This window comes from Myxococcales bacterium, assembly GCA_016703425.1.
Taxonomy (GTDB): Bacteria; Myxococcota_A; Polyangia; order Polyangiales; family Polyangiaceae; genus JADJCA01.
On record JADJCA010000016.1, the window covers coordinates 113447 to 227644 of the forward strand.

Genomic DNA, 114198 nt, shown 5'->3' on the forward strand with positions numbered 1-114198 from the left:
CCGAGATCGACGCGAGCGGCCCGGCGACGTCGCGGAGTTCGCGCGCGAGCTCGCGCCGTTTGCCACACCGGCGGGGCGCGCGCTCGTCGCGCGCGTCGCCCGTGTGCTCGCTCAACGGACGGCGTCACGCCCCAACGCGGACGCCTCGGAGCGCAGCGCGAGCGCGAGCGGCAGCCGCGCGCGCGCCGCCCCGGTCGTCGTACTGCCGCCTCGCGGCCTCGACGACGATAACGTTGAGACGCGCCCCCTGTCATCGAGGCGAACGGGCGATTCCGCGCCGGTCGCCATCCTCGGCCCCATCGCGCCGGTCTCCATCCGGGCCCCCGTCTCGGTGCGCGCCCAGCGACCCTTGGGCCAAAACGCGACGATCGCGCTGGTGGGCGGCGGCGTCCTCTTCATCGCCGTCGCCGTCGGCGTCGTAGCCGCGCTCTCGCGGAGCACCGTTCCCGCGGCGAAGGCGTCGTCCGGCGCGCCGCTCGCTCACCCGGCACCGCCACCGCCGCGGTGACTGCGTCCACCTCCGACCGGAGGCAGCCCCCTACACGCGTGACGGAGGGGGCGCGGCGCTGACGCGACCTCGGGCCTCAGCCCTCCGGTCGAGGACGCGAATCGCCTTCGGTGGGCGCGCCACGAAGTCGGCGACCGCGATGGACTTGAGCGCACGGCGCACGGCTCCTTCGCGCGCGACATGGGTCAACATCACAACGTCGACGGCCGCTCCGCGCGCGTCCCCGCCGCCAAACTGAACCATCTGCCCGATGGACACTTCGCCCTCGCCAAGGGCGCCGGTAATTCGCGCCAACACGCCGGGACGATCGAGGACGCTGAAGCGCAGGTAAAACGCGCACTCCGCGTCTTCGATCGAGAGGGTCTTCCGTGGCGCAAGCTCGACGCTTCGCGTCGAGAGCCCCTTGGCGCCGCCCACACGCGCGCGCGCCACGTCGACGACGTCGGCCACGACGCTGACGGCCGTAGGCAAGTCGCCCGCGCCGCGTCCCGAGAGGAGCAGCGGGCCCAGCGCCTCGCCTTCCAGAGAGATGGCGTTTAGCACGCCGCCTACGTTGGCGATCGTCGAGTCGCGCGGCACGAGCGTCGGGTGGACGCGGAGCTCCAAGCCTTCCGCGCGGGCGCGCGCGATGGCCAAGTGCTTAATGGTGTAGCCGAAACGATCGGCCGCCTCGTGATCGAAGGGCTCCAAGTCGCGGATGCCCTCCACGTAGAGATCGCCGCCGCCTTGCACCGGCTGAAGCCCAAACGCGAGCATGGCGAGGACCATCAGCTTGTGGCCAGCGTCGTGTCCGCCGACATCAAGCTCCGGGTCGGCCTCTGCGTAGCCAAGATCTTGCGCCTCCTTGAGCGCCGCCTCGAAGGACAGGTTCGCGCGACGCATGCGCGTCAGGATGTAATTGCACGTTCCGTTGACGATCCCCGCCAACGCCACCACGCGGTCGCCGGCGAGCGCCTCTCGAAGCGTCCGCACGATGGGGATGCCGCCTCCGACGGCACCCTCGAAGGCGAGGTCGACACCCGACTCCTGCGCCGCGGCGAGGAGCTTCGGCCCACGCTCCGCGAGCAGCATCTTGTTGGCCGTCACCACGCTCCGTCCGCTGCGCAGCGCGCGCTCGACGTAAGCGCCGGCCGGCTCGAGGCCGCCCATGACCTCGACGAAGATGTCGATGGTTGGATCGGCTAGGACGGCCTCGGCGTCTGTGGTCATGAGCGACGCGTCCAGCTCGCGGACCCGTTCCTTGGCGGGATTTCGCACCAAGACCCGCGCCAGCTCCACCGGCGCGCCGACGCGCCCCGCCACGTTCTTCGCGTTCTCAGTGAGGAGGCGGACGACGCCGCCGCCAACGGTGCCGCAACCGAGGAGACCGATACGAATGGCCATGGGGTGGCGAGCGTAGAGCATGGCGAACGACGAGGGAACGTCGGATCCGTTCGCGCCGAATGCAAGAAAGCCCGACCCCCACTCCGTGGGCGCCGGGCTCTTGCCGGTGGCAGAGGCGGTCAGTTTGCCGGCGGTTGCGCTTCGTCGATGGGCTTCGGCTGAAGCTTCTCTTCGAGCGCCGCTTCCAGCACTTGCTCCATCTTGGACGCGAACACGAACTCGAGCGCGTCCTTGATCTCCTGCGGCACCTCATCGAGGTCCGCCTTGTTGCGCTCGGGAACGATGACGCGCTTGATGCCCGCGCGGTGAGCCGCGAGGACCTTCTCCTTGAGACCACCGATGGGGAGGACTCGACCACGAAGCGTGATCTCGCCCGTCATCGCTACGTCGTGGCGGACGCGAACCCCGGTGAGCATCGAGACGAGGGCCGTGAACATCGTCACGCCAGCGCTCGGGCCATCTTTGGGCATCGCGCCAGCGGGAATGTGGATGTGGATGTCGCTCTTGTCCAAGAAGTCTTTGGGGATGCCAAAGACGTGCGAGTTGGCGCGCACGTAGCTAAGAGCGGCTTGGGCGCTCTCCTTCATGACGTCGCCGAGTTGCCCCGTGAGCTGGAGCTTGCCGGAGCCGTACATGCGCGTCGCTTCGATGAAGAGGATCTCTCCGCCGACGCTGGTCCACGCGAGGCCGGTGCAAACGCCCGCTTCCTCCGTTCGTTCCGCGACCTCGCTCGTGTACTTCTGAGCGCCGAGGAACTCGCGGACCTTGTCGGCGTCGTCGATGACCCGCGGGGTCATGTCGCCTTCTGCGATCTTCACGGCGACGCCACGAATGACGCTGGCGCTCTGCCTCTCGAGGGTACGAACACCGGCCTCGCGCGTGTAGCTCTCGATGATGATCTCGACGGCGGGGTCGGTGATCTTCAGGAGGTCGGGGGTGATGCCGTGCTCTTCGATCTGCTTGGGAATGAGGTGTTGGCGCGCGATGGCGAGCTTCTCGCGGCGCGTGTAGCCGGGGATCTCGAGGATCTCCATGCGGTCACGGAGCGGCGCGGGAATGGGATCGGCGACGTTCGCCGTAGCGATGAACATCACGTTGGAGAGGTCGAAGGGGATCTCCAGGTAGTGATCCGCAAAGGTGTTGTTCTGCTCGGGATCGAGGACCTCGAGGAGCGCCGCCGCGGGGTCGCCGCGGAAGTCGTGCCCGATCTTGTCGATCTCATCCATCATGAAGATCGGGTTGATAGTCCCGGCCTTCTTCATGCCCTGGATGATTTGCCCCGGAAGCGCGCCGACGTAGGTCCGTCGATGGCCGCGGATTGCGGCCTCGTCGTGCACGCCACCGAGCGAGATGCGATGGAACTTGCGTCCCAAGGACCGCGCGATGGAACGGCCAAGGGAGGTCTTTCCGACGCCCGGCGGGCCTAGGAGGCAAAGGATCGGTCCCTTCTTGTCCTTCTTGAGCTTGCGCACAGCGAGGTACTCGAGGATTCGCTTCTTGACCTTCTCGAGGCCGTAGTGGTCCTCGTCGAGGACGCGACGCACCTGGGCGATGTCCAGGTTGTCGGGCGTCGACGTGTGCCAGGGCAGATCGAGGATCCAATCGAGGTACGTCCGGACGACCGTGTACTCAGCCGAGCCCACCTGCATGTTGCGGAGGCGCTTGAGCTGCTTCTTGGCAACCTGCTCCGCCTCGCCGGGCAGGTTTGCCTTCGCGATGCGTTCCTCAAGGCCGTCGAGATCACCCTGGTCGTTGTCGTCTTCGCCCAGCTCTTCCTTGATGGCCTTGAGCTGCTGACGAAGGACATACTCGCGCTGGTTTTTGCCCATCTCCTCTTTGATTTGCGAGTTGATACGCTCGCGCATCTTGAGGATTTCGAGCTGCCGCGTGAGGAGCTTCAGGACCTTGCGAATGCGGTCCTTCACCTCCGTCGTCTCGAGCAGCTGGGCCTTCTCGTCGACGGGCGCGTCGAGGTTCGCGGCCACAAGGTCCGCGAGCGCACCGGGCGCCTGGATGGAGTCGATGAGCGAGCCGGCCTCTCGCGGTAGCTCCGGCATGAGCTGAATGACCTGCTTGGCGATGTCGCGGAGGCTCATGCTGAGCGCCTCTGCCTCGTCGTCATCGAGCCCGCTCTCTTCGAGGCGCTCGATGCGCGCCTTCAAGTAGGGCGCCGTGCCGGTCACGTCGCGCAAGCGAATGCGCACGAGGCCCTGCAGGATGAGCGAGTAGTTGCCAGAGCTGTGCTTCAGCGCCTTGAGAACGCGCGCCGCGCACCCCACGACGTGTAGATCGTCCTGACCCGGGTCATCGGTGGATGGGTCTTTCTGCGCGAAGATCGCGATAACCGGCGCGCTCAGGTTGTCGACATCTTCGACGAGCGCAACAGACTTCTCGCGGCCGACGTCGAAGGGAGCGACGGCACCTGGAAAGAGCACGGCATTGCGAATGGGGAGGACGGGGAGCTCGTCACCGAACTGGACGACGTCTTCGTCCTGGGGCTTCCCCTTTTTCTCGGACATTGATCACCTCGTGAGGTTCAAGCAGTGAGCCTATCACGCGAACATTTGTGGCAAATCGGCATTTTCAAGGAACCGCCGAGGAGCCAACGTAGGCACGGCGTCACGGATGAGAAAGGGGGGCTCGTCGTTTCTCCTTTCTGGATGGCACGGCAGAGAGCCCTCCCCTTGCGAGGGAAGAGCGCGTAGTCTTCGAAGGCGGTGTCGCCCAAGGAGCTGAGCGCGAGACTCGAGGCAGCGGCAGCGAGGCTGTCGGGCGTCGAGAAGAAGCGAATGCCCGGCGGCTACGCGTTGTTCGTCGCCGGGAAGATCTTCGCCAACGTGACCGTCGAGGGCCGCATCGGCGTGAAGCTCACGGTGCCGTGGTGCTTCGAGGATCTCGCCGCCATGCCTGGGGCCGCACCGTGGGCCCTCGGTAAGAAGGTCATGGAGCACTGGGTGCTTCTGCCGGAGGCGCTCGCCGCCGACGACGTCACGTTGCGCGAGTGGGTGGAGCGCGCGTTCTCGTGCGTGACCGACAAGCTGCCAAGCCGGCGCGCCGACGTCCCCCCGCCTACGGCGCGCTCAAGTGTTCCGCTGCCACCACCAACACTCAACGGGACGCGCACCAAGTCGAACCCCGTGAGGGAAGCCTCGATCCCTCCGCCCATTCGCCGACCTTCCGTCCCTATCCGCGAAGGCCTCCCGCCCGTTCCGTCGCGCCCCGCGGTGCGCCGCGACGAGCGCGAGACGCCGGCCTTGCCACCGGTCGCGCGCTCCTCGAAGCCGCTGGTGACGCCGCCGCCGCCGTCGGGCGGGTTTGACCTCTCGAGCTACGCGCCGCCGCCCCCTTCGTCGGTGGGGATTCGCGTCGTTCCGCGCGATGCCAAGTCTCCCTACGAGGAGACGCTCGTCGGCGTCCCGGCGCCGCCGTCGTCCTCGACGCCGCTGCCCGACGCGCCGTCGACGCCGCCCCGACCCAAGCGGGGCTCCTAGCGTCTCACGCGCTCGCGACGTCGACGTCGTGTTCGAGCGTGTGAATGGCGACGCCGGTCGCGATCTTCGGGAAGAAGAAGGTCGACTTCTGCGGCATGACCTCGCCGGCCTCGGCGACGCGCCGAACGTCGCGGACGGGCGTCGCGTTCATCAGAAAGAGCGCCTGGCCCTTGCCTCCGCGAAGCTCCGCGAGCGCGCGCGGCGCGTCCTGCGGGTAGTAGAGGTTCGTCTTCTGCGCCTGAGCCTCTTTCGTCACGCCGAGGACCGCTTCGAGCAGACCCGAGTGAAGGAGCGCTACGTCGGTCCGACGGAGCTCCGCGTGAAGCTCCGCCAGCGTCGCGTGTTTCGCGAGGTCGACGTCGCCGCGGAGCGTGAGGAGCGCGGCTCGGCCATCGGAAGCGCACACCACGAGCGAGGGTGCGCCCTTTCCAGCGTCGGCCAGCGACGCGAGGAGCGCTGGCGCGTCGGCGCCATCGGCGAGCGGCCTTACGTCGAAGAGCTCACGCGCGCCCCTGAGTGCCCCGTCCCAGTCGAAGCTCGCGAGCGAGTGCAGGTGTCGGTGCGTCGGAAACACCACGAGGTTCGGGTCGTCGCCGTTGGCCAAGAAGGCCATGAAGTAGCGATGCCGCCCCCGCGCCGACGCGTTCGGCACCGCCGCGTCGACCTCGCTGGAATAGCGCAGGGCCGTCTCGTAGCGATGGTGTCCGTCGGCGATGAGCAGCGACGAGTCGGCGATCTTGCGCACGATGGCGCGCATCGCTTCGGGCTTCCGGACCTTCGAGACCACGTGGCGCACGCCATCGTCGGTCGAGAACTCCGCCAACGGTTCGGCCTCGGCAAGCGCCGGCGCGAGCGCGTCGTCAGCATCGCGGTACAGCATGAAGCCGGGGCTCAGGTTCGTACGCGTCGCACGGAAGAGCTTGAGGCGATCTTCCTTGGGGCCCGACAACGTGCGCTCGTGCGGAAGGATGACGCGCTCGGAGAACGGGCTCAGTCGGACGAGCGCAAAGAACCCCCGACGGGTGATGGGGGCCGCGCCGCTCGGCGCGCCCGGCGGAAGGAAGGTTTGGTCGTAGCGCAGGAAGGCCGGCACGTCGTCGCGGACGAGGGTTCCGTCTTTGCGCCAGCTCTCGAAGATGCCAGCCGCGTTTGCGTATTTCGCGTCGCCGTCGCCGGAGGGAAGAATCAGTCGCACGATGTTGTGCGGGTCGCGCTCTTCAAGCGACGCGCGCTGAGGTGCGTCGATGACGTCGTACGGTGGGGCCACGACGCGACCCAGGTCGACACGCGAAAGATCGTAGCGAAGGGCTGTGAGCGGAGCGATCTCGGCCATGGCGGCGCAGTGTACTCGAACTGACGCGGCGGATGGCCAGCGCAAGCGCGCATCTTTGCGCCCGCCGCGCGCAGGGACGTCTAGCGAAGGGCTCGAAAGCCAATGTCGCGCCGCAGCTGCTTGCCGCGAAAGTCGATGCGGTCGGCCATCCGATAGGCGACGTCACGCGCCTCTTTGAGGGAGGCGCCGAGCCCTGTCACCGCGAGCACGCGGCCCCCGGCGGTCACGAGCGCTTCGCCTTCGCGACGCGTCCCCGCGTGAGAGACGAGGCAGTCCGGCTCGTCCTCGCCGAGCCCCGAGATGGCGTCGCCGATCCGTGGCGATGCCGGATACCCCTCCGCCGCTAGCACGACGGAGAGCGCGGCCCGCTGGTGCTCCGGTGCGAGCGGCATCGTCGCGAGCCGCTCGGTGTCGCCTTTGGCGGTGGCCATGAACAGGTCCCACAGATCGCCGCCAAAGAGGGGCAAGATGCACGTCGTTTCCGGGTCGCCGAAGCGGACGTTGAACTCCAGAACGCGGGGAATGCCGCGCTCGATCATGAGCCCTACGAACAAGACACCGCGGTAGTCGAGCCCGTCTTCAAGGAGACCGCGCAGCGTGGGCTCGACGATCGTGAGCACGATGCGCTCTTCGACCTCACGGTCCACGAGCGGCGCGGGAGCGTACGCGCCCATGCCGCCGGTGTTGGGTCCACGATCGCCGTCGAAGATGCGCTTGTGATCTTGCGAGGGCGCGAGGGCGACGCTCGCCACACGTCCTTCAGAAGCGGAGCAGACGACGTGGAAGCTCACCTCTTCGCCGGGGAGAAGCTCCTCCACGACGACGCGCGCACCGCTATCGCCAAAGACGCGCTTGACCATCATGTCGTCTATGGCGCGAGCGGCCTCTTCCGCGTCACCGGCGACCACAACGCCCTTGCCAGCGGCGAGGCCGTCGGCCTTCACCACGAGCGGTCGAGCTTCGCGGCGCACGTAGTCCAGCGCTTCGGCGGGGTCGTCGAAGACGCGGTACGCGGCCGTGGGGATTTGGTGGCGCGACAAGAAGTCCTTCATGAAGGACTTCGAGCCTTCGAGACGAGCCGCCGCGCGGCCGGGGCCGAAGACCGGGATCGACGCAGCGCGCAGCGCGTCAGCCAGCCCCTTCGTTAGCGGAAGCTCCGGCCCCACGACGACGAGGTCGACATCCAGCGAACGGGCGAGCTCCGTCACCGCGGCCGTATCGTCGACGGGCGCCGCGATGACGCGGCCCAACGCCGCGAGGCCTGGGTTTCCCGGTGCGGCCACGACCTCGGCGCCGCCGGCCACAAGGGCGCGGGCGATGGCGTGCTCCCTCGCGCCCCCGCCCACGATCAAGGCCTTTCGCCGCTCGCGGTGCCCTGGGGCCCGTCCCTGTGCAGAGTTCATCCGAGCCATGTACCACGCGGCGAAAGGAAGGTAATCTCGGTCCCGTGGCGGACGAAACTCGTCAACAACCGGTGGCCATCCGCGTCACGCGTCCCTACGCGTCGGCCGAGGAGTTCTTGGAGCACGAGCTCGAGACGCTCACGCGGACGAGCGTGACGCTCATTGGCGCCCAGCCGAGGCCCAAGGGCGTCATCTTACGCTTCGAGGTCGCGATGCCGAGCGGCGGTCAGCTCCTTCGTGGCGAAGGGCGCGTCGTCGGATTCAAGGAAAACGCGCTCGGTGACCAGCCGGGTCTCGTGCTCAGGTTCACGAGGCTCGACACCAAATCGAAGGCCCTCGTCGACCGCGCCGCCGCGATACGCGAAGGACGCGCCCGCGCCGCGCTCCAAGCCGCGATGGGTGAGGACTCGATGGCACCGGCGGCACCGTCGCTTCCGCCGGGTTCGATTCCGCCGGGCTCCATCGCCCCCATGTCGATGGTGCAGTCGCCACCGCCCCCGATGGTGACCTCCTCGCCGAGCCATGCCTCCCCGCTCCACGAGCCAAGCGGTCGCCGCGGCGAGAGTCTCGCGGCCTACGAGCGGCCGAGCGCACCGGGGCTCCCGTCGTCGAGTCGACCGATGCCACCGAGCTCCGTCGGCGCCATGCCTTCGAGTTCGTCGCCACACCCCTTCGATGAGTCGACGTTTGCTAGCGATAGCGCCCCGGTCCCGCCGCCGCCATCGAGCGACACACGCGTCGAGGTGGCCGCTCCGAGCCGCGCACCGGCACCGATTTCATCGGGCAATCTCCCACCGTCTTCCGCGGGGACCGTTGCGCCGGCCACGCGTCCCGCAGACGTGGACCCCATCGCGCCCGTTCAAACCCGCTCGAACCACGCCCCGGCGCAGACGGCGGCGCGGTCCCCCGTCGGCCCGGGGCCCGACCGCCCGGCGAACCGGGAAGAATTGCTCGAACGCCTCCGGCTTCGCGGCAAGGAGCTCTCGGAGTCCCGCGCCTCCGCCCTCGTAGCCCGCGCCCGCGGATAGGCCGGCCCCGGCCAATCGGGCGGCGTCAATCCGCTCGGCATGCCCGCCCAGCCGGGCGACAGCGACTTGCGTGCCCCGGCAAATCGTTCCCGTGTCCGTAGCATTTGCACCGCTGCGAGGAGCGGCCTATGAGTGGAGGGCCTCGTTTTCTGGCGCACCGTCGCGGAGTTTGCCTTGAGCAGTGGAGCATCCAGCCCGTCAGCACCGCGACGCATCGGCGTCTTCGGGCTCGGCGTGATTGCGCCAGGAGCCGCCAACGTGGCGGCCCTGGTGGCGCGCCTTAGCGCCGCGCGCACGGGGCTCGCCCCCACACACGGGACGACGCTCGGTGACGGCCTCTTCCTGGTGGGCGATCCGGATTTCTCGTTCGAGACCTACGCCCCGTGGATCACGGCGCGACACGGCGACGCGTCCTTCGCGCGGCTTCGCACCAAGTGCGGCGAAAACGTGCAACTTGCAATCGGCGCCACCATCCAGGCGCTCGAAACGGACCCGCGGCTCGAGCGCGCCGCGAAAGAGCTCGACGAAGCCTGCCACGTCTACGTGGGCTCCGGCGTCGGCGACCTCCCCGAGAGCTACGCCGCCGTGCGTTCGCTCGATCGCGCGGTCCGCGACTGGAATCACTTCTGGGCAGACCCGACTCGCTGCTCCGCGCGTCACCGCTTCGAGGGCGAAGGGCAGGTCCCGGACGCAGCGCCGCCGCCGCCGGCCCCCGAGACGTTCGCCGCGGACTCGGCTGAACGCTTCGACGCCATCGTGGCTTGGGATGCGTATTGGGCCGCCCTCTCCGACGGACTCCGGGCGTTCCTCGAGCGCTTCCGCGCCATTGAAGAACTCGCCGCCGACGACACCGACGGTGAAAAGGCGCACCTCAGCGCGATTCGGAAGCGCACGCGCGCACAACGAGCGCTCACCGACGAGCTGGGCTGCCCGCCGCCGCCGTGGACCGCCGTCAGCGCCAACCTCATCTGGAACATCCAGAACGCGCCGGCTGCACAAATCACGATGCTGCTGGGCGTTCACGGCGAGGCGTGGGCGCCCGTCGGCGCTTGCTCCACCTTCGGCGTCGCGCTCAAGTGTGGCCGTGACGCCATCCTCCGCGGCGACGCGAAGATGGCCATCGTCGGCACGACCGATCCGCGGCCCGATCCGGCGCTGTGTGCGGCCTTTTACGGCGCGCGCGTCATGCCCGGCACGGGCAAGGTCAACGCGCCCTTCACATCGCTCCGCGGGACGCACCTCTCGGGAGGCTCGTGCGTTTGGATCCTCGGCGACGCTGACTATTTCGCCGAGCGGGGCCTCGAGCCGGCCTTCGGCTACGTCGATGCGGTAGCCCTCTCCTCCGACGCGGAGCACATCATCACGCCGTCTCGATCGGGCCCCAAGGTCGCCATCCGGCGCGCGTACCAGGAGGCGGGCATTGGGCCGGCCGACGTCGCCGTCATCGACTTGCACGCCACCGGGACGCCGGGCGATCTGAACGAGCTTGCCCTCGTCCACGAGTTCACGACCGACACGACGCGCATCACCGCGCGGAAGGGCCAGCTGGGCCACGGCATGGCAAACGCCGGCGGCTGGGAGCTCACAGCGCTCGCGCTCTCGCTGAAGGATCGCGTCGCCTTGCCGACAGGCATTCCAAAGGGCGAGATCCATCCGAAGGCGCTCCGCCGGGAGAACATCGTCACCGACGCCGCGCCCCTTGGCGCCGGCGTCGGGGTCAAACTCATGCTCGGCATCGGCGGCATCACGGCCTGCGTGGTGCTTCGCGGACGCTGAGCGAGCTCCGCGAAGGCTCAGCCGTCGGTCGTTGTGGTCGGGCGCATCGTCTCGTGCGCTTGGTCGGGGACTAACTGCCTGAGCTGCCACGCCTGAAGGCGCATCTGCTCATCGGCCGCGTGATAGGAGCCGCGCAGGTACCCGATGACAACGGCCGGGAAGAGAATCATCGCCAAGACGGCCGCGTACAGGTACGCCGTCGTCATGGTCTCGGGGAAGTCGATGACCGGCGAGCGAATGAAGATGCCGCCGTTCGCGTATTGAACGACGTCGGGGAAGAGCCCCAGCATTTCGCCGAACACGCTGAAGGTCCACGCGAGCGCCGCGAGGCTAAGGATGACCGCACGTAGCCACCCGTAGCGGACCATGGCGTAGAGCGATGCGTGCATCGTCAAGAAGCTCGGCACCATCAAGTGAGGACCATAGACGCCGGTGACCCAAAGGCTGGCGCCGACGCCAAAGAGAAACGTGACGAACAGCGGCACGTAGCTCGGGCGCAGGATCGTCACGATGCTGCCGACGAGCGCCCCGCCCCAGAGCGTGTGGGCCGCCAAGAAGATCTTCCAGTCGTGAACCCCAAGCGCCGCCGTAAAGACGGCGTTGACGGAGATGTAGCCGTAGACGATGCCCCCAGCGATGCCAGCGCGCCGGAGGTGCTTGCGCCACATAGCCGCCTGCTCGGCGAGAACCTCCGGTGGCACGTGGCGGGGCGGGTTGGTGAGCAAGCCAACGAGCGTTCGCAGGGCGGTGCGATTCTCCGGGTCGAGGGCCAGCGCTTTGCCAACCTCCCGGAGCGCATGGGCACGACGCGTCCTCTCGTCCGACGATTCACCGACGATCGCGTTGGCCGAGTCGGCCGCGATGATTCGTTCGAGCTCCGCCTGCGCTTCCTCGGCGTGCTTCTTGGAGCTCGCCTTGCGGCCCTCAAGATCACGATCACCGTCAAGGTACGCTTCGATGCGCTCGTGCAGCTCTCGCGCCGTCTGGATGCGCTCGCCGGGGCTGCGACGCGTCGCCGCCACGCAAAGGTCCTCGAGCTCCGGCGGCACCTCGACCTCGGGCGCGCGCTTGCTCGGCCGCGCGTCGATTCCTTCGACGATGCGCCAAAGCACCTCGTATTCGGTCCCGCGGCCGTGGAGCACCTGCAGCGTCAAGAGCTCGAAGAGGACCGCGCCAAGCGCGTAGACGTCGGAGCGACCGTCCACCTCGACGCCCATAGCCTGCTCCGGCGACATCGTGCGGAGGGTGCCGAGGATCGAGCCACTCATGGTGTGCTGGCTCAAGGTCGACACTTGGAGCTCGTCGACGGAGGGCAACTGATCACGCACCGGCGCGACATCGCCTACCTTCGCGATGCCCCAGTCGAGCAGGTACACTTCGCCGTATTGGCCCAGCATGATGTTGCCGGGCTTGATGTCGCGGTGAACGACGCCCCGCTCGTGGGCGTACTGGGCCGCCAGGCACACCTGGCTCCAGGCGGAGAGGAGTCGTCGCCGCGTGTACCGCTGCACCGTCGCCGGGTCGCGCTTGACGAGCCGCTCGATGATGTCCGTCAGCGTGTCGCCGCGAACGCGCTTCATCGTGAAGAACGGCAGCCCATCGGGCCTGACCCCGATGTCGTAGACGGGCACGATGGCGGGATGCTCGAGTTGCCCTTGGAGGCGCGCCTCGTGGTCGAAGCGTCCACGAGCTCGCGGGTTGAGGCGCACCGCGACGGAGCGGAGCTGCTTGAGCGCCACGTCGCGGCCGACAATGGCGTCATGAACCAGCTGAATTTCGCCCATGCCGCCGCTTCCGAGCGTCCGCTTGACGGTGTAGCGCTGCGTCTTCGTGCCCACCGCCGTGGGCTCGTCGAGCTGCACCACCGGCGGCGGGTCCTCCACCGACGGCTCGCGAACGGTCGTCGGAGCGATCCACCCGTCGTCGGCGCCATCGGCGCCGCCGTCGCCGTCGACAACCGTGTCGTCGGGAGGCGCGTCAGAGCGATTCGTCACGGCGCCAGCGTATCGCGATCCTGTCCGCCCATGGGCGCCTACGGGAACGCGGACCGAAAAGCCTTGGCAAAGGTCCGCGCGCGGCCCTCGTCGACGGCGCCGCCTGCGACCCCGCCTTTGCGGAGCGCGCTGCCGACGATGACGCCATCGGCAAACTCCGCGAGAGCCGCGAGGTCGCCGCTGACGGCGCCGCTCGCGACATAGACGAGGGCGTCGGGCGCAGCCTCCCGAACCGTCCGCAGCTTCGCGAGGTCGACCTGGGCGCCAGTCGCCTCGCCGGTGACGAGCACGGCGTCCGCCAGGGCGCGGTCCACGAGCTCTTTGGTCTCGTCGGCAAGCGCGCGCCTCGCGAGCGGCGCCGCGTGCTTGACGTCGACGTCAGCCCAGAGAGCCACGTCGTCGGCGGCGAGAGCGCGACGGAGACGCAAGGTTTCGGCGGCTCGGCCTTCGACGATGCCTTGATCGGTGAGGCGTGCGGCGGTGTGAACGTTGACCCGCACGACGCTGGCACCTACGACGCGAGCGATGGAGAGCGCGGAGGCGACGTCGTTCCGAAGGACGTTGATGCCGATGGCCAAACGGGGCGCCGCTTCGCGCGCCGCAAGCGCGCAGGCGGTCATCGCGCTGACGGTGACGGGCGGCACGGCGCCGGCAAAGAACGGCGCGTCGCCGAAGTTCTCGAGCATCGCCAGGTCGAAGCCTGCCTTGGCGAGCGCGCGCGCATCGCTGCGCGTCTGTTCCAAGATGGCCGCCATCGTCATGCGGCTGCGCGGCGCACCGGGCAGCGGCGGAAGGTGAATGACGCCCACGAGCCGGTGGCGCGGTCGACGCTTCATGATCACTTGCTGGGAGAGGGAGGCAGGAGCGATCCGGGCATCGTCCCGAGGTTGGACAGTGGCCCCGTGAGCCGCACGGCGTAGGACCCGTCGGCCTTCTTCATCGACTTCACCTTGGGATCGAAGTCGAGGAGGCCTCCGCCCTTCCCCGGTTCGCCAAAGATGCTCTTGGTCTTGTCGTTCTTGGTCTTGTAGCTGTCGGCAACCTTCAGCGTGAGGTTGACGTCGGCGATGCTGTCGGTCGCGAGCTCCCGCATCTGAATGCGGCCCTCACCACTCAGCTCAACGTCCTTGCCCGACGCGGCGAGCTTGTTCACGCGCAAGATGCCCTCCTTGGCCTCCGCCTGGAGCGACAGACTGCCGAGGTTCAGCCGCGGCAGGGAGAGCTTTCCCATCTTTCCGAGCGCCAACTCGAAGTCTTTCCCTTTGCCCACCGCAGCTCCCTCGATGTCGAGGGCCACAGCGCCCGACCCCTTGCTCGCTTTTCCCTCCGCCATCGCAAGCCGAACGGTGCCCGAGAGGCGCCCCTCGAGCGGGAGCGAAAGCATCGCTCCGAGCGCCTCCGCTTGCCCGAGTTCGAGGTTCTTGATCTCGACGTCAACCTCTCGGTCCTTTGAGCGCTCCGCGTAGGACCCTTCGATCTTTCCGTCCCAAGCCGAGACGGTGAACGACACGGAGCGATTTCCGACGAGCGCCGAGAGCAGCGAGACGCGCACCTTTGCTTCGTCGACGCGGAGCTCGGCCGGCGGCTTCGTCGAGTCACCGGGCGCGACGAGCAACTTGATGCCCGTGGCCTTGATGCCCGTGAGCCACGACGACGTTACCTCGTCGATGGAGAGCTCTTGCGCGCCGGCGCCCGGCTTCTGGAGCGCGTTGAACTGCGCGACGATGCGCTCCTTGAGCCGGTGATACGGCATGACCCAGGACGCGAAAACAACGAGGCACACGAGGTAGAAGAGCGGGTAGCCCAGCTTCGGAGCGAGCCGTTTCAGCTTCTCTTTCACGGCTTCTTCTCCTCCTTCTTGTCGCCCGGAGGCGCCTTCTCCGGCTCGACGCGATCCCAGGCCGTGACGCCCACCTCGACGTCGTACGAGTCGGGCTCGGCGGTGCGCTTGCGCACGTTGAGGCGCGCGACGCGCAGCGCGTGGCCCTTGCTCTCCAGCGTCTCCAGGAACTTGGAGAGGTTGTACATGCCGGACTTCTTGAAGTGCACCACGGTGGTGCGCTCCGAGTACTTCTTGCCAACGGGAACGGGCTGTCGGTCCTGCGAGTCGGTGACGTCGAGCTTCTGCGCGCGGGCCGTCTGCTCGATGAAGCCGGCCAGCGCCGGCGCCTTGCTCGCGTAACGTTGCATGATCGAGTCGCGGCGACTCTGACGCTCTTTGATGTTCGACCGTGCTGCCTGAATGCCTGCGATGGCCTCGCGTAAGGCGGTGTTGTCGGAGCGGCGCGAAAAGACCAAGACCTGCAGGAAGAGCGGCAACCCGACGACGAGCAAGGCCCCCAAGACGACGCCCAAAATGGTCACGAGCCGTTGCTCGCGGGCGCTGAGCTTTTCGAGCGAGAGCTTGAGGTCCATTACTTGCTCCCCGACGAGGCAGGCGGCGCTGCCTTGTCGTCCTTCTTTTTGCCCTTCACGTCCTCGGGGCACTTGAGGTCGAGCTCCATCACATACTTCTGGCGCTCACCGCCCACCACCTGGGTCGTGCGTGTGATCTTGATGTCGGAGAAACACTTCTCCGACTGCAGCGACGCTTTGATGGACTCGGCGTCGGGAATGGAGCCGACGATGCCTTGAATCATGACGTGGCCCTTTTGCACGTCGAGCTCCTCGATGTCGTGCTTCATCGACTGCGGAATCGCCTCGGAGATCTTCACCATGACGTCAAAGGCGTCGATGCGTGGCATCGGATCGTCGTCGGGCGACGATGTTTGTTGGCCCAAGAGCTCCTGGGCACGCTCGGCGCTCGCGGTCTCTTCGCCGAGGACCTCCTTGGCAACGAGGCCCAGCGCCTCCTCGAGAACGGCTCGGTCGCGCCCTTCGGCGTAGAGCTGCGCGCTCGTGGAGAAGAGGAAGCTTACGAGGAGCGCGGAGCCGAGCCCCGCCAAGACAGGAACCTTCTCGCGCAGCCAACGATAGCCTCGCTCGTAGGTCAGCGGTCCGCGACGCAAGTCGAGGCCGATGGCGCGCCCCTGGAGCCCCATGGCCAGACCCAAGGCCTTCGCGTAGCGCGGAAGCTCCACGAGCTGCGCCTCCGGGAGGCCGGCGAAGTCGATGGCGGGGGCCGTCAGGATGTTCACCGGCAGCTCGAGCTCGGAGGCAAGGAATGACTCGGCGCCCGGCTGGAAGGCGCCACCTCCGCAGAGGATGACGCGCGCCGGCGGCGCGCCGCCGGAGGAGCGGTACGCGGCGAGGGTCGTTCGTACCTCGCGTGCGAGCCGCGGTGCGCTGGCCGGCAGCCCTTCGGTGCCCGCCGACAGCGTGCGCGCGAACTGCGGCTCGGCGGCATGCACCACGAGCAGATCGCTGCTCCGCAGACCAAGGTCGAGGATGACCGTCGGCCGATCGTTCTCAAGGGCCAAAAATGGAATCAGATTCGATAGCGGCAAAGCGCCGACACCCACGCGCTCCGGCTCAACCCCAAGGCCCGCCTTCACAAGGTCGATGCGCGCCTTGACGTCGACGGTGCGCGCGATGGCCGCCAAGACGGGGATCGTTGGCGAGGCCTCGTCCCGCAGGCCTGCCAAGACTCGGTAGTCGAAGACAGCTTCGTCGAGGTCGAAGGGCACCATCGATTCGAGCTCGAACGGCAAGACGCCGGCGAGCTGCTTCTGCACGTTGGCCGGCAAGGTGAGGCCACGAATGGTGGCCTGCACGCCGGGCAAGGACGTGGCACACCCGTCGAAGCCGCCAGCCTTTGGCACCACCGACTCGACGGCCGCCCGCATGAGCGCCGCGACGCGCAACGTCTCGGGCGCGAGCGCCGGGGCAACCCCTGGCGCCGGTGTCGGGCCCGCGAGCGTCGGTTCGTCGAAGGTCGCGAAGGGACCTTGCGCCTCCGCCACGGCCAGCGTCGCCATGCCGAGGACCGCGACCTTGCGGTACGCGGTCTTGATGGCGACCACCTTGATGGCCTCGCTCCCAATATCGATACCAACCCAAACGGACATGTGTCCCCTCAATCAACGCGAAAATAGACGATCTGGCCACCAGTACTGGGCGTCATCGCGGCGGCGATGGCGTCAGGGCTAGTGGGGGATGTGGCAGTGCCGGACGGTTTCGGTGGCGTAGCGGCCCCGAAGGCGCCGGCGGCCGACGCCGTCGACGACGGCGCGGCCGTAAGGCCGGGGGCCTGACGAAAGTCGACGACCGCGTGGACGTTCGATTGCGTCTCGCGCTTGTAGCCCTTAACGACGCCGCGCGCGTAGATCGAGAAGATCTTGCTCTCCGTCGTGACGCTCTTCTGAAAGTCGGCGTCTGACTGGAACTTCACAGGCTTCATTCCAAATCCCGTCAACATCTTCCCGAGGTCCCCTTCCCCCTTCATCGTGTTGACGAACTGCGCAGGCGTCGAAAAGAGTGGGGCGCCCATCGTCACGCCCTGCGCCATGGTGACGCCCGCGAGGAACATGGCCGCCTGGTTGGCGTCGGTGCACATCTCCGCCTGCGGCGCCCCGGCGCACACGATGGCGAGCAACGTCTGGGCGTTCGCCGTGTTGACATTCACGGCGCCCTGCCCCCAGACGGTCATGACGCGCTTCTTGGGCCTGGTCGGCTCGGGATCGATGAAGGTCGCCCAGAAGTCTTGGCTGACGCCCCTCACCATGTTGAGCTCAAGGAGCGAGTCGAAGGGCGCGTTCTTCCGCCGATAGGGCACCGGAAGGACGCTGTAGTAAGAGTCTTCAGGCCCCGCGCCGCCTGATTGCGCGACGTCGCAGTTGAACCCTTGCTCGTCGTTGTCAGCCCAATCGATGAGGGCTCCGCATATCTCGAGCCGCGTGTGGAACTGCCCGCGCGCGTCGCGCTGGTCGAAGAGCGGCGAGTATTGCTGGGGACCGATGAGGCCGATGAGGGCCTTGGCGACGCGAATTCGGGCGATCTCGTTGGAGAACGCCTGGTTGATGTTGATCTTGGCGTCCTCGTCGACGATCACGATCTCGAAGCGGCCCCCGTTCATTCCGAGGTTCTTGCCGAGCGAGAGGTCGATGCCAACGGTCCCGGCAAACCCCTTCGCTGCCTCCGAATCGTTGAAGACACCGAGGAGCTGATCCGAATACTCCCAGAGAGGAATTTGCGGCGGGCTCCGCTTCATGAGCGCGAAGAGGGGCATGATCGACTGCCGCACCGTCGGCTCGGCGGCGATGAGCAGCCTCGACAGGTTAACGGCGCTCCGCGCCATGTATTCGGCTTGAACGGAGTCGCGATCGGAGATGGCCGCCGACACGTCGGTGCTCGTGTCCGTTTGAAACTCCGCGAGCAAGACCGTCAGGACGGCGATGGTTCCAAGGACCATGATCAGAGCCACGCCACGCTCCTCACGGCGCCGAGCTCGGCGCGCGGCCGCGCGCACGGCGACCGGCCGAGTGGCGACCGCGCCAAGCGCTGCGTGTGAGGGGCGGGAGGGACTCATGGTTCTCAGCGCGGGATCGCGAAGGAGAGTGGTTGCTGCATTGGCAGTGTGACGCGTGTCGAGTAGCTCTTGTCGATGCCCGGCGGCGCGTTGGCGAGCACCAACGTGATCTGCACCGCCAGCGGCAGGCGGCCACCTTGCTGCACCGTGTTGGTCGTGTCCCAGGTCTCGACCCACTGACCGGTGAGCGGGTCGAGGTATTTGAGGTCGAAGCGCTCAACGTCCTCAGCAACCACGTTGATCAAGCCGCCCCTCTTGGGCTCCAGATCGATGGGCGCCTGCTCGCGCCGCACCAGGTCCTTCTTCTCCGGCTTGTCGGGGTCGGTCGTGACGAAATAGCCGATCTCGCTCTGATCAGACTCGGGCCGATCGGCCTCCGTCCGCACGTGAGCGAAGGAGGAAAAGTCGACGCGATCGAAATCCATCGAGCTTTGCCCGATGAACGCCGTGATGCGCGTGTTCTGCGCCGCGAGCTGCGGCGCGTGCATCGAGAGAAAGGCTGATGAAAGCTCGCGGGTCATCCGCAAGAGCGCGCCCCGCGCCTGGCGAGCTCGCTCCGCCCGCATGGACTCGCCCTTCTTGCCGCGCGATAGCGAGTCGAAGGCTCCGTAGATCAAGAGCGAGATCATCGCGAGGATGGCCATCGAGACGATGATCTCGAGGAGGGTCATGCCGCGCGCCCGGCGACGCCAGACGTGACGCGCGCGGCGAGCGCGCTCGGCGGTAGACGCCTCGGGCCTCACTTGGTCGCTCCACCGGCGGGCGCCCGCGCGCCGCTGGCGGGCGCTGCGCCGGCGCCGCTGGCGGGGGTCGCGCTCCCCGCCGCGTTGGGATCGACGACGCCGGAGATGAAGCCCGCGCGTTGCGGATTGGTCACGTACTGGACGATGGTGAAGTCGCGCTCCTTCTTCCCCTCTTTCCATTTCACCGACACGGTGAGACGCCGAATCGAGGCTTCCATCATGGCCTTGAGGGTCGGGTACACGAAGCTCATGGCCATGCTGAAGAGGCCCGCCGAACCGCCCGGCACCTGCTGTTGAATCTGGGCGCCCATGCCCGCGAGGCCGGCGTCGGGGCTGAAGTCGAGGCCGGCGCCGGAGGCGCCCGAGAGCGGCGAGCCGCCGTCACCGCCCGAGAGCGACAGCATGCCGCCGTCACCGAGGCTGTTCTGCGGCGGCGCCGGCAGCTCTACCTTCTCGATGCGCGTGTCACACTTGTAGTTGCCCGAGTCGTCGCCGCAACACGAGAGCCCGGTCTGAAGGTCGTCGATCTCCGGATAGCCAAGGCGCAAGAGCCGCTCTTCGAGCTCGCTCATCTTGCAGCGCCCGAAGCTGATGGCAGACCCCATGTTGGAGGCCGACTGATTGCTCGCCGCGAGGCCGCCTTGCGCCGACAAGATGACCGTGAGCGCCAGCCCCAAGATCGCGATCGCGACCATCACCTCGAGCAAGGTGAAGCCGCGCGTTCGGGGGCGCTGGGCGCAGCGGGCGCTCCTTCGCGAGACGCGCGTCGTCATAACGAACGGTCCTCGCGCTCCGAGGCCTCCGCGTCGTCCTTTGGCACCTTGAGCGCCACGCTGCCGGCCTTCAACGTCGTTTTGCCGGTGAGCGGCGACACGAGCAACGTCAGCGTTCGATCATCGTTGAAGACGCGAGTCTCATCGCCGGGCTTCGGCGCCAGTTGCACCACGGCGCGCTCGGTCATTCCGCCGGGCCAGAAGTACAGGTAGGCGCGGCCCGACTGCTTGGGCTCCAAGTCGTGTGACGCCTGGACCTCGCGAAATGTGATGCCGCGCGGCAGCGCCCGCAGCGACTTCATCTCCGCCTGGTCGCCGATCTCGCCCTTGGTGACGGGCTTGAAGGTGGCGCGGGGCGGCTTCGGCCCTTTCACGATGCGCTCCGATTCGGCCGCCGCCGCGCGCTCCGCGTCGGTGACGGGATTTGCCCCCGCCGCGCCCGACTTGTCGTTGGACTGGACGAGGTGCCGCTGGTCCGCTTCCTCGAGCCACATCGAGTCCTTCTCGAAGTCGAAGACGAGGCGGACGCTCTTCGACGTGGCGTTGGCTCGACCATAGCCGGCGCGGACGGCGCCGCTCACGAGGGTCGCCGCCTGCTTCAATCGCGCGCCCTCGAGCTGACCGGAGCCGCCCATGACGCCAACGGTCAGGACGGCGACGATGGCGAGAACGACCAAAATCTCAATGAGCGTGAGCCCCGAAACGAAGCGCCGCCGCAATCGCCTGGCGCGATTGGGCAGACGACGCTCCGAATCGGGGCGCTGGCTCACTGCTTGGGACCCTCGGGGATGCGGAGGTCGTCTTTCGTGCCCTTCTTCTTGTCGGGGCCGTAGCTGGTGACGACCACGTCGTCGGGCTGGCAGTCGATCTCGTAGGCCGTATCCCACGGGTCCGCCGGCTTGGTGCTGGCCGACACGATCTTGTCAGCCTTGAGCTTCTCCATCGTGGGGCAGTCTCCGCCGGGGTTCTGCGACTTCCACAGCTCGACGGCGCGCTGCAGGTTTCCAACGTCGATCTTCGCCTGGGATACGCGCGCCTTCTCGAACTGCGGCACGGCGACCACGGCGACGCCGCCGGCGATGAGTCCGATGATCGCGAGGACGATCAGGATTTCGATGAGGGTGACGCCCCGCGCCCGACCGCGAAGCCGACGCTTCGTTGCCCTTGCCGCGATCCGATTCAACGTGCTCATGGTCATCTCCTCCTCGCCTCGATCTTTCGTTCGTTTCCTGCTGTTCATCAACCTGCCCGTCACCCAATTGCCCGGGCTCACTCGACGCGATCGAGACCGAACGGCTCACCGTCGGGCCCATCGCTCACAACTTCGAAGCCCGCCGGATCCTTCCGGCCGGGGCAGAGCAGCCGAAAGGGCCGCTGCCACGCGTCGACGGGAAGGTCTCTTATGTGTCCACCGCGCGAGAGTTCGTCGAGCGCCTTGGGACAGCGGCCACCATTGGCGGCACGGTAGGCCGAGACGGCGCGGGCGACGTCGCCGATACTCGCGCGCGTCGCGCGCACCTCGGCGGCAGCGCGCTCACGACGGATGACCGCCACCACCAGGACGAGCGCGAGCAAGAGGGCGATGCTCAACCTTCCGCGAACGCGGCCGAGCCAGCCAGCGACGCCGCGCCGGCGCTCCCAAGGAAAGAACACGCGTGAATGAGCGCCCTTCGCCATGATGCTCACTGAATGAACTCGTTCATCTGGATGAGGGGCATCAGGATCGCGAACGCGATGAAACCGACGGCGCCCCCCATGAAGACGATCATGAGCGGCTCGAGGAGACTGGTGAGCCCTTGGATGCGCGTCTCGACCTGCGTGTCATAAGCCTTCGCGACGTTCTCGAGCATTCCTTCGAGCTCGCCGCTCTTTTCACCGACGGCAATCATGTGGGTCACGATGGGCGGAAAATCACCGCTGCGCTTGAGAGGCGCCGCGATCGACTGGCCCTCGCGGATGGCGTTGGCGGCCTCGTCGACGACGCGCTCAAGGCGCGCGTTGCCGATGACGTTGCGTACGATATCCATCGCCTTGAGGAGCGGCACACCGCTCTGGAGTAGCGTCGCGAGGGTGCGTGAAAAGCGGGCCACGGCCAGCATGCGAAAGAGGCCACCGAAGATCGGCATACGCAGGAGCCACGTGTCCTTGCGCTCGCGCCCCGCCGGGGTGGCGATGTAGTTGAGCAGACGCGTGATGCCGAAGCCGAAGGCCACGCCGATGCCCATGCCGAGGGCGTAGGACCAGGCCGACTCGACGGAGAACATCAGGTACACGTGGAGCGCCAGCAAGCAGACGAGGGCGATGAACGCGACGCCGTAGGGGCGCTTCGGCTTTGGGTTCTCACGCGTCGCCTCCGGGACCGGCTGGGCCAGGTGCTTCTGCACCGAGAGCGCCGTCAAGAGCGTGAAGACGAAGCCCAACATCTCGTTGGACGAGAGCAGGTTCGAGACAGCGATGAGCAGCGACGTGTACCAAGGGAGCGCGCGGTCTAAGCTCGCAAAGATGTTGGTCACCTTGGGCACCACGGCGACCATCATGACGCTGATGAGCACGGAGCCGATGATGAGCATCAGCACCGGGTATGCGAGCGCAGCGCTGACTTTCCCCTTGAGGCGCGCCTGGCTCTCCATGAAATCGGCGAGCCGCTCGAGGACCGCTTCGAGCGTGCCCGAGGCCTCTCCGGCGGCCACCATGTTCACGTAGAGCGGGGGGAAGATCTTGCCGTGCGGCTCGAGGCCCTTGGCGAGCGAGATGCCTTCGTTGAGGCGGTCCCGCACCTGCGTGAGCACCTTCTTGAGCTCGTGCTTTTCGATCTGATCGGTCAGCGCGTTCATGGCCTCGACGAGCGGGATTCCCGCGCGCACGAGCGTCGCCAATTGACGCGTCATCATGGCCACGTCGGTCGTGTTGACCCGGTTGAAGAGCGACGCGAGGCCGAACCCGCGGCCGCCGGCGGCGCGCTCCTTCGCCTGCTGCGCGTTCGTCAACATGACGCCCTCGCGCCGAAGCGACGCGCGAAGCACCTTCACGTTGTCCGCGTCGCGGACGCCATGCACCTGTTTGCCGCTAGCTGCGACGAGACCGCGGTACTCGAAGACCGCCATGGCTCACTCCGCGCCCCGCTGGGTGTCGCGGCGAGAGTCGACGCCAACGGCCGCCGGCGGTCGCACCGCGCGCATCGACGCCGGCGACACGTCGAGGGCCGCGTCCTCTTTGCGTCGCCGCCAGGACCTCTTCCACCGAGGTGAGGCCCAAGAGGACCTTGCGGGCGCCGTCGTCTCGCAAGGTGTCCATCCCCTGCTCGATGGCCGCCCGCTTGACCGTCTGCGCGTCCGCGTTCTTGAGCACCAGCGGCCCGACGGCGTCATCCATGAGCATGAGCTCGTAGATGCCCCGACGACCGGAGAAGCCCGTGTTGCCGCAGCGATCGCAGCCCTTGTGGCGATAAAACGTCGGCCGCTCCATGGAGGCCGCCACAAGCGGGTCCACGTCGGCCGCGCCGCGCGGGTAATACTTCGTGTTGGCGATCTCGCGGCGGCGCTCGCGAAAGGCGACGCGCTCCGTGGAGATGCCGAGTTGGTCGAGCTCGAAGGGTTCGGCGGGGTACGCGACCTTGCAGTGCGGACAGAGAACACGCACCAAGCGCTGCGCCAGGATGCCGATGACGCTGGAGCGAATGAGGAAGGGCTCGACGCCCATGTCGACCATGCGCGTGATGGCGCCCGGGGCATCGTTGGTGTGAATGGTCGAGAGAACGAGGTGACCGGTCAGCGAGGCGTTGATCGCAATCTCGACGGTCTCCTTGTCGCGGATCTCGCCGACCATGACCACGTCGGGGTCCTGGCGGAGGAAGGCGCGAAGAGCGCTGGCGAAGGTGAGGCCGATCTTCGCCTGGACGTGGACCTGGTGGATGCCGGAGATCTCGTACTCAACGGGATCTTCCGCCGTGAGGATGTTGATGTTCGGCTGATTGATTCGGTTGATGCACGCATAGAGCGTCGTCGTCTTGCCCGAGCCCGTCGGGCCGGTGACGAGGATGATGCCGTCGGGACGCCGGATCAGGCCGTCCATGATCGAGTAGTCGCGCGACGAGAACCCCAAGTCCGGCAAGTCCAAGAGGACGCTCGACTTGTTCAGGAGGCGCATGACGATGCGCTCGTAGCCGCGGCTCGTCGGGATGGTGCTGACGCGGATGTCGAAGCCCTTGCCAGCGATCTTCTTCGTGATGCGCCCGTCTTGTGGCAGCCGCTTCTCAGCGATGTTGAGCGAGCTCTCGATCTTGATGCGGGAGACGATGCTGTTCATGAAGGCGCGGGGCGCCCGACGGGCCACGTAGAGCTCCCCGTCGATGCGGTAGCGAACGAGGACCTCCTTCTCTTCCGGCTCGATGTGGATGTCGCTGGCGCGCTCCTTCATGGCGTGAAGAAACAGCGAGTTGACCCAACGAATCACCGGCGCTTCGTCGTCGGAGTCGAGGATGTCGTCGGCGGCTTCGTCGCCGTCACTGCCGCCCTCTTCTTGCTCGAGCTCGCCGCCGCCCGCGTCTCGCTCGTAGACGCGATTGATGGCGTCGATGATGCGTTCGCCGACGCCGACGGAGACCTCGACGGACTTGCCGAAGAGCACGCGCAGGTCGTCGAAGGCCATCGTGTCGAAGGGGTCGCCGCAGAGCACGTGGACCGCGTGCTCGTCCTCGTGGTGGGCCAACATCCGATGTGACTTGGCGAACGCGATGGGAATCGGCTCGAGGCGGTCGAACGGTACGATGCCACGACGAGCGAGGACCTCGCCGAGGAAACGCTGCTCGGCCGGTCCCCCGCTGCTCATCGCTCGACCTCTTTCACGGTCGTTCGCGGCTGCGGCGCCACGTTCACCGGCGGCGCCGGATTGGCCGCGGGGGGCGTTGGGGCAGCGGCGCCGGGGGCCGGCTCGCGTCGCGCGCCTGGCATGTCGAGCGGCTGGATCGGCTGATGGGTCTTGATCTCTTTCGGCCGCAAGAGATCGTCCATCTTCTTCTTCTCATCCATCTGGAAGAAGCTCTGACGAATCGCTTCGACGAGGCCGTTGGTGCGCGTGTAGTCCTTCGGCGGCTCGAACTGCGACTCTTCGCGGAAGATGAAGTAGCGGTCCAAGAACTCCTGTCGCTCCTGCATCTTTCGCTCGAAGATGCGCCGCAAGTCCGCTTGGTCGCGAATGATCGACGGCGTGAGCACGAGGATGAGGTTGGTCTTCTGCATCTCGCGCCGCGATGAGCGGAAGAGGAAGCCGAGGACAGGGATGTCGCCGAGCAGCGGCACCTTCGCCTCCGAGTTCACGAAGCGATTCCGCATGAGGCCGCCGATGACCACGGTCTGCTGGTCGCCCACGACGAGCTGCGTTTGAGCCGTACGCTTGACGATGGGTACAGCGCCGGCGGAGCCCGGCAAGGCCTCCTTGGCCTCGCTGATCTCCTCTTGGATCTCGAGGCGCACCTGGTTCGATTCGTTCACGTGCGGCGTGATCTTGATCTTCGTACCGACGTCTTGACGAGCGCCGAAGCTCGACCCGAAACCTCCGCCGAGCGCGCCGAGCGCCCCCGCTGCGCCAGCGGCGCCGGGGATTGCGCCAAGCGACGGCAAGCCGACGTTGGTGTTGAGGGGAATGTTTTCGCCGATGTTGATCTCGGCGGGGATGTTGTCGGTCGCGAGAATATGCGGCGTCGAGAGGACGTCGGCGTCGCCGCTGGTGGCCAGCGCGTTGATGATCATGCCGAAGGCAGGGATGCTGACGCCGGTGCCGAGCAGGTTGTCGGTGCCCGGGATCGCGGGCCCGCGGATGCCGAGCGCCGCTCCGTTGAGGAGCGTCGCGTCTTGGAGCGGCGTGAGCTGGGTGGCGCTCTTGATGGGGTTGAGACCACCGTAGAGGATCGTGTCGTTGGGACCCTTGACGTCTTCCGCCGAGCCGCCGTGGAAGTTCACGCCGAGCTGATTCGAGCGATTGACCGAGAGGTCCATGATGACCGCCTCGATGAAGACCTGACGGCGCGGCTTGTCGAGTCGATCGATGACGGCGCGCAGGGAGGCGAAGTCGCGCCCCGAGGACGTGACGACGATGGAGTTCGTCGACTTGTCGGCGCTCACCTTGACCCCACCCTCGAAGATTCCCTGATTGGCCGGTGGTGCGGCGCCGCCGGCGGCGCCGCCGGGCCGCGGCGGCTGGCCCGCCTGGGCGGCGCCTTGGACGATCTCATTCAGCGTCTTGGCGAGCTCGAGCGCGTCGGCGTGCTGGAGCGGCAGGACGCGCACCTCGCCCTCGGCAGACTGGGGAACGTCGATGCGCTTGATAAGCTCGAGAATGCGGAGGTACGCGCGCTCCGTCGAAACGATGATGACCGAGTTGGTGCGGTCGTCGGCCACCACCTTGGCTACGTGGTATTCGCCGCCGCTCGAAGCCGCCCCCGCGCCGGGAGCAGGCGCCCCTTGGCCGGGCGGCGCCGGCCGCGCCGGCCTTGATTTCGAAGAGGTCGTTGACCCGCGCGGCGACCTCGCTCGCGGCAGCGTAGTGGAGCGGGTGCATCCAGATCTGGTCGCCGGCGCCCCCGACGTCGATCTCGTCGACGATCGACATCATGCGACGGATGTTCGACCCCGTATCGGTGATGATGAGGAGGTTCGACGGGCCGTGGACGGAGATGTCGCCTTCCTTGCTCTTGAACTTGGTAAGCACCGTCGACATCTCATCGGCGCCGACGTTGCGGAGCCGGTGGAGCCGCGTGATGAAGCGGTCCTCGACGGGCGCGGTCTGGTTGGGCCGAATGACCGGCGTCTGTTGCGACGCCACGCCGCCGGTCTCGACGATCTTGAGGAAGCGGCCGTGGGGAATGACCGTGAGCCCGTTGGTTTCGAGGATCGAAAGGAACGCTTGGTACGCCTCGGCGACGGTCACCTTTTGCGGCGAATAGACGCTCGCTTTGATGTTCTTAACCTTGCCGCCGAAGATGAAGCGACGGCCCGTTAGCTGCCCGATGACCCGCACGAGCTCCGTGAGGTCGGCGTCTTCGAGCGAGAACGAGACCTGGTAGTTTGGGCTCCTGGGCTGGACCTCACCCATGGCCTGCTCGAACTGCGGGAGCTTGTCGGTCCCCTCTTTGCCGGCCGCGGCCGCGGTGGCGGGGGTCGCGCCGGCGGCCGTAACGCCGGCCCTTTCGGGGTCGCGGCGGCGGGCGGTGCCGCGGCGGCGGCGGGACCGGCCGCGGCGGGCGTCACCGTGGGGGTCGCGGGCGTGGTCGGCGTCGCGCCGGCGGCAGCGGCCCCGGCCGGCGACAACGGTCGGCGTACGGGGCGCGGCGCCTGCGCCGTCGCCTCGGAAGGAGCGAACGTCGTGAGCCCGAGCGCGAGGAGAGCGATGGAAGGAGCGCGAAGAAGCGTCATGGGGGGGAGGTCAGATCTGACGGGGAGTCGGCGAGGGAGTGGAGGCGTTGCGCTCGCCGCTCGGCGGCGTGCTTGATGGGGATGGGGCCGGCGTGGCCGGCTCGGCCAAGGCGGCGTCACGCGCCGTCGACGCGCGACCGACAAGCCACGCGCTGCCGCCGAGGAGCGCGAGCGCCAGCGTCGTACCGCCGCCAATCACCGCGATGGACCGGAGCACCTGGCGCGTCATGGAACCGTCGTCCTCGCTCATGGTTTGCTCCTCATTTGATGTTGTAGTCCATGTTCATTTGTTGCCCGCGGCGGTTGAGCACGATGGTCAGTCGCTCCGCCGTGCGAAGGCGCGCATAGGCCTCGAGAGCCTTCTCGGGGTTGGCGATCTCGAAGCCGTTGATCGATTGGAGACGATCGCCGTTCTCCATGCCGATGACGCCCAAGAGGGTGTCGGGACGAACGCCGAACATGCGGATGCCCACGGTCTTGCCGTTCTCCTGCTCGGGCACGATGCGCGCCTGGCGCATGAGGTCGGCTTGGTTCTCGAGGATCTTGTCTACGACGCCGCGGTCGATGTTGTACTCGGTGGGGCCGACCTTCACGATGCCCTTCTTGATGCCCTCGTCGAGCGACGGAGCTCCCCCGCCCTTCACCGGCGGCGGCGGCGGCGCTTCAGCGGCGGCGACGGGCTTCGGCGCGTCACCGGCCTTGAACATCTGCGCCTGGCAGAGGCTTCCGCCCGATGACAACCAAACGCGATCCCAACCGACGTATTCAACCTTCTTGCTGCCCACCTCGCCGCCGCGGCGACGGAGCACGCTCTTGGTCTCGCCGTTCGCTTGGAACGCGGCGAAGGACCACTCGGGGTCCGGCGACGCTGCGATGATGAGGAGCTTCACGCCGTCGCATGGCGGCGCGTTGGCCGGATCGCGGAGGTCGGGGCCTTGCGGCGCAGTTTCGGCGGGCAGCTCGACCTTGTTGAGCGGCCCTGTCACGGAATCGAAGGGGTTGCGTGAGAGGATCGCGTCAGCGCTCGTCGCGTGGAGCGTAGGCGAGGCCAGCGGGGCTCCGCGCGCGACGAGCGGCGGCCACCGCGAGCTGCTTCGCGGTGGACAGCGCCACCGCCAACTGGGTCACCTCCCACGGAGCCAAAAAACGCGGCCAGCGCCGTGAGCGGCAGGGTCACGAGCCAGAAATTGCGTTTGAGGATTTGGTCGAAGGACGCCATGGCGGGGAACTCGCGCGGCCAAGCTAGCGAGCTATGTGCCAGTCTGGAAGTCCTGTAATATCAAGCGATTTTCGATTGGTACGACAAGGCTGGCCCCAGACACCTTTGCCAGGCTCCGCGCCCCTCGCCGCGACGACGGTGCCAACGGTCACTCGGGCGCGCCGCGGAGACACCTCGCTCACGCGTCGTCCGCGACGCCGTCGAGCTTTCGGTAGATCGTCCGCGTCGAAATGCCCAGGAGCTGCGCGGCGAGCGACTTGTCCCCTTTCGTAAAACGCAAGGTCTCGCGGATGACGCGCAGCTCGATCTGATCGAGCGGCGTGCCCACGGGAAACGAGAAGCTCTCCGCCGCTTGAGGCGTGGCCTTGGCGATCGACTCGGGCAGGTCGAGCTCCGTCAGCGTATCGCTCCGCGAGAGGACGACGGCTCGCTCGATGACGTTCTCGAGCTCGCGCACGTTGCCTGGCCAGCTGTAGTCGAGGAGCTTGTCGAGCGCGGGCCGCGCAACGGTCAGGCGAGCCTTGCCGTTTTTCGCGCAATACATGCCGACGAAGTGATCGACGAGCAGGGGCACGTCCTCACGACGCGCGCGGAGCGGCGGTGCGGTGATGGCGATGACGTTGAGTCGATAGAAGAGGTCCTCGCGGAAGCGGCCCGCCTGGACTTCCGCCGACAGATCGCGGTTCGTGGCCGCGACGATGCGCGCGTCGGCGCGGACAGTGCTTCCGCCGAGCGGCTCGTATTCGCCTTCCTGCAACACGCGGAGCAGCTTCACCTGCACCTGCGGCGACAGCTCGCCGATCTCGTCCAAGAAGAGCGTGCCAGTGCTGGCTTTGGCGAAACGTCCGTCCTTCTTGGCGATGGCGCCAGTGAACGCGCCCCGCTCGTGACCGAAGAGCTCGCTCTCAAGGATCGTCTCGGGGATCGCCGCGCAGTTGACGGCCACGAAGGGACCGCTGCGGCGCCCGCTGCGCTCATGGATGCTGCGCGCCAAGAGCTCCTTGCCGGTCCCGCTCTCGCCGAGCACCAGCACCGTCGCGTTGCTCGGCGCCGCCTGCGTGGCGATCTCGATGACCCGTCGCCAGGCGGGGGAGCTACCGATGGCTTCTCGTTTCGTGAGCAGCTGAATTTCGTTCTTGAGCGAGCGGTTCTCGGCGAGCAGTCGCCCGCGCTCGGCAGCCTTGCGCACGCTCTTGACGATGGTGAGGCGCTTCAGCGGCTTCTCCACGAAGTCGTAGGCGCCTTCCCGCATGGCGCTGACGGCCGACTCGACGGTGCCGTAAGCCGTCATCAGGACCACCTCCACGTCGGGCGCGACCTGCTTGACGGCGCGGAGGAGCTCGAGCCCCGTGGTGCCGGGCATCATGAGGTCCGTCAAGACGACGTGGACCCGATGCGTGCGAAGCACCTCGAGCGCGTGTTTCGCGTCGGTCGCGACGAGCACGCGCATTCCCTCACGCGCGAAGATGCGCTCGAGGGACTCGACGTTCGACCGCTCGTCGTCGACGACGAGAACCGAGATGTCCGGGTCCGCCGGCGCCACATTGACAGGGTTTGACGACATGTTGTCAGGCACACGTCAACATGTCACAACGAATGCCATTCGGTCAAGGCGCGGTCGCGTGCGGCCGGTGCAGGCCTCGCAACTTGCTAGAAGGGGGGATGCTGGAACGCCTGGACCCGCGCCGTTCGCTCCTCCTCGTCGTCGATGTTCAAGAGCGGCTTGCCGCCGCCATGGCGCCGGACGCCCTCGGACGGACCACGCGAAACGTTGGCATCCTGCTCGAGACGTCGCGGATTCTCGGAGCCGCCGTTGTGGCGACGGAGCAGTACCCAAAGGGGCTGGGCCCCACCGTGGCGTCCGTCGCCGAGCACCTCACGGCGCGGGCCATCACGCCCATCGCGAAGACGACCTTCGACGCGCTCGGTGAGCCCGCAGTCGGTGCGGCGCTCGTGAAAGCCGCGCCGCTCTACGTCGTGGTCGCCGGCATGGAGGCGCACGTCTGCGTGTACCAAACCGTGCGCGAGCTCTTGCGGAGGCGGCTCCGCGTCGTGGTGGCCATGGACGCGGTGGCCTCCCGGACGGAAGACAACCGCGCCGCGGGTCTCGCCTTGGCGAGCCGAGCCGGAGCCGCCCTCATGCCCACCGAGACCATCGTGTTCGATTGGCTCGAGCGCGCCGGGACCGACGAGTTCCGGGCCGTGTCCAAGCTCGTGCGCTAGCGCGCAACGCCGGTTCGCGCGCTGGCGCTATGCGCCGAGGCGGAGGCGCACGGAAGCGAGCGTGCGCTTCACGTCGGCCCTCAGATCGCATCGGGAGAGGCCGCGCCCAATCTCGCGGTCGTCGCTGTCGTAGAGGGAGAACCTGAGATCCGTCACGACCTCGAGCGGGCGCAGCGGGTGTGGTTCGCGTTGTCCGCGAAGGCGGTACGCCCGGGCGTCGTTGCCGACAAACGACAGGTCGTAGGGGATGCGCTTCTCCCGGCGGAGGCGAACGCGCAGCGTGCCTTGCACGGCGGAGCTGTCGGCGAGGCCTTCCAGCAAGACGGTGCCGCTCACTTCGGCGAGGCCCTCGCCGGCGTCGCGCAGCGTGCGGAAGCAAACCACCAGGTGCAGATCGCAGGACCGCTCCAGCAGCGGATTGTCGATGAGATGATACGAGCCGCGGAACGTCTCCTTGTAGAGGAGCCCGAGCCTCACGGCGTTCCCGCACGATCCACGCGGCCGTCATGGACCACGAGCCGCTCGACCACGCGGCCGTCGGCGAGGGCTTGGGCCAGCTCGGTCACGTCATCGAGGGTTACCCTGCCGTAGGTGACGTGCGCGGGCTCGCACGCGATGCTCACGCCTTCCTCGCAGAGATCGAGGCAGCTCGACGAGCATGCGCGAACGGACTTGTGGACTCCTAGGCGCAAGAGCTCCTCCTTGAGCTTCTTGACCACTTGCTCGGCGCCCTTTTGTGCACAGGAGCCCTTTGGGTTTCCTTCTTCGCGACGATTGGTGCAGACGAAGAGATACCGCTCGCGATGGGGCATGGCGCAGTCAGCATGCAACGGACTCCTGATGGCCACCAGCCTTTGATGCACCTGCGGCGACATGTTCCGGCGATCGCTGGGACGCCGCCGCGAGAAGATGGCAATGACCGGTTCATGATGCGGAAGGCTTCGGGTAGGCTCGCGCCCATGGTCGCCCGCCATGCCGCCACCTCGCGACGGCTCTCGCTCGTGGCGCTCGTTCTCGCGGGCTGTGCCGGCGTTGACCAGATGCCCTCGTCGCCGCCGTCGCCGCCGCCGCTGCCGCGCCTAGCCGCGATCGACGTGGCGATCCCGGACGCGGCGGCGTCGGAGGCCGAATCGGCGCCCGAGTTGCCGGTCCTCCTCCTCGCGGGGAGTCCCATCGCCGATCCGGCGCCGGTGGCAGCGTTGAAGTTCACGGCTCCAAAGAGCGGGCAGGTGCTTCCCAGCGCGACGGCCTCCGACGCCACCGTCAAGTTCGACGTCCGCAACGCGCCGGCCGGCGCAACGATTCGCCTGGTGCTCGACGGTCGCCCCGCCAAGACGCACGCCGACCTGCGCGAGCCCATCCGCCTCGGCGACCTCGCGAGGACGCCCCTCGGCGAAGGGCACCACGTCTTGGTGGCCTGCCTCGCGCGGACATCCGGCGAGTCTCTGAAGGGCCGCGACGCTCACGCTATCGTCGAATTTCACGTCGGGAAGAAGACCCCGGCGAGCGTGGACTTCAAGAAGCCCTACCTCGTGCTCCTTCAACCGGCGGACACGTATTCCTCGGAGGACGCCAGCGACGTGCCCGTCGACGCGCTGGTCATCGCGAGCGGCGAAAAGAAGCATCGCGTGACCTACCGCCTCGAGGGGCCGGGCATCGAGGCGCCGCTGCGGGCAACCGCGGGCCCCGAGACGCCGCACGCTGCGAAAAACCTACGCCCCGGCGCCTACACGCTACGCGCGGAGATCCTTGGCGACGACGGCAAGGCGCTCACAGCGCCCTCGAGCGTGGTGACGCGGGCGATCACTGTCACGGAAACGGCAACCTCCCAGGCGCCCCGTGGCGACGCCGGTCCAGCCGGCCGCGGAGCGCGTCCCTAGGCTGGGCTGGCCCACGAAGGGCTCTCCTCTCGTTGACGAGCTGCTCGGCAAACGCTAAGACGAGGAGGTTATGAGCGCCTCCCTCGATTTCACGTGCGCAGCGACGACCACGGCCAGCTCGACGACGAGCTGCAAGCCGGTCGACCGTTGCCAGCCGTGCGATCGAATGTTCGTACGGCTGCCGGGCAATACGCCGGCGTGCCGCATCGGCTGACGCGCCTCTGGCGAGAACAACGCGCCCGGCAACGCGGCGCGAACGCGCGGTGAGCTCGGGGCTCGAGCCTCGAGCCGCGGTTTGCGTGGCTGATCGCCTGGGGCCGTGCAGCGGCGGCGCCCACGACGGCGGCGCCTAGCGCCGCCCCCACTTCTTTCCCGACGTCGCTCGCCTTCGCGAGCTTCAGGAGAACCAACAAATGGACACCATCGAGCTCATCAAACAAAAGGGACACCGATTGAAACGGTGGGTCGCCCACGCGGCCCATGGAGCGCGCGCGCGCATAGGCCTCGCCGGGCGACCTAGTGACACGGGTGTGCGCGCCTACGCGCAAACACGGCGCGAGCTTCTGACGCTCGCACTGCCGATCGCCGGCGCGATGGCAGGTGAGGTTGCTCTCGGACTTGTCGACACCAAGCTCGTGGCGGGGCTTGGCCCCGCGGCGCTCGGCGGCGTCGGTCTGGGAATGACCGTGCTCTACCTCTTCTACGCCGTCGTCTTTGGCATCCTGCGCGGCATCAAGGTGCGAGCCGCTCACGCCATCGGTGAGGGTCGCCCCAAGGACGCACGACGCTACGCCGAAGCGGGCGTGCTCATCGGGCTGGTCTTGGGCTCCTCGGCGTTCATCTTCGGCCGAAACCCCGGCCCCGTGCTCGCGTGGCTCGGGGCTGACGAAGCGATACGCGAGCCGGCGGCTCAATTCCTCGGAGCCATCACCTGGGGCGCGCCAGCAACCTGCGCCGTCAACGCGTTCATCCAACACCGACAGGCCATCGGCGATGCGCGAACACCGCTCATCGTCGGCCTCACGGGCAACCTCTGGAACGCCGTCTTCGGTTACGCGCTGATCTACGGAAAGTGGGGGCTGCCGGCGCTCGGAGTGGCCGGCAGCGGCTACGCCACCGCCGTGACGGAGGCGCTTGAGCTCGTGTGGCTCGGCGCGTTGTTCCTTCGGGAAGAGCGCGGCGGCGCCACAGCGGGGCTCGACCTCGCGCGCGCCACACGCGAGGTCTGTGAGGTCGGCGTTCCAACGGGGCTCCACTTCGGCGCCGAGCTGCTCGCCTTTGCAACCTTCACTCTCATCCTGGGAAGCCTCGGCAGTCGCGAGATCGCCGCGCACCAGATCGCGATGGCGATCATCCGCGCGTCGTTTCTTCCAGGCATCGCCGTGGGGAAGCGGCCTCCGTCCTCGTGGCGAGGGCGCTCGGTGCGAGAAACCTTGGCGAGGCGGACCGGGTGACCAAAGCCGCGCTCGCGCTCGCCATGGCCTTCATGGCGACTTGCGGCGTGATCTTCGCGGCCTTCGGTGCAGAGCTCGCAGGCGTCTTCACCAACGCGAGCGGCGTTCTCGAGGTCACGCGTCGGCTCCTCCTCGTGGCCGCCGTCTTCCAGGTGTTCGACGCCGCGAACATCGTCCTTCGCTCGGCGCTACGCGGCGCGAAGGACGTGCGCTTCGTCGCGGCCGTCGGCGTCACGATCGTTTGGACCTGCATCCCCGGCAGCGCCTGGCTCTTCGGTCGCCAGTTGGGTTACGGCGCCATGGGAGGTTGGTTCGGCTTCGTTCTCGAGACGCTCCTCGCCTCCACGGTGCTGATGTGGCGCTACCGGCGAGGCTCATGGCGGCGACGCTACGAGGACGCCGCGCAATCGAAGGCGGTGACGCCGCTGCAAGCGGCGGCGGCCGAGTAACGCGCGTTCGCGACTCGAGAGACGTGCCTCTCGGGTCGCGCTCGCGCGGCGCGAGGGCGTGGTGACGGACCTGTTGCCGCCGCCGGGGCCACATGGAACACGTCGCCACCGTGAAGCGTCTCGTCGCGGGGGTCTTCGTTGGCGGCGCTTCCTCGCGCATGGGGCAGCCCAAAGGGCTCTTGCCTGCCCCGTCTGGCGGATCGCTCGTCGAGCGAACACTCGCGATGTGCCGCGACCTCGGAGCGGACGTGGTGTTGCTCGGCGCGCGCCCCGAATACGAAAGCCTCGGCGTCACGGTGCTCGCCGACCGATTCGTCGGCATCGGCCCGTTGGCGGGCGTCGAGTCGCTCTTGCGGCTCGCCGCGACCGACGGCGCAGTGGCTCTCACCTGCCCCTGCGACATGCCCTACCTGCCGGCGGCGCTGCTTGTGCGCTTGCTCGAGAGCGCTCCCGAGGCCCAGGCGGTTGCGGTGCGCCGCGCCGATGGCCGCGTCGAGCCGCTCTTGGCCCGCTACGACGCAGCGCGTTGCCTAGCACCGATCACGGCTCGCGCCGAAGGTGCGGCGCGCGGCGAATCAGGCGCCGTCTGGCGCGCCCTGGTGGATCTCGGCGCCGCGTACCTCGACGTCACGGAAGGCGACGAGGACGCCCTATCAGACTGGGACACCCCGGAAGACGTCTTGTCACGTTCGCGGCCTTGAGTGACGCTGAGCGTCCATGCGAAGCGGCGTTACGACGCGACCCATCGTCGCCTATTCGGGCCACCCGCACGGTGCGATACGGCGAGAGGACGCTGTGGCCGTCGAAGGTCCGCTGGAGATTCGCGTCGACGACGTGCCCGTGAGCCTTACGATGCGGACGCCGGGCCACGACGACGAGTTGGCCGTCGGCTTCTTGGTTTCGGAGGGCGTCGTGGGGGCTCGCGCGGACGTCTTGAGCCTCGAGCGCACGGGCCGCGACGACAGCGTTGTTCTGATCACGCTCAGCGAGCAGCGACGCCCCAGGCTCGCGAAACTGCTGCGCTACTTCACGACGAGCTCGGCCTGCGGCGTCTGTGGGCGAGCTTCCGCCGTGGCGCTGCGCCGCGGCGACGACGGCCCCGTGGAGCTGGACGACGCCATACGCATTGAGGCCGATACCATCGTGACGTTGCCCTCGAAGCTCCGGCAGGCGCAGGGACTCTTCGACGCCACCGGCGGCATGCCCGCGGCCGCGCTCTTCGACGAGAGCGGCACCCTCGTGCTCGTTCGTGAAGACGTGGGCCGACACAACGCCGTCGACAAGCTTATCGGCGAGCGACGTCTACGAGATGCCTTGCCGCTCACGGGTGCGATCCTGTTGGTCACGAGCCGCGCGAGCTACGAGATCGTCCAGAAAGCTGGCGTCGCACGCATTCCCATAGTGCTCGCCGTTGGCGCCCCATCCAGCCTGGCCATCGATCTCGCCGACGAGCTGGGCATCACGCTCGCGGCCTTCGTTCGCGACGGACGCTTCAACGTTTATTGCGGCGCCGAGCGGATCCGCGGCCTCGGAGCGGACGCATGACCAAGCCCACGCCTCCGCCGGAGCCTGCACACCGTTCACCGCTCGAGGCAACGGCCCCCGCGGTCACCGCACCCCCGCTCGGGGCGGCGGGCGCCCGCGCCGTCGTTTCCGCGACGGGTCACGCGCTCCGGATGGGCGCGACGCGCGGCGCGAAGACACTCCTGCGCCTCAACCAACAGGAGGGCTTTGATTGCCCCGGATGCGCGTGGCCCGAACCCACCGGCGAGCGCAGCTTCGCCGAGTTCTGTGAGAACGGGGCCAAACACGTGGCCGACGAGGCAACGCCGAAGCGAGCGTCACCGTCGCTCTTCGCGACCAAGAGCCTCTTGGAGCTGGCTCGACTCACCGACGTCGAGCTCAACGCGCTCGGCCGTCTTACGCACCCGCTGGTGCTCGATGAAGGCGCGACGCACTACAGGCCCATCCCTTGGGACGAAGCGTTCGCGCTCATCGCCGATCAGCTCCGCGCCCTCGCGTCGCCGGACCAGGCCATTTTTTACACGTCGGGGCGCACGAGCAACGAGGCGGCCTTCCTGTATCAGCTCTTCGTTCGCGAGTTCGGCACGAACAACCTGCCCGATTGCTCGAACATGTGCCACGAGTCGAGCGGCCTCGCGCTTACGGAGACGCTCGGCTGGGGCAAGGGCTCGGTGCAGCTCGAGGACTTCGAGGTCGCCGACGCGATCTTCGTGTTCGGTCAGAACCCCGGCTCGAATCACCCTCGGATGCTGGTGGCCCTCGAGAAGGCGGCCCGCCGCGGCGCGACCATCGTCGCCATCAATCCCCTCGTCGAAGCGGGCCTCGTCCGCTTCGCTCACCCGCAAGACGTCTCGGTACTCGGGCGCGGGACAGAGCTTGCGCGCCTGTACCTGACGGTGCGCATCGGCGGCGACGCGGCGCTCCTCAAGGGCATCATGAAGGAGATGCTCGACGCGGAACGCGCGCGACCCGGCACCGTTTTTGATCACGCGTTCATCGACCAGCACACCGTCGGCCTCGCGGACCTCGTGGCCACGCTCGACGCATTCTCTTGGGAGCGCGTCGTCGCCGAGAGCGGCGTGTCTCGTGAAGACATCGCTCGTGCCGCGAGCGTGGCGATGCGCTCCGAGCGAACCATCGCCTGCTGGGCCATGGGGCTCACGCAACACCGCGACTCGGTCGCCACCATTCGCGACGTCGTCAACTTCCTCCTCCTGAAGGGCAACGTCGGGCGGCCCGGTGCGGGCGTGTGCCCGGTGCGCGGGCACAGCAACGTCCAAGGCGACCGCACCATGGGGGTTTGGGAGCAGATGCCCGAGTCGTTCTTGGCAGCGCTGGACGCGCGCTTCGGCATTCGCTCGCCGCGCGGCCACGGCCACGACACGATCGCCGCCATCGAGGCCATGCTAGCGGGCGATGGAAAGGTCTTCTTCGCCTTGGGAGGCAACTTTCTCCAAGCGGCGCCCGACACCGATCGCACGGCGGAGGCCCTCGCGCGCACGGAGCTGACGGTCCACGTGTCGACGAAGCCCTCAAGGGCGCATTTGGTCCACGGCCGCCGAGCCCTCATCCTTCCGTGCCTCACGCGCAGCGAGCGCGACGACCACGGCGTCGGGAATCAATTCGTGACGACGGAAGACTCGATGGGCATCGTGCATGCCTCGCGCGGCCACCTGGAGCCCGCGTCAACCGAGCTCCTGAGCGAACCTGTGATCGTGGCGCGGCTCGCGCGAGCCACGCTTGGCGCGACGAGTCGGGTGCCTTGGGAAGCGTTGTCTGCGGACTACGACGAGACGCGCCGCGCCATCGCGGCCGTGGTCCCAGGCTTCCACGACTTTGCGGCACGGGTCCGCCGCGGGCCCTTTACGCTTCCTCATCCCGTCCGCTCCCGCGAGTTTCGCACGGTCTCCGGGAAGGCGATGTTCACGGCGAACGCGGCCGCGCCCGAGAAGCTCGGCGCCAACGAGTTCGTGATGATGACCATTCGCAGTCACGATCAGTTCAACACGACGGTCTACTCGAACGACGACCGGTACCGAGGCCTCGCCGGCGGACGGCGGGTCGTGTTGATGAACGAGAGCGACATGGCGGAGGCCAATCTGTCGAGCGGCCAGCTCGTTGACATCGTGAGCCACTTCCGCGGAGAGACGCGGCGGGCCCGGCAATTCCGCGTCGTCGCGTACCGGATCCCTCGGCGGTGCGTCGCCACGTATTACCCCGAGGCCAATGCCTTGGTGCCCTTGGCGAGCTACGCTGAGGGGAGTCGCACGCCGACCTCGAAGTCCGTCATCGTCACCCTCGAAGGGGCCTCATGAACGAGCGCGCCGGCACGCTAGATTCGACCCCGGCTGGCGGAGCGGATGCCGAGGCGTTCATCGTGACCGGCGCGACGGTGCGGGCGCCGGGCCGCGCCGTCCGCATCGCTGCGGCCGCGATGGTCGGCCCGTTGCTCGGCTTTGTGTGCTTCGCCGCCGGCGTGCGCCAACCGCAACTCTCGTACATCGGTGTTCTTGCGGTCGCCGAGGCGACGCTGCTCTTCCTCACGGCCACACTCGTACCGCGCGTGCTCTGGGGCGAGGGTCCCAAGGGGAAGACAACCGTCCGTGTCGACGAGCAAGGACTCTGGTTTGACCGCAGGAGAGTGCTCTCGCGCGAAACCGTCGCGAACGTCTCGCTGTCGCTCGCACCGCGTCGCAACGTCATCGTGGCAGCGGGCCCGGCGCCGCTGTCGACGTTCGAAATCGTGCTCGAGGACGAGGCAGCGGCGCGGGGCCTCACCGCCGCATTAGACCGCTCGGGCTCGCTCCCCTCCTATTCGGTGGACGCGGCACCGGTCCTCGCTTCGCGGCGCTGGCTCGTGGTGGCGCTCCGCGCCGCGGCGGCTCTTCCCGTGCTCGCCCTCTTGTTGACGCTCATGACCCTGAAGCTCCGAGCGGTGCTCCCGGTCGGCTACGTCCCGCTCGTCGCCCTCGCGGCGCTGTTCGTGTTCCGGCGCGAGGCGCCGATGCGCGTCGTCTTGGGCGCCGACGGCCTTGCGCTGTGGGGCGGCGGGCGCGCGGGTCTCTGGCGCTTCGTTCCCTTTCGGTTGGTGGAGAACGCGGTCCCTTGTGAGCGGGGCGTAGAGCTCCGACTCGCCTCGGGCGACGCACTGACGCTGCGCGTGGCCGGCGTCGATCCGAACGTTGACGCGCAAGGCGATGCGCTCGCCACCGCCGTGCTCGCAGGCTTCTCTCACGCGCGCTTGAGTACGCGAGACGTGAACCTCGAGGCAACGCTAGGGCGCGGGACGCGCGACCGTGAGACGTGGATGCGCGAGCTCCGCGCGCTTCGTGAGCGGGGCGGCTATCGAGCGCTGTCGCTCTCGGAGGAGCGGCTCGTGGCGGCGGTGGAAGATCCGCACGCGGAGCCCACGGTGCGTGAGGCTGCGGCGCTGTTGATTGCAAGCGCGGGGGCCACCGACCTGGAGGACCGAATCCGCGAAGCGGCCGCTCGTGCCGCGGCGCCGGGGCTCGCAGCGGCGCTCGCGGCGAGCGCTACTCGTCGTTGAGCGTCGCGTCGACGGCCAACTCGACGTCGTCGCTCACCTTGGCGGGCCCAAGGGCCGGGGGCTCGAAGCCGAAGTCGGTGAGCTTGAAGGCGCTCTTGGTTCGAACCTTGACCTCGTGACCCGAGCGCGACGCCTCGTAGCTGATGGCGATCGGCTTGCTCTTGCCATGAAGCTTGAGCGTGCCTTGGACCGTGGCCGCGCCCCCTTGCCATTTCAACTCACCGCGCGGCACGACCAGCTCGCTCGTCGGAAACTGCTCGACCTGGAGGAACTTCCGCATGGCGCCGCCTCGGCCTGGCGGCCCGTTCTCCTCTTTGAGGGACTCAAGGGGGATCTGGAACGTGAGGTTCGTTCCGTCGTCGGAGACAGCCAGCGCGCTCGACTTCGCCTTGATGTTCGGCGCCAGCTTGACGTTGATGCCCACCGTCACCGAGGACGGCCCTGCCTTCGCTTTGGCATCGACGTGGCCCCCCACGGCAAACGCGGCAACTGCAACAGCCAGGACCAGGGCACGACGCATGGAGGCCTCCGAATGGAGAGAGACGTAAGCGCGGTTCGGGCTATTCACCGCTCTCCATTGCGTCTCATCCAGGCCTCCGGCAAGTTTGGCTGACGCGCAAAACGACGGAAACTCCACAGAAGGACGTGGTAGAAGGCCCCGTCATGCAATGTAGGCAAGCGCGTTGGTTCCTTGCGCTCGCAGTCGCCCTGGTTGGTTTCGCGCTCTCGGGCCGCGCCGAGGCGTACCCGTGGATGATTCGGCACGAGTACACCTCGTGCGCCGGCTGCCACACCGATCCGTCCGGCGGAGGCCTCTTGACGGCCTACGGGCGCACCATCGCGGCGACGGCCCTCAGCAGCCCCCTAGGTCTCCCGCAAGGCGACGACCCGGGCAAGGCGATGAACTTCCTCTTCGGTGCCGTCGAGATGCCCGAAGAGCTTGATGCGCAGGCCTGGGTTCGTTCTGGCTTCCTCTTCACCAAGTCCGGCCCCGCGACCGACAGCCGCATCCTCCTCATGCGTGGCGACGTCGGCGCGCACATGCACGCGGGCATCTTCCGCGCGTCGGCGCAGGTTGGCGGCGCGTCGAAGGACGGCCGCGCGCTCTCGCAAGAGGCGTGGGTCACGGGCAGTCTGACGGGGCCGAACCTGGTGTCGCGCGAGCACTGGGCCGGCGTGGCGGTGGCCGACGACGCGGTTCTGATTCGCGCCGGACGACTCAACCTGCCCTTCGGGATTCGCGGCGTGGAGCACAACGCGTGGGTGCGGCAGGAGACGCGTACCGACACGAACCAGCACCAGCAACACGGCGTCGCGGCGTCTTATACGGGCGAAAAGCTGCGCGGTGAGGTCATGGGCGTCGCGGGCAACTTCCAGCTACGGCCTGACGCGTACCGCGAGCGCGGCTATTCAGCCTTCGCCGAGTACGCATTTCTCCCTGAGCTTGCCCTCGGGGTGTCGAGCAACATCACGCACGCCAGCGCCGATGTGGCCACGCGCAAGGCGATCTTCCGGCAAGCGCACGGCGTCTTTGCCCGCGTCGTGCCCGTCAAGCCGCTGGTCCTCCTCGCCGAAGCCAACGCCATCGTCCGCTCGCCGAAGGGCGACAACGCCTCCGTCGACGCGGTCGGTATGGTGCAAGCGGACGTCGAGCCATGGCGCGGCATCCACTTCGTCGGCGCCGCCGAGCTCTTGACCGACAGCCGCGCCGAATCCACGCTCTACGGCGGCTGGCTCGGCGGCTGGGTCTTTCTCTTCGCGCACATGGACGCTCGCCTCGACTTGATTCAGCGAGGCGGCAACGGCAGCCAAACGGCCGTGCTCTTCCAGCTCCACGGGTGGTTGTGATGAAGCGCTTCACCTCTCCCGTTGCCGCCGCGAGCTTCGTGGCCTGCGCTCTTGCGGGCGCCTCCGCCTCCGCCACCGACGACTATCCGCCGGCCATGAAGGCGCGCTTCAAGTCCCCGAGCGAGCCGGCGTGCACCGTGTGCCACTCGACCAACGCGGGCGGCACGGGCACGGCCGTGAAGTCGTTCTCGCTGTATCTGCGGCAGCGTGGCTTGGTCGGCGGCAACCCGGACTCGCTGACCAAGGCCCTCGACGCGATGGTCGGGGAAAAACACGACACCGACCGAGACGGCAAGACCGACGAGGTCGAGTTGCAAGAGGGCACCGACCCGAACGGCGCCCTCGGCTCCAACGTAGAGCCCGTCGTGTATGGCTGCGGTGGCGGTCGCATTGCCCCGAAGCAGCCCGCACAAACCGCCATCTGGACAGCCCTCGCCGTCCTCGCCTTCGCCGCCTGGCGCCGCCGCCGGTAGCCCCAACGACGCGCGCGCCGCACTTGCTCCGCGAAGCTCCGCGCGCCGCCCCAAGCTGCTCCGACACCCACGCCGGGCGCGTTTAGCCACTGCGTCAGCATCCTCTGCCGCGACCGCCGCGATGCTTCGTTCTCCACCGCGACGGTCTCAGGCCTCGAACGTGAAGATCGTCACAGGCGCGCCGGCGCCGCCCACGGATCGGTAAAACTCGAGGGCATGGGTGTCTTCGTCATCGGCGGGAACGAAAACATCGCCGTGCCCTGCCGCGCGTCCCGCGTCTCGAAGCCACTTCACCAGCGCTCGGCCGATTCCCTTGCGCTGGTGCGAGGGCTCGACGGCGAGATCGTAGATGAAAAGCTCAGTCGACTCGGACCGCGTCATCGGAAGCACATGCGCCGTCAGTCCGCCGACCACGATCCCGTCCGCCGTCGTCGCGGCGACGATCCACATGTCGTCGCGGCCAAGAAGGCGCGCGATGTACGCGTCATGGACGGCGGCACGCTCTTCCTCGAAGGCTTCCGCCATGACCGCGAAGAGCGCCTTGGCCTTTGCCTCATGACCCACGCGAAGACGTTCGACTAGGTACGTCGTCATGGCCGTCGAGCATAGGCGAATACCAAGCTGCCCGACGTGTGTGCTCCGCCAGGTGCCTGGTCCTTTGGCTCCGCCTAAGGACAATAGTGCCGGAGAAGGGAGTCGCACTTTCCTGTACGGAGTCCAGCCTTGCTGGACGGAGTACAGGAATAACGACGACCGACCTATGGAGGTGGCGCCTGCGCCAACCTCAATAGTGCCGGAGAAGGGAGTCGCCCTTTTCTGCACGGAGTCCAGCCTTGCTGGACGGAGTGCAGGAATAACGACGACCGACCTATGGAGGTGGCGCCTGCGCCAACCTCAATAGTGCCGGAGAAGGGAGTCGAACCCCTGACCTAGCGCGTATGAAACGCCCGCTCTAACCAACTGAGCTACTCCGGCAAAGGAGGGCCGCGAAGTATAATAGCTACCCCGCGGGTGCAAGCTCTTCGCGCGACCCGTCTGGGCTACTTCGCCCGGCGACTAGAAATCGCCGAAGAGATCCTGGATGCGCGTATCGAGCGCCATGGCGATCTTGAAGAGCGAATCGATGGACGCCGACGATTCCGCGCGCTCGATCTGCGACAGGAGCGACACGCTGAGGCCCGTGCGGCGGGACATCTGCTTGAGCGTGAGGTCCTTTTCTTTGCGCAGGTTTCGGATCGTGTCGCCGATGACCCGATAGAGCTGCTCTTCGGGGCTCCGCGCGAGCCCCTTCTTGCGCATCACGCGGTCGATCACCGCGCGGAACTCGTCGACGTTGAACGGCTTCTTGATGTAGTCGACGGCGTCCAGCTTCATCGACGCGACGGCGCTCTCGAGGTTCGGGAAGCCCGTGAAGATCACGACGGCGATGTCCGTGTCGAGCTTGCGAATCCGGCGCAGAACCTCGATGCCATCGAGCTTGGGCATCATGAGGTCGAGGATGATGAGGTGATAGCCGCCAACGCGGACCTCCTCTTCGACGAGGCTCGGGTCGCTGACTGCTTTCACCTCGTAGCCGTCACGCTCGAGGAGCGTCTGCATGTAGTCACAGATGGCCTTGTCGTCGTCACAGATGAGGATGCGGATGGCGGGCAGTCGGCTCGGCATGGGGGTTACAGTATTGATAAAACGGCTGTCACGGAAGCCCCTTCCGCCGGGTCCCGAACCGCGCCCCCGCGCCCGCGTGAATTGCCGCGCCCAGCTGCGCTTCCTGGATTTGCATTGACGACAAGGCGCGGGGCCGTCATAAAGGGCGCGCTTTTCGGGGCGTGGCGCAGCCTGGTAGCGCACTCGGTTCGGGACCGAGGAGTCGGAGGTTCAAATCCTCTCGCCCCGACTACTGTTCGGACACTCGGGCTCTGCGCCCCTTGATGCATCGTTGATCCCACTGCCGCGCGACGCGGCGCCGGGGTGGCGGGCGTGGCGTGCCTTCCTTGCGGGGCCAGGACCGCTCGTCTAACGTCGCCGCGCATGCTTCCGCGCTGCGCATCCTCCTTCCCGGGCGTGTGCCGGCTGAGCCGAACCATGCCGCAGCGAGGCCGGCGGTGAAGTCGAGCAAACCGCCCGCGGCGCCCCCAGCGGCGCCTCGGGAGCGCCAGGCCACGCGGCTCTCCCTGCCGGACTTCGAGCCGGAGGACGTCTTCACGCAGCCGTGGGACGTCAGCGCCTTCGAGGACATTGGGCCTCTCTTTGCGCTCCTCGAGGCCACGGGGACCTTTCGCCCCGGCGGCCTCGAGTCGCAATACGCCACGCTCTTCTTCGAAGCGTTGGGGGAGGGTGAGATCGGAGATCTCGAGCGCGAGCGACTGAACCTCGCGGCCGACGCCCTTGGCATCGAGGTGGAGCGACGGGCGCTGCTCGAAGAGGGTTGGCGGCGCGCCTACCAGGGCGGCGTCTTTTCGCCCAAGAGCCCGCTCATCGAGGACGACAACGCCGTCGTCGAGACCTCCTCGCTGCCGCTCTCTCGCCTCCTCGCGCGAGCGCCGACGCCCGCTCCTGCGCCCCGGCCGCTCGATAGCGTCGACCCGCGCGTTCACGATCTGTCAATGCTCTTCGACCAGGCAGCGCAGCGCGGTGACACCGACGCGCAGGTTCGCATCTCGTCGGTGCTCGCGACGAAGCGGGGCGCGCGGTCGGTGCCTGGCTTCGACGACGCGACCGACGCGCGCCGCCGCCAGCAAGTGGGCAAGCCGCTCCGGTCGCTCGGCGAGGACACGTGGGCCGCGCTGTCGGATCCGAGCGAGGTGTTCCTCTTGGCGTCGTCGATCTTCCGCGAGGTGGCGACGCCGGGCCTCCTCGCGCGCGCGTCCGCGTTCCGCCTTGACGGAAAACGCGCCGCCGGCGCCGCCGAGAACCTCGCTACGACCAAGCTCGCACCGGTGCGGGCTTTCGCCTGGTGCGCCGCCCATCTCGGCCTCCCCTGCCCCACGATTCACGTCGACCGCGGCGCCGTGAAGGGCCTGGAGTTCGTCCCGACGTTGCCACCGACCGTCGTCATCGGTGCGCCACTCTTGGAAGCCGACCCCTTCGAGGTCGCCTTCGAATGCGCGCGCCACCTGTCGCTGCATCGGCCGGAGCACTTCGTCACCTTGCTCGTACCTGACGTCGCGAGCCTCGAGGACCTCTTCCACGCAGCACTCCTTCTCATCGTGTCGGACTTGCCCATCGAACGAGACGCAATGCCGCGCGCGCTCCTGAACCGTGACGCCATTCGGCACGCCGTCGACGCCGAGGCGATGGAGCGGCTGCGACACCTCGTTCGCACGCAGCTGCTCCTGGGCCTGCCGCGGCTCGGCGAGTGGCTCGAGGTCGTCGAGCGCACGGCCGATCGTGTGGGGCTCTTGCTCGCCGGGAGCTTCGAGACCGCGCTCACGGTGTTGGAGCGCGAGGGGGCGTCGCTCGAGCGCGTGACCCACCTCGAGGATTTTTGGGTGTCGCGTCTCGCAGGCTCCATCCGGCGAGAGCTAGGCACGGCGGTCGCTTAGCCAGCGTCGCTCGCGAGCGCGGCCCCGTCGCGAAGCGCGAGCGCTATCGAATGACGGGGTTTAGGACCTCGAAGCGGCCCCGCACGCGCAGCGACGAACGACCGAGGCCCGCCGGCAACGGCTCCGGCGACAGCCCTCGCAACGCGACGACGCAATTCTCGTCGTATTCACCGATGCCGCTGGGCCGCATGAGGCGCGGCTCGACGGCCCCCGACGCGCCGATGCGAAGTTCGACGATGATGTAGCCCTGGCGCTGCTCGAGGGCTGCCTGCCGCGGAAACGCGTGGGCCAGGGCGGGCTTCACCTTCGCCTTCAGGCGCCTCATGTATCCCGCGAGCAGCGGGTCGGTCGTGTCGAACTCCACCCAGTCGCCGAGCCCTGCGCCGAGCGGGCGCGGATGACTGCCGGCGCCGCTTACGCCGTCCGCCCCTGGAACGAAGGCGCCTTCCGTACCGCCCCGCCCTTCGCCGCTCTCGCCGCCGGCGTAGCTCGCCGACACGATGGCGAGGACCGCGCTGGCGACCGCTTGCCGACTGTCGACGTTGTCACGCACGCGACCGCGCTCGGCGGCGGGCACCGACACCGCCGCTTCCGGCAAGTCGGGGCGCGTGAACGTGATCCGCGCGCCATCGCGCGACGCGTGCGCCGTCGCGGTGCCGTTGCGAATGCCTTCGCCGGGTGCGGCAACGCCGGCGGCCAGCGCCGGAGGTGGCGACACCATGCCGGCGCCTTCGTTGGGAACGGCAACATCGCGCGACGCCAGACGCGCCTCTGCGTGACTCATTTGGGGTAGTCGCGAGACGAGGGCGCCTTCGGCCGTGGGCATGTCTTCGTAGCGGCGCCGTTCGACGACGCGACCGTCGCCGGTCAGGACGAACGACAGCTCCATCGGCCTCGTGGTGCTTCGACGATCTTCATACGAGGAACGGAGCCGCGCGCTCGCGATTCGTTGCACCTGGTCCTTGCCGCTTAGTGTGGATGACTCGGGCGTCGCCGTCAGGGCGTCGTTGCGATCGGCGAGATGACGGGCGCGCTCCGACGCGGCTTCGCCGCCGCGCCCAGCGGCGCCGGTGTCGATGCGAGCGGTCGTCGCGCCTCCCGCCATCGTGGGCCGCACACCTTGCTCCGGCGGCACCACCTCGAGCGCGATGGAGGTCTCCGTCGCAGCGAGCGCCTCCGCGACGCTCCGCTCTCGCTCGCGCTCTCGCTCATCAGCCCGCTCGAGTCCACGAACCGCGAGGACGAGCACCCCGCTCGCGATGAGCGCGTGCACCGCGACCGACAAGGCGACGCTCCACGCGCGGAAGCCGGCGCGGCTCGTTTCGCCGCGCGACACGGCGATCTCACGTGGGCCCAAGACGGTCACCTCCGAAGAGTATGCCAAAGGGATCAGGAGGTCGCCAAAGGCCCGTCGCCAGCGCCCGCGGAGAAAGAGCGCCGGAAGCGGCGGGTGGCGTTCGCCGTCGTCACAGCACGAATCTCCTCCACGGAAACGCCTCGCAGCTCCGCGAGCTTGGCGGCGGTGTGGACGATGTAGGCGGGCTCGCAGGCCTTGCCGCGATGGGGGACGGGGCTCAGGTACGGGCTATCGGTCTCGAGGAGGATGCGCTCGGACGGCGCTCGCGCGGCGACGTCCTGAATGGGCCGCGCGTTGCGAAACGTCAGGATGCCGGAAAACGAGACGTCGAAGTCCATGTCGAGGGCACGCGACGCGAAGGCCCAGTCCTCGCTGAAGCAGTGAATGACGCCGCCGACGTCTCTGGCGCTCTCGCTCTCGAGGAGCGCCAAGGTCTCGGCGGGCGCCGAGCGGGTGTGCACGACGATCGGCTTTTTGAGCTGGCGCGCCAACTGGATCGAGCGCGCAAAAACGGCTCGTTGTGTGGCCCGCGGGGAATGATCGTAGTGAAAATCGAGACCGATCTCGCCAATCGCCACGACCGCTGGATCGGCCGCGAGGCGCTCCAAGTCTTCTTGTTGGGCGGCGTCGTGCGACGCGGCGTCGTGCGGATGCACGCCGACGGTGGCGGCGACCGAGGCGGGCCTCGCGTGAGCCAGCGCCACCGCGGCGCGCGCCGCGTCGAGCGAAGCCCCAACGCCGATGACCACAAAGCCGCCGACGCCGGCTACGGCGGCGCGAGCCATGACCGCATCGGGCCCTTCTGAAAAATAGGCGAGGTCGAGGTGGCAGTGCGTATCGACGAGCATGGACGCGCGGTCGATAGACCCGATGGGCGGCATGAGCGAAACTTACTCCAGCTTCGCTCGCTCATGGGTATCGGGCGTGGGTGTTAGGCGACGTGACCGCTTTCTCGAGAAGAACCATTGCGCGAGCTCAACGATCTCCTCGACGACCGCGGCGTGCTCCTCGCGTCGCGATGGGACGACGTCCGCCTGACGCGCCCGCTCCTCGTCTTTCTTCAGCGAAAGACCGCGCGCATCGACGTCGGACAACTCTCGGTGTGCGCGGCGCGGTACTTCGACACGCGGCTCGGCCTGATGGTACCGAAGCGATACGAAGGCGCGGCGGGCGAATTGCGGGACCTCACGTTGCTCGCCGTGGCTCCTCCCGGACGAGATGCGACGCCGGTAACCATCCTGACGCGCCTCGCGACGGCCGCCGATCACGCGCTCGCGCTCGCCCTTGAGGCGGAGCAAGGCGGCGGTGGACTCGGCCTGTTGGCCCGCCGCTGCGAGGCCGTGGCGGAGGTCGACAGCGGCGCCGGTGACGAGCTGGCGCTCCGCGTCGCCGCGATCTTCGCACAGGCGCACCTCGGCCCTGTTGTTGCGCCGGCCGCGCGCCAGCTCTTCGGCGTCAAGACCGCGCGGGAGCGCCTTCTGGCGCTGCGAGGCGACTGAAGGTCGCACGAAAGACCAGGACGAGAGCCACCGCGCGCAGCGCCCAGTCGGTCGTCGACCCCCACCACACGCCTTCGAGACCGCCCCCCAAGCGGAACGCGAAGAGGTACGTGGCCGCGAGGCGAATCACCGTCGCCGAGACGGCCGTCACGAAGAGCACCTCGCGCGTCTTGCCAGCGCCGCGCAGCGACTGCGCCAACACGATGGCGACCGCCATGAACGGCTGCGCCACCATGAGCACGAAGGCCGCTGCGCCCACGAGCTCGCCAATGTCTTCGCCTTGGACGAAGACCTGTCCGATGTGGCCGCGGAGGAGGTAGACCGCGAGCCCGAGGAGCGCGAGCACCAGCGCCGCGTCGCGCGCCGCCGAGACGGCCGCCATGCGCGACGCCTCGGGCTTCCCTGCCCCGAGCTTCTGCGCGACGAGGGCGGCAGCGGCGATGCCGAAGCCGTCGGCCGAAAGGAAGCAGATCGCCTCGACGCTGATCATGATCTGGTTGGCCGCCATGACGCGGTCGCCGAGACGACCGATCATGGTCACAAAGCCTAGGAACCCGACGTGGTAGAGCACCTTTTCGATCATCGACGGCCACGAGACCGCCATGATCTCGCGGACCATGGGCCGAGCGCTCGCTCGCTCGAGGGCCGAGGTCGCCGCCAAAGACGTCGCCCCGCGTCGGGAAAAGAGGACGACGCCGAGCAAGAAGAGCTCGATGGCGAACGTCACGGCGGTGCTGATGCCGCAGCCGCGGGCGCCCATCGCCGGAACGCCGAAGGCGCCCAAGATCAGGATGCGGTTCAGCGGCAGGTGGATGACGTTGGCGAAGAGCGCGACGTAGAGCGGGCGCTTGGTGTCGCCACCGGCCTGCAAGATCGCGACGGCCGTCGCGGCCATGAAGACGATAGGCGATGCTGGGAGTGTGACGCTTAGGTAGTCGGTCGCCGAGCGAAGCGTCGCGGCGGAGGCCGTCGGCGCGAGCCAAGCCACCTGGCCGAGCACCGCGGGCGTTGCCAGCGCGATCACGGAGCCGAACAGGACCGCGAGGCCGAGGCCGGCGAGCGCCGCGGACCGCGCGTCCGAGAGGCGCCGTGCCCCAACGTAGAAGCCAACGCGCGCGACGACGCCGACCTCGAAAGCCAAGAGCACGCTGACGAGCGACCACTCGATGGTGCCCGCGACCTGCATGGCCGCCAGCTCCGTCTGGCCAACACGACCGAGCATGACGCGGTCGACGACGAAGACGAGCGTCTGGAGGCACGAATGAAGGATGGCGGGCAACGCGAGGCGCCGCACCTCACGCGACAAATCGCGCGCCGTGTCTTCGCGGCGCAGGCCGCTCAAGGGCGATTCACGACGGGTTCTTGTCGAGTCGCTTGAAGAGCAGGAAGCTCGTCGCGTCGAGGGCGCAGTCGCGGCAGTAGCCGAAGCGGGAGATCATGCGACCGACGGCCTCCTCGGCGGCGCGTTTCCGCGCGGCGTCGAGTCCCGCGCCGCTGTCGCGCAGGTGCGCGATGACGTCGCGCGCGAGGTGGCTCACGGTGGGCTTTCGCTCGGCGAAGACGGCCTCGCGAATCTTCTTGAGGTGATGCGGGAAGACGGTCACCGCCTCGACCTTCTGCCCCGGATGGTCGATGGCCCACGCGGCGATGGCGCTCATCGTCTGGCGACGAGACTCTTGCGCGTCGCCCTGGAGCTCCAGGAGCCGTTCGACCTCGCCCATGACCTTCTCGTCGGGTTCGTCGTAGTCGCCCGTGATCCGGTTGCGGAGCCGCTCCTTCTTCACCCAGGCGCTGACGTGCTGCAGGTACCGGTCGTAGAGCTCCGTGTAGCGATCTTCCTCTACGAGGCCGCTCGCGGCGTAGAACTCGTGCTCCCACGCGTCCAGGAGGCGCGCGTGGAGCGCCTCCTCGAAGAGCTTCACGTCGTGGTAGCCGCCGCCGAGGGACTCTTGCTGGAGCCACTCGAACTCGCTTCTGCGCTGGCAGAGCGCGTCGATCTCTTCGAGCACCGCCAGCGGTGAGAGGCACTTGTATTTCGTCGACTGCGCCGCGTCGAGGATGACGACGCGCATCTCGCGCGGGCTGGCGCCGATGCGCCCTTCGTAGATGGGGTACGACTCGCTCTCGTCGAAGACGTCGCGAACGCTCGTCCTGAGGCTCTTGCGCGAGTCTTCGTCGAGCCGATCGGGGACGCGGCCCGTCGCGTACAAGTCCGACTTCTCGAGCGCCGAGAGGCTCCCGAGCACCGACTGAAGGGTGCCCGAGTAGCGGTCGACGTTGGGCTTTCGCATGCGCGTGAGCACGGCGAACATCGCCGCCATCTGCGTGGCGTGCGGCGCAACGTGGCGCCGCACCTGAGGGGCGACGTGCGCGTCGTAGATGGTCTGCTCCTGGAGGTAACTCCGGAGGTAGGGCGTGCGCACGAGCTCGATACGACCACGAAAGCTCGCGAACTCGGGGTGTTCGCGGAAGGCGTCGAGGTGGAGCTCGTTGGCGCTCCCCATCATCACGCAGTTGAGCTGCACGTTCTGTTGGGAGAGAGAGACCTCACCGGTCTCCACGGAGACCTGCAGGTACTTGAACGCGTCGAGCGGCCGCTTGAGCAGGTCGCTGAACTCGAGGAGGCCGCCGGCGGCTTCAATGAGCTCGCCCTTGGCTTCGAAGAGCGTCACGGCCTGGAGAGACGGCGGCAGCGCGGAGAGGGAGCGATCGGCGGTAATCTGCCGCTCGCCGGCGTCGACGCTCATTTGCGGACCGATGGTCACCGCGCCCACGCGGTAGCGCTGCGAGATGAAGTAACGCTCCACCTGAACGTGCTTGAGGACCTCGGCGTAGGACCCCTTCGCGCTGGCCAAGAGCGCCTCGAAGACCTGCTGGCTCTTGTGCGACAGCTGGCCGCGGACGATCCAATCGGGCGGCGGCTCGCCGTTGTTGCGCCAGGATTTCTCAAGCAGCGCCCGCCGCTCCTCCACGGGGATCAAGAAGAGCGGATGGTCCCGAACTTCGACGAGCAACTTGGCATCGATCTGGTCGTCGGTTAGGTGGGCGTAGCTCGTGAGGCCCCCGGCGCCGCTCTTCTCTTGGCCGAAGCCGAGCGTTCCGCGCACCGTCTTGGTCGACGGGAAGACCCAGTTGAAGCGGTAGAGCGCGCCTTCGTCCGTCGACGAATAGTGCTCGAGGCCGCGCATGAGGCACGAGACGATGGTGCTCTTCGCTGAGCCGTTGGGGCCGTGCATGAGCACGAGGCGCGCGGGCCTCCCCTCGCGGACGAAGTTCGACAGCGCGCGGTAGATCTCCTCCTGAACCTGCTCCTGGCCGATGAGCGCGCCGCGCGGCAGGCCATCCTTCGCGCCGCCCTCCTTTTGCCCGTCGCCCTGCCCCTGCGGCACGTCCCACGGCAGGTCGAAGATCTTCCACCGCGTGAACTGCCCCCACGGGTATTCGACCGGCGCCGTCCCGTAGTGATCAAACGCGTCGCGGAGGTAGCGGCTCGCGTCACGAGCGAAGCGCGACGGATCGGTCGCGAAGAGCTCGAGGTATTCGGCGAACGAGAGGACGCGTCGGCCCGTCTTGAATCGCTGCTCGACGTTTTCTGCGATGGAACGGATTTGCGTCGAGATGTCGACCCGCGGCGCGCTCATGGAGCGAGCGTACACGAACTCGCGTGCTTAGGGACTCGGCCTCGCGCTGGTGACGGGCACGTCAACGGACAACACCTGCATGTCGATGAGGCAGTTTTGGTCGGTGCAAACGCTGAACTTGTAGGGCCCGTTCAACGTGACGGTGCCGGCCTTCGACGGCTTGAAGCGAATGGTGAGCACCCCCTTGGCCGCGGTGACCGCCTTGAAGTCGCCGGCACAGGCACGGAAGAGCGTCCGGGCCCCCAGGGCAGTCCTTGGAGTCCGCCTTGCCCAGAAACTCGACGCCGGCGACGTCGTCGGCCTTCCACTTGTGAGGGTATTCCTTGTTCACGTGGAACTCGCCTTGGGCCTCCACATGGATCTCGGCGCGGCACTCAGTGCCCGCCACACAGGGACCTGACGGCCGAATCGACACCTTGTATTCGGCCTTGTCGACGGCCGGCTTGCCGGCGGCGAGGGCTTCGAACCGCACCATCGGGGGCGCCTCGTCGCGCTTCGTTGCAGCCTCGCTCCGCGAGCAGCCAGCGAGCGCCGCACCGAGAAGAAGAAGAGGCAGGAGCGATGTAGAGACGTTCATGGGAACCTCGTCGCGCGTGATCGTCGGACCCCTGGGAGTGTAGCAAAGCCGCCGTGCACCGCCGGAGGGACTTTACCGCGGCGCCAAATAGAGCTCGAGGCGCGGTCCCGGCACGACGGGCGCATGCGCGGCGCCGCTCGTCGCGACGCGAGCGAGCGCGACGTCGAGGGGCGCCGGGCCCCGCTGCACGACGGCGATGCCTTGGTCCGACCGGTCGCGCCTTGGCCAGCGAAGCAACACGTCGCGGACGTCGAGACGCGCGCAGTCGGCTGCGTCCTCGAGGCGCACGGGCGGCGCCGACGTCGTGAACGTTCGCGGCTGATTGGCGTAGGTCACCGTCTCCGGCTCCCACTCGTCACCGATGCGCTCCGCATAGAGCACTGGGCCCGCGGCGGCGCCAGCCGGCATCGAGGCCGCCACGCGCACGCGGCACACGACGAGGTACGCGGCCACGAGGCGGCGCGTCCCCCAATCGGGCACGGCGAAACGCAGGAGCAACTTGCCGCCATCGGTGAGCCGCACCACGGCCGACGAATCGGCTACGCGGTCCGGCGACGCGGCGGCCACGGGAGCGAAGGCCACGCGCTCGGCGTCGCGGCCGGGCAGCGCTTCGGGGCTGCGGCAGGCGCCCGCGACGCACGCCGCGTCCGCGGCGCACGGCGTCGCGAGCTCGCACTGCGGGCGAGCGCTAAGGCAGCCGCCGAGCGAGCCAACGGCCGCAAACGCGAGCAAGAAAGCGCGGGAGCGGGACGCCTTCCCCATGGCGGGTTCTCATATCAGATGTGACGAGCGCGCGTGGCAGTGCGGGCGCGACGAGCGCGCCGGCGGCGCGAGGGTCCGCCTTTCGGAGAAATCGCGTAGAGTGCTGGGCCATGGCCAAGGACGAGGCGCCCTCGGCTCCCCTTCTCGAGGTGTCGGATCTCGCGGTCAGCTTCACGACCGACGAGGGTGTGCTGCCGGCCGTGGGCGGCGTGTCCTTTGTGGTCGAGGAGGGCAAGACGCTGAGCCTGGTGGGCGAGAGCGGCTGCGGCAAGAGCGTCACGTCGCTCGCGATCTTGCGGCTCTTGCCGGAGCCGCAAGCGCGCATCGTGCGAGGCTCGGTCCGCTTTCGGGGCCGCGAGCTCTTGAGCCTCTCGGACCGAGAGATGCGCGACGTGCGCGGCAACGACATTTCGATGATCTTCCAAGAGCCCATGACGAGCTTGAATCCGGTCTATTCGATCGGTTGGCAGATCGTGGAGGCCATTCGATTGCATCGCGGCGACTCGCGGAGCGCGGCGAGGGCGCGGGCCATCGAGCTCTTACGCCTCGTCGGCATCGCCGCGCCCGAGCTCGCCGTCGACAGCTACCCGCACCAGTTCTCCGGCGGCATGCGGCAGCGCGTGATGATCGCCATGGCGCTCGCGTGCGATCCAGCGCTGCTCATCGCCGACGAGCCCACGACGGCCCTCGACGTGACGATTCAGGCGCAGATCCTCGAGCTCTTGAGGCGCCTCCAGGGCGAACGCGGCATGAGCGTCCTCCTCATCACGCACGATCTCGGTGTCGTCGCCGAATACGCCGACCGCGTCGTCGTCATGTACGCCGGCCAGGTGGCGGAAGCGGGCCCCGTGCAGGAGCTCTTCGCGGCGCCCAAACATCCTTACACGAAGGGGCTGCTCGGCAGCTTGCCGCGCCTAGGCGCACGGCGCGGCGAACGGCTCGTCACCATCGAAGGCCTCGTGCCGGACTTGCGCCACTTGCCGCAAGGGTGCCGTTTCCAGGATCGCTGTCCCATGGTGCAGCCGCGCTGCAAAGAGAGCGAGCCGCCCCTGGTCGAGCTGGCGGGAACGGATCTCGTTACCAGCCGCCGCTCCCGCTGCCTGCGCGCGGAGGAGTTATGACGACGCCCGAGACGAAGGCTGACACCTTGGCGGAGTCGGAGACGTCGGCGGGGACGCCAGCCGCGACGCCGCCCCAGACCGACCCGAAGAGCGACCTTAGCGAGGCGCCCAATCAGGCGCGAACGCTCGTGGCGGCCGAAACGCTCGGGAAGTATTTCCCCGTACGGAGCGGGTTCTTCTCTCGCAAGGTCCAATACGTGCGCGCCGTCGACGGCGTTTCGCTGCGCGTTCGGCGCGGCGAGACCGTCGGCTTGGTGGGAGAGAGCGGATGCGGCAAAAGCACGCTGGGGCGGCTTCTGATTCGACTCGTCGAGCCCACCTTCGGGCGCGTGCTGTTCGACGGCAAAGACATCCTGCCGCTCTCGCCAGCGGAAATGCGTCCGCTGCGGCGGAGGATGCAGATCATCTTCCAGGACCCCTACTCGAGCCTCAACCCCCGCATGACCGTGCGCGAGATCGTGGGCGAGGCGATCCGTATTCACAAGCTCGTGGCTTCCAAGGGCGAGGAAGAAGATCGCATCGTCGAGCTCTTGCGAAAGGTCGGTCTTCGCGGCGAGGCCATCGGCCGCTACCCGCACGAGTTCTCCGGTGGGCAGCGTCAGCGCATCGGCATCGCGCGCGCCCTGGCCGTTGAGCCCGAGTTCATCGTCTGCGACGAACCCATCAGCGCCCTCGACGTCTCGATCCAAGCGCAGATCGTGAACCTCCTCGCGGAGCTGCAGGAACAGCTCGGCCTGGCCTACCTCTTCATCTCGCACGATCTGCGCGTCGTCGAGCACGTGAGCCATCGCGTCTGCGTGATGTACCTCGGCAAGATCGTCGAGCAGGCGTCGCGCGAGGCTCTCTACGAATCGTCGCGCCATCCCTACACGCGCGCGCTCCTTAGCGCGGCGCCGGAGCCCGATCGCGACAAGCGCCGACTTCGCATCCTGCTCGAAGGCGACACGCCGTCGCCCATCGATCCGCCCACGGGCTGCGCTTTTCACCCGCGCTGTCCCCGCGTGATACCGGGCCGCTGCGACAAGGAGACGCCTCCCCTCGAGTCCGTGGGCAACGACGGCAAACACAAGGTCGCCTGCTACAACCCGATGTGACGACGGGCGTGACGGCCCGCGTGGAGGGCGAGACCGCGCGCAGGGCGGCGACGAAACCCCATGTAAGAACGCGTGACGTTCCTGTAGCGTAAGGCCAAGGTGGACCTGCCCGACACCATCGGTCGCTACGAAGTCGAGGAGCTGCTCGGTCAGGGCGGCATGGGCCGCGTCCTCCTAGCTCGCGACCCCGTGCTTGGGCGCCGCGTCGCCATCAAGATTATGCGCGACGACCTCGGCATTCCGCCGGAGGTCAAGGACGCAGTCGTGGCCCGCATGCGCCAGGAGGCGCGGGCCGCCGCGGCAGTCAGTCACCCGAACCTCGTGACGCTCCACGACATGGGCGAAGAGGAACCCGTCGGGCTCTACCTCGTGCTGGAGTACGTCGAGGGCCCGACCTTGCGGCAGGCGCTCGAGGAGGCGTCGCCGGACAACAAGACGCCGAGCCTGCGCTTGCGGCTTGGCGCCAGCGGCGAAGACGTGCCCGAAGCGGGCGCCCTCGCGCCCGGCGAGGTCGTTCGCATCGCGCGGGAAGTCGCCGGTGCCCTCGACCGAGCCCACGCGGCGGGGGTCATTCACCGCGACGTGAAGCCAGACAACATTTTGCTCTCGCCGACGGGCGCCAAGATCACCGACTTCGGCATCGCCCGAGTGCCTGACTCCACGCTCACGCTCCAGAGCACGGTCATGGGAACGCCCGCGTACAGCGCGCCCGAGTCGCTCTCGGCCGGTGACTTCAGCAAGCGCTCCGATCAGTTTTCCCTGGCGTGCACGCTCTATGAAGCACTCACGGGCCGGCGCGCCTTCCCTGGTGATGAACCTTTGGCAGTCGCCACCAAGGTCGCGACGGAAGATCCGGCGCCCATTCGCAGCGTCGGCGGCACGCTCGACCGCGCCTCGCAGGTCCTCTTGCGCGGCATGGCGAAGGATCCGGCGCGCCGCTACGGCACGGCCGCCGAGCTTGCGGAAGCGCTCGCCGACGCGCTCGCGCCGGTGGTCGTCGCTCATCGGGCCGAACCGCCTGCCGCTATCACGACGCCGCAGAGCGCCGTGCATGTGCTTACCGCCGGCCGCCGGCGACGCTCAGGCCTGACCACGCTCGCGGCCTTCGTCTTTGGCGGCCTGACGGCCATCGGCGCATGGTTTCTCGTGCAGGCGCCGGGCCATCGAGAGCGGGCGGCGCCGGAGCTCGCGAGAGCCGAGGTCCCCTCGCCGTCAACGGCCAGCGCCATCGTCGACGCGGCGCCCGTTGTGGCGACGGCACCGAAGCCGAGCGCGTCTGTGCGGCCGCCGCGGCCGCGTGTCGCGCCGCCCCCCGAGCTCGTGCAGCTCGCAAAGGGAGACGCCGGCACCCCCAACGGCACCGACGAGGAAGACTCAGGCCCGTACTAGTACCTCGACCCATTGATTTTGATGGGTCGAGTACGGCAAACGAGAACGAAACTCCCAGACACAAACCCGTGGAAACGAGGCAGGTTCGAGTTGGCCCCTCGCTCGTCGGGGGCCCCTCGAACCTGCCGCTTTCACAGTGTCGGGGTACTAGGTGCCACCACGCGGGCACTTCCTTCCCGGTCGCTTCCGCGCGGCCCCTTGCGGGCGTCGCGGAGCACCCGCCGGAGGCGTTGGTGCGGCCAGGGGAGGCTCGCCTGCGCTGCGGGGGCCGGCTAGGCCCCACCAAACTAGAGCGTGCAGAACAATTTTGCGACGGTGCGCGCGTTGTCGAGGAACGTGTTGCCAGCAGCGCACGAGGCGGCTGCCCCGCCCGCTTGGAGCAGCGGGTCGGCGCATGCCGCGTCGCTCGTGTATGTGGAGCACGGGCTGCTCTCCGAATCGGCGACACATTGGTCGTATTCCGCCGCCGCCGCGGAGCTCGTGGTCGGGTCGGTGCACGAGGCGCACGCCGCTGCCGTGCAGCCTTGGTACGCCTGCACCTTCGCGCCGCAGCCGGTAGCGGTGGTGTTGCCGCTCAGCGCCGCGATGCAACCGGCCACGTTGATGCGACCCGACGTGCCATCGAGGATGATGGGGCCTAGCTGCGCGCTCGTCGCGTCGGTCAAGACGCACTTCACACAGGCGTCGTTGGCTGTATTCTGCATGAACGTGTCGCAGGTCGTCTGGTTGACCGTCGAGTCGAAGGTGCAGTCGACGACGAGTTGCGCGTTGGTCGCCGTGCAGGCGTTGGTGTGGAGCGCTTTGGGCGCCTTCCACACGGGCGCGAAGCCGGCGATGGAGCCGGGCGCGCACACGGCCAGCGGAGGAGCCGAGTCCTTCTTGCCCGAGTCCTTCTTGCCCGCGTCGAGCTCCGGCGGCGGATCCTCGGGGTCCTCGATGGCCGCGTCCTTCTTGCCGGAGTCCTTCTTCGATGTGCCCCCGTCCGACGAAACGAGAATGCTCCCAGGTCCGCCGTCGCCGCCAGCGTCGGGAAAAAAGCCGCCCGCGCTGACGGTGCAGCCGCCGGCGAAGATGAGGCCAAGGAGCGTGAAGGAGCGCGACCGGACTTCGGACAAGGAACGACTCATGGGGATGCCTCCTCGCGGGCGCGGCCGGGCCGCACGCGCGAAAACAAGCGCGCGCCTTGCAGACGCGCAGGCCCAGGTCCCTGGGAGCGAGCGTCAGCGTGGAGCGCAGCGGAGTGGGCGGGCGGACCCGCATGACGACCTCGCGTCGTCGCCCCATGGACGGGCGCCCGCCACAACGTATGCAACCGGCGGCTCGAAAGTCCTTACGACGGCTTAGGTGAGCCGCTGCCGGCGGAAAAATGCGCTCACGCCGACGCGTAGGCGACGGCCGTGACGCGGAGATCGGCGCCGTGAGCCTCGACCGACACGAGGCCGAGGCCGTCGCCCGCGAGAAGGAGGACCTTGGTCTCCCGTGGCCCTTGGGACGCCTCGAGCCATTTTCGCTGGTGCGGCGGGAGCTCGGGGAACTGCCGCGCGAGCTCGGCCCCCGGCACGCCCAGGACGCCGGTACCGCCGCGGCGCATCTCGAAACCGAACTTCTGACACAAGCGAACGCTGGCCTCACTCGCGTCGACGAAGAGGCACGCGACCATCGCGTCGTCGTTGGAGCGAACGGCAATCAGGTGCGCGGCCTGCGCGTCGACGAGGCTCTCGACGATTTCAACGGAGCGCGAAGGCTCAAGCGGCGTCCGGACCCCAAAGCGCTCGCGGAGGGACTTTCCGATCATCGCCCCCCAATGTGCCACTGGCCGTGGCGCCTTTCCATCGTTCCAGACCCGGCAAGTCCATTGCCGAGTTCATCGCGGCGGTCGCTTGCGATATCCTCCTCGGCCCATGCGGACCGAATCAACCTCCACCGCCTCGTCGGGCGCCGCCTCCGGCTCGCCCAACACCGGCACCAGCGCGCATCTGACGGTCCTCTATCGACAGATGTTCCTCATCAGACGCCTCGAAGAGGAGTCGGCCCGCGCCTATGCGCAGGGGAAGATTGGAGGGTTCCTTCACCTCTACATCGGCCAGGAGTCGGTGGCCGTCGGCGCGATCGCGGCCCTGCAGAAGGACGACTACGTCATCACGACGTACCGTGATCACGGCGTGGCCATCGCCAAGGGCATGGCCGCCGGTCCGATGATGGCGGAGCTCTACGGCAAAGCCACCGGGTGCTCTCACGGCCTCGGCGGGTCGATGCACCTCTTCGACAAAGAGCACCACATGCTCGGGGGGCACGGCATCGTCGGCGGCCACATCCCGCTCGGCGTGGGCGCCGCCTTCGCTTCGAAGTACCGCAACGACGGTCGCGTAGCCTTGTGCTTCTACGGCGACGGCGCCGTCTCGATTCAAGGCTTCCACGAGGGCGTCTCGCTGGCCGCCGTTTGGAAGCTGCCCATCGTGTTCATCTGCGAGAACAACCAGTACTCCATGGGGACGCCGCTCTCACGAACCATGAGCGTCGAAGACTCGTCGCAGAAGGCGCTCGGCTACGGACTGCCGCGCGATCGCTTTTTTGCCGACGACGTGCTCGAGGTCGAAGAGCGCATCCGCGTCGCCGTCGAGCGCGCCCGCAAGGAGTCGATGCCAACCATCGTCGAGCTCCGGACGTATCGCTTCCGCGGTCACTCGATGAGCGATCCCGGCAAGTACCGCACGGCGGAGGAGCTCGACGAGAAGAAGCGACGCGACCCGGTGCCTCGCGCGCGAGCCAAGCTCCTCGAGCTCGGCGCCGACGAAGGCAAGCTCAAGGTGCTGGAGGACGAAGTCGAGGCCGAGGTGCAGGCGGCCTTGAAGTTTGCGGAAGAGAGCCCAGACCCGGACGCATCGCTCCTCGAACGCACCACCTACGACGGCCCCTTCGCGGCTTGAGGAGACACGCATGAGAGAGCTTAGATTTCGCGAAGCCTTGCGAGAGGCCATGGCCGAAGAGATGGAGAAGGACGATCGCGTCTTTCTCATGGGCGAAGAGGTCGGCCACTACCAGGGCGCCTACAAAGTCTCCGAGGGCCTCTTGGAGCGCTTTGGTCCGCGCCGCGTCATCGATACGCCGATCGCCGAAGGCGGCTTCGCCGGTGTCGGCATCGGAGCCGCCATGGTCGGCCTCCGGCCCATCATCGAGTTTATGACCTGGAATTTCTCGGCCATCGCCTTCGATCAGATCTTGAACAACGCCGCCAAGATCCGGCAGATGTCTGGCGGCCAGTTCAATTGCCCCATCGTGTTCCGCGGGCCCACCGCGAGCGCGCCCCAGGTCGGCCGTCAGCACAGCCAAGCGCTGGAGCACTTCTACACGCACGTGCCAGGCCTCAAGGTCATCGCGCCAGCGTTTCCCGCGGACGCGAAGGGCCTGATGAAGGCCGCCATTCGCGACGACAACCCGGTGCTCGTGATGGAGTCGGAGACGCTCTATTCGTTGAAGGGCGCCGTCCCCGACGACCAAGACGCGCTGCCGCTCGGCGTCGCGAACGTCGTGCGACAAGGCCGCGACGTCACGATCCTGACCTACTCGCGCATGACCCATGTCTCGCTCGAGGCGGCGGCGCTCTTGGAGAAGGAGGGAATCTCGGTCGAGGTCGTCGACCTTCGCTCGCTCCGCCCCCTCGACGAGGGGACCATCGTGCAGTCGGTGGAGAAGACCCATCGCTGCGTGGTGGTTCACGAGGGCTGGCCCTACGGTGGCGTCGGCGCTGAGCTCGTCGACCGCGTGCAACGGCTCGCCTTCGACGCCCTCGACGCCCCCGTCTTGCGGGTCGCAACGCTCGACGTGCCGATGCCCTACAACAAGGACCTCGAGCAACTCTGCATGCCGCAACCGGCGCGCGTCGCCGATGCCGTGAGGCGCGTCGTCCGCCGCGGCCTCCCCTCCTGAGCGACCGCCTCATTTTTCGAACGGAACGTCCCCATGGCCAAGATCGTCGACATGCCCAAGCTCTCCCCGACCATGGAGGAGGGCCTGCTCGCCACGTGGCACAAGAAGGAGGGTGACGCCGTCGCCATCGACGACCTCCTCGCCGAGGTCGAGACCGACAAGGCGACGATGGAGTTTCGCTCCTTCGACAAGGGCACGTTGCTCAAGATCCTCGTCCCCGCCGGCTCGCAGGTGAAGCTCGGCCAACCGGTGGCCATCGTCGGCGCGGCCGGCGAAGACGTGTCCGCGCTCGCCGCCAAGGCGATGAGCCACGCGACGCCGGCGGCGCCCGCGCCAGCCCCTTCGCCTGTCGTTGCCGCTCCGGCACCAGAGGCCGCTCCGATGACCGCCGCGCCAGCGACCACGAGCGCGAGCACGCCGCGCGTCGTAACCACGGGCAACATCCTCGATCGCACCTCGCGCGAACCGCAGCGCGCGCCCCACGCGTCGCAGGGCGCCGGCGATGGCGGTCGTGGCCTCGCCTCGCCCTACATTCGCAAGGCGGCGCGCGAGCGAGGCATCGACCTCACGGGCAAGACGGGCACGGGCCCCGGTGGCCGCATCGCGCTCCAAGACCTCGACGCACTGGCCACGGCCCCGCGCGGGGCGAGCCAGGCCCTCGCCGTCGCCGGCGATGCGCGCTTGGCCGTCTCGGCGCTTGCGGCGCCGGAGGCGCGCCCGCTGTCGATGATGCGCAAGACCATCGCGCGGCGGTTGACGGAGGCAAAGCAGACCGTTCCCCACTTCTACTTGACCATCGACGTGGCAGCGGGGCGCTTCGCGGCGCTGCGCGACGAGGTCAATCGAGAGCTCGCGGCGAGCGGCGCCTCCTCGCTCGGCGCGCCGGAAGGCGACAAGCCGCTCAAGGTGAGCCTCAACGACCTGCTCATCAAGGCCTGCGCCGTGGCTCTCACGCGTGTGCCCGAGTGCAACGCGACGTTCTCGCCGGAGGCGCTCTTGATTCACCGACGCGTCGACATCTCCGTCGCCGTCGCCGTCCCCGACGGCCTCGTCACGCCGGTCGTTCGCGACGCCGACAAGAAGAGCCTCGTCGCGGTGGCTCGCGAGGTCCGTGAGCTCGCGGGCCGGGCCCGCGCGAAGAAGCTCAAGCCGGAGGAGATGTCTGACGGAACCTTCTCCATCTCGAACCTCGGGATGTTCGGCATCGACGAGTTCTCCGCCGTCATCAACCCGCCGGAAGGAGCCATCCTCGCCGTCGGTCAGGTGCGCGAGGAGCCCGTCGTCGAGGGCGGCGTCGTCACCGTTGGCAAGCGAATGGGCATGACGCTCTCCTGCGATCACCGTGTCATCGACGGAGCCGTCGGCGCGGCGTTCTTGGCCGAGCTCCGCGCGCTCATCGAGCATCCCATGCGCGTCCTCGTCGGCTGATGCGGGGCGCGTGGCCCGTGGCCGTCGCCGCGCTCGCGGTGGCCTGCAGCGCGCCCACGCAAAGACCGCCGCGCAGCTCGGTGCCGCTCATCGAGTGGAAGCCGACGCCAACGGAGCGCGCGGGCACCATCGCGCTCGCGGCGCCGGGCCCGGACCGGGTGGCGCTCCCCGGCGCGACGTTCACCATGGGCTCAACGGAGGCCGACCTCAAGGCGGCGGTGCTCTTGTGTCGTCGCGAGCCGGCGCCAGAGTATTGCGACACGAGCGATCTCGCGATGGCGCTGAACCGCTACATCCCGACGCTGCTGAGGCTCGAACTCCACGCGCACACTGTGACGCTCTCGCCATTCGCCATCGATCGCGTCGAGGTATCGGTCGCCGCCTACGAGCGTTGCGTTGTGGTGGGGGCCTGCGCGCGGCCGGACTTTCGCCCGGGCGACCGACGCTACGACGCGCCAGAGCTGCCCGTCACGCACGTGCTTTGGCAGGACGCGGCGGCGTATTGCGCGTGGCAAGGCGGGCGCCTCCCGCGAGAGGCCGAGTGGGAGTACGCGGCGCGCGGCAAGGCGGGGCGCGCCTTCCCGTGGGGCTACCAGTACGCGCCGCGGCGCGCGAACCACGGCGTCTTGTCAACGCTGCCAGGCGCGCCCGACGAGACCGATGGCGCCGCGGGCCTCGCCCCCGTGGAGTCGTACGCCGATGGCGCGACGCCGGAGGGCATCAAGAACCTCGCGGGAAACGTCGCTGAATGGGTGAGCGATCTCGTCGATCGGAACATGGATGGCACGGTTGGCTACGACAAGGGCTCGGTGACGAACCCGCAAGGCGCGCAGTCCGGCGAACACCTGACGCGCGGCGGCTCCTTTCGCACGGGCGCGATCTTTCTGCGCGCCGCGATGCGCTCGGTGCGACCAGGACAGCCCTACGCCGACGACATCGGCTTTCGCTGCGCCTACGACCGGTGAAGGCGGCCTCAACGGAAGGGCGTCGAGGCTGACGGCGTCGCCGCTGCGATCAGCGGGGGCGATCTCCGCGATCACTCCACCCGCGGGGAGTGGCGAATCGCTCGACGGAATTCGTTCTCGCGCCTGGCATAGACCTCGCAGCGTGGCGTCGCGAGGTGTCTTATGGCGAAGCGTGGCGTAACCGAAGAGCGGCGTGCGAGGGACCTGGCGAAGGACGGCTGGGGCGCCCTGATGACCCTCGCGATGCTCGCCGGATGTAGCGTTGAGCCCACGTCTGAGGATCTCGCTGAACACGAAGCAACGGCAGCACCAACGCTTGCGCCTGCCCCGGCCTTCAGCCCGACGCTCACCGCGCCGGCCGAGTGTCGCGGTCTGACTCTTCGTGCCACGCGACTCGCGCTTCGCATCGTGGTGGCCTTCGATCGCTCCGGGAGTATGGGCTCGGCGGGCAAGTGGGACGCCGCCACGGCGGGTCTCTCGACGTTCCTAGAGGCGCAGCAAGCGGGCGTGAGCGCCTCGCTCGCCTTCTTCCCTCAAGCACCGAAGACGTGCGGTGGAGACTTCGTCACGCCAGCGGTGCCCATGACGGCGCTACCGAGCTCGTCGTTCCGCGCAGAGTTCGCCAAGACGAAGTTCCTCCCGGGCACGCCCATGCGACCGGCGCTGGAAGGCGCACTCCAATACGCGCGGACCGTGCGAGCCAACGTGGGCACGGAGCCGGCGCGCGTCGTGGTAGCCCTCGTCACCGATGGCGCGCCCTCTACCGGCACGTGCGCGAACAACACCGTGGACGCGGTCGCGAACGTCGCCAAGCAGGCCGTCGCCGATAGCGGCATCGTCACCTTCGCCGTAGGAATGGACGGCGCGCAGCAAGAGAGCCTCGACACCATCGCTGCGGCCGGGGGCTCGGGAGCTGCGCTCATGATCGACGCGACCCACGGGGCCGTCCAGCTCGCTCAAGCTTTCGAAGGCATCCGTCGTCGCTTCTCGTGCGAGGTGGCGCTCCCCCCCCCGCCCGCTGGCGGCAGCGCCGTCCGGCCCGACCAAGTCAACATCATCCTCGACAACGTCACCCTTTCTTACAGCGCTGACTGCGCCGAGCCCCAGGGCTGGCGCTACGACGATCCGACGAAGCCGACGCGCATTGCTCTCTGCCAGGACGCCTGCGGTCGCGCGAGCGGAAGCGAGGGCGTCGAAGTCAAGCTCGGGTGCCCCACGGTAACAGCCCCACGCTGAGCGTGCCCCGGCGCCCGCTCGTGGACCACGCCAGCGCCAAGGGCGACCTGTCGTCGTGGCGCCTGCGGGAGCAGGCCCTCGCGGCTGTGGAGTCGGCGTTCGGGTTCCGCTGCAGGCGACCGACCTGGTATTCGTAGCCGATGAAGGTCACGCCGCGCTTGGCCTGGTCTTGCGCGCTCGCCGGCGCGCTCATCGCGTGCGGGGCAGCGACCTCGGGACCGCAGCAGGTCGATGCGCTGGCGACGCGGCGCCCTGGCGCAGCGGGGCAACCGTCGGCGGTCTCGCCCGGCGCGCGCGGAGGCACCTCTCGCGATTCGTCTGCGCTCGATCCCGCGCTCGCGGCCGACGTCGCCGAGTACCTCCGCTTCTTTCCCGGCTACTGGCCCGAGCCGGGCCGCGCCGAAGCACCGCGCCCAGAAGGCGTGAGGGCACCGCGCCCATTTCCCACGAACGCGAGGCCGCCGCGCGCTACCAAGGTTCGTGCGTACGCCTGGTTGGACGCGGCCGCTTGCGTCACGCGGTCGCCGAGCGGACCTCCGTTCGAGCGCGATGGTTCGCTCTGTCCCGGCGTGATCGGAGCGGTCGAGCTCAGCGCCGCGGAGGCCGAGGTCGTGCAGGAGCTTACGGTTCGCCGCGACGACCAACTTCGTGAGAACGGCTCGCATGCCATCGTGCGCTGCGACTTCACCCCGCATCACGCCTTCGTCTACCTGGACGCCTCAGGCGCCCCCATCGCGATCGTCGAGCCCTGCTTCGATTGTCATCAATGGCGCATACGGCCCTCTTCGCGGCCGGATCTGATGAATGACTACGAGCCGCCGGCGATGACCGACGCGGAGCGCAAGGCGCTCGCCGCCATCCTCGACGGCCACGGTCTGGGCGCGTGGACGAGGGAGGGCGATAGCGCGCGGGTGGCCCGCGTGCGCGACCACATCAAGCGGACGTACGGCGCGCTCACGATGGAGAGCGGCGCGCGTGACAAAGCGCTCACGGAAGCAGGGCGGCGCCGACAGGCCGCCCTGCTCGCGGCCCCGCCCAACGTTGACCGAGATGTTTCGCTCAAAGCGGCGAGCGAGCACGACGTTCACCAGCTCTGCGCTTGGTACGGGGAGCAGTTTCGCGCGAACGGGCAGCACTTTGGCAGTCACGGCTTCGAGTGCGAATCTGGGCTCCAGTACGCGACGACCGTCGACGACATCCCTTGCGCGAAGGCCGCCCGCAACGCCGGTGCGAGCCATCGAGGAGTGTTTGCGCGCCGTGGCGCGCGGGCCCGACGAGCTCTGCTCGCGCGGCTTCCCGGCGGCGTGTGGCCCGCAGCAGGAGTGCGCCGTTGGCGTGAAGGTGCACAAGCGGCCGGGCAACTGACGTCCTCGCCGCTCGTCGCTGGGCGCGCGGGCGCCTCTATCCACTGCGGCGGGCCTCGCTCCAGCGGGACAGAAACTCCGCTTGGCGGCGGCGGTCGCCCTGATCGGCGGGAGCCCCCGGTTCGACGTAGGCCAGGCTGTCCCGGTTCATCTGCGCGATGCGCTCGTACTCCCCCCGCGCTGCGGTGACGTCGCCCCCCTGCTCTAGCGCCTTCTCGAGGTTTGCGAGCGCCCCAGCTTCGAAGCCCTCGCGCGTCAGCGAGCCTCGGTAGAAGCGACTTCGGTCTCCACCGTCCATGTCCAGCGGGGCACGATACTCCGGGTGCTGCTCGAAGTACTTCAGCGCCGCCTCCTCAACGACGCCTGAATCGGAGGGGTTGAACCCCTTCGGAAGGTCGAACTTGAGAGTCCGCTGGTCGGCGAACTGCGGATCCCTCGGTCCCTCGGTGAAGGTCGGTTGTGTCGGAGCATCGATTGCGTCGCCGACGAAGCCGGCGCCAGCATCGTCGCCGGACTCGTTCTGCCGCGTCGGCGGCAAGCCGCCGTCACCGCCTTCTTCGGTGGGTGTGGGTGACGGGTCCGACGTGCCGCCACCCACGAGGTCTTGCGAAGGACTGTCCGCCATGGGGTCGGCGAAGACGTCGCCGTCGTCGGCGCCACCAAACACCAGGTCGAGGCACGCATGGATTGGTTTCATCGAAGTCCACTCCTTTGGCCGCTTTTGATCGTGCGACATGCGGGCGGCGACCAAAGCAACCCGCGGGTCGGTCCGCTGCATCGAGGACCACGGCAGGACCGCTGCACGCGCAGTGCCGCCGGCGGGACGGGGGAATCTGTGGAGATTCAGCCCCCGCCGCGATCCATTCGATCGCGCTCGTTCGCTTGGGCGCGATCGGCGCGATCCGCTGGGCCGCCATGCGCGACCGTCGTCGCGCCGGGCGAGGGTCGCCGAAGCGAGAGCGCTGGGGGCACCTTGCGAGTCGCGCATGGCCGGCCGGCGCGTGATACGACGCTACGCGGAGAATTCATATGCGACCTCAGGCTAGGCATTCACTCGCACGCGCACTCGTCCTGGGATCGTTTGCGGCGCTGTCGGTCGTCGCATGGGCGGCATGTGGCTCTGACGACGAAGCACCTCCGCCCGCGGCGCCCGACGGCGGAACGCTGGACGCACGCGGCGACTCGTCCCCGACGCCAACCCCCGACGCTGGCAAAGCTGACGGCACGACGACCGATGCCGGCACGGACGCGGGCGCCGAGGCTAGCCCTGAGGCGGGCAGCGACAGTGGCCCAGGCGCGAACAGCGACGCCGGGACCGACGCGGGAGCAACGCCGGAGCTCTTTGGGACGATCGGCACGTCGCTCGTCAAGATCAACACGACGACGGGTGCGGCCACGCTCGTCGGCACCACCAACCTCGGGTCCGTCGCGAAGCTCGCGTTCCACGCGGGGAACGGGAAGCTTTATGGCATCCTCGACTACCTCACGGCACCGAAGCTCGTCACAGTCGATGCTTGCACGGGCGAGAGCCAGCAGGTCGCGGCGCTGACGATCGCCGCCGGCACCGTCCACTTCGTCGGTGGCCTCGACTACAACCCAACGGACAACAAGCTGTACGCATCAGCGAGCTTGGACCAGGCGTACCCCGCCGACTCGATTGAGGAGGCGCTGGTCTCTGTCGATCCGACCACCGGCGTGGTGACCTCCGTGGGCACGATGCGGGAGGGCGTCGCGATCGTGGACGGCGACAACGTGGCGTTCTCGGCCACGACCAAGCTCGCGATCGACGGCAACCCGGACGACGGCGGCACCCACACATTCTGGGACCTCAACATGGCTGACGCCGCAGCAACGGGTCCGCGGACCGCCGCCGGTGCGCTCGGTTGGATCGAGTTCCACAAGGGAGCCCTCTACGGCACGGTCTCCTCCGGCGCTCTCGCACGCAACCTCGTCACGATCAACGCCGCGACCGGCGCGGTGACGGTTGTGGGGCCTACCCACGGCGTGAGCGACTTTGGCGGCCAGCAAATCCTCGCCATCTCCGAGGGCCTCTGCGCCGTCCAGACCGACCACTGAGGCGCATCGCGCTTATCGGCCGTGTGGCCGGGCTCTCGCTAGAGGGCTAGCCGCCGCCGGCGTCCCGCGGCTTGGTGGAGCCCGTGCAAACGCCACCACCGCAGAGCGCAGACCGTCCGTTTGGGTCGAAGCGCTTCGACCCCGATTGCGTTGACAGGCAGCGCCCATGCCACAGCTCAGTCGGAAACCACGTAAGCTGCCGCCGTGCGCCTTGCTCACTTTTCGGACCTCCACATTCTCTCGCTCGTTGGCGTCGGGCCTCGGCGCTTCTTGAACAAGCGCCTCTCGGGCTACCTCAACCTGCGTCTCAAGCGAAAGCACGTGCACCACCCGTCGTACGTCGCAGCCATCGCGCGCGAGGTGAAGCGCGTCGCGGTCGACCACGTCGCCATCACCGGCGATCTGACGAACCTGGCCCTCGAAGCCGAATTTCAGGCCGTTCGCGAGCTCCTCGAGCGAGAGCTCGGCCTCGCCCCCTCCGACGTCAGCGTCGTCCCCGGCAATCACGACCTCTACACGCGCGGCTCCTTGCGGGGGCGTCGCTTCGTCGAATACCTCGCGCCTTACGTCGAGAGCGACTTGCCGATGGCGTCGCCTTTGGGCCTCGGCGTCTTCCCGTTCGTCCGCTTGCGCGGGCCTCTCGCGATCATCGGCCTCTCGAGCGCCGTGCCTCGCCTCCCCTTCGTGGCCGCGGGCAAGCTCGGCGCGTCGCAGCTCGGCGCGCTGTCGCGCATCTTGGCGCATGAGGACGTCTCGAAGCGAACGCCAGTCATCTTGCTTCACCACCCGGTGCACCTGCCGCGCTCACCGCTCAAGGCCATGCTCGAAGGCCTTCACGACGCTCGCGACCTTGCCGAGAGGCTCGCCGGCGTCGAACACGGGCTGGTGCTGCACGGTCACCTTCACCGTCGCCTTCGGCAAGAGCTCGCGACGACGCGCGGCGCCATGCACGCGGTGGGCGCCACGAGCGCATCGCTCCACCATCACGACGGGTCGAAGATGGCCGGCTTCAACGTCTACGACTTCGACGACGCGGGGCGGCTTCGCGGGACGGAAGCTCACGTCTTGGACGATGCCGGAGCCTTCCACGTCGAGAAGGTCCCGCTAGGCGAGTGGCTCTAGACAGTCGAGCGCGCTGGAGGATGACGTAGCGACGGCTACCGCCAAATAGCGTGAAGCCCGACTGCGTCTCCGCGGCCGGGCTTCAAGACTCAATCGTTCGCGTCAGGACGGCTGCTGCTGTTGCTGCTGCTGGTCCTGCTGCATGCGGATCACGTTGACGGCCTGGAGGCCTTTCGGTCCCTCCTTCACGTCATACTGAACGAGCTCGTCTTCAAAGAGGCGGCGGCGGCCCTCGCCAGCAATCTGCGAGTAATGCACGAAGACGTCCACGCCGTCTTCCTGCTTGATGAACCCCCACCCCTTCTCATCGTTGAACCACTTCACCCTGCCGACAGCCATTTGATTCCTCCACTTCGCGATACGTACTGCAACTACGGAACAACACTTCGCGAGCCCCCCCAAAAACCACATGGCACCGATTGGCGCGGACAGTTTCGCAAGGACTCGTTCCTCATGAAGCGCGCCAGGCGCACGTGGTTCATGAAGTCGGAGGGCAAGTTACGCGCTCCGTGACGCGAGGGTCAAGCGGCCCGTGCGACGCACGTGACCAACGCGAGCACGCGCACTCCCATGTGCGTGATCACGTTTACTTTACGCCGCGCTCGAGGTCCGAAAGTTCCTTCAAGTTCGCGATGACGCGTGGGTCCGTCGGGTCAATGGCGCGGGCTCGCTCGAGCGCCCCCCGCGCTTCGGCGCGCGTTTGCGGCTCTTGCGCGAGCGCCGTCGCGAGGTTGATCCAAGCGCTCGCGAGCTTTGGATCAAGCTTGATGGCTTCGCGGTATCGAACGATGGCGTCAGCCCGTTTGCCCATCGATTGAAGGGCGTAGCCGAGGTTCGACCGAAAGGTCGCCCGCGATGGGTCGAGGACGACGGCGCGCTCAAGCTCTCGGGCAGCCCTCTCCGCCTGGTTGTCGGCGAGCAGCGCCGTGCCGAGGTCGGAGTGGGCACGGGCGTCGGTGTCCGCGAGGCGCGCCGCCAGCTCGTATTCGGAGATGGCCTCCTTGACCTCGCCGCGCAAGAGCAGCGCCGTGCCGAGGTGTCCGTGACGCACGCCGCTGCCGACGTCGAGGTTCTTCGCGAGGCGGAATCGGGGAAGCGCTTCGTCGACGTGGCCCGTCGCCAAAAGCGCGATGGCGAGCGACGACTGAACCTCCGGCACCTTCGGCAATAGCTCAGCGGCGCGTTTGAGGGCCTGAGCGGCTTTCGCTGCGTCGCCCTCCAGCAGGAGCGCCCGGCCAAGCTCCGCGTGCGCGGGCCCCGACTCGGGCTCCGCGAGCACCAGCTTGGCGAGCTCGCGCGCCGCCGCGAGCACAGCCGGTACGTTCTTCCCGGCGCCGTAGTCGAAGGGCACCTTGGTCGCCGCGATCTTCACCCGAAGGATGCCGACCTTCGCGGCGACGCCCTTCGGCGCCAAGCCGCGCGCGTCTTCGTAGGCGCGCGTCGCGCCCTTGAGGTCGTCCTTCTCGAAGGCCGCGTCCCCGCGTCGCAGCGCGTCGGCGAGGTCTCCCGTCTCGCCTTCGGCCGCGAGGGGAATCGTGACGGGCAATGGCGCGACGCGCGGCAGCGGCGGAGGAGCGGCGGCCGCGCTAGCAGTCGGCGCGGCGGTTCGACGTGCGCCCGCGTCGCCCATCGGTGGCGCCAACGGGGAACGTTCGTCAGGGTCGAGGACGCCGACGACGTCACGGCGCGCCGACGGCACGGCGGCGCGGCGGCAATCGAGCGCACCGGCGTCGGCGCCGGCCGCGCAGGGCGCCGATTCGCGCTCAGCGGCGGCCTTGGGCGGCTCCGTAAGGGACGGCCCGCAGGCGAAGACGCCGGCGAGCAGCGCGAAGGCGGAGGCAGAGGTGCGCATCAGGAAGGCTCCGCTTTGGGGAGTGGCTCGTTCTTGCGGATCACCGCGTACGCGTGAGCCACGACGTCGCGCGCGGCCTCGAGGACGCGCTCGTCGCCCTTGGGGCTCCGCAGCGTCAGGAGCGTTGGCCCCGGCGGCTGCGTCTCCAAGAGAACGCGGCACGCGTCTTTCACCGCCTCCGGCGCGTCTACGTCGGTGCGCAGCGAGACCAGGTGGTCGACGAAGCTCCGTCCCCACTCTTTCGGCACGAGAATGAGCGCTCCGTTCAGGGCCATCCCCGCTGCACGCCTCGCGCTCGCGAGGCCGCCCTTTGCGTTTCGCTCCTGGTAGAGCGCCTCGGCGCGCGCCATCTCCGACAGGGCGGCCCTGAGCCACTCGTCGGGAGAGAGCTTGTAGAGCCAGTGCGCCGGATCGCGCTCGAAGGGCTTCACCGGCGGGGTGTTCACGTCAGTCCTTCTTGAGGGGCTTCTGCGTGTGTTCCTTGCCGTCGTAGCGAAGCATGACCTGCTTCGACTCGAGGATGGTGAGGACGTTCACCGGTCGCTTCCAGACGCGCACGATGCTGCGCAAGACCTCCTTGGCCCAGTCGGGCCTGAGATCCATGCCTTGGTGATCGTGCCGGAGGAGGAGCTCGCCACGGTTCTCGAAATTGGCGTCTTCGACGTAGATGAACGGGTTGCCGGCGTTCGTGAGCTGAAACAGCAGCTTCTCTTTGATCTGCTTGAACTCCCGCGACTCGATCTCGAAGCGCTCGTTGCGGCTCGAATACGAGATGCTGAAGAGCTTGTGCTCGCGGCAGAAGTCCGGCGTGAGAAACTCGTCAATGAACGTCACATCGTTGTAGAGCGAGCGCACCTCGAAGAGCTTCTTCTTGCCGAGCCCGAGCCGCAGGTTCCAGTGGCGCTTGGCGTCGAGGTCGTCGCAGTCTTCCCACTCCTTGCCGAACTGACCCTTGTCCCACCGCTCCTCGACGTTGCGGTAAAGCTCGACGCCCAACTTGTACGGGTTGAGCTGGCCCTTGCTCGTGGCCAAGACGCCTGACGCGCGGTCGGCGTAGTCGATGATCTCGGAGGCATCGAGGACCTTCTCGGTCATGAGCTTAAAATGCCAATAGATGGCCCACCCTTCGTTCATGATCTTCGTCTGCATCTGCGGGACGAAGTAGTAGGCCTCCTCACGAATGATCTCGAGGACGTCGTGCTCCCAGCGCTCGAGAGGCGCGTTCTCCAAGAGGAAGCTCAAGACGTCGCGCTCGGAGCGCTCGGGGAACTTCTTGGACTTCTCCTTGCTCCGCCGCGATCTTCTGGCGTTGTTCTTCGAGGTACTCCTCGGGGTTGATGAACTTCTCCATGTAGTCCTTCGCGCGGAGGCGCGGGACTTCGGTCGCCTTCTCGTCTTCGTCGGGATCCCTCACCTTGCGCTTGCCGGTGAAGGGCGCGTGCGGATCGATGAGGTTCTCGAGCGAGAGGCAGTGGTCGATGAACTCCTCGACCTTGTTGATGCCGAGACGCGCCACGTGTCGACGCACGCGCGTCCCGTGGTTCGCCATCTTGTCGATCCAGCGGCGGTTGGGGTTGTAGTCAACAGCGCGCCGCACCGGCTCGGTGGTCTGCGCTCCCGCGTCGAGGTCTGTGGCGCGAAAGGCGAAGTTGTTCTTGAAGAAGTCGACGTGCGCCGAGACGTGCGCCATGACGAGCTTCTGATCGACGAGCGAGTTTCCCTCGAGGAGGTACGCGTAGCTCGGGTTGTTGTTGATAACCATCTCGTAGATCTTCGAGAGGCCGTACTCGTAGCTCTTCGAGAGCTGCTCGTACTCCATGCCGTAGCGCCAGTGCGGATAGCGGTTCGGGAAGCCCCCGTAGGCCGCGATCTCGTTCATCTGGTCGTAGCTGAGGATCTCGTAGACGACGGGAAAGAAGTCGAGCCCCGCTTCGCGGGCGAACTTCTCGATGCGCTCTTGTTCGGCGCGGAGGTACGGCGGCAAAGCGGTCTTGAGCGCGAACTCACTCATCGAATTTCCTTCCGATCATCGGCAACGGAATCGGCAGAGGGCTGAGGCTGAGGATGTCATCGGACGCAGGTCCTCAGGCACCCTTCCCGAGAAAGTCTTTGATGCTCCCCACGATGGCGTCCTTGTCGCGAATCTCCGACAAGACGACGCGATCGTCGCGGTTGAAGTGGTCGCGCAGATCCTTGATGAACTGCCCTGAGCCGTAGGGGCTCTCGACCTGGCCGTAGGCGAACATGTTCACCCGCGGGAGGATCTGACCGTTTGAGGATCTCGACACACTGCGAGCGTGTCGTCCATCGACCAGTTGTCCCCGTCGGAGAAGTGGAACGGGTAGATGTTCCACTCTTCGGGCGGGTAGTGGTCTTCGATGAGCTGCGCGCAGAGCTTGTAGGCACTCGAGATCATGGTGCCGCCGCTCTCCCGCGTGTGAAAGAACGTGTCTCGGTCGACCTCGCGGGCCACGGCATCGTGGATGATGTAGCGGCTCTCGAGGCCCTTGTATTGCTTCTGCAGCCACGCATCGATCCAGAAGCTCTCGATGCGCACGATCTCCTTCTGCTCGTCACCCATGGAGCCGGAGACGTCCATCATGTAGATGATGACGGCGTTGGCGACGGGCTCCGATTGCGTCTTCCACGCGCGGTAGCGCTTGTCGTCGGGAATGGGAACGACGAGGGGATTCTCGGGCTTGTAGATGCCCATCGAGATCTGACGCTTGAGGGCCTCGCGGTACGTGCGACGGAAGTGCCGCAGCGACTCGGGACCGACGCGGCGAATCCCCGTGTAGCGATCCTTCTCGTTGACGATCTTCGACTTTCCCTTGTCCATGATGTCGGGGAGCTCGAGCTCTTCGCCGAGGATCTCGGCGAGCTCGTCGAGCGTCACGTCGACTTCGAGGACGTGTTCGCCGGCGCCCTTGCCGGCCTGCTTGCCGTCGCCCGGCTCGTCGCCTTGCTCGCCGCTCACGGGATCGCCGACGTCGCCGTCACCCTGCCCGGCCCCGCCCGATTGCTTGTCGCCGAAGCGGAAGCGCGGAATGTCGATCTGCGGGATCGGGATGGAGACGACGTCTTTCCCCTTCCGCCCGATGAGCTCGCCTTGCGAGATGTACTTCCGGAGGTTCTGGCGGATGCGACCGCGGACGATGTTGCGGAACCGAGAGTGGTCCTGGTCGATCTTCAGGGACATCGCCCCGAAGAGTATCCGGGTTTTCGCGCTTGGGTAGCCGCTCTTGCAGTCCCGCAATCGTGAACGTGCCCGTGAACGTGCACGATTTCACCGTCCCCTTGCTCTCCCCTGTCGCCATGGCCCGGGCACGTCCACGGGCACGGGCACGTTCACGGGTGGCGAGAGCAGCCCCTACGTCGGCTTCCGGTCGAGCCCCAGCCGCGCCAGCCAAAGGAGGACGGCGATGTTCGCGACGGCAAACACCCGCAGCAAGAACGTGCCCATCGGGAACGCTACGTCGGCCATGAGCGCGGTCTGCGCCAGGAGCGCCGCGGCCCCGACGGCAAACCCGCCGAGGACAGGCCGGAGCGACCGAACGCCAAAGAAGACCGCGTAGCCCAAGAGCGCCGGCCCGGCGCTGGCCAGGAGCAACCAGCGATGCAAGCTGTGCCCGACGAAGAGGTCCCATTCGCCGAAGGGCCGCATGAGGAGCTCCGCAAGAGGCCGTGCTTCGCCGAGCGTCGGGAGGACGCCCAAAAGCGGCAAGAAGGGCAAGAGCCCGACGCCAGCAACGAGTGAGGCCACGACGGCGCCAGGCGTCAGGAACAACCAACCGCGCTTCCGCACGCGCATCGCCACGAGGGCAAAGAAGGCCACGATGGCGAGCGCCCGCTCGAGGGCCCGCGCCCAGTGCGTGCGGAGGACGGCGTTGCCGGCGTCGAGGAGGCCCGCGCCGTAGAGCTTGGCGTCGTCCTTTGCGGCGGCCGTGCCCGTGAGGGCGGAGCGAAGCGCGTCGGGTGAGCTAACGCCGAGCCCCGCCACGAGCGCTGCGGCGCCGGCCACGTGGGGCGACGCCATGCTCGTGCCGTTGAAGGTGCCGAAGAGCTCACACTTGTTCTTCCCGCCGTCGCAGATGGTCTGCTGCGTCACCGACACGCCCGGCGCGGCGATGCCGACTTGCGGGCCTCGCGACGAGAACCACGCGATGCGGTCGCCGCTGTCGGTGGCGCTGACGGCGAGGACGCCCGGGTACGCGGCCGGGTACCCGACAGAGCGACCGCTGTTGCCGGCCGCCGCGACGATAAGGACGCCCTTTCGTTCCGCGTAGCGGACGGCCTTCTCAAGGACCGACGCGGGCCTTGGCCCGCCGAGCGACAGGTTGATGATCTGCGCGCCGTGATCGGCCGCGTAGCGAATCCCCTCCGCGACGTCGGCCAGCGTGCCCCAACCGTTCTTGTTGAGCACTTTGACAGGCATCAGGTTCGCGCAGTGCGCGAGACCTGCGACGCCGCGCTCGTTGTTCGTCGTTTGCGCGATGGTGCCCGCGACGTGCGTGCCGTGGCCTTGGTCGTCGTAGGCCTCGTCGACGTCGTGCACGAAGTTGTAGCCGCCCTTGCAACGCGTCCCTTGAAGGTCCGTGCCGCGCGTGAACGGTCCCTTGTCGAAACACGCGACGCCGGTGTCGATGACGGCCACCGTCACGCCATGGCCGCAGCCGTAATCCCACGCGCGCTCGGCCCCGACGCGGGCCAAGTGCCACTGCTTCTCCTTGTAGAGCGGATCGTTGGGGACGAACGATGCGCGGAAGACAAGGCTCTCTTCGAGGGCCTCGACGTGCGCGTCTCCGCGGAGGCGCTCGATGGCGCGGGCCAAGACCGAACGGTCCTCCGTGCCGCGCAAGAGCGCCAGGTGATCGCCCTCCGGCGACGACGTGCTGTTCCAATCGAGCGTCGCGCCGAGATCGCGGACCTTGGCGCGAAGCCCCTCGAGCGCCGCCCCGTCCACGTCGTCTTTGAGGTCGACCACGTATTCCGACGGAACGGCCTCCGTCTCTTCCGAGAGGTCCTCTGCGCCCTGTGCGGAGGCAAGTGGGCTCATCGTCGACGCGGCGACGAAGGCGGAGAGGAGCAGCGCGATGCGGGGCAAGCTTGGCATAGGTCCTCGCGACGAAACGCGTGAAGAACCCGAATCATGCCCCACGACTGCACGAACCGGTAGCGGGGCATGGGCAGACCCCGCACAAGGCCGTGAACAGCGCGCGTTGGGGCTCGAAATGATGTGACTATTCGAGGGTCAGCGGGGCCGCCGCGCCGGCCCCGCGATCCCGATGCGGGTCTCGGAGGTCGGAAACGTCGACCAATCGGGGGCCTCGGTGCGCTCGGTCAGCGGCGCTTCCTCGTCGTCGACCAAGGTGTCGAAGGGCAGTCGACGCTCTGGGATCGTAAACGGGGTCATATCCGGAGGTGGATGCACCCCACGTGCCCCTCCGCCCTTCCAGTGAAATCAACGAGTCGCACAGTGTAGGGGTGCGATACCGAGGCCGCACTGGATCGCGGGCGACGCGGCGGGATTTTGCGCGCCCGAGGGCATGGTCACTAGCCGAGGCGAGCGAGCCGCGCCAGGGACTCCTCATCGAGCGGCGAGGCGACCCCGCGCTCGGTCACGAGCGCACGCACGAGACGCGCCGGCGTGACATCGAAGGCTGGATTCATCGCGACGGCACCGTCGGGTGCAATCTGCACCGCGTCGTTGCCGACCCGCATCGTCGTCACCTCGTCGCCGCCACGATTCTCGATGGGGATGTCAGCGCCGGTGGCCGTGGCCAGGTCGACGGTGCTAAAGGGCGCCGCGACGATGAGCGGGATGTCGTGCATCTTCGCGAGGCACGCGAGCGAGTAGGTTCCGACCTTGTTGGCGACGTCGCCGTTTCTCGCGACGCGGTCGGCGCCGACGATGACGGCCGTGATGTCACCTCGTTGCATCAACACGGCGGCCATCGAATCGGTGAGGACCGTGACAGGCACCGCGTCGCGCATCAGCTCCCACGCCGTGATGCGCGAGCCCTGGAGGACAGGCCTCGTCTCGGCCACGAAGACGCGCGTTAGCTTGTGCGCGGCGCGAGCGGAGCGAACGATGCCCAGCGCCGAGCCATAACCGCCGGTGGCCAACGCTCCGGCGTTGCAGTGAACGAGGACCGCCCCCGCAGGCACGTGACCCATCCCCAGCTCGCCGATGGTGCGGCACGCAGCCACGTCTTCACGGTGAATCGCACGAGCCTCGCGGGCCAAGGCATCGTGGCGCTCGGGCCCCGGCGCCGGCGCCACCGACTCGGCGCGCGTCATCATGCGACCGACGGCCCAGGCGAGGTTCACCGCCGTGGGGCGCGTTCGCCGCAGCCGCTCGGCGGCGAGGGACATCTGCTCCATGAACGCGGCGGCGGGTGCGTCTGCTGCGGCGTGCGCCGCGAGCACCAGGCCGTAAGCGGCGGCAATGCCGATGGCCGGCGCCCCGCGCACGGCGAGAGACCGAATGGCCCCCTCGACCTGGTCGCACTGGCTGAGCAACTCGTAGTGCTCCTCGCGAGGGAGGCCTCGCTGATCGAGCATGCAGACCACGCGATCGCCCGGCATCAGCTCAACGGCAGAGTACTTTCCGCCTGAGATCGGCTCCGGGTGTGGCAACGCGAGGCCCGTGCGCAGCGTCGGCAGGTTCAACTCAGCATCCTTCTTTCTCGCTCTCGCTTCTTCTTCTGGCGGTCGTTGGTCGAGTCTTGATTCGGATACTAGGAAACGGGACCGCGGTGCGCCATGCGGGCGGCCACCTCTTCGCCGAAGTGGGTGAAGTCTTCGGCGGCGCGCGCCTTGTCGCCGTGAAGGTAGGCGCGCAGGCCGTCGGCGGCGAGCATGGCCAGGCTTACGTTGACGCCGCTCTCGGCGAGCGTAGCCCCGACGTCAGGGTTCTTGAGGAGGCGCTCCAGGTCAGAGAAGACCTCACCGACTTCGCCAAGCGCACGTGAGCCGTCCATCATCGCGCCAGCGTACACGCTCGCGCGCCCGGTTCGCACCTCGCGACACGCACCTCGCGACAGGGCCCGCGCACCGTGTAGCATCCCGAGCGATGCCCAAGCACGAGCAGGCCCTCGGCGCCGAAGCTTACCGGGCACTCTTCGAGCAGACCCCGCTCGCGGTCATTGTCTGGAACCAGGCCGGCGAGGTCGTCGCGTGGAACGCGGCGGCGACGCACATCTTCGGCCACGAGGCCGGGTCAGTGCTCGGCTCGAAGGCGCTGGCGCTCATCGTCCCAGAGCCGGTGCGGACCTTCGTGGAAGAGACCTGGGCCAAGCTCGCAGGAGCAGGCGCACAACGCGTGACGCACGCAAACCAAACCCGCGACGGGCGAACCATCCTCTGCGAGTGGCACCTCACTCCCCTTGTAAGCGACGCTGGTGAGCCTGCCGGCGTCCTCACCATCGCCACCGACGTGACCCAGCGCGTCCTGGAGAACGACGCGCTCAAGCGCTCGGAGGGGCGCTTTCGTACGCTCATCGAAGTGACGCCCGACGCGGTTTGCGTGACGCGCAACGAGCGCTTCGTCTACGTCAACCCGGCCTTCGTTCGGTACCTCGGCTACGGCTCCGCCGAGGAGGTGCTTCAGCTCGGGGCCGACGCGGTCCTCGCGGCCGGCGAGGCCGACAAGGCGCGCGCGCGTGGCGTCGAACTGCGCAAGAAGCGCGTGGTGCCACCGATGGCATACACCCTTCGGCGCAAGGGCGGCGAACCCGCCCAATGCGAGATCATCAGCATGCTCGTCGATTTCGAGGGCGAGACCTGCACGCTCTCGACGATCCGCGACCTCACGGAGCGACGGCAAATGCAGGCGCGACTCCTGCAATCCGACCGCATGGCGTCGGTGGGCACGCTGGCCGCCGGCGTGGCCCATGAGATCAACAACCCGATCGCCTACATGAAGACCAACCTCGACGTGCTCATCGGACGATCGTTGCCAGAGCTGACGCGCCAGTTGGCGCTCCTCTCCGATGAGACCGGCGCGGCGACCGGACACCTCGCCGACCGCCTTCGAGACATCACGAGCATGGTCTCCATCGTGCACGAAGGCACCGAGCGCGTGCGCGGCATCGTGCGCGACCTCAAGACCTTCTCGCGCGCCGACACCAACGTCGCGCCCGTCGACGTCGTTCGGGTCCTCGACGCGAGCATCAACTTGGCGTGGAACGAGATCCGGCACCGCGCCACGCTCATCCGCGAATACGGCGACGTCCCCCCCGTCGAGGCCAACGAGTCGCGCTTGGGGCAGGTCTTTTTGAACCTCCTCCTGAACGCGGCCCAAGCGATCCCCGTCGGCGACGTCTCGACGCACGAGATTCGCGTCGTGAGTCGAACCACGGAGGCGGGCAAGGTCGCGGTCACCGTCAGCGACACGGGCATCGGCATCGCCACGGAAGCGCGCGCCCGCATCTTCGATCCCTTCTTCACCACGAAGCCGGAAGGCGTCGGTACGGGCCTGGGCCTGTGGGTTAGCCAGGGGATCGTCAACGCCCTCCACGGCTCGATCGAAATCACGAGCGAAGAGGGGCGAGGGACCTCGGTGACGGTCACGCTGCCGAGTCGCTTCCCCACCTTCGGCGGCCCCGAAGTGCCGCATCGCCGCGGCCGCATCCTCGTCGTCGATGAGGAGCCTTCCCTTGGGAGCGCGCTCTCCATCGCCCTCTACGCCGAGCACGACGTCGTCGCGGCGACGTCAGGAAAAGACGCCGTGTCGCTCTTGCGACGGCTCGGAATGTTCGACGTGATCTTCTGCGAGGCTGAGCTGCTCGACCAGACGGGCCTGGAGGTCTACCTCGAAGCCACCCGCGAGAACCCGGCGCTCGCGCCACGGTTCGTCTTCGCCCTCGGTCATTCGGCGAGCCCCGAGACGCGGGAGGCGCTCGCCGCGCTACCGAACGCGTTGGTCCAGAAGCCCTTCGGCGTCTCGCGCCTCATCGACGTGGTGCGAACGCAAATCGAACGGACGCGGCCGTCGTTGGCTCCGCCGCGGTAGATGCGCTACATCGCCGCGCGCTCACGACAAGGAGCGGCCGCGGTAGTGGCAGCTAGGGCGCGCCGAGCAACTCGCGCAGCTTGCTGACGTTGCGTGGCGGCCCGCCCAGCGACTCGGCGCGGTCGATGGCGTCTTTCGCTTCGAGCTTCCGGCTGAGTCGTAGGAGCGCGTAGGCGCGCCCAAGCTCGGCGGCGGCGAGCCACGGACGCTTCGCGCGAACCGCGTCGTAGGCGGCGAGCGCCGCGCCGAAGTCCTCGCGCACGAGCGCGACGCTGGCGAGGCCGATGAGGCTGTCGACGGCGTTCGCATCGGCGCGCAGGGCGGAGCGATAGGCCACCTCGGCACCGGCGAGGTCTCTCGAGTGGAGCCGCACCAATCCGAGCGCGTGAAACGTCTCGGCGTCGGTGGCGCCGCGGCGTACGGCTTCCGCGAGGCGCTCCTCGGCGACCGCGCTCTCGCCCCAGCGTGCCGCGCGGAGCCCCGCGGTGCGGGGGCCCAAAGGAGAGGATGGCGCAGCGCGCGCCGCGTCGTCGTAGGCCTCGAGCGCCTCATCGAAGCGATGGGCGAGCTCGAGCGCGTGGCCGAGCTCGAGAAACGGCGTTGGATCGTCCGGCGGTAAACGCTTCCGCAGCTCCTCCACGTTGACGCGAGCCTCTTTGAGATCGCCGGTGATGGCCAAGACGCGCACGAAGAGCCGTCGCGCCGCAACGTCGTCGGGCTCTTTGCCGAGGTGGGCCGCCAGCACCACGAGCGCCTGGTCCTCCTTGCCCGTCCGCGCGAGGGCCATGGCACGATCGACGACGGGCGCCTTCGCGCAGCCCGTGGCGGCGCCGAGGGCGAGCGCAACGAAGAGGGCGAGGTGGGCCGCCATGGGAAGAGATTAGCCGCGATCCGCGCTCCGCGATGAGACTCGGATGGCGCCTGCCGGTCGCCGACCGCCGGCGACCGTAGCCGACGCCGCAGGTCTCCAGCTATAAGGGCGCGATGTCGAGCATCAAGACCATCGGAGTGTTGGGCGCAGGGCAAATGGGCGGCGGGATCGCGCAGGTCGCGGCGGGGGCCGGGTACGACGTGCTCTTGGCGGACCAGAGCGTTGAGCACGCAAAGAAGGCCATCGGCCGCATCGACGCGATCCTCGGCAAGCAGGTCGAGAAGGGCAAGATGACCGGTGAGGCGAAGGCCGCCCTCCTGGGTCATCTCAAGCCGGTCAACGCGATCGCCGACTTCAGCGCCTGCGATCTGGTCATCGAGGCCGCAACGGAGAACGTCGAACTCAAGCTCAAGCTCTTCAAGGAGTGTGACGCGGCCCTCGGGGCCGGAAAGATTCTCGCGAGCAACACGTCGAGCATCTCCGTCACCAAGCTCGCCGGCGTCACGAGCCGACCAGACCGGGTCATTGGGATGCACTTCATGAACCCCGTGCCGCTCATGAAGCTCGTGGAGATCGTGCGCGCCGTGCAGACGTCGCGCGAGACCGAGAGCGAGATCACCGCGCTCGCCCAAGCCATGGGCAAGACCATCGTCGTCAGCAAAGACGCGCCCGGCTTCCTCGTGAACCGCATGCTCATCCCGATGCTCGTGGAGGCTTGTTTCGTCCTCCAAGAGAGCCTCGGCACCCCCAACGACATCGACACGGGCGCCAAGCTCGGGCTAAACCACCCCATGGGGCCGCTGGAGCTGTCCGATCTCATCGGCCTCGACACCGTGCTCTTCATCGCCGACGTGCTCCACCGCGATCTTGGCGACAGCAAGTACCGCGCGCCGACGCTGCTCCGAAACCTCGTCGCCGCCGGGTGGCTAGGCAAGAAGTCCGGTCGCGGCTTCTACGCGTACGACGACAAGGGTCAGAAGACCGGCCCCGCCTTCTCGTCCTAGGCACGCCCTATCGCGAGGCGCCCTACCGACGCCAAACGCTCCACCGCACGAGGTCCACCATGTCCGTCGTTCTGTTCGAAATTGCTGCCCACGTGGCCACGGTCACCATCAATCGTCCGGACAAGCTCAACGCCATCAACGACGACGTGCTCCACGAGCTGGCGAGCGTCGTCGAGAGGATGGCGGAAGATCGCTCACTCCGGTGCGCGATCCTCACAGGCGCCGGTGAGAAGGCCTTCGTGGCCGGCGCCGACATCGCGCGCATGTCGACCATGAGCGTCGCCGAAGCGCAGACCTTCGCGACGTTGGGCCAGTCGATCTTGGCGCGCATCGAGGCGCTGCCCTTCCCCGTCATCGCGGCCGTCAACGGCTTCGCGCTCGGCGGCGGCTGCGAGATCGCCCTCGCGTGCGACTTCATCTACGCCAGCGACAAAGCAAAGCTCGGCCAACCGGAGGTCAACCTCGGCGTCATCCCGGGCTTCGGCGGCACGCAGCGTCTGGCGCGGCGCGTGGGCGTCGGCCTCGCGAGAGAGCTTTGCTACACGGGCGACATCGTCGCTGCCGCCGAGGCGCTTCGCATCGGCTTGGTGAACAAGGTGGTCCCGGCGGCGGACCTCATGACCGAAGCGCGGGCCACGGCCGCGAAGATCGCCGCGAAGGGCCCTTTGGCCATCGGTGCCTGCAAGCGCGTCCTGCTCGAGGGGCCCGAAGAGGCGCTCCCCGCCGCGTGCGCGCGCGAAGCCACGGCCTTCGCGCAGCTCTTCGCGACGGCGGACCAGCGCGAGGGAATGGCCGCCTTCGTGGCCAAGCGCACCGCCGAATTTCGCGGCGCCTGAGCGCACGGACTCGTGCCGCTCGACCCGCTTCGCTTCCTCTCGCAACTGCACGGTCACCTCGGTTGGCTGGCCGCCGCAGCGCTGGTGCATCCTGCCGTTGTCCTTCGCAAGGCCGGTCGGCGAGCTCCCTGGGCCATCACACTCTCGACGGCGCTCGTCACGGCCGCAAGCAGCGCCGGCGCGCTCCTCTACGGTCCGTATCGCGAGACCGTGAAACCGTCGCTCTTTCGCGTGGCGCCGACGGTCGGGTGGATGTTCGAGCGCAAAGAGCACCTGGCCTTCGGCGCGACGGCCCTGGCCTGGGCTGGCGCCCTCGCCATGGTGGCCGCGCGGCGAGGCCCTCCGGAATCGCGGGCCCACTTGGCGAAGGCTTCGTGGGTCGCCTTCGTGGCGTCGGCCGCCTTCGCGCTCACGTCGGCGCTCCTCGGAACCTGGGTCGCGAGCGTCGAGGGCTTTTGCCGCTGATCCGCCGACGACGGGGCGCGACTTTCGTGTCAGGGGCCCGGCGCTCACCGTTCACGAACAGCCGTCGCGAGAAGGCGCAGGGCCGCAAAACGTCGCGCGACTTCGCCCTCGACGCGATGCGCCTCTGTTGGGCATAGTCGTTGCTCACCAAGCCCGCTTCGGGGAGATCAGATGGAACCCTTTCGGACCTTGCTCTGCACGAGCCTCGCTCTGGCCCTCGCGGGCTGCGCCGCGAGCGACTCGGCCTCACGCGCCGGGGACCTCGGCCGCGGCACCTTCCGCTACGCCTGCACGTCGACCGACGACGCCGTCTGCCCGTCTGGCACGACCGATCGCAACTTTGATTTTCCTACCGCCATCAGCGTCGGCGGCCGCTTCACGCTCACCTTCACGCCCACGGACGGGTCAGGCAACTACGCCCTCAAGCCGGCATCGACGGAGTTTCTGAGCGACGACTCGGTCGCGCTCTTTCGGGCCAAGAAGGCCGGCCGCGTCGCCGTGGTCGCGCGCTCCACAGCCAACGGCAAGGCGGCCGACTTGACCTACGTCCGCATCGCTCAACCGGCCAAGATCCGCATCCTGGGCGACAAGGACGTGGCGGTCCTTCCGAAGGTCACGCTGAAGGTCGGTGAGGAGCTCACCCTGCGCGGCGAAGCAAGAGGCTCGCTCGACGAGACGCTCGGCGGGAGCGTCGACTACGACTGGGCCGTGTCCGACGCGAGCGTCTTGGAGCTTCGCGCCGCGAGCCCCGTTCGCCGCATGACCATCCGCGCCGCCAAGGCGGGGCCCTCGAAGCTCGAAGTAAAGATCGGCGAGACCGCGAGCTCGGTCGACGTGGAGGTGACGCCATGATGACCACGACCGGAACCACCCGATGGAAGCGCCTCCTGGGCGCCGCGTGCGTGACCTTCGCCGTGGGATGCGCGGGGCCCTCGTACGACCGGACCGAAATCCTCGATGTGTCGCAGGGCGACCTTCCCGCGACCGTCTCCTTGTCGCTCATCTCCCTGAGCGTCGGCGCAGCGACCCGCGCGGTCATCAAACCGTGGAACGACGACAACAAGCTCATGGGCGTCGGCGTGCAGTCGGATAACCCAGAGCTGCTCGACATCGCCCCCGGCGTCGGCGATCACGAGTTCATGTTCATCGCCCGCAAGGTCGGCACGACGTCGGCGCGCTTCTTGGCCGACGGCGATGTCGTGGCCATCGCGCGCGTCGAGATTCGCGCGCAATAGCCGCGACGACGACGCGACACGGCGCGGGCTCGGGCGCTGCCAGTTTCATTTCGGCCGAACCTTGCGTATGTAGCGAGCATGGTTCGGCTCATGGACCGCGTGCGGGGACAAGAAACGGCGATCCTCACGCTGAAGCGGGCGCTTTCGCGCTCGAAGGTCCACCACGCGCTCCTGTTTGACGGGCCCGAAGGCGTCGGCAAGGAGATGGCGGCCTTCGCGCTCGCGCAGTGCCTCGTCTGCGAGAAGCCCGACGGCGACGCGCTCGCGTGCGGAGCGTGCAGCGCGTGCGTTCGAGCGGTCCCACGCGAAGGCGAGTCCCGTCCCCTCCATCCCGACGTGGTCGTCATCGAGCGAGGCCTCTACGAGCCGGCGCAGATCGGGCGCCGTACGCCCGAGACCCAAGACATCTCGATTGACCAGATCCGCACGCTCGTCCTCGCGCGTGCCGCCTTCCAACCACACGAAGGACGCGCCAAGGTCTTCATCATTCGGCGCACTGAGGAGCTCAGCACGTCGGCCGCGAATGCGCTCCTGAAGACCCTCGAAGAGCCCGGCTCGCGCAGTCACTTCATCTTGCTGAGCGCGCAAGGCGACGCGCTCTTGCCGACCATTCGTTCACGTGCGCTGCGGATCCGTTTTGGCGCGCTCTCAGAGGCGCTCGTGGCGGAGCTCTTGCGTGAGCGTGGCACGGACGCCGCCCTCGCCGACGAGCTCGCAAAACACGCCGGCGGAAGCATGGCCGCTGCGCTCTCGCTCGCTGACGAAGAGGCCACGGCGGTCCGCGACCGCTTCGTCGCGGCGGCGCGTGAGGCGCTCACGGCGAGCCACTTGAGCCCAGCCATGGCCCTCGCCGAGGAGGGCAAGAAGGACAAGGACGCCCTCGAAGCGGGGCTCCGCGCCTTCGCCGCCGAGCTGGCCCGGGAAGCTCGCGCGGCGGCGGGGGACAAGACCCGCACCACAGACATCGCCGCCACGCGCTTCCGCATGGTCTTGGGCGCCCTTCAAAACCTCGACCGCAACGCCTCGCCGCAGCTCACGGCCGAGTCGCTCTTCATTCGGTTGCGGTCGCTCTGAGGACCGAGGCGATTCCGTTGGCGGCGGTCACCGACCGGGGAAACGATCGTACGAGCCTGGCCCCATCACCTGGCCCTCGAAGAGCCAGACGTCGTCGCCGCGCGAGATCCGGACGAGGCGCTCGACGACGGGGCCGCGGTATTCGGCCAACAAGACGGTGCCGTCGATGTCGAAGACGAGCTCGCTGCCCTTGATGGGGCTCGCGTGGAGCGGAAGGCGGCGCGTTCGCCGGTAGAGCACGCCCGTCTCTTCGAGCGACGAGGGCGGCTCGAATATGCCTCGCTCCTTCTTGCAGGGCCCGAGCCACACGGACTCGAAGGGGGCCACGACGCGCACGTAGACGGCGCAGTCGCGGCCCGACGCGGGCGCCCGGAAGAGCACGGCCACGGGCGCGTCTTCTTCGAAGACGGTGGCGCCGGCGAGCCATGCTTCTTCCGCGCCGTCGCGCACGAGGACGTCGCCGAGCCGAAACGGGAGCCGCTCGAGGTAGTCGTTCACGCGCGCTCTTGTTGGCTGTCTTCTGGGTTGTGCGCGCGGCCACCGAGCGCCTCATGAAGGAGCGAGGCCCGCCGTGTGACACCATCGAGGCCGTCTAGAAGGAGATCGCTGATGACGGCCCCAGCGTCGGCCAGCGGAGCCACCGACGGCGCGCGCTCGAGGTCGATGCCGCCGATGCCGACGAGCGGCGTTCGCGGCGCGCGGGTGCCGACGCGTTCCTTCGCGCGTGCGAGGCCGTCGAGCCCTACAACGGGACTCGCGTCGGTTTTGCTCCGCGTCGGAAACAGTGGACCGAAGGCGACGTAGGCCGGCTCGAAGGCCAGCGCGCGGTCGAGTTGGTCGAGGTCGTGCGTCGAAAGACCGAACAGAAGGTGCGGCGCACGTGCGCGGACCGCGGCCACCGGCGCGTCGTCTTGGCCGAGATGCAACATGTCCGCGCCACCGAGGAGGGCGGCGTCGAGGTCGTCATTACAAACGAGCGGGACGTTGGCGACGCGGCACGCCGGTGCGAGCGCGCGCAGGAGCGCCACGAGCTCCGCTCGAGAGGAGGACTTGGCTCGAACCTGCAGCGCCACCGGCTTCGCCCCGAGGACTGCCTCCGCGAAAGCCACGGGGTCAACGCGGCGGGCCGCCAAAGACGTGACATCGACGATGGCGTAGAGGCCTCGCGCGGAGAAGACGCGCGCGCCGCGACTGGGTCGCCCGTTCCGCGCTTCTAGGCTCACGTCGCCTCACCTTCGAGCCGAACGACGGTGTCCTTCTCGACGCGTGGCCGCGCCGTGACGAGCGTGGGCGTGAAGGTCATGATGGCGCCGCGCTCGGCGCGCTCCCAGGGTTCGTTGCTGTCGGTGGCGGCGCGCTCGAGGCGCATCGCCCGAAGCGGGCCGGGCCGGGCGGCACCGTCGGCCTGCCCGTCAACAGCGCCATGAGCCTCGGGGCCGCAGAGCAGCCGCTCGAGCTTTCCTTTTGTCGCGATCCGCCCCGAGACCTCGCGCCACGGCGACGCGAGGCCGTCGCCCGCGGAGCGCTCGTCTTTACGCAGGACGAGGTAGCTGAACGTGAGCCCTTCGTAGCGGAGCCCCGCGGCGCGAGCGACGGGCACGAGCCAATCGGGCAAGTCGATGGGGAGGTCCTCGTGGCACCAGTCGGTCTCGCGCACCAGCATGGGGCACGCGCCGCGATGAAGGCACGGCGCAAACACCGACGCGACCTTGCCCTGCAAGAGCGCGTCGCGCACGCCATGCAGGTGACGCGTGCGGTCGCGGAGCGCCGGCTCCACGATGACGAGCGAGCCGCCCTCGTCGACGTGCGAGAGCCATCGCGTGACGAGCGCCACGTGACGCTCGCGCCGTTCGTCGTCGGAGAGTTCGCGATCGAGCTCGCTCAGGACGTTGCCCGCGATGACGACGTCGAAGCGCTCGCCGCGTGAAGCCGGGGACGCCACGTCGGCGACGCGGGTCGTCGCGTGCAGCGTTCGCTCGGGCTCCAGAAGGCCGGCAGAGCGACCCACGGCCGCCGCGACCTTAAGCGCGGGGGCGCTCGAGTCCGTCAACGCCGCGTCAACGCGCGCGCCCGCCGGCAGCGCGCGGAGGAGACCGAAGGTCATGGCGCCGAGGCCCGCGCCCACGTCGCGGACACGGAGCGGCCGTTCGGTCGCCAAGAGTCCGGCGCGGACGAGCTCGCGCACCGCCGCCGCGCCCTTCTGCAAGTCCCGCGGAAAGGAGAACAAGAGCCGCGCGGCGAGGCTCTTCGAGTCGTCGGTGACGGGCGCCTTGGCGGAGCGATCGTTGTACCGAGCCGACAGCTCCGCCACGAGCGCGCCGAGGCGCGTCACCTCGACGCTCGTTGGGAAGCCGAGACCGCGGGCTACGTCGTCAAGGACGCCGCGAAACAGTGGCTCGAGAGGTCGCATCGCAAGCGTCAGGGCGGGCATGCCGCGTTGAGCGACGCGAACTCGGCGAGGAGCACCGCGTAGTCGTCGATGCGGCGGCCGCCGAAGATTTGGCCGCCGTCGGCCTCGCCGAACTTGAAGAAGATGCGGTGATCGAGCGGCTGGACCTGGGCCGTGTCGTAGGCCTCCGCGTCGGTCACGGTGTTGCCGAAGACGAACGTCGGGTGGAGGCCCCGCGCCGTAAGTTGCGCGAGCTCGCCGCTCTTGTACGCCACGGCAGCCGCGCCGTTGGCGGGCAAGGCGCCGGTCGTCAGCGTGTGGATGATGCCCGCGGGAAAGCCGCGATCGCGAACGAAGTCACGCGTGCGTTCGACGAGCCACTCGGGGCGCGCCGTCACGTACATGGGGCGATAGCCTTTGGCCGCGAGAGCCGTCAGCGCTTCCGGCGACGATGGATTCGCCTGCGAGATCTGCGCCGTCAAGAGCGAGGTAAACTCAGCGGCCTCCGACGTGGTGAGCGTGCCGTCGACGTCGCTGACAAACATCGGCGTCCCCGGCGTCACGACCTCGATGAAGACCTCGGCGCCGGTCAAGTCGCCGGCGAGCACCATCCGCAAGCGATGGCGCCCCGGCCCGAGCTTCTGCGCCGCGGGGATCTGGAAGAAGACGCGGCCCGCCGCGTCCTCGACGCCTTCGACGGCGGCCTTCGTGGGCGTGTCGGACGTCAGCGCCGTGCCGATCTTCTCCCATCCGGAGCCGCAATCGCGGTTGAGCCAGATGTCGACCTCCTCGTCCTTGACGGGGAGCTCGGCGAGCGCAGCACCAACGGCGAAGCGTCCGATGACCCACTGGTCTTGCGCGGTGTTGAGGAAGAGGTCGCGACCGCGATGGTTCGCCGCACCGACAAGGAAGCCCGACGACGCGTGACGCCAATCGCGCTTGGGCCCGACTTGGGGAGGCGCCGCCGTGCACGCGGGAGGCAGCGTGACGACGCACGAGGACGTACTCCCGTCGGCAAGGCCGCCATCCTCGCTCGTGGAGGCTGGCGCGTCGCTCGCGGTCCCCGCGTCGGAGCCCGCCGCGACGGGGGCTGCGTTGGAGCTGCCCGAGGAGCCGCACCCCGCGGCGGACGCCAGGAGGACGCTGGAGAGCAGAAAAACGGGCCAATTCATCGCGCATTCCGTACCCCCCCGGGGGACCCCGGTCAAGGTGGCGAGGGCGGCAAGGGCCGGCCTCGCGGTCTTTCGCGAAGAGCGCTAACGTCGCGGCATCATGTCGAAGCGATGGCACCGCCGAGTTTGGCACCGCCTGGTGCGGCACGAGGCGCTCTCTCTGAGCGCCCCCGTCGGGCGGCGTGGTACCGGCAACGGAGCCACCGCACCGCTCGCCCTCGCCTTCGGCCTCAGCCTAGTAACGCTCGCCGGCTGCGCCAGCGTCCCCGCCCCCGCATCTGCCCTTCCGACGCAGAGCGCCGCCATCGAGCGCATGCGAGCGAGCGCGCCTGGGTGTCGAGCGATTCAAGCCAACGCCAAGGTCGATCGCCGCGGCGACGGAGGCCGCGTCGCCGGCGATCTGATGATGCTCCTCGAGAGCCCGCAAAACATCCGCATGGACATCGTCAGCTTCGGCACGACCATCGCCACGTTGACGAGCGACTCGAAGCGCTTCGCGCTCATGGATATGCGCGAGAAGCGCTTTTACGTGGGCTCCGCTCGGCCGTGCAACCTCGCGCGCTTCACCCGGGTTCCCATCGCCGGAACGGCGCTCGTGGAGCTCTTGCGCGGTCAGGCGCCGGTCCTGCGCGATTGGCAGCGCTCCACGGGACAAGAAGCGCCAGCCTGGAACAACGCGGGCCGCTACGTCGTGGTGCTCAAGGACGCTCACGGGAACGAGGAGGAAATCCAGCTCGCGCCGCACCCGGCCGATCTTGGCAAGCCTTGGAGCGCCCAGCGCGTCCGCGTGCACGAGGTGACGGTGCGCCAGAACGGCCTCGTGTGGTACCGCGCCGAGCTCTCCGATCACGAGCCCGCGCCCATGGGCAAAGAGAGCGTGGACCCCGACGGCATCGAGGCGCCGGTCTCGCCGAGCGGACCCGTGTGCACGGCAGACATCCCGCGCCGCATCCAGGTCGAGGTGCCGTGGCTCGGCGAGAATGTCCGCTTCCGCTTCGACGAGGTGACGTGGAACCCGCCGCTCTCGGAGGGCGTCTTTCGGCAGAGCCAACCGGGCGGGACGCAGCTCGTGCCGGCCGAGTGCGAATAGGGCGAAGTTCGCAACGCAAACGCGCTCGAAGCCGGACGAGCGGCGGCGTCAGCCAGCCAGACTCGCGATGACGTCTCGCGTCGCTCCGGGGGTGTCGGTGATGAGCCAGTCGACGCCGAGCGCCACGAGCCGCGTGATCTCCTGAGGCTCGTTGACCGTGTAGGCGCCCAAGGCGAGTCCCTTCTGATGCAGGCGGTCGGCCCGAGTCGCGGTGACTTGGCCATAGTGCGGATGCATCGCGACCACGAGCGGCGTTCGCGCCGCGAGGGCCATCGCGTCGAAGGGGGGGCTCTCCTTCGCGTCGGTGAGCCATGCAGAGGGTACGTGCGGCGCGACGGCCTTCGCCACCGCGAGGAGCAACGGATCGAACGAGGAGAGGAGCACGTCGACCTCCGCGTGGGCCACGAGCCGCGCAGCGCGCCGGGCGAGCTCCCACTTGCGGCCGCCATCGCGCTTGAGCTCGACGTTGACGGCGATGTTGGCTCCGCGCGCCCACGCGAGTACGTCCCACAGGCGGACGAGACGCGCGTCGCTCCTGAGCCGAACGGCTTCGAGCTCGCGCCACTCGAGGTCGCCGACCCGACGCGGATCGTCGCCGCCGGTGATGCGGCTCAAGTCGGGATCGTGGACAACGACAACCTCGCCATCACGCGAGAGCTGCACGTCGAGCTCAACGGCGAGAGCGCCCTCGGCGTGGGCCGCGGCAAAGGCCGGCATCGTGTTCTCGAGGGGCCTCCCCTCGCCTCGCACACCGCGGTGACCGACAACGAACGGAACGGCCGAGCGGCGCCAGACGGTCACGGCGTACGCAACCGCACGGCCAACGCGGCCACTAGGCGCTCACGGGCGGGCGCGCGAGCTCGTCGACGATCTCGGCCACGATGGCGCGGGCGCGCTCGAGCTCGCTGGCCGGTACCGACACGGCTCCGACGACGGGGTGACCGCCGCCGCCATAACGCTCGCAGATGGCGGCGATGTTGTGGAGGCGCGGCTTTTGGGACCAGGGGTTGTAGCCCACCGAGACCTTGCACTTCGAAGGCGACCGCGTGAGGACCACCGAGTAGAGGCTCCTCGGATAGAGCGCGTAGGTGACGAACTTCCCGGCAACCTCGATGTCTTCGCTGCCGAGGTCGACGACGACGACGTCGTGGGCCTCCTTGGAGCGCTCCTTCACGAGGCGATTGAACGTCTCGCGGGACTCCTGGAGCGGCTTGAAGCGCGACTGCACCTCGGCCGAGAGGGCGACGTCGACGATCGACTCTTCGAGGACGCGAGGCACCATCGCCTCGAGGAACGCGTCGTCGCCTTCGTGTTCGACGACGGTCATGAGCTGAAGCACCGGCTCGCTGCGCGCCACGGCCATCTCAGCGCTCGGGAAGCTCGCCGAGTCGATCATGTCGGCCCAGCGAACGAGCTCGGCGGTGGGCGCCGGGTCGAGACCGAAGCGCGCAGCGCCGATGTCGACGATGAGCTTGGTGCAAGAGCTGTACGTTCCGTCGTGGAACATGCGCCGATCGCCGTCGGCGACGCTGGCCACGTGGGCGTCGTAGCTCGTGCGGTCGTTCGCGTCCGGGAACGCGCTCACGTGGTGATCGAAATACCAAGTGAGCTTCTTGTCGCGCGAGAACCGAAAATCCAAGATCGCGTTCTCGTCGCCGACGAGGAGCGCCGGGTCGACGCCGTTCGAACCGGGGCCGTAGCCCGACGCGTGATAGCTGAAGCGCATCTCGCGCGAGCCGTGCACCGTCCGCATGAGGCGCGTAAAGAGCGCCGCCGACGCGAGGCCGTCGAAGCAATGTCCGTGGGTGGCGACGACGATGTGCAAAACGCGCTTTCTACCGGCCAGATCCGACGAGCGTACTAGCACGAACACCCTGGATTCCAACCAAAAAGCCCGGGCCAGCGCGGGCTCCTCTCCGCGCGGTGCCCTGGCGCCGGTAAACTGCCGTCGATGCACCTCCACCACCTAGCCCTTCGAACGAGCGATGTGGCGCGATCCGTGGCGTTCTACCGCGATGTTCTCGGCCTCCCCGTCGTGCGCGAGGCCGCCGAGCGCGCGTGGCTCGACGCCGGCGGGGTGGTCCTGATGGTCGAGCTTCGGGCCGCCGGTGAGCCCTCGATTCCGGCGGGCTCAATGGAGCTCGTGGCGTTTCGGGTGACCGACGAGGAGCGCCGCGCCATGGGCGAGCGCCTCGTCGCGCTGGGCATCGCCAAGGACGGCGAGACGGCGCATACGCTCTACTTTCGCGATCCCGACGGCCGCCGCGTGGGAGTCAGCAGCTACCGCTTCGAGGTCGCGCGCTCTCAGCCTGGCGGTCAGGCCCGATGAGGCACGTGAACGCCGCGCTCCTTGGCGCACGTCACGGCCTCTTCGTAGCCCGCGTCGGCGTGGCGGATGACCCCCATGCCCGGGTCCGAGGTGAGCACGCGCTCGAGTCGCGCCGCGGCGTCGGCGGTGCCGTCGGCGACGACGACCATGCCGGCGTGAAGCGACATTCCGATGCCGACGCCGCCCCCATGATGAAAGCTCACCCAGCTCGCTCCCGCCGCGGTGTTCACGAGCGCGTTCAGGATGGCCCAGTCGGCGATGGCGTCGGAGCCGTCCTTCATGCCCTCCGTCTCGCGGTTCGGTGACGCGACGGAGCCGCAGTCGAGGTGATCGCGCCCGATGACGATGGGGGCCTTCACCTTCCCGGTGCGGACCAGCTCGTTGAACACGAGGCCAACCTTCGCGCGGTCGCCGTAGCCGAGCCAGCAGATCCGAGACGGGAGCCCCTGGAACTGCACGCGCTCCTTGGCGAGCGTGAGCCACGTTCGAAGATCGGCGTCGTGGGGCACGGCCTCGAGGACGGCGGCGTCGGTGACGGCGATGTCGGCCGGATCGCCCGAGAGCGCCACCCAGCGGAAGGGGCCCTTCCCTTCGCAAAAGAGCGGCCGAATGTAGAGCGGGACGAAGCCCTTGATGTCGAAGGCGCGCTCGCAGCCGGCCTCCTTGGCGCCGGCGCGGATGTTGTTGCCGTAGTCGAAACACTCGGCGCCCGCCTTTTGGAACGCGAGCATCGCGTCGAGCTCCGCCTTCATGCCGAGCTTCGCGCGCGCGACGTACCCTTTCGGGTCGCTCTTTCGCAAGGTCGCCGCGTCTTCGAGCGAGAGGCCCGGCGGCACGTAGCCGATGAGCGGGTCGTGCGCGGAGGTCTGCTCGGTGACGAGGTCAGGCACGACGCCGCGTCGCACGAGCTCGGGGTAGACCTCGGCGGCGTTGCCCATGAGCGCGACGCTGATGGCGCGTCCTGCCTCCTTCGCCTCGGCGAGGCGAGCGAGAGCCTTGTCGAGGTCGTCGATGCGTTCGTCGACGTAGCGGGTCTCGAGTCGCTTCTGAATGCGCGAGGGATCGACCTCGACGGCGAGGCACGAGACGCCCGCCATGGTGGCCGCCAAGGTCTGCGCGCCGCCCATGCCACCGAGGCCTGCGGTGAGGGCCCAGAGCCCGGCCTCGGCGCGGCCCGTGCGCTTTGCATACGTCTTGCGGGCCGCGACGAAGGTCTCGTAGGTGCCTTGCAGGATCCCCTGCGAGCCGATGTAGATCCACGAGCCGGCGGTCATCTGCCCGTACATCGTGAGGCCGAGGCCTTCGAGGCGCCGGAACTCGTCCCAGGTGGCCCAGGCAGGCACGAGGTTCGAGTTTGCGAGCAGAACGCGGGGAGCATCTTTGGTGGTGCGGAAGCGTCCGACGGCCTTGCCCGACTGAACGAGGAGCGTCTCATCGTTCTCGAGCGCGCGGAGCTCGCGCAAGATGACGTCGAAGGCTTCCCAGTTGCGGGCCGCCTTGCCGGTGCCGCCGTAGACCACGAGGTCGGCGGGGCGCTCCGCGACGTCGGGATCGAGGTTGTTCTGAAGCATGCGGTAGGCCGCTTCTTGGACCCAACCCTTGCACGACAACGTCTGCCCCACGGGGGCGCGCACGGTACGGCTCATGGCGTCGGGTCATAGCGCAAGTGGTGCGGCGTTTCACTGGAGACGGCGGGCCTCTTCGGCAGCCGCCGAGGCAGGGGCCTGCGGCGCGGGGCAAGCGCGGGGTGCTTCAACCGGCGTGATTCGGCTATAGAGAAGCGGATGGAGCCGCTCGAGATCAGGCCCGGCATCGTCATCCCCGCGGGCGACCTCTCCTTCGAAGCGGTCCGCGCGTCGGGCCCCGGCGGCCAGAACGTCAACAAGGTCGCGTCGAAGGTCGACCTCCGGCTCGACCTCGACGGCACCGGCGCGCTCTTCCCGGAGACCAAAGAGCGCCTCCGAGCGCTCTTCAAGAACGCCCTCGATGCCGACGGCCGACTTTGCGTTACGAGCCAGAAGACGCGCGATCAAGGGCGCAACCTCGAGGACGCGCGCGACAAGATTCGCACGATGATCCTCGCGGCGCTGACGAAGCCGAAGGCGCGCCGGAAGACACGCCCCACGCGCGGCTCCGTCGAGCGGCGCATCACCGAGAAGAAGCGCCGCGGCGAAACGAAGGCCGGACGACGCGGGATGGATTGAGGGTCGTCAGCGGCTAGGACCTGTCCATGGCCACGTGATCTTGTCCGCGGCCACCCTCAGCCGAGAAACTCCTCCGCGATTTCGCGCGCCCGCTGTTGGCGTGCGACGTGCTCATTCCTCCCTCGATGCGGATGCGCGGGACGGCACCTCACGAAGACTTGGGTACACTCACGGACATGGCTCGAGAGCCTCTCTTAGCCCACAAGCTTCGCCACGTCCGTCCCGCGCAGCCGCTCCATTTCCCGGCCGAGGAGCCGTGGGAGGAGCACTTGGGTCAATCGCCGCGACACTACAGGCTGGGCATGGTGCTCCACACGCTGCTCGTGCGCCTCTGCGGCGAGGCGCACAGCGTGGGCGCAGACGTCTTCGTCTACTGGAACGCCAGCGACAACCGCTTCGTGCGCGCCCCCGACGCGTGCATCAAGTTCGGCCTGCCGGCGGCCGTGCTCCGCGAAGAGCGTTCGTGGAAGACGTGGGAGCTCGGCGTCCCTGAGCTCGCGGTGGAGATCCTGAGTCTCTCCGACACGCAAGAGAAGTGGACCCTCGACGAGAAGCGTGAGTCCTACGACGCGATGGGCGTCCGCGAGTTCGTTTGCTTCGATGTCGACGCACCGGAGGGGCGTCGCCTCCGCGTCTGGGACCGCGTGGAAGGCGACTTCGTTGAGCGGGTCGTCGAAGGCGACCGGACGCCGAGCGTCACGTTGTCTTTGGGCCTCGGCAAGGCGGTCGATTGGCTCGTCGCTCCGGAGGGCATCTACCCGGCGACCTTGCGCATCCTTGTTGACGGCGAGCTCGCTCCCAGCCCCGACGAAGAGCGGGCGGCTGCCGCGCGCGAGAGGGAAGCCGCGACGCGGGAGCGGGAGGCGGCCTTGCGGGCGCTCGCCGATGCAACGGAGCAAGTCGCGATGTCCGCTACGCAAATCGCTGCGCTTTCCGCAGAGCGCGACGCCGCGCAAGAAGCCGCGCGGCTCGCCGAGGGACGAATCGCCGAGCTCGAGGCGAAATTGCGAGAGCGATAGCGGGCGCGCCCTCAGCCGCGCCGAAGGCCTCCTAGCCGCCGCACTGATCGACCACGACAACGTCGTCGTGGAGCATCTCCTCGCGCAAGATGCCGTCTTCTTCCTCGCGCATGTCGCGGAAGATGCGGAGCACCAGAGCGTCGGCCTCGGCGGCCAGCGTCTCCGCTGACTCCTCGCGCTCGGCGCGCGCGAGCATGTCCTTGATCAAGTTCCGCTGCCCCTCGTGCTCCTCTTTCAACTCGAGCACGCGGAGCGGCCCCCACGCATCGATGCCTGTGAGAACCGGGATAAGCAGCTCCTCTTCCGAATCGAGGTGCATCGCAAATTCGACGAGCAATGTGCGGAGGCGCGCCCGCAACAGCGCGAGCGTGAGCGGCTCAAGGACCGCCTCGCGGGCGCTCACCTGAACGTCGATCAGCTGGCGGCGAAGGCGTCGATGTTCCGCCAAGATGCGCTCGCGAACCTCACTCGTGGTGAGCACGACGGCGCGGATGCCACTGTCTCGTCGCCTACTCGGATCTGTCTCCATGGCGCACCTCCCTCGCGTGGAGAATGTAATGGCGCCGGCGCGATCGCCGAGACATTCGAGGCGAGTGCCTCGAGAGAGACTCGCACCCTGGAGCCGGATCAAACTGAGACACCCAAAGCGCGAAAGAATCGCGCGAAGGGCGCTACGGCGCCGGCTGGGACGCCGCGTCGACGGCGACGGCGGCAGCGATCTGCGCCTTCTGCTCGACCGACACCGGGAGGTCCTGGATGCGGGCCAGGAGCGTGGGCTCCGCCGCGAGCCGGAAGCGGAAGGCGTCGCGGGCGAACCGGCGATCCTTCGCTCGGTTCGCCACGTACTTGGAGGCGAGAAGGTCGTGCACCTCGAGGCACAGACCCGTCGCCCCTCGCGTACCCGGCCCGCGAACGCTGACGAGCCTTTGCTCCCATCCTGCGGGCAATGTCGCGGTGCCTGGCTCGACGCCCTGCGCGTAGTACCCAAACGTCTCGTGGAACGGTGACAACTCTCCAAGCGAGCCATCGATGAGCTCCCAGCGCTCCGGGTGGTTCCGCGGATATACGTCTGCTTCTACCGACACGAGCAGCTCGGCTGGTGCGTCGGGGAACTGGCCCAAGATGGCCTGGCTTCCGACGATGATCAGCTCGTCGTCGTCGGCGATGGTCGACGCCGCGCGGATGAGGTGCTCGAGCTCCGCTCGCTTCATGGGCGGAGCCCCCGGAGAATGCGCCACCGCTCGCGGGCATCGAGGAGCCCTGCGAAGGGGCTCACCTGCCGGAGGTCGTGCATGCGCTCCGACGGTGCGGTCAGGGCGGCGAGGAGGGCGTCAAGCGGGCCGCCAAGCAGTTCCTCCCACGCATCGACGTATGCGGCGTGGACGGTCCCCTTGGTGCGCCACTCGCGGACACGCTCGCGCGCCAGGCCCACCAGGGTCTCGTCGGCAGCGAGCCGCGCGGCCACGGCGCCGTGCAAGGCTCGACTCCGCTGATGCGCGACGGTGGACACGACGGAGAGTCTACCAAAGGTCGCCGTCGCGAGCCCCTCAGGTGGCGTCCGACGGGCTGCCCCGGGTTCTGCGCCTCCTACTTCGCCCGTTCCTACTTCGCCCCTTCCTACTTCGACGGCTGCTTCGACCCAGCGTTGTACAGGCGGATGATCTCGTTCGTCAGATCGTATTGGGCCTGCCCGTAAGTCATGCCCGACGTTCGCTGGTCGAAGATCATGGCGAAGCCCTTTTGCTCAGCCAACCGCGCGACCGCCTGGCCGATCTTGGTCAGGATGGGCTCCATCTCCAGGCGCTCTTTGGTCTGCGCCTCGCGCTGCATGTGCTCATACTTTTGCGTCAACGCGATGAACCGGCTCTGGATCTCGCCGCCCTTCTGGTAGAGCACATCGGGCCTGAGCGATGACGCCTGCTTGTCGAACGCCTCCTTGTCTTTACGGAGGGCCTCCTGCTCTCGGGCCAGCTCCTTCTGCCGGTCATCGATCCACTTCTGGAGGCGCGCCTTCGCAGCCTTGGCGTCTTCGAGCTCCGTCTGGAGCCTTTGCCCGTCGTAGAACCCGAGGCGTTGCTGGGCCGAGGCCGTGACGGGCAGCGCGAAGAGCGCGAGGGTGAACAACATCGCAACGAATCGGGACAGACGCATGGGTGAACTCCTTGTCACTTCTCGATCGGGTCGGGCGCCTAGGGCGCGTGTTTTCTTCGGCGTCCCGCCGCCAAGAGCAGCGCGTCGAGCGTGTCCGCCGACTCGGGCGCTTGCGTCTCCCACGGGAGCATCTCGCGGACCGGTAGGTCGTCGCGCGCCGGCGGTGGCTTTGCAGCGTTTTCCCAGCGCTCGCGTAGCGCCGTCGCGATGGCCTCCACGAGCGGCCGCGTCGTCGTGCGGTCACGCGCGCTCACCTGCACCACGGCCTCGGCCTTCACGGGCGCACGCGCACGCGTTGCCGCGCCGGCCAAGAGCAACCGCTCCGTCGACTCGAGCCGGTCGACCTTGTTGAAGACGAGGATCCGCGGAACGTCGCCCACGCCGAGCTCCTCCAAGAGCGCGTCGGTCGTGAGCATGTGCTCGTCTCGCGCCGGGTCTGAGGCGTCGACGACGTGGAGCAAGAGGTCGGCGCCTTCCGCTTCTTCGAAGGTGGCGCGGAAGGCGGAGAAGAGATCTTTGGGCAGATCGCGAATGAAGCCCACCGTGTCGGTGACGACGACCTCGCGCTCGCCGTAGCCGGCCCAGCCGACGCGGATGGTGCGCGACCGCGTATCGAGCGTGGCGAAGAGCTTGTCTTCGATGAGGGTGTCGGCGCCGGTGAGCGCGCGGAGCAGCGTGCTCTTGCCGGCGTTCGTGTACCCAACGATGGCGACGGTGGGCACCGCATCGCGGCCGCGCTTCTTTCGACGCTCGGTCCGCTGGCGCGCGAGCTTGCGAAGCTCCCCTTCGAGGTGCGAGACGCGCTCCTTGGCGCGCCGCCTGCCGATCTCGAGCTTCGTTTCGCCGGGACCGCGACCGCCGATGCCGCCGGTGAGGCGCGAGAGCGAGTCGTCTTTGAGCGAGAGCCGCGGCATCGCGTATTTGAGCTGCGCCAGCTCCACCTGGAGCTTGCCATCCTTGCTCTCGGCGCGCTGCGCGAAGATGTCGAGAATGAGCTGGGTGCGATCGATGACCTTGAGATCGCTCATGGCCGAGATGGCCGCCGCCTGCGCCGGGCTCAAGTTGCGGTCGAAGACGAGCGTCTCGGCGTCGAGCTCCATGGCTCGCATGACGACGTCTTCGAGCTTGCCGATCCCGAGGACGAACTTGGGATCGATGCTCTCGCGCGCCTGGACGATGGCGTCGACGACCTCGACGCCGGCCGTGCGCGCCAGCTCGTGAAGCTCGCGCAAGCTCTCTTCCGGGTGAATGTTGCGGTCGTCCTTCTTGTAGACCTGCACCAAGATCGCGCGGCCGTCCTTGCCTCGCACCTCGCGCGAACGTATGCGCTTCGCGAAGTCGGCCTCGAGGGACGCCATGAGTTGGCCGACGTGAAGCTCGCCGATGCGCGCGATGGGCAACGGACCGACGATACGGTAGGGCGGCTCATCGGCGACGTTGTGCGCGTAGACGAAGCCTCGCGGCTCACCGCGAGGGGCCATCTGCACGGCGCACACGACGTCGAGGCGCAGCCGCACGAGGTCGACGAGGTCGTCGTGCGTCAGCGGCTCGCCGCGGACGTGCGTGTGAATCAAGCGAAGCGCGCGGAAGCGCCCCTCGGCGGCCCGGAGGCGGCCGATGTCCGGCAGCATGAGCTTGCCCGCGTCGCCGACGATGACGGTGTCGACCTGACCGGAGCGGTGCACGAGCACGCCGACCTGGCGACCGGTGTCGATGGATGCGTCGACGAGCGAGCGCACGAGCTCAGGCGTCGCCAGGTGCTCGATGGGGACGCGGCGGCGGTAGAGCCGCAACAACGTGCGCTCGGCCGACGGGGAGAGCCCCTTGGTGTTGCCGTGAAGCTCGATGGCGAACTCGGTGCCTGGCTAGACTGGTCGGCTGGACCGCTCGGCTGGACGTCTGGCTAGACTGGCGACCCGGCGGGCTACTTGTTGACGCGCTCCAGGTATTGACCCGAGGAGGTGTCGATCTTGATCCACTCGCCCTCTTTGATGAAGAGGGGCACGTTCACCACGGCGCCGCTGGCGACGGTGGCGGGCTTGGTGGCGCCGCTGGCCGTGTCGCCCTTGATGCCAGGCTCGCTGGACGTGACTTGCATGACCACGTTCGGCGGGAGGTCGATGCCGACGGGGTTGCCGTTGTACAGGGTGACGTCGATGTTGAGGCCCTCGACGAGCCACTTGGCGGCGTCGCCGACCTTGTCCTTCTCGACGTGGATCTGGTCACCGGTGTTGGTGTCCATGAAGACGTAGGTGTCGGATTCGGCCCACGAGTAGGCCATCGTCCGATCTTCGACGTCGGCGATTTCGACCGACTCCCCGCTCTTCCAGGTCCGCTCGATGACGTTGCCGTTCGTGAGGTTGCGGATGCGGGCGCGCGTGAACGCTTGACCCTTCCCGGGCTTCACGAAGGTGTGCTCGATGACGTGGTACGGAACGCCATCAATTTGAATGCGAAGGCCCTTGCGGATATCGGTCGTGTGCATCGCGGCGTCCAGGTAGTAGTGGGGTGCGCTTGGTTAGCAGGGAACCGTGCGTCCCGCAATGGATCTGCGGCTTCGCGGCCCGCTTGCCAGCCACCCCCCCTTGCCAGCCACCCATGGGGCGCGTAAGCAGTCGCCGGTGCACGACGTCGACGAAGAACTCCGCGAAATCAAGCGCGAGATCATCGAGTCTCGGGGCCTCGTCATCAAGACGAACAACCTGACCAACGCCCTCAGCGCCGACATCCGGTCCATCGCCAAGCGCCAGCAGGACTACGAAAAGCGCCTCTCGCTGAACAGCGCCACGGCGTACATCGTCTTCGTCGTAGTCGTCTTCATCGCGCTGAAATTCGCCTGGGACGCCCGCATCGACGCCGTCAAGAGCGACACCGAGCACAAAACCCTCGAGAACGAGCGCCTCAAGAAGGAGGTCCGCGAGCTCCAGAAGCGCGAGGAGGATCGCGCCCGCGCCGAGATGCGCGCGGCCCAGTTCTACGAGCTCGTGCGCCAGGGCAAGCGCGGCGAGCTCGTCGAAGCGTGGGAGTCGATCAAGAAGGAGCCGCTCTCGAAGGCCGAGCAGATCGCCATCTCCGACGCCGTCGAGCGCGCCAAAAATGAGCTCAGCGTCTCGGCCTATGCGCAAGCGACAGACCGGGCCCGCGCCGGTCGCTGGCAAGAGGCCGCCACGGCCTACGAAGAGGCGCTGAAGTACAAGGAAGACTCGGCCATCGCGCCGGCGGCGCGGCTCGGCCTCGGCGTGGCCTACCGAAAGCTCGGCAAGCAGAAGGAAGCGATCCCGATCCTGACGGCGCTCGCCGAGGGCGCGACCGACAAGGAGCTGCAAGACGACGCGCTCTATCACCTGGGTCACAGCCAGAGCGAGCTTCAGGCCTGGAACGACGCGAAGAACACGTGGCGGACGCTCCTCCGCAAGTACCCCGACTCGTCCTTCGCGCCGGAAGGGCGCCTTCAGCTCGCCCAGCTCACGCAGTATCACTGAGCAGAGACGCTCCCGACGCTCGTCGCGTCACGCGCCACGCGTTCCGCTCAGGCGCCGAGCGCGGCGTCTTTGCGTACGCTCGCCACGAAGGCAGCACCCAGTGCGACGGCCAAGAGGCTCGCGAACCAGGCGGCGTTGGCGGCCTCGCCGATGCCGGTACCGAGCGCTTCCACGGGGTTCGGAAACTTCGTGTAGTTCGCAGCCACTGCCTCGAGGTTGATGCCGACGGAGAAGAGTCCCTCGGCGAGCACCATGGCGGCGCCGGCGCCGAGCGTGCGTGACCTCGCAGCCCCGCGACGCGTCGCCGCAAAGACCGACACGACAAGCACGGTTCCAAGCATCAGCCACATGCCCACGCCACCTTCGCGAAGAAATTCCATGATCGTTGTCCTTCAATGTTTGGTTGGTTGCCGAAGTTGCTTGTTGGATGAGCCCCCGCTCGGCGGCTCGCTGTGGAAACGTGATGCGATGACCGTGCCATGACGGCATTCGCTTGATTTCCAGGGGTCGGCGCCGCTCGATCGCCCCCGGCGTCCGGAATCGCGGACACTCGCGGGGCGCCGTCCGTCCGCCGTCTGTCCGCTCCGCCGGTCAGGGCGCCGGAGGAGGCCCGACCCGCACAGCGAGCTCGCTCCCGGCGCGCACGGCGCCTTCGGCAGCGCGCGCCAGCGCCTCGGCGCCCCCGTGGAACGGCGCCCCGTCGACGCGCGAGAGCCGCAGACGCACGGCAACGAAGTCCGATGGGATGACGAACGCCGCCTCCGGTGGCGCGCCGCGAGGTAGCACCGGCGGCTCGCCCTTCTGGAGGAGCATTTCGACGCGGCCGGCGCCGCACTCGGCCGCCAGGGCGAGCAGGCGGCCGACGACCGCGACCGTCGTTCGTGCGTCGAGAAGCAACGAGAGCTCGGGCGCCGGGGGCTGCGACTCACGCTGCGCGACGGCGGGACAGAGCGCGTTGGCGATGGCGCTCTGCGCCGCCGGTGTGTCGATGGCGTCGAGGCGCGCCACGCGGCGCCCGTCGACGGCGACGGCATCGCGTGAGACCTGGAGCGCCGCCGCGGCGTGCGGCGGGGGCGCCAGCTCCGACGGCAAGTGCGTGGCCGGCGGCCCCAAGGCCGCGAAGAAAGCGAACTGCCCCTCGAGCGCCGAAGCGACGCTCCGCCGCGCCGCGGACACCCGGAGGCCGTAGGCCGCGTCAGACGCGACCGTCGCAACGAGGAGCGCCGCAAGGATCGTCGCGCTTCGCGGCCTCGCCGAGCGCGACGGGCCCGCCGGTGCTGCCCGGCGATAGCGCATCGTCTCACCGAAGAGCGCGGCCGTGATGACGGCCAGGCCAAGGCCCCAGGTGATCGCCCGCGCGTCGCCGATCGACGTCAGCGCGACGGCGCGCTCGCTGCGGGTGAGCGCGTCCGTCCACGCAAAGCCCTCGCGACCGGACAAGCGGGCGAGCGACGCGATGAAGGCCATCACGACGGCGGCGATCGAGGCGACAGCGCTCGTGGCCGGAGGCAGCGCGTGGTCCGTAGCGAGGGCCTCGCCCGCGGTCTCCCCGGCCGTGTCCACAGGCCTCTCCTCAGGCCGGCCTGCCAAGACGAGCGCGACGGAGGCGACGAACACGACGCCCCACTCGCCCAGCGACGCGGCGAGGATCATGAGCGCGCCCGGCACGATCGCCGCGGCCCACCGATCGCGGCGTCCTTTGCGTTCGCTGACGACGTCGCGAACCGCGCGAGCTTGCGCCCCTAGCCACACCACACACGCAGCCGTAAGCGCCACGCCAACGCCGCCCGCAAAGCGCACGGCGCTCGCTTCGTAGGCTCCCACGTGAAGCACCGCGAACCGCTCCGCCAGCTCGCACGTCGCCAGGAACCGCTCGACGTGGCTCCAGTTGACGTGCGCCGACGGAATCGTGAGCGCGAGGAGCACGGTCGCGACGACGCGACCGCTCGCGCCGCGTCCGAGGAGCGCCGTCAACGCATACACGACCACGAGCGCCTCGATGAGGAGACCTGCTAGGCCGCTCAGGTGAACCCAATGCGCAGGCGAGTGCGCCTTCGGGCCGGCGTACCCGAGGGCCGCAGAGGCCACGACGCCGAGCCCCAACGCGAGCGTCACCATGGCTCGCGACCGCGCGCGCGGCGCGCCTCGCGCGGTCGGCGCGGCGACGAAGCCAAAGGCCGGTGCGATGGCCGAGGCAAGGGCGCAGACTCCGCAGGTGTTGGCGCGGCGGCTCGCCGTTCGTTGCCGCGCGTTTCGGGAGCGAGGGTCGTGGCCGCCGGCGAAGAGCTCGCGACGCCGGCGGCGTCAAAGGCGCGATCGCCCGCGGCGATCACGGCCGCCATCGACTCGAAGCGTGCATCGGGTGCCTTCGCGAGCAATCGCTCGACGAGCGCCTCGTGGGCCGCCGAGGCGTTGAACGCGCGGGAAGCCAGCGTGGGAGGCGCTTCGTGCAGGTGCGCCTGCAAGAGCTCCACGTACGTGCTCGCCGCGAAGGGCGGCCGGCCCGTGAGCAATTCGAAGAGCAAAACACCGAAAGCGTACTGATCGGTGCGCGGCTCGACGCCGCGCGCCCACCATTGCTCCGGCGCCATGTAGAGCGGTGTCCCCATGGGCCGGCCTGTTTGCGACAGCGCAAGCTCGTCGGGCCGCTCGTCGGCCTTTGCGATGCCGAAGTCCAAGAGGCGCGGCCGCACGCCCTCGCCATGCCTCTCGAGGAACACGTTGTCGGGCTTGAGGTCGCGGTGGACGATCCCGGCGCGATGGGCCGCCGCGAGCGCGTCGGCGATGTCCCGTGCGATGACCCACGCCTCCTTGGGGGGCAAGCGGCCGCGCGCCCGGAGCTCATCGCCGAGCGAACGCCCTGAGAGCAACGACATGACGAGGTACGGGCGACCATCGTCGAGCAGGCCAAAGGCAAAGACATCGACGATGCCGGCGTGGCCCACCTCGTTGACGAGGCGAGCCTCACGAAGAACGCGGGCGACGTCGCGCCGCGCCGGATCGACGATCTCTTTGAGCACCTTGATGGCGACGCGCTTCTTGATGCGCGGCTCCTCGCCGGAGTACACGACGCTCGTGGCGCCCGAGCCCACGCGCCCCGTCACGACGTAGTCGCCCACCCGAAAGCCGACGGGCAGCTCGCCGGCCGCCGGCGGTGCGGGCGAGTCAGCCTGCTCGTCAGGCCCGTCGTCAGCCGGGTCGTTCGAGACCATGCGCCCTGATGAGCTCGTTCATGTGAGAGCGCGCGACGCCGAGACGCCGGGCTGACTCGGCCACGTTCCACGACGTCGCCGCGAGCGTGTCGGCGAGCAGGCGCCGCTGAAATCGCAGCGTGGCCTCGCGCCAACCCTCGGGCTCGTTGGTCTCCGCGTCGCTCGGCGCCTCGGCCTTCGCGCCCGGAAAGACGTGACGCGCGTCGACGCGCGCGGTGCCCTCCGCGAGCGCCGTCGCCCAACCGCGCGCGATCACATTCTCGAGTTGGCGCACGTTGCCGGGCCACTCGCTCTCCTCGAGCGCGAGCTCCGCGGCGCGAGAAAGCGCGAGCCGCCGGCCGTGCTGTTCGGCCAGGCGCACGAGAATCGCGTCGGCGATGAGCGCGATATCCGAGACGCGCTCGCGAAGCGGCGGCACGTGGATGCGAAGGACGTCGAGCCGGTAGAAGAGATCTTCGCGAAAGCGCCTCTCGGCCACCAGCTCCTTCAGATCGCGGTTGGTGGCGGCGACGACGCGAACGTCGGCCTCGACGGCCTTCGTGCCGCCGAGACGGAAGTAGCTTCGGCTCTGGAGAAACCCCAGGAGCTTCGCTTGCACCGAGAGCGGCAGCTCGCCGATCTCGTCCAAGAACAGGGTCCCGCCGCGGGCCGCTTCGATCTTGCCGTCGAGGCGCCGCGTCGCGGTGCTGTGAGCGCCCTTCTCTGCCCCGAAGAGCTCGCTCTCGAAGAGCGCCTCGGGAATCACGGCGCAGTTGAGATCAACGAAGGGCCCCGCATGGCGCGACAACGTGTCGTGGACGGCCCGGGCAATGGCGGTCTTGCCGGTACCGCTCTCGCCCGTCACGAGGAGCGAGATGGGAACCGGCGCGGCCACGAGTATCTGTTGAAGCACGCTCGCCAAGGCGGCGCTGCGCCCCGCGACGGCGTCGGCCCGCACACGGCCGCGAAGCTCGCGGGTCACGTCGACGTTCAAGGCGCGCGCGCGCGCGATGCGTCCGGCGAGTGGCGCCAGGTGTTTCGCGAAGAGCTCGACGAGCGAACGCGCCCCTTCAGGGAATGGCCCAGGCTCGGTCCGTTCGGCGAGGTACAGGACCCCCGCGGCGTCGCCGCCTTGGAGCGGAGCGCAAAGGATGGCCCGCAAGCTCGCGGCCTGGACGCTTCGCACGTCGGAGAAGCGAGGATCGTCGATGGCGCTGGCGGTGCTCACTGTGCGCCCCGAGGCCAGGGCCTCGCGCACCACGCTCGTCGAGAACGCGCGGAGCGCCGCCGGAAGTTCGGCGTCGGCGAGGCCCCGAGCGATGCGGACGGGCTCGCCGTCAAGAGCGCGCAGCTCAATGAGACCGTGGTGCGCGCCAGAGAGGCGCATCACGAGCGAGAGCGCTTCTTCCAGAAACGGGACAAGGTCGTCCTCTTCACCGAGCGAGAGGAGACCCCGGTAGAGATCACGCTCGATGCGAAGGCGGCTGACGTCGTCGGTCACGGAGCGAGGATCGCGCCCGTCGGCCCTCGGGCGCAACGCGGAAAGCGTTCGTCGCGCATCAAAAGGCTGCGCGACAGGCCCGATGCGTCACAGGCCCGAGACCGAGACTCGGAAGCCCGGCACGCTCGGCGACAGCCCAGGCAGAAGCGACACGCGCACACCACGAGCGTCGCTGGCGCCGAGAAACCGCGCTCGAAAGCCGCGGCCCACGGCGTCGCCCACGCCAAGGCCGAGGAGCGAGCCAGCGACGACATCGGAGAGGTAGTGATGATCGCCCACGAGCATGCCGAGCGACACGCCGGCGGCAACGCCCGCGCTCGCGATCGTGACGGCGGTGTCGGCGGTGCTCGCCGAGAGCGCGCCCGCCAATGCGAACGTCGCCGATGCGTGCCCCGAGGGCCACGCGAGTCCGCGCCCCGGCGCGAAGAAGTTCCACTCGCGCGCATGCTCCGGATGGCCATAGCGATCGGCCGCGTCGCGCGGCGCGCCGTGGAGTGGGAACGGCCGGCCCGTCGTGAGCTTCAGCGCGAGCGTCGCGGCGAAGGTGACGACCACGGCCTGCGCGGCAGCGGACGCGTGCACCCAATGGCTTCGCCGTGACGTGGCTGCGCCCGACGCGAAGAGGCTCGCGGGGACGAGGACCGGCAGCACGTAGCCGAGCAAGACGGACGCGTCCCCGAGTCCCTCACTCGCGAAGGATTCGCCCACGGCGCGGCGCGCGTCATGGTCAAGCCCGCTTGATGAAAACGCCGCCGTGGACGTCACAGCGGCGGCGGTGGCGATCACGCCGAGCGGCTCGGTGAACGCGCGCGCCGTGTTCGGACCGAGCTCCGACCAGGGCAAAGGTGCCGGGGCGTCCATCACCGATACGGCGCGACAACGCCGCCTTCGCCGCGCATCTCAAGCGCCCACGCGGCGAGCGTTTCGCCGAGGCCCATAAGCTCGACCGGCGGCGCGAGGCCCTCGAACGACGCGTGAAGAATCGTGGCGCCCTCGTTGCCTCCGAGGGAGAGCGACGGCCGGTGCGCCGCGAGCGCTGACTCGAGCGGCAGTTCGAGGAGGCGCTCAGCCGCTTGCCGCGGCAGGTCGAAGCCGATGGCGACCTCCACATGCGACTGTGGCTCGCCAGCGGACCAATCGGTTCCGAGGCTGAGCGCGAAGGACCGCGCCTCTCCACCGCGCCCGCGGAGCACGAGGGGCACGTTCACGATGGCGGGACGCGTGGGCACAAGGACACCGCCTGAGCTCTTGGCCGCGAGCTCCCAGGCGTCCCGCGACGCGGCGCAGGCGCGCGGGAATGGAAGCTCCGAGATCAGCGTCGACAAGAGCGCAGCCTTCTCCTGGGCGAGCCGCGCCGTCATCATGAGGGCCTCCTCCTCGCTGGTGGTGGTGCCCTCCACGGAGACGTGAAACGCCAGCAGGTGATCGTTCATGCGAAGCTCGTCGACGCGCGCGAGCCCGCCGAAGATCCGGCCGAGCGTGCGCTGGTCGAAGAGCGCTTGGTCATACCGGTCGGGCGGAACGCTGGCATGCCACAGAAAGCGCTCGCCAAGCTCGCCCGGCAGACTCGGCGCTCGCTCTTGAAATCGCAGCGCATCAATGAGGCGACGGGGGCGCAGGTTGATGTCGAGGCCGAGGCTCGCGAACGACAAGAGCGCCTCGACGCCGAGGCGACCGCCGCGCGGCGCGTCGCGGAGCACGAACTCGACGTTGCCGTTGGCTCCGCTCACCAACGCGTCGCGCGCCCCTAACGCGAGACCCAAGCGCTCCGCGACGCGCTTGGCAACCTCGCGAAGCCGCGCCTCACCGACGAGCGAGCTCGCTCCCGCGTCCGTCACGACGCGCGACCCGGCTGGCAGAACCTCGATAGGAATCTGGAAGGTCGGGTCGGCCGCAAACGGCAAGGGGACGCACACCTCCACGGCAAAGTCCGTGTCGATGGTGCCCGTTCGCTGGGTCACCGCCCGCGGGATCGGCAACCGAAACGGTGCCGGCTGACCGTCGGCAAAGAGGGACCTCTCGAGGTGCACCTTCGCCAAGCCTTCGGAGCGCGCGTCGCGGCTACCGAGAGCGATACGGGAGACCTTCGTCAGGTCGACGTCGAGCCCCGTCCGGAGCGCCTCGGCGCCAGCGCGAATGGCTACGGTGCCCGAGAGCGTCTCGCCGGCGACGGCCACGGGCGCGAGAGCGACCTCCACGACGAGCGCCGCGTGATAGCCATCGGGCGAACGAAACGTCTCGACCCGTCGACGCGTGTCTCGCGGCGGGAGGAGCACGTCGCACCGCAGCTCCTCGTGGGGGTCGATAGCCCAGTCGACGTCGAGGCGCGCCGAGAGCACGTGCACGATTTCGCAGTCGAGGCCCGTCATCGCCACAGGCAGCCAGCGTGGCAAGTCGAGGTCGACGAAGTACGGGTGCGTGCCCTTCGCGAGGACGCCGCCCTCGATCGGTTGGCGAAAGGGGAGGCGCAAGAGATCGCGCTTCTCACGGCGACGGCTCTTGCCCGAGCCAAAGTCCGCCCAGGCGACGCTGGCGAACTCGATGAGCAAGAACTCGGCGCGCGGGATCGGCGCCGGCACCTCGAGTTCGAGCTTGATCCGATTGACCTTGCCCGGGGAGAGGCCGCCATCGTTCAAGTGGAACTTGAACTGGCATGTCGGGAAGAGCGACATCGACGCCGATGGTAGCGGACGGCGAGGAGCTTGGAGCCCGCGCGACGCATCCCCCCTCGAAGGCTGCCCAGCTCGGCCGATGCCGCGCGCCAAACGCAGGTACCATGTCGCCGATGCGGCTCCGCACGGCACTGTTCACCGTGGTTGGCTTGGCGCCGTTCGCCACGGCTTGTCGTTCACCGAGCGACAGCAAGACGAAGCCGAGCGCCGTCGTGTCGATGACTCCCGAACCGTTAGCCATGCGCGACGCGGAGTCCGTCACGAAGGACGCATCTCCCGAGCCCGCACCGCGGCGCAAGTGGGCGACGTACGCGGATCCAAAGGCGCCGCTCTCGTACGTGGTCGACGGCTATTGCGCGCAGCTCATGGTGCGGGCGAGCAAGGGCGGAACGTTTGCTTGGTGGGGAGAGGGAACCGGCAACATCGCCCGCGTCACCGACACCGGCCTTGCAGACCTCACGGAGCTCTCGCGCGGCCTTCCGGGCGCATACAGCTACGGGCCCGTCATCGCCAGCTCCACCGGTGAGCTCTTCGTCGAGGCCAACACCGGCGGGCGCTCGTCGATGAGCTCGGCGGTCTACCACCGCAGCGAGAAGGGTTGGACGACCGTCGCCGAGACCCGCCTCTCCGACGACGCCGGGTTTTCGATCTATCAGCTCATCGGGGCCTACGGAGCCGGCGCGCTCGCGACGGTCTCGCGCTGCAACGGAAGCTGTCGCGCGGCGGGCGTCGTTGCCCTCGGCGAGCCGACTCCGCGCATCGCGTGGGAAGGCGAAGCGTATGGCCAAGCGTGGCTCGGTGAAGACAAGACCGTGATCATCGGGGCGCAGCGCTGCGATGCGGTCACGCCCGACAAGTGCGCATGCACCGCGCGCGCGTTCCTACCGAACGGCGACGTGAAGCCGCACGCGTTCGATGCAGAGCCGTGTGGCCTTTCGATCGCCGGAGCAACGTCGCGCGACGTGTTCGTCGCCAACGGCGCGGTGCTGGCGCAGTTCGACGGCAGCGCCTGGCGTCGCGTGCCGGCGCCACGCGGCAATTCGCTGCGCATCGAGGCGGTCTCAAGCGATGGCGTCGCGTGGGTGTCGAACGGCTCGAAGCTCTACCGCCAGCGCGGCGGTGAGTGGGACGACATCACGCCTCCCGGCGGCCTTGGCGACACCACTCATGGCAAGCGACTCGACGGCGTCACGTTCGGCGAGGTGTGGGCCGTCACACCCAAGGGGCTCGTTCGTACCCCGGCCGACAAGATTGCATGGGAGTCCGTCGCCATCCCGCTCCCGCCGTTTGCCGCGATAACGACGCCTCCCGGCGTCGCCGGTGTCATGGTCGCGGCCAAGGGCGATGCGTGGGTCAACGTGGCGTACGGCACGCAGTTCGAGGGCACGAGCGCCGTCGAGCCGCGACGCGCGCTGCTTCGTACACGGCCACCGACCGAGACCATGCGTTGCGGCGGCCGCGCAGGCCGCGAGGGCGTCGCGGCCCTTGAGTCTTGGCCACCGCGGGCGACGCCCGAGTGCACGACACCGGCGGTCGTCGTCGCGCAGGCGCCGCTCACAAAGGACGCCTTCCCGCGGACGCGATCCATTTTGAAGGGACACAAGGAGCTCGGCGAGAGCATCGAGCTTGTCGAGGTGAAGGTTGCCGAACCGCCTTACGTCGTAGCCCGCGCGCCGAGCTACAACGTCGGCGTGAAGCTCGCCACCCTCGTCTCCAAGAAGGTCCCGTTCGGGATCGTGCCGGAGCTGGTTTGTGCAGAGCTGGAGGGCGCCAGCGTGCGCGTCGACCTCGCAACCGGTGAAGTGAGCGGCGACGCGGCGCCGACAAAGGCACCGGTGCTGGCGCCGGCGCCGTCACGCTGATGCGCGCGAGCAGGTCGCCTCTCACGGTCGTGGGCCTCGCACTGGGCGCTGCCGTGTGCACCACCTTGGCGCATACAACGCCGCGGCGCTTGGCGCGGGCTGACGAACTGAAGACGATGGAGTCGAGCGCCGCGGTCACGCGCAACGAGGGCTGCGCGCGCTGCCACGCGGTGCAATGGCGCGAATGGACCGGCTCGCTGCATCAACGCTCACACGACGACGAGACGTACCGCGCGTCCCTCGCCGGTGAGCCGCGCGCGTTCTGCGACGCGTGCCACGGGCCCCTCGCCAGCGCACCGCGCGGCGGCGCATTGGGCATTGGTTGCACCGGGTGCCATGCGCTCCCAGCCGACCACGAACGCCGGCCTGCGCAAGGCGCCGCCCCCGCGCAGGTCTCCGCCCCCGCCAAGTTCGGCGTGCGCTGCGAGCCGTGTCACGAGTTTCGCTTCCCGCGTGGAAGCGAGCTCATGCAGCACACGGTCCGTGAGCACCGAGCGAGCGCGTTTGCCTCGACGTCGTGCGTCGATTGCCACATGCCCATCACGGGCAAGGGGGCCGAGCGTCATCACCGGCACGACGCGTCGGCCTCGCGTGATCCGGCGCTCCTCCGGCGTTCGCTCCTCGCGAGCGCGCGCCTCCTGGGGCCGGGCTCGCTGGAGGTGACACTGAAGACGCGCGGCGTGGGGCACGCCATGCCCACGGGCGACATGTTCCGACGCCTCGTCGTCCGCGCCGAAGCGCTCGACGGCGCGAACGAAGTCGTGTCGCGCGCCGAGCGGGTCCTCGCACGTCGCTTCGAGCTCCGTCCCGACGGCCCCCGCGAGATTGGCGACGATCGCCCGAGCGGCGCCGCGGGCGCGGAGGTCGTCGTCGGTCTCGACCTCGGTGAGGTCGCGCCGAACGCGCGCGTTCGCTGGCGTGTCGATTACGAGCGTGTCGTGAACGGCTTCAAGTCGCCGGCCACGGTGGCCGCGTCGCTGACGCTCGCGGGCGGTGAGGTCCGGTAGTGTGGCGCTACGCGACGAGCGCGCGGTACGCGCGCGTGACGGCGATGAAGCGCTCTTCGAGGGCGCGACGTTCCGCGTCGGTGGCCGCTGGGTGCAGATCGGGATGCGAAGCGCGCGCCATTCGTCGGTAGGCGCGACGGATGGCCTCTTCGTCGGCTGACGCATCGAGGTCGAGCAGCCTCAGCGCGTCCAGGCGCCCCGGATCGATGGGCTGCCGGTCGGCGCCGCCGGTGCGGTAGTACCCCGACGGAGGCACGTCCGACGAGGCATCGCGCGCCCGCTTTCGTCCGCGCAAGAACTCGTCGGCGCCCAGCGGCTCGTTGGTCAGCGCGCTTCGTGGCGTTCGCACGGCGACGCGAAATTGAATGCGAGCGTCGGGCAATTGCTCGAGGTGACGAAGCCGCGCGACGATCTGGCGACGGAGCGCGCTCCCCACCACGCTCGGCGCGACGCGGAAGTCCGTGACGAGCACCTCGCCGAGGAGGCGTTCGGAAGAGATCGAGCGAAGCACCGACCGCCGATGCACGTCGTCGTCGATGGCGCGCTCTCGGCGGAGCATTTCGCCCAAGGCCTGGGCGCCGCCGTCGATCTCGACGGCGACGACGAGCCCCGCTTGCAAGAACACGCGGTGGCTTCGGCCCGAGTCTTCGACCACCTCGAGCGTCCCGTTGGTGCGGGCCCGGTGGAGCGAACCGAGCAAGTCGCCGAGTGTCGTCGCCTTCAATCGACCGGGAAGCCGCACCCCTGACTCGTAGCAACGCGCCGCCGCGGGCGACAACTTCCGCGCTTATCGAAGCACCTACCGAAGAGGCGCGGGCCTTAGCGCTCGCCGGACGACACCGCGGCGGTCACGGGGAGTTGAATCGTCTCGCAACGTTCCTGGTCGCCGTTCGGGCGGCAGGCCACGGCGCGCGCGCGGAGGTGCACGTCCCCGGCGCCGCGAGCGCGGGCCACGAGACCGAACGAGAAGCGCCACCGCTCCCGCTCCTTCTGCGACACGTCGGCCGGGCCGATGCGCCCTTTGAGCGCCGTGACGAAGAGCGGCGTGTCGACGACTTGCACATCGGCCCACGCGATTCGCGCGCCCGGCACGACGAGCTCCAAGTCACAGCGCACGCGCCCAGGGCCCGCGACGCGCTCGCAAATCGCCGAGGCGCGCTCCCCATCGGCGCGCGCCTCGTGCGCCGAGAGCGCGAAGGCTAGGAGCACGGCGAGAGGGGCCAGGAGCGATCGCACGGCGACCAGTATCGCGCGCGGCCTCGGCGCGGAGCAACGACCATCGGATGGGTTCAGAGGTCCCAAACGCCGGCCACGACGCGCTTCTTCTGGAGGCACGCGACGCGCTTTCCGTCGTTGGATACGGCGCAGTGGCGAAGCTCGCCGTCGAGCTCCTTGGCGCGCAGGAGCCTCGCACCGAAGGAGCCGCGCACGAGCAGGCCAACGCTGGTGGGCACCACCAGCGCGGTGCCGTCGGGAGATTTTGCCGAGCCGGGGAGCCCGGGCGCGTCGAGCGTTGCGGCCAAGAGGCCGGCACGCCCGGCCTCCGTGACGAGCAGCGGCTCACCGCCCACGATGAGCTCGAGTCCCGACGGGCCCCACGCGAGCGGCCGCACCGGCTGGGGCTCCCCACGCGGCACCACGCAGCGCTCGCCGAGCGGCGGCACCACCGGCAAGATGACCTCGGTCGCCGCACCTTCGGGTTTCGTGAAGACTGCACGAATCGCGACGCCGTCGCACGCGTGCACCGCCGCCGCCAACACGGGGCGACCGTCGCCGCCGATGGCCGACGGCCAGGGCGGCTTCCCTGCGTCGGACTCATCGCCCTGCGCGACGTCAGCGCGGACAACCCCCGCGCGGGTGCGGATCAAGAGGTGGCCGTCGGCCTCGAAGGCCAACGGACCAAAGGCGGGCACGTCGCGGGGCGGCTCGTCGGGCACCGCGGCCAGGAGGCGCACGCTCGTCGTTTCGCGCACGGGCGCCAACTTCTCGAGCAGCGACTGCACCTCCTTCAGCTTCGCGGGGCTCTTCGCCGCCGGCGGACGCTGCGCTCGATCGAAGGCGAGCGCGGCGCGGAGCGCATCCCCAAGCGTCGCTTGAGCGCGTGCCTCGGCCAAGCCCGCTTCCTCAAGGGCGCGGCTCCCGGCGCACGACGGGAGCGAAGCGCCAGCGAGCTGCACGATGCGGGCGCTTCCACCTTCAGCGCAAGCCGCGTGGGCGAGGTGCCGGAGCTGCCGAACCGAAACGGGAACGAGCGCTGCCTCCTTCCCGCGCGCGGCGCGTGCGACAAGCGCGCCGCTCACGGCGCGGAAGGAGGCCTCGGGCTCGTCGGGGTCGCGACTTAGTCCCGCCGAGCGATCCAACCACACGAGCGACGCTCCCACGCGAGGCGCGGGCTCGAACGGCGCAACGGCCCCATCAAGCGCGATCCGCAGGGCCACGTCATCGATGCCGTCGCCATCGCGATCCGCCGCTTCGACGTCCACGAGCAGCGGTTGTGCGCCGGGCGGATCGGCGATGCCCGCGGCAAAGCGCGCGCGCGGCGCCTTCGCTTCTGTCGCGACGACGACGAGCCAGCGCGCCGGAACGCGGTTCGGACACGACGCGCCGACCTCGACGACCAAGGAACTCTTCCCGCGAAGCGCCAGCTTCACCGGCGTGTCAGCGCCAGCCGCGACCGGCGCGCGCGCGTCGCACTTGGCGAGCGGCGGCGACGATGCCACGACGTTCGGGACGAGCGCGGCGGCGGGCTTG

Annotated in this window: 107 protein-coding genes, 2 tRNA genes and 2 pseudogenes (2 of these 111 only partly in view); 44 read left to right on the plus strand and 67 right to left on the minus strand. The window is 68.4% G+C overall.

The window, feature by feature from the left end; all coding sequences use genetic code 11:
* Positions 1-508, plus strand: partial view of a serine/threonine protein kinase gene (locus IPG50_29115; protein ID MBK6696224.1) — the 3' portion only. Its footprint begins 875 nt before the window's first position; the window shows 508 of its 1383 coding nt (coding positions 876-1383); its start codon lies beyond the left edge, outside the window; its stop codon occupies positions 506-508.
* A 30-nt stretch (positions 509-538) separates the two neighbouring features.
* On the opposite strand, the gene IPG50_29120 is transcribed toward IPG50_29115, so the two are convergent.
* Together IPG50_29120 and lon are read right to left on the minus strand one after the other, a co-directional pair.
* Positions 539-1891, minus strand: a complete 1353-nt coding sequence (locus tag IPG50_29120; GenBank protein MBK6696225.1) for a homoserine dehydrogenase — start codon at positions 1889-1891, stop codon at positions 539-541.
* Between the two features lie 119 nt (positions 1892-2010).
* Positions 2011-4410, minus strand: a complete 2400-nt coding sequence (gene lon / locus IPG50_29125) for an endopeptidase La (GenBank protein MBK6696226.1) — start codon at positions 4408-4410, stop codon at positions 2011-2013.
* Positions 4411-4608: 198 nt separating this feature from the next.
* Here lon and IPG50_29130 point away from each other — a divergent pair, with 198 nt between their 5' ends.
* The gene (locus IPG50_29130) at positions 4609-5382 is read left to right on the plus strand and encodes a TfoX/Sxy family protein (protein MBK6696227.1); all 774 of its coding nucleotides are present in this window, start codon (positions 4609-4611) and stop codon (positions 5380-5382) included.
* A gap of 4 nt (positions 5383-5386) precedes the next feature.
* Here IPG50_29130 and IPG50_29135 read toward each other — a convergent pair whose 3' ends face one another.
* Both IPG50_29135 and purD read right to left on the minus strand, forming a co-directional pair.
* Positions 5387-6715 (minus strand): DUF1015 domain-containing protein, encoded by a 1329-nt coding sequence (locus tag IPG50_29135; protein MBK6696228.1) that lies wholly within the window; start codon positions 6713-6715, stop codon positions 5387-5389.
* Between the two features lie 80 nt (positions 6716-6795).
* Positions 6796-8118 carry a phosphoribosylamine--glycine ligase gene (gene purD / locus IPG50_29140; GenBank protein MBK6696229.1) on the minus strand — a complete coding sequence of 441 codons (1323 nt, stop codon included), beginning with the start codon at positions 8116-8118 and terminating at the stop codon, positions 6796-6798.
* 44 nt (positions 8119-8162) lie between these two features.
* Between purD and IPG50_29145 the strand changes: the two genes are divergently transcribed.
* Complete coding sequence (locus tag IPG50_29145) at positions 8163-9146, plus strand: hypothetical protein (protein ID MBK6696230.1); 984 nt, start codon at positions 8163-8165, stop codon at positions 9144-9146.
* A 132-nt stretch (positions 9147-9278) separates the two neighbouring features.
* The gene (locus tag IPG50_29150) at positions 9279-10922 is read left to right on the plus strand and encodes a beta-ketoacyl synthase (GenBank protein MBK6696231.1); all 1644 of its coding nucleotides are present in this window, start codon (positions 9279-9281) and stop codon (positions 10920-10922) included.
* Between the two features lie 17 nt (positions 10923-10939).
* Here IPG50_29150 and IPG50_29155 read toward each other — a convergent pair whose 3' ends face one another.
* From IPG50_29155 to IPG50_29230, 16 genes are all read right to left on the minus strand, one after another.
* Positions 10940-12916, minus strand: a complete 1977-nt coding sequence (locus IPG50_29155; GenBank protein ID MBK6696232.1) for a protein kinase — start codon at positions 12914-12916, stop codon at positions 10940-10942.
* Positions 12917-12954: 38 nt separating this feature from the next.
* Positions 12955-13752: a BtpA/SgcQ family protein gene (locus IPG50_29160; protein MBK6696233.1), complete on the minus strand. Its 798-nt coding sequence runs from the start codon at positions 13750-13752 to the stop codon at positions 12955-12957.
* Between the two features lie 2 nt (positions 13753-13754).
* The gene (gene gspN / locus IPG50_29165; GenBank protein ID MBK6696234.1) at positions 13755-14756 is read right to left on the minus strand and encodes a type II secretion system protein GspN; all 1002 of its coding nucleotides are present in this window, start codon (positions 14754-14756) and stop codon (positions 13755-13757) included.
* Positions 14753-15331 carry a type II secretion system protein M gene (locus IPG50_29170; protein ID MBK6696235.1) on the minus strand — a complete coding sequence of 193 codons (579 nt, stop codon included), beginning with the start codon at positions 15329-15331 and terminating at the stop codon, positions 14753-14755. Before IPG50_29170 ends, gspN begins: the two co-directional genes overlap by 4 nt.
* Positions 15331-16923, minus strand: coding sequence for a general secretion pathway protein GspL (locus tag IPG50_29175; GenBank protein ID MBK6696236.1), 1593 nt, complete (start codon positions 16921-16923; stop codon positions 15331-15333). The genes IPG50_29170 and IPG50_29175 overlap by 1 nt, the downstream gene beginning before the upstream one ends.
* An 8-nt stretch (positions 16924-16931) precedes the next feature.
* Positions 16932-18278, minus strand: coding sequence for a general secretion pathway protein GspK (locus tag IPG50_29180; GenBank protein ID MBK6696237.1), 1347 nt, complete (start codon positions 18276-18278; stop codon positions 16932-16934).
* 110 nt (positions 18279-18388) lie between these two features.
* The gene (locus tag IPG50_29185; protein ID MBK6696238.1) at positions 18389-19306 is read right to left on the minus strand and encodes a prepilin-type N-terminal cleavage/methylation domain-containing protein; all 918 of its coding nucleotides are present in this window, start codon (positions 19304-19306) and stop codon (positions 18389-18391) included.
* A gap of 589 nt (positions 19307-19895) precedes the next feature.
* A complete protein-coding gene (locus IPG50_29190; GenBank protein MBK6696239.1) occupies positions 19896-20669 on the minus strand; it encodes a prepilin-type N-terminal cleavage/methylation domain-containing protein in 774 nt (257 codons plus the stop codon).
* Entirely contained in the window at positions 20666-21091 is a 426-nt protein-coding gene (locus IPG50_29195) for a type II secretion system protein GspG (protein MBK6696240.1), read from the minus strand. Before IPG50_29195 ends, IPG50_29190 begins: the two co-directional genes overlap by 4 nt.
* Before the next feature lie 77 nt (positions 21092-21168).
* Positions 21169-21576, minus strand: coding sequence for a type II secretion system protein GspG (locus IPG50_29200; protein ID MBK6696241.1), 408 nt, complete (start codon positions 21574-21576; stop codon positions 21169-21171).
* 5 nt (positions 21577-21581) lie between these two features.
* On the minus strand, positions 21582-22469 hold the full coding sequence (locus IPG50_29205) for a type II secretion system F family protein (GenBank protein ID MBK6696242.1): 888 nt from the start codon (positions 22467-22469) through the stop codon (positions 21582-21584).
* A gap of 496 nt (positions 22470-22965) precedes the next feature.
* Positions 22966-24726, minus strand: coding sequence for a type II secretion system ATPase GspE (gene gspE / locus IPG50_29210; protein MBK6696243.1), 1761 nt, complete (start codon positions 24724-24726; stop codon positions 22966-22968).
* The gene (locus IPG50_29215) at positions 24723-26294 is read right to left on the minus strand and encodes a hypothetical protein (GenBank protein ID MBK6696244.1); all 1572 of its coding nucleotides are present in this window, start codon (positions 26292-26294) and stop codon (positions 24723-24725) included. The genes gspE and IPG50_29215 overlap by 4 nt, the downstream gene beginning before the upstream one ends.
* A 1024-nt stretch (positions 26295-27318) precedes the next feature.
* A complete protein-coding gene (locus IPG50_29220; GenBank protein MBK6696245.1) occupies positions 27319-27558 on the minus strand; it encodes a hypothetical protein in 240 nt (79 codons plus the stop codon).
* A gap of 10 nt (positions 27559-27568) precedes the next feature.
* Positions 27569-28294 carry a general secretion pathway protein GspC gene (locus tag IPG50_29225; protein ID MBK6696246.1) on the minus strand — a complete coding sequence of 242 codons (726 nt, stop codon included), beginning with the start codon at positions 28292-28294 and terminating at the stop codon, positions 27569-27571.
* Between the two features lie 411 nt (positions 28295-28705).
* Entirely contained in the window at positions 28706-30091 is a 1386-nt protein-coding gene (locus IPG50_29230; GenBank protein MBK6696247.1) for a sigma-54-dependent Fis family transcriptional regulator, read from the minus strand.
* A gap of 101 nt (positions 30092-30192) precedes the next feature.
* On the opposite strand from IPG50_29230, the gene IPG50_29235 reads away from it, so the two are divergent.
* Complete coding sequence (locus IPG50_29235) at positions 30193-30750, plus strand: isochorismatase family protein (GenBank protein MBK6696248.1); 558 nt, start codon at positions 30193-30195, stop codon at positions 30748-30750.
* Positions 30751-30777: 27 nt separating this feature from the next.
* On the opposite strand, the gene IPG50_29240 is transcribed toward IPG50_29235, so the two are convergent.
* Positions 30778-31227 (minus strand): hypothetical protein, encoded by a 450-nt coding sequence (locus IPG50_29240; protein MBK6696249.1) that lies wholly within the window; start codon positions 31225-31227, stop codon positions 30778-30780.
* A complete protein-coding gene (locus tag IPG50_29245) occupies positions 31224-31562 on the minus strand; it encodes a (2Fe-2S) ferredoxin domain-containing protein (protein ID MBK6696250.1) in 339 nt (112 codons plus the stop codon). Before IPG50_29245 ends, IPG50_29240 begins: the two co-directional genes overlap by 4 nt.
* A 147-nt stretch (positions 31563-31709) precedes the next feature.
* Between IPG50_29245 and IPG50_29250 the strand changes: the two genes are divergently transcribed.
* The 8 genes from IPG50_29250 (at position 31710) to IPG50_29285 (ending at position 39604) form a co-directional block, all read left to right on the plus strand.
* Positions 31710-32630 (plus strand): hypothetical protein, encoded by a 921-nt coding sequence (locus IPG50_29250; protein MBK6696251.1) that lies wholly within the window; start codon positions 31710-31712, stop codon positions 32628-32630.
* Between the two features lie 70 nt (positions 32631-32700).
* Positions 32701-32844: a hypothetical protein gene (locus tag IPG50_29255; GenBank protein ID MBK6696252.1), complete on the plus strand. Its 144-nt coding sequence runs from the start codon at positions 32701-32703 to the stop codon at positions 32842-32844.
* Positions 32845-33043: 199 nt separating this feature from the next.
* Positions 33044-34084 (plus strand): MATE family efflux transporter, encoded by a 1041-nt coding sequence (locus IPG50_29260; protein ID MBK6696253.1) that lies wholly within the window; start codon positions 33044-33046, stop codon positions 34082-34084.
* The gene (locus tag IPG50_29265; protein MBK6696254.1) at positions 34036-34533 is read left to right on the plus strand and encodes a hypothetical protein; all 498 of its coding nucleotides are present in this window, start codon (positions 34036-34038) and stop codon (positions 34531-34533) included. Before IPG50_29260 ends, IPG50_29265 begins: the two co-directional genes overlap by 49 nt.
* A 110-nt stretch (positions 34534-34643) precedes the next feature.
* Positions 34644-35234: a molybdenum cofactor guanylyltransferase gene (locus IPG50_29270; GenBank protein MBK6696255.1), complete on the plus strand. Its 591-nt coding sequence runs from the start codon at positions 34644-34646 to the stop codon at positions 35232-35234.
* A gap of 16 nt (positions 35235-35250) precedes the next feature.
* Entirely contained in the window at positions 35251-36078 is an 828-nt protein-coding gene (fdhD, locus tag IPG50_29275) for a formate dehydrogenase accessory sulfurtransferase FdhD (protein ID MBK6696256.1), read from the plus strand.
* Positions 36075-38372, plus strand: a complete 2298-nt coding sequence (locus tag IPG50_29280; GenBank protein ID MBK6696257.1) for an FdhF/YdeP family oxidoreductase — start codon at positions 36075-36077, stop codon at positions 38370-38372. Before fdhD ends, IPG50_29280 begins: the two co-directional genes overlap by 4 nt.
* Positions 38369-39604, plus strand: coding sequence for a hypothetical protein (locus IPG50_29285; GenBank protein MBK6696258.1), 1236 nt, complete (start codon positions 38369-38371; stop codon positions 39602-39604). The genes IPG50_29280 and IPG50_29285 overlap by 4 nt, the downstream gene beginning before the upstream one ends.
* Here the strand turns inward: IPG50_29285 and IPG50_29290 are convergent.
* Positions 39591-40124 (minus strand): YceI family protein, encoded by a 534-nt coding sequence (locus IPG50_29290; GenBank protein MBK6696259.1) that lies wholly within the window; start codon positions 40122-40124, stop codon positions 39591-39593. The two genes, IPG50_29285 and IPG50_29290, sit on opposite strands and share 14 nt — an antisense overlap.
* Positions 40125-40267: 143 nt before the next feature.
* On the opposite strand from IPG50_29290, the gene IPG50_29295 reads away from it, so the two are divergent.
* Positions 40268-41452 carry a hypothetical protein gene (locus IPG50_29295; GenBank protein MBK6696260.1) on the plus strand — a complete coding sequence of 395 codons (1185 nt, stop codon included), beginning with the start codon at positions 40268-40270 and terminating at the stop codon, positions 41450-41452.
* Positions 41452-41925 (plus strand): hypothetical protein, encoded by a 474-nt coding sequence (locus IPG50_29300; protein ID MBK6696261.1) that lies wholly within the window; start codon positions 41452-41454, stop codon positions 41923-41925. Before IPG50_29295 ends, IPG50_29300 begins: the two co-directional genes overlap by 1 nt.
* A gap of 147 nt (positions 41926-42072) precedes the next feature.
* Here IPG50_29300 and IPG50_29305 read toward each other — a convergent pair whose 3' ends face one another.
* From IPG50_29305 to IPG50_29315, 3 genes are all read right to left on the minus strand, one after another.
* Entirely contained in the window at positions 42073-42519 is a 447-nt protein-coding gene (locus IPG50_29305; GenBank protein ID MBK6696262.1) for a GNAT family N-acetyltransferase, read from the minus strand.
* Between the two features lie 307 nt (positions 42520-42826).
* Positions 42827-42900 (minus strand) — tRNA-Met (locus IPG50_29310).
* 81 nt (positions 42901-42981) lie between these two features.
* Complete coding sequence (locus IPG50_29315; protein MBK6696263.1) at positions 42982-43590, minus strand: response regulator; 609 nt, start codon at positions 43588-43590, stop codon at positions 42982-42984.
* A 155-nt stretch (positions 43591-43745) separates the two neighbouring features.
* On the opposite strand from IPG50_29315, the gene IPG50_29320 reads away from it, so the two are divergent.
* Positions 43746-43819 (plus strand) — tRNA-Pro (locus tag IPG50_29320).
* A 208-nt stretch (positions 43820-44027) separates the two neighbouring features.
* Positions 44028-45467: a hypothetical protein gene (locus IPG50_29325; GenBank protein MBK6696264.1), complete on the plus strand. Its 1440-nt coding sequence runs from the start codon at positions 44028-44030 to the stop codon at positions 45465-45467.
* A 43-nt stretch (positions 45468-45510) separates the two neighbouring features.
* On the opposite strand, the gene IPG50_29330 is transcribed toward IPG50_29325, so the two are convergent.
* Both IPG50_29330 and IPG50_29335 read right to left on the minus strand, forming a co-directional pair.
* Positions 45511-46851: a hypothetical protein gene (locus IPG50_29330; GenBank protein ID MBK6696265.1), complete on the minus strand. Its 1341-nt coding sequence runs from the start codon at positions 46849-46851 to the stop codon at positions 45511-45513.
* Between the two features lie 5 nt (positions 46852-46856).
* Positions 46857-47672 carry a TatD family hydrolase gene (locus IPG50_29335; protein MBK6696266.1) on the minus strand — a complete coding sequence of 272 codons (816 nt, stop codon included), beginning with the start codon at positions 47670-47672 and terminating at the stop codon, positions 46857-46859.
* Positions 47673-47789: 117 nt separating this feature from the next.
* Between IPG50_29335 and IPG50_29340 the strand changes: the two genes are divergently transcribed.
* Positions 47790-48323 (plus strand): hypothetical protein, encoded by a 534-nt coding sequence (locus tag IPG50_29340; GenBank protein MBK6696267.1) that lies wholly within the window; start codon positions 47790-47792, stop codon positions 48321-48323.
* Here the strand turns inward: IPG50_29340 and IPG50_29345 are convergent.
* From IPG50_29345 to IPG50_29355, 3 genes are read right to left on the minus strand one after another with little or no spacing between them, the layout of a single operon-like run.
* Positions 48280-49665: an MATE family efflux transporter gene (locus tag IPG50_29345; protein MBK6696268.1), complete on the minus strand. Its 1386-nt coding sequence runs from the start codon at positions 49663-49665 to the stop codon at positions 48280-48282. The genes IPG50_29340 and IPG50_29345 overlap by 44 nt on opposite strands.
* A gap of 7 nt (positions 49666-49672) precedes the next feature.
* The gene (locus IPG50_29350; protein ID MBK6696269.1) at positions 49673-51964 is read right to left on the minus strand and encodes a serine protein kinase PrkA; all 2292 of its coding nucleotides are present in this window, start codon (positions 51962-51964) and stop codon (positions 49673-49675) included.
* Between the two features lie 27 nt (positions 51965-51991).
* Positions 51992-52144, minus strand: a complete 153-nt coding sequence (locus tag IPG50_29355) for a hypothetical protein (protein ID MBK6696270.1) — start codon at positions 52142-52144, stop codon at positions 51992-51994.
* A gap of 4 nt (positions 52145-52148) precedes the next feature.
* Between IPG50_29355 and IPG50_29360 the strand changes: the two genes are divergently transcribed.
* Positions 52149-52364 carry a hypothetical protein gene (locus IPG50_29360; GenBank protein ID MBK6696271.1) on the plus strand — a complete coding sequence of 72 codons (216 nt, stop codon included), beginning with the start codon at positions 52149-52151 and terminating at the stop codon, positions 52362-52364.
* A 249-nt stretch (positions 52365-52613) separates the two neighbouring features.
* Here IPG50_29360 and IPG50_29365 read toward each other — a convergent pair whose 3' ends face one another.
* Entirely contained in the window at positions 52614-53303 is a 690-nt protein-coding gene (locus IPG50_29365) for a hypothetical protein (GenBank protein MBK6696272.1), read from the minus strand.
* Positions 53304-53413: 110 nt separating this feature from the next.
* On the opposite strand from IPG50_29365, the gene IPG50_29370 reads away from it, so the two are divergent.
* From IPG50_29370 to IPG50_29380, 3 genes are all read left to right on the plus strand, one after another.
* Positions 53414-54424 carry an ABC transporter ATP-binding protein gene (locus IPG50_29370; GenBank protein ID MBK6696273.1) on the plus strand — a complete coding sequence of 337 codons (1011 nt, stop codon included), beginning with the start codon at positions 53414-53416 and terminating at the stop codon, positions 54422-54424.
* Positions 54421-55518, plus strand: a complete 1098-nt coding sequence (locus IPG50_29375) for a dipeptide ABC transporter ATP-binding protein (GenBank protein ID MBK6696274.1) — start codon at positions 54421-54423, stop codon at positions 55516-55518. Before IPG50_29370 ends, IPG50_29375 begins: the two co-directional genes overlap by 4 nt.
* Before the next feature lie 99 nt (positions 55519-55617).
* Positions 55618-56907 (plus strand): serine/threonine protein kinase, encoded by a 1290-nt coding sequence (locus IPG50_29380; protein ID MBK6696275.1) that lies wholly within the window; start codon positions 55618-55620, stop codon positions 56905-56907.
* Between the two features lie 287 nt (positions 56908-57194).
* On the opposite strand, the gene IPG50_29385 is transcribed toward IPG50_29380, so the two are convergent.
* Complete coding sequence (locus IPG50_29385) at positions 57195-58034, minus strand: hypothetical protein (protein MBK6696276.1); 840 nt, start codon at positions 58032-58034, stop codon at positions 57195-57197.
* 245 nt (positions 58035-58279) lie between these two features.
* The gene (locus tag IPG50_29390) at positions 58280-58702 is read right to left on the minus strand and encodes a hypothetical protein (GenBank protein ID MBK6696277.1); all 423 of its coding nucleotides are present in this window, start codon (positions 58700-58702) and stop codon (positions 58280-58282) included.
* A 106-nt stretch (positions 58703-58808) separates the two neighbouring features.
* Between IPG50_29390 and pdhA the strand changes: the two genes are divergently transcribed.
* The 6 genes from pdhA to IPG50_29420 all read left to right on the plus strand — a co-directional run bounded on the left by pdhA (position 58809) and on the right by IPG50_29420 (position 65828).
* Positions 58809-59834, plus strand: a complete 1026-nt coding sequence (gene pdhA / locus IPG50_29395) for a pyruvate dehydrogenase (acetyl-transferring) E1 component subunit alpha (GenBank protein MBK6696278.1) — start codon at positions 58809-58811, stop codon at positions 59832-59834.
* Positions 59761-60834, plus strand: coding sequence for a pyruvate dehydrogenase complex E1 component subunit beta (locus IPG50_29400; GenBank protein ID MBK6696279.1), 1074 nt, complete (start codon positions 59761-59763; stop codon positions 60832-60834). The genes pdhA and IPG50_29400 overlap by 74 nt, the downstream gene beginning before the upstream one ends.
* Positions 60835-60867: 33 nt before the next feature.
* Complete coding sequence (locus IPG50_29405; protein MBK6696280.1) at positions 60868-62262, plus strand: 2-oxo acid dehydrogenase subunit E2; 1395 nt, start codon at positions 60868-60870, stop codon at positions 62260-62262.
* Positions 62262-63227 carry an SUMF1/EgtB/PvdO family nonheme iron enzyme gene (locus IPG50_29410; protein ID MBK6696281.1) on the plus strand — a complete coding sequence of 322 codons (966 nt, stop codon included), beginning with the start codon at positions 62262-62264 and terminating at the stop codon, positions 63225-63227. Before IPG50_29405 ends, IPG50_29410 begins: the two co-directional genes overlap by 1 nt.
* A gap of 162 nt (positions 63228-63389) precedes the next feature.
* Positions 63390-64463: a VWA domain-containing protein gene (locus IPG50_29415; GenBank protein ID MBK6696282.1), complete on the plus strand. Its 1074-nt coding sequence runs from the start codon at positions 63390-63392 to the stop codon at positions 64461-64463.
* Between the two features lie 1227 nt (positions 64464-65690).
* The gene (locus IPG50_29420) at positions 65691-65828 is read left to right on the plus strand and encodes a hypothetical protein (protein MBK6696283.1); all 138 of its coding nucleotides are present in this window, start codon (positions 65691-65693) and stop codon (positions 65826-65828) included.
* Positions 65829-65864: 36 nt separating this feature from the next.
* On the opposite strand, the gene IPG50_29425 is transcribed toward IPG50_29420, so the two are convergent.
* Positions 65865-66524 carry a hypothetical protein gene (locus tag IPG50_29425; GenBank protein ID MBK6696284.1) on the minus strand — a complete coding sequence of 220 codons (660 nt, stop codon included), beginning with the start codon at positions 66522-66524 and terminating at the stop codon, positions 65865-65867.
* 332 nt (positions 66525-66856) lie between these two features.
* Between IPG50_29425 and IPG50_29430 the strand changes: the two genes are divergently transcribed.
* Positions 66857-67903, plus strand: coding sequence for a hypothetical protein (locus tag IPG50_29430; protein MBK6696285.1), 1047 nt, complete (start codon positions 66857-66859; stop codon positions 67901-67903).
* A gap of 204 nt (positions 67904-68107) precedes the next feature.
* The gene (locus IPG50_29435; protein MBK6696286.1) at positions 68108-69025 is read left to right on the plus strand and encodes a metallophosphoesterase; all 918 of its coding nucleotides are present in this window, start codon (positions 68108-68110) and stop codon (positions 69023-69025) included.
* 102 nt (positions 69026-69127) lie between these two features.
* Here the strand turns inward: IPG50_29435 and IPG50_29440 are convergent, their stop codons facing one another.
* The 9 genes and pseudogenes from IPG50_29440 to IPG50_29480 all read right to left on the minus strand — a co-directional run bounded on the left by IPG50_29440 (position 69128) and on the right by IPG50_29480 (position 77863).
* Positions 69128-69364: a cold-shock protein gene (locus IPG50_29440; protein MBK6696287.1), complete on the minus strand. Its 237-nt coding sequence runs from the start codon at positions 69362-69364 to the stop codon at positions 69128-69130.
* 247 nt (positions 69365-69611) lie between these two features.
* Positions 69612-70877: a tetratricopeptide repeat protein gene (locus IPG50_29445; protein ID MBK6696288.1), complete on the minus strand. Its 1266-nt coding sequence runs from the start codon at positions 70875-70877 to the stop codon at positions 69612-69614.
* The gene (locus IPG50_29450; protein ID MBK6696289.1) at positions 70877-71323 is read right to left on the minus strand and encodes a hypothetical protein; all 447 of its coding nucleotides are present in this window, start codon (positions 71321-71323) and stop codon (positions 70877-70879) included. The genes IPG50_29445 and IPG50_29450 overlap by 1 nt, the downstream gene beginning before the upstream one ends.
* 1 nt (position 71324) lies before the next feature.
* Positions 71325-72888, minus strand: a pseudogene (locus IPG50_29455) (SpoVR family protein).
* A gap of 73 nt (positions 72889-72961) precedes the next feature.
* Positions 72962-74076 (minus strand): annotated as a pseudogene (locus IPG50_29460) (DUF444 family protein).
* 171 nt (positions 74077-74247) lie between these two features.
* Positions 74248-75990 (minus strand): peptidase S8, encoded by a 1743-nt coding sequence (locus IPG50_29465; protein ID MBK6696290.1) that lies wholly within the window; start codon positions 75988-75990, stop codon positions 74248-74250.
* 138 nt (positions 75991-76128) lie between these two features.
* On the minus strand, positions 76129-76290 hold the full coding sequence (locus IPG50_29470; GenBank protein ID MBK6696291.1) for a hypothetical protein: 162 nt from the start codon (positions 76288-76290) through the stop codon (positions 76129-76131).
* 140 nt (positions 76291-76430) lie between these two features.
* A complete protein-coding gene (gene mtnA / locus IPG50_29475) occupies positions 76431-77465 on the minus strand; it encodes an S-methyl-5-thioribose-1-phosphate isomerase (GenBank protein MBK6696292.1) in 1035 nt (344 codons plus the stop codon).
* 152 nt (positions 77466-77617) lie between these two features.
* A complete protein-coding gene (locus IPG50_29480) occupies positions 77618-77863 on the minus strand; it encodes a hypothetical protein (protein ID MBK6696293.1) in 246 nt (81 codons plus the stop codon).
* 89 nt (positions 77864-77952) lie between these two features.
* Between IPG50_29480 and IPG50_29485 the strand changes: the two genes are divergently transcribed.
* A complete protein-coding gene (locus IPG50_29485; protein MBK6696294.1) occupies positions 77953-79893 on the plus strand; it encodes a PAS domain S-box protein in 1941 nt (646 codons plus the stop codon).
* A 52-nt stretch (positions 79894-79945) separates the two neighbouring features.
* On the opposite strand, the gene IPG50_29490 is transcribed toward IPG50_29485, so the two are convergent.
* Positions 79946-80764: a tetratricopeptide repeat protein gene (locus tag IPG50_29490; protein ID MBK6696295.1), complete on the minus strand. Its 819-nt coding sequence runs from the start codon at positions 80762-80764 to the stop codon at positions 79946-79948.
* 113 nt (positions 80765-80877) lie between these two features.
* Here IPG50_29490 and IPG50_29495 point away from each other — a divergent pair, with 113 nt between their 5' ends.
* The 6 genes from IPG50_29495 (at position 80878) to IPG50_29520 (ending at position 85378) form a co-directional block, all read left to right on the plus strand.
* Positions 80878-81768, plus strand: a complete 891-nt coding sequence (locus tag IPG50_29495) for a 3-hydroxybutyryl-CoA dehydrogenase (GenBank protein ID MBK6696296.1) — start codon at positions 80878-80880, stop codon at positions 81766-81768.
* 59 nt (positions 81769-81827) lie between these two features.
* Positions 81828-82604 (plus strand): enoyl-CoA hydratase/isomerase family protein, encoded by a 777-nt coding sequence (locus tag IPG50_29500; GenBank protein MBK6696297.1) that lies wholly within the window; start codon positions 81828-81830, stop codon positions 82602-82604.
* Positions 82605-82616: 12 nt separating this feature from the next.
* Positions 82617-83069 carry a hypothetical protein gene (locus tag IPG50_29505; protein MBK6696298.1) on the plus strand — a complete coding sequence of 151 codons (453 nt, stop codon included), beginning with the start codon at positions 82617-82619 and terminating at the stop codon, positions 83067-83069.
* 171 nt (positions 83070-83240) lie between these two features.
* Entirely contained in the window at positions 83241-83921 is a 681-nt protein-coding gene (locus tag IPG50_29510) for a hypothetical protein (protein ID MBK6696299.1), read from the plus strand.
* Positions 83918-84304, plus strand: coding sequence for a hypothetical protein (locus tag IPG50_29515; protein ID MBK6696300.1), 387 nt, complete (start codon positions 83918-83920; stop codon positions 84302-84304). The genes IPG50_29510 and IPG50_29515 overlap by 4 nt, the downstream gene beginning before the upstream one ends.
* Before the next feature lie 90 nt (positions 84305-84394).
* Complete coding sequence (locus IPG50_29520) at positions 84395-85378, plus strand: DNA polymerase III subunit (GenBank protein ID MBK6696301.1); 984 nt, start codon at positions 84395-84397, stop codon at positions 85376-85378.
* 27 nt (positions 85379-85405) lie between these two features.
* Here the strand turns inward: IPG50_29520 and IPG50_29525 are convergent, their stop codons facing one another.
* Genes IPG50_29525 through IPG50_29540 form a run of 4 tightly spaced genes read right to left on the minus strand, consistent with a single transcriptional unit; the run spans position 85406 to position 88939 of the window.
* Positions 85406-85876, minus strand: coding sequence for a hypothetical protein (locus IPG50_29525; protein ID MBK6696302.1), 471 nt, complete (start codon positions 85874-85876; stop codon positions 85406-85408).
* Entirely contained in the window at positions 85873-86601 is a 729-nt protein-coding gene (locus IPG50_29530) for a thiamine phosphate synthase (GenBank protein ID MBK6696303.1), read from the minus strand. Before IPG50_29530 ends, IPG50_29525 begins: the two co-directional genes overlap by 4 nt.
* Entirely contained in the window at positions 86598-87788 is a 1191-nt protein-coding gene (locus IPG50_29535; protein MBK6696304.1) for a hypothetical protein, read from the minus strand. Before IPG50_29535 ends, IPG50_29530 begins: the two co-directional genes overlap by 4 nt.
* Before the next feature lie 8 nt (positions 87789-87796).
* On the minus strand, positions 87797-88939 hold the full coding sequence (locus IPG50_29540) for a phosphatidylinositol transfer protein (protein MBK6696305.1): 1143 nt from the start codon (positions 88937-88939) through the stop codon (positions 87797-87799).
* Positions 88940-89039: 100 nt separating this feature from the next.
* Here IPG50_29540 and IPG50_29545 point away from each other — a divergent pair, with 100 nt between their 5' ends.
* A complete protein-coding gene (locus IPG50_29545) occupies positions 89040-90029 on the plus strand; it encodes a DUF4292 domain-containing protein (GenBank protein MBK6696306.1) in 990 nt (329 codons plus the stop codon).
* Positions 90030-90077: 48 nt separating this feature from the next.
* On the opposite strand, the gene IPG50_29550 is transcribed toward IPG50_29545, so the two are convergent.
* Entirely contained in the window at positions 90078-90830 is a 753-nt protein-coding gene (locus IPG50_29550) for a glycerophosphodiester phosphodiesterase (GenBank protein MBK6696307.1), read from the minus strand.
* Positions 90831-90861: 31 nt separating this feature from the next.
* Positions 90862-91854, minus strand: coding sequence for a hypothetical protein (locus IPG50_29555; GenBank protein MBK6696308.1), 993 nt, complete (start codon positions 91852-91854; stop codon positions 90862-90864).
* Positions 91855-91980: 126 nt separating this feature from the next.
* Here IPG50_29555 and IPG50_29560 point away from each other — a divergent pair, with 126 nt between their 5' ends.
* Positions 91981-92358 carry a VOC family protein gene (locus IPG50_29560; GenBank protein ID MBK6696309.1) on the plus strand — a complete coding sequence of 126 codons (378 nt, stop codon included), beginning with the start codon at positions 91981-91983 and terminating at the stop codon, positions 92356-92358.
* On the opposite strand, the gene hutU is transcribed toward IPG50_29560, so the two are convergent.
* Positions 92346-94004 carry a urocanate hydratase gene (gene hutU, locus IPG50_29565; GenBank protein ID MBK6696310.1) on the minus strand — a complete coding sequence of 553 codons (1659 nt, stop codon included), beginning with the start codon at positions 94002-94004 and terminating at the stop codon, positions 92346-92348. The two genes, IPG50_29560 and hutU, sit on opposite strands and share 13 nt — an antisense overlap.
* Before the next feature lie 138 nt (positions 94005-94142).
* On the opposite strand from hutU, the gene arfB reads away from it, so the two are divergent.
* Both arfB and IPG50_29575 read left to right on the plus strand, forming a co-directional pair.
* On the plus strand, positions 94143-94562 hold the full coding sequence (arfB, locus tag IPG50_29570; protein ID MBK6696311.1) for an aminoacyl-tRNA hydrolase: 420 nt from the start codon (positions 94143-94145) through the stop codon (positions 94560-94562).
* Positions 94563-94738: 176 nt separating this feature from the next.
* Entirely contained in the window at positions 94739-95581 is an 843-nt protein-coding gene (locus IPG50_29575; GenBank protein MBK6696312.1) for a Uma2 family endonuclease, read from the plus strand.
* A gap of 31 nt (positions 95582-95612) precedes the next feature.
* Here the strand turns inward: IPG50_29575 and IPG50_29580 are convergent, their stop codons facing one another.
* The 6 genes from IPG50_29580 to efp form a co-directional block, all read right to left on the minus strand.
* On the minus strand, positions 95613-96110 hold the full coding sequence (locus IPG50_29580; protein ID MBK6696313.1) for a hemerythrin domain-containing protein: 498 nt from the start codon (positions 96108-96110) through the stop codon (positions 95613-95615).
* Positions 96111-96252: 142 nt separating this feature from the next.
* Positions 96253-96792: a hypothetical protein gene (locus tag IPG50_29585; GenBank protein MBK6696314.1), complete on the minus strand. Its 540-nt coding sequence runs from the start codon at positions 96790-96792 to the stop codon at positions 96253-96255.
* Complete coding sequence (locus IPG50_29590) at positions 96789-97091, minus strand: hypothetical protein (GenBank protein MBK6696315.1); 303 nt, start codon at positions 97089-97091, stop codon at positions 96789-96791. Before IPG50_29590 ends, IPG50_29585 begins: the two co-directional genes overlap by 4 nt.
* Before the next feature lie 107 nt (positions 97092-97198).
* Complete coding sequence (locus tag IPG50_29595; protein ID MBK6696316.1) at positions 97199-97732, minus strand: OmpH family outer membrane protein; 534 nt, start codon at positions 97730-97732, stop codon at positions 97199-97201.
* 38 nt (positions 97733-97770) lie between these two features.
* On the minus strand, positions 97771-99579 hold the full coding sequence (gene hflX / locus IPG50_29600) for a GTPase HflX (GenBank protein MBK6696317.1): 1809 nt from the start codon (positions 99577-99579) through the stop codon (positions 97771-97773).
* Between the two features lie 77 nt (positions 99580-99656).
* Positions 99657-100217 (minus strand): elongation factor P, encoded by a 561-nt coding sequence (gene efp, locus IPG50_29605; GenBank protein MBK6696318.1) that lies wholly within the window; start codon positions 100215-100217, stop codon positions 99657-99659.
* A 136-nt stretch (positions 100218-100353) separates the two neighbouring features.
* On the opposite strand from efp, the gene IPG50_29610 reads away from it, so the two are divergent.
* Positions 100354-101214: a tetratricopeptide repeat protein gene (locus tag IPG50_29610; protein ID MBK6696319.1), complete on the plus strand. Its 861-nt coding sequence runs from the start codon at positions 100354-100356 to the stop codon at positions 101212-101214.
* A 47-nt stretch (positions 101215-101261) separates the two neighbouring features.
* Here the strand turns inward: IPG50_29610 and IPG50_29615 are convergent, their stop codons facing one another.
* From IPG50_29615 to IPG50_29640, 6 genes are all read right to left on the minus strand, one after another.
* Positions 101262-101594: a hypothetical protein gene (locus IPG50_29615; GenBank protein ID MBK6696320.1), complete on the minus strand. Its 333-nt coding sequence runs from the start codon at positions 101592-101594 to the stop codon at positions 101262-101264.
* Between the two features lie 211 nt (positions 101595-101805).
* Positions 101806-103332, minus strand: coding sequence for a hypothetical protein (locus IPG50_29620; protein ID MBK6696321.1), 1527 nt, complete (start codon positions 103330-103332; stop codon positions 101806-101808).
* Complete coding sequence (locus tag IPG50_29625; protein MBK6696322.1) at positions 103326-104426, minus strand: serine/threonine protein kinase; 1101 nt, start codon at positions 104424-104426, stop codon at positions 103326-103328. The genes IPG50_29620 and IPG50_29625 overlap by 7 nt, the downstream gene beginning before the upstream one ends.
* Positions 104404-105906 (minus strand): sigma-54-dependent Fis family transcriptional regulator, encoded by a 1503-nt coding sequence (locus tag IPG50_29630; protein MBK6696323.1) that lies wholly within the window; start codon positions 105904-105906, stop codon positions 104404-104406. The genes IPG50_29625 and IPG50_29630 overlap by 23 nt, the downstream gene beginning before the upstream one ends.
* Before the next feature lie 87 nt (positions 105907-105993).
* Positions 105994-106770 (minus strand): phosphatase PAP2 family protein, encoded by a 777-nt coding sequence (locus IPG50_29635; GenBank protein MBK6696324.1) that lies wholly within the window; start codon positions 106768-106770, stop codon positions 105994-105996.
* Positions 106767-108578 (minus strand): hypothetical protein, encoded by a 1812-nt coding sequence (locus IPG50_29640; protein ID MBK6696325.1) that lies wholly within the window; start codon positions 108576-108578, stop codon positions 106767-106769. The genes IPG50_29635 and IPG50_29640 overlap by 4 nt, the downstream gene beginning before the upstream one ends.
* A 113-nt stretch (positions 108579-108691) precedes the next feature.
* Between IPG50_29640 and IPG50_29645 the strand changes: the two genes are divergently transcribed.
* Positions 108692-110440: a hypothetical protein gene (locus IPG50_29645; GenBank protein ID MBK6696326.1), complete on the plus strand. Its 1749-nt coding sequence runs from the start codon at positions 108692-108694 to the stop codon at positions 110438-110440.
* Entirely contained in the window at positions 110440-111447 is a 1008-nt protein-coding gene (locus IPG50_29650; protein MBK6696327.1) for a hypothetical protein, read from the plus strand. The genes IPG50_29645 and IPG50_29650 overlap by 1 nt, the downstream gene beginning before the upstream one ends.
* Positions 111448-111454: 7 nt before the next feature.
* Here the strand turns inward: IPG50_29650 and IPG50_29655 are convergent, their stop codons facing one another.
* From IPG50_29655 to IPG50_29665, 3 genes are all read right to left on the minus strand, one after another.
* Positions 111455-112189, minus strand: a complete 735-nt coding sequence (locus IPG50_29655) for a DUF4388 domain-containing protein (protein ID MBK6696328.1) — start codon at positions 112187-112189, stop codon at positions 111455-111457.
* Positions 112190-112266: 77 nt separating this feature from the next.
* On the minus strand, positions 112267-112683 hold the full coding sequence (locus IPG50_29660) for a hypothetical protein (GenBank protein MBK6696329.1): 417 nt from the start codon (positions 112681-112683) through the stop codon (positions 112267-112269).
* A gap of 53 nt (positions 112684-112736) precedes the next feature.
* On the minus strand, positions 112737-114198 hold the 3' portion of the coding sequence (locus IPG50_29665) for a hypothetical protein (protein MBK6696330.1). The gene runs 425 nt beyond the window's last position; only the last 1462 of its 1887 coding nucleotides appear in the window; its start codon lies beyond the right edge, outside the window — the gene reads right to left on this strand; its stop codon occupies positions 112737-112739.

Bases quoted from the DNA above. Each gene is read 5' to 3' on its own strand.
- gspE (MBK6696243.1), bottom strand. From the start codon at position 24,726: ATGAGCAGCGGGGGACCGGCCGAGCAGCGTTTCCTCGGCGAGGTCCTC.
- IPG50_29250 (MBK6696251.1), top strand. From the start codon at position 31,710: ATGGTCGCCCGCCATGCCGCCACCTCGCGACGGCTCTCGCTCGTGGCG.
- IPG50_29575 (MBK6696312.1), top strand. From the start codon at position 94,739: ATGGCTCGAGAGCCTCTCTTAGCCCACAAGCTTCGCCACGTCCGTCCC.
- IPG50_29490 (MBK6696295.1), bottom strand. From the start codon at position 80,764: ATGGCGGCCCACCTCGCCCTCTTCGTTGCGCTCGCCCTCGGCGCCGCC.
- IPG50_29495 (MBK6696296.1), top strand. From the start codon at position 80,878: ATGTCGAGCATCAAGACCATCGGAGTGTTGGGCGCAGGGCAAATGGGC.
- IPG50_29280 (MBK6696257.1), top strand. From the start codon at position 36,075: ATGACCAAGCCCACGCCTCCGCCGGAGCCTGCACACCGTTCACCGCTC.
- IPG50_29335 (MBK6696266.1), bottom strand. From the start codon at position 47,672: ATGCTCGTCGATACGCACTGCCACCTCGACCTCGCCTATTTTTCAGAA.
- IPG50_29640 (MBK6696325.1), bottom strand. From the start codon at position 108,578: ATGTCGCTCTTCCCGACATGCCAGTTCAAGTTCCACTTGAACGATGGC.
- IPG50_29560 (MBK6696309.1), top strand. From the start codon at position 91,981: ATGCACCTCCACCACCTAGCCCTTCGAACGAGCGATGTGGCGCGATCC.
- IPG50_29500 (MBK6696297.1), top strand. From the start codon at position 81,828: ATGTCCGTCGTTCTGTTCGAAATTGCTGCCCACGTGGCCACGGTCACC.
- IPG50_29615 (MBK6696320.1), bottom strand. From the start codon at position 101,594: ATGGAATTTCTTCGCGAAGGTGGCGTGGGCATGTGGCTGATGCTTGGA.
- purD (MBK6696229.1), bottom strand. From the start codon at position 8,118: ATGAACTCTGCACAGGGACGGGCCCCAGGGCACCGCGAGCGGCGAAAG.
- IPG50_29410 (MBK6696281.1), top strand. From the start codon at position 62,262: ATGCGGGGCGCGTGGCCCGTGGCCGTCGCCGCGCTCGCGGTGGCCTGC.
- IPG50_29295 (MBK6696260.1), top strand. From the start codon at position 40,268: ATGCAATGTAGGCAAGCGCGTTGGTTCCTTGCGCTCGCAGTCGCCCTG.
- IPG50_29540 (MBK6696305.1), bottom strand. From the start codon at position 88,939: ATGAATTGGCCCGTTTTTCTGCTCTCCAGCGTCCTCCTGGCGTCCGCC.
- IPG50_29230 (MBK6696247.1), bottom strand. From the start codon at position 30,091: ATGTCGTCAAACCCTGTCAATGTGGCGCCGGCGGACCCGGACATCTCG.
- IPG50_29535 (MBK6696304.1), bottom strand. From the start codon at position 87,788: ATGCGACCTCTCGAGCCACTGTTTCGCGGCGTCCTTGACGACGTAGCC.
- IPG50_29445 (MBK6696288.1), bottom strand. From the start codon at position 70,877: ATGCGCACCTCTGCCTCCGCCTTCGCGCTGCTCGCCGGCGTCTTCGCC.
- IPG50_29170 (MBK6696235.1), bottom strand. From the start codon at position 15,331: ATGGACCTCAAGCTCTCGCTCGAAAAGCTCAGCGCCCGCGAGCAACGG.
- IPG50_29305 (MBK6696262.1), bottom strand. From the start codon at position 42,519: ATGACGACGTACCTAGTCGAACGTCTTCGCGTGGGTCATGAGGCAAAG.
- IPG50_29385 (MBK6696276.1), bottom strand. From the start codon at position 58,034: ATGAGTCGTTCCTTGTCCGAAGTCCGGTCGCGCTCCTTCACGCTCCTT.
- IPG50_29370 (MBK6696273.1), top strand. From the start codon at position 53,414: ATGGCCAAGGACGAGGCGCCCTCGGCTCCCCTTCTCGAGGTGTCGGAT.
- IPG50_29485 (MBK6696294.1), top strand. From the start codon at position 77,953: ATGCCCAAGCACGAGCAGGCCCTCGGCGCCGAAGCTTACCGGGCACTC.
- IPG50_29510 (MBK6696299.1), top strand. From the start codon at position 83,241: ATGGAACCCTTTCGGACCTTGCTCTGCACGAGCCTCGCTCTGGCCCTC.
- IPG50_29645 (MBK6696326.1), top strand. From the start codon at position 108,692: ATGCGGCTCCGCACGGCACTGTTCACCGTGGTTGGCTTGGCGCCGTTC.
- pdhA (MBK6696278.1), top strand. From the start codon at position 58,809: ATGCGGACCGAATCAACCTCCACCGCCTCGTCGGGCGCCGCCTCCGGC.
- IPG50_29285 (MBK6696258.1), top strand. From the start codon at position 38,369: ATGAACGAGCGCGCCGGCACGCTAGATTCGACCCCGGCTGGCGGAGCG.
- IPG50_29595 (MBK6696316.1), bottom strand. From the start codon at position 97,732: ATGCGTCTGTCCCGATTCGTTGCGATGTTGTTCACCCTCGCGCTCTTC.
- efp (MBK6696318.1), bottom strand. From the start codon at position 100,217: ATGCACACGACCGATATCCGCAAGGGCCTTCGCATTCAAATTGATGGC.
- lon (MBK6696226.1), bottom strand. From the start codon at position 4,410: ATGTCCGAGAAAAAGGGGAAGCCCCAGGACGAAGACGTCGTCCAGTTC.
- IPG50_29625 (MBK6696322.1), bottom strand. From the start codon at position 104,426: ATGGTCTCGAACGACCCGGCTGACGACGGGCCTGACGAGCAGGCTGAC.
- IPG50_29205 (MBK6696242.1), bottom strand. From the start codon at position 22,469: ATGCTCATCATCGGCTCCGTGCTCATCAGCGTCATGATGGTCGCCGTG.
- arfB (MBK6696311.1), top strand. From the start codon at position 94,143: ATGGAGCCGCTCGAGATCAGGCCCGGCATCGTCATCCCCGCGGGCGAC.
- IPG50_29135 (MBK6696228.1), bottom strand. From the start codon at position 6,715: ATGGCCGAGATCGCTCCGCTCACAGCCCTTCGCTACGATCTTTCGCGT.
- IPG50_29200 (MBK6696241.1), bottom strand. From the start codon at position 21,576: ATGGCGAAGGGCGCTCATTCACGCGTGTTCTTTCCTTGGGAGCGCCGG.
- IPG50_29620 (MBK6696321.1), bottom strand. From the start codon at position 103,332: ATGGTGACGCTCGCGTTGGGGCTCGGCGTCGTGGCCTCTGCGGCCCTC.
- fdhD (MBK6696256.1), top strand. From the start codon at position 35,251: ATGCGAAGCGGCGTTACGACGCGACCCATCGTCGCCTATTCGGGCCAC.
- IPG50_29300 (MBK6696261.1), top strand. From the start codon at position 41,452: ATGAAGCGCTTCACCTCTCCCGTTGCCGCCGCGAGCTTCGTGGCCTGC.
- hutU (MBK6696310.1), bottom strand. From the start codon at position 94,004: ATGAGCCGTACCGTGCGCGCCCCCGTGGGGCAGACGTTGTCGTGCAAG.
- IPG50_29440 (MBK6696287.1), bottom strand. From the start codon at position 69,364: ATGGCTGTCGGCAGGGTGAAGTGGTTCAACGATGAGAAGGGGTGGGGG.
- IPG50_29425 (MBK6696284.1), bottom strand. From the start codon at position 66,524: ATGAAACCAATCCATGCGTGCCTCGACCTGGTGTTTGGTGGCGCCGAC.
- IPG50_29375 (MBK6696274.1), top strand. From the start codon at position 54,421: ATGACGACGCCCGAGACGAAGGCTGACACCTTGGCGGAGTCGGAGACG.
- IPG50_29520 (MBK6696301.1), top strand. From the start codon at position 84,395: ATGGACCGCGTGCGGGGACAAGAAACGGCGATCCTCACGCTGAAGCGG.
- IPG50_29470 (MBK6696291.1), bottom strand. From the start codon at position 76,290: ATGACCCCGTTTACGATCCCAGAGCGTCGACTGCCCTTCGACACCTTG.
- IPG50_29220 (MBK6696245.1), bottom strand. From the start codon at position 27,558: ATGAGCGAGGACGACGGTTCCATGACGCGCCAGGTGCTCCGGTCCATC.
- IPG50_29315 (MBK6696263.1), bottom strand. From the start codon at position 43,590: ATGCCGAGCCGACTGCCCGCCATCCGCATCCTCATCTGTGACGACGAC.
- IPG50_29515 (MBK6696300.1), top strand. From the start codon at position 83,918: ATGATGACCACGACCGGAACCACCCGATGGAAGCGCCTCCTGGGCGCC.
- IPG50_29580 (MBK6696313.1), bottom strand. From the start codon at position 96,110: ATGGAGACAGATCCGAGTAGGCGACGAGACAGTGGCATCCGCGCCGTC.
- IPG50_29390 (MBK6696277.1), bottom strand. From the start codon at position 58,702: ATGATCGGAAAGTCCCTCCGCGAGCGCTTTGGGGTCCGGACGCCGCTT.
- IPG50_29365 (MBK6696272.1), bottom strand. From the start codon at position 53,303: ATGGGGAAGGCGTCCCGCTCCCGCGCTTTCTTGCTCGCGTTTGCGGCC.
- IPG50_29430 (MBK6696285.1), top strand. From the start codon at position 66,857: ATGCGACCTCAGGCTAGGCATTCACTCGCACGCGCACTCGTCCTGGGA.
- IPG50_29415 (MBK6696282.1), top strand. From the start codon at position 63,390: ATGGCGAAGCGTGGCGTAACCGAAGAGCGGCGTGCGAGGGACCTGGCG.
- IPG50_29160 (MBK6696233.1), bottom strand. From the start codon at position 13,752: ATGAAGCGTCGACCGCGCCACCGGCTCGTGGGCGTCATTCACCTTCCG.
- IPG50_29255 (MBK6696252.1), top strand. From the start codon at position 32,701: ATGAGCGCCTCCCTCGATTTCACGTGCGCAGCGACGACCACGGCCAGC.
- IPG50_29245 (MBK6696250.1), bottom strand. From the start codon at position 31,562: ATGCCCCATCGCGAGCGGTATCTCTTCGTCTGCACCAATCGTCGCGAA.
- IPG50_29585 (MBK6696314.1), bottom strand. From the start codon at position 96,792: ATGAAGCGAGCGGAGCTCGAGCACCTCATCCGCGCGGCGTCGACCATC.
- IPG50_29290 (MBK6696259.1), bottom strand. From the start codon at position 40,124: ATGCGTCGTGCCCTGGTCCTGGCTGTTGCAGTTGCCGCGTTTGCCGTG.
- IPG50_29350 (MBK6696269.1), bottom strand. From the start codon at position 51,964: ATGAGCGCGCCGCGGGTCGACATCTCGACGCAAATCCGTTCCATCGCA.
- IPG50_29480 (MBK6696293.1), bottom strand. From the start codon at position 77,863: ATGATGGACGGCTCACGTGCGCTTGGCGAAGTCGGTGAGGTCTTCTCT.
- IPG50_29465 (MBK6696290.1), bottom strand. From the start codon at position 75,990: ATGCCAAGCTTGCCCCGCATCGCGCTGCTCCTCTCCGCCTTCGTCGCC.
- mtnA (MBK6696292.1), bottom strand. From the start codon at position 77,465: ATGCCGGGCGATCGCGTGGTCTGCATGCTCGATCAGCGAGGCCTCCCT.
- IPG50_29185 (MBK6696238.1), bottom strand. From the start codon at position 19,306: ATGGAAAGAGGGGAAGAAGGAGCGCGACTTCACCATCGTCCAGTACGT.
- IPG50_29175 (MBK6696236.1), bottom strand. From the start codon at position 16,923: ATGTCCGTTTGGGTTGGTATCGATATTGGGAGCGAGGCCATCAAGGTG.
- IPG50_29260 (MBK6696253.1), top strand. From the start codon at position 33,044: ATGGACACCATCGAGCTCATCAAACAAAAGGGACACCGATTGAAACGG.
- IPG50_29545 (MBK6696306.1), top strand. From the start codon at position 89,040: ATGTCGAAGCGATGGCACCGCCGAGTTTGGCACCGCCTGGTGCGGCAC.
- IPG50_29650 (MBK6696327.1), top strand. From the start codon at position 110,440: ATGCGCGCGAGCAGGTCGCCTCTCACGGTCGTGGGCCTCGCACTGGGC.
- IPG50_29405 (MBK6696280.1), top strand. From the start codon at position 60,868: ATGGCCAAGATCGTCGACATGCCCAAGCTCTCCCCGACCATGGAGGAG.
- IPG50_29195 (MBK6696240.1), bottom strand. From the start codon at position 21,091: ATGAGCACGTTGAATCGGATCGCGGCAAGGGCAACGAAGCGTCGGCTT.
- IPG50_29120 (MBK6696225.1), bottom strand. From the start codon at position 1,891: ATGGCCATTCGTATCGGTCTCCTCGGTTGCGGCACCGTTGGCGGCGGC.